This window comes from Pseudomonas sp. W5-36 (assembly GCF_046540455.1).
Taxonomy (GTDB): Bacteria; Pseudomonadota; Gammaproteobacteria; order Pseudomonadales; family Pseudomonadaceae; genus Aquipseudomonas; species Aquipseudomonas graminis_B.
This window is the reverse complement of sequence record NZ_JAXCIQ010000020.1, coordinates 1-89,692: the sequence shown is the minus strand read 5'-3', so window position 1 is coordinate 89,692 and position 89,692 is coordinate 1. Positions and strand designations below refer to the sequence as shown.

General features: G+C 56.7%; 75 protein-coding genes and 11 pseudogenes. 39 read left to right on the top strand and 47 right to left on the bottom strand.

The genetic code is table 11. The annotated features are described in order from the left end of the window. Nucleotides 1–317: 317 nt before the first annotated feature. Complete coding sequence (locus SLW74_RS23875) at nt 318–719, bottom strand: hypothetical protein (protein WP_410930323.1); 402 nt, start codon at nt 717–719, stop codon at nt 318–320. Nucleotides 720–724: 5 nt separating this feature from the next. On the opposite strand from SLW74_RS23875, the pseudogene SLW74_RS23870 reads away from it, so the two are divergent. Continuing rightward, nucleotides 725–949 (top strand): annotated as a pseudogene (locus tag SLW74_RS23870) (transposase); the annotation flags it as partial. A 461-nt stretch (nt 950–1,410) separates the two neighbouring features. Further along, nucleotides 1,411–2,466 carry a helix-turn-helix domain-containing protein gene (locus SLW74_RS23865; RefSeq protein ID WP_369317898.1) on the top strand — a complete coding sequence of 352 codons (1,056 nt, stop codon included), beginning with the start codon at nt 1,411–1,413 and terminating at the stop codon, nt 2,464–2,466. 54 nt (nt 2,467–2,520) lie between these two features. Here the strand turns inward: SLW74_RS23865 and SLW74_RS23860 are convergent. From SLW74_RS23860 to SLW74_RS23790, 15 genes and pseudogenes are all read right to left on the bottom strand, one after another. Then, a pseudogene (locus tag SLW74_RS23860) lies at nt 2,521–2,703 on the bottom strand (methyl-accepting chemotaxis protein); the annotation flags it as partial. Beyond that, on the bottom strand, nt 2,673–3,638 hold the full coding sequence (locus tag SLW74_RS23855) for a PAS domain-containing protein (protein WP_410930330.1): 966 nt from the start codon (nt 3,636–3,638) through the stop codon (nt 2,673–2,675). The gene SLW74_RS23855 and the pseudogene SLW74_RS23860, both read right to left, overlap by 31 nt. Continuing rightward, nucleotides 3,580–4,026 (bottom strand): nitrile hydratase accessory protein, encoded by a 447-nt coding sequence (locus SLW74_RS23850; RefSeq protein ID WP_369317899.1) that lies wholly within the window; start codon nt 4,024–4,026, stop codon nt 3,580–3,582. The genes SLW74_RS23855 and SLW74_RS23850 overlap by 59 nt, the downstream gene beginning before the upstream one ends. After that, the gene (locus SLW74_RS23845) at nt 4,019–4,378 is read right to left on the bottom strand and encodes an SH3-like domain-containing protein (RefSeq protein WP_369317900.1); all 360 of its coding nucleotides are present in this window, start codon (nt 4,376–4,378) and stop codon (nt 4,019–4,021) included. Before SLW74_RS23845 ends, SLW74_RS23850 begins: the two co-directional genes overlap by 8 nt. After that, complete coding sequence (locus tag SLW74_RS23840) at nt 4,378–4,686, bottom strand: hypothetical protein (protein ID WP_347876992.1); 309 nt, start codon at nt 4,684–4,686, stop codon at nt 4,378–4,380. Before SLW74_RS23840 ends, SLW74_RS23845 begins: the two co-directional genes overlap by 1 nt. A gap of 18 nt (nt 4,687–4,704) precedes the next feature. Beyond that, nucleotides 4,705–5,337 carry a nitrile hydratase subunit alpha gene (gene nthA, locus SLW74_RS23835; protein ID WP_369317901.1) on the bottom strand — a complete coding sequence of 211 codons (633 nt, stop codon included), beginning with the start codon at nt 5,335–5,337 and terminating at the stop codon, nt 4,705–4,707. A gap of 68 nt (nt 5,338–5,405) precedes the next feature. Beyond that, nucleotides 5,406–6,920, bottom strand: coding sequence for an amidase (locus SLW74_RS23830; protein WP_369317902.1), 1,515 nt, complete (start codon nt 6,918–6,920; stop codon nt 5,406–5,408). 111 nt (nt 6,921–7,031) lie between these two features. After that, nucleotides 7,032–7,898 (bottom strand): transporter, encoded by an 867-nt coding sequence (locus SLW74_RS23825; RefSeq protein WP_369317903.1) that lies wholly within the window; start codon nt 7,896–7,898, stop codon nt 7,032–7,034. An 87-nt stretch (nt 7,899–7,985) separates the two neighbouring features. Then, nucleotides 7,986–9,035: a phenylacetaldoxime dehydratase family protein gene (locus SLW74_RS23820; RefSeq protein ID WP_133777133.1), complete on the bottom strand. Its 1,050-nt coding sequence runs from the start codon at nt 9,033–9,035 to the stop codon at nt 7,986–7,988. 69 nt (nt 9,036–9,104) lie between these two features. Next, nucleotides 9,105–9,266, bottom strand: a complete 162-nt coding sequence (locus tag SLW74_RS23815; protein ID WP_369317904.1) for a hypothetical protein — start codon at nt 9,264–9,266, stop codon at nt 9,105–9,107. A gap of 375 nt (nt 9,267–9,641) precedes the next feature. After that, entirely contained in the window at nt 9,642–9,905 is a 264-nt protein-coding gene (locus tag SLW74_RS23810) for a hypothetical protein (RefSeq protein WP_410930322.1), read from the bottom strand. Next, on the bottom strand, nt 9,898–10,143 hold the full coding sequence (locus tag SLW74_RS23805) for a hypothetical protein (protein ID WP_369317906.1): 246 nt from the start codon (nt 10,141–10,143) through the stop codon (nt 9,898–9,900). The genes SLW74_RS23810 and SLW74_RS23805 overlap by 8 nt, the downstream gene beginning before the upstream one ends. A gap of 498 nt (nt 10,144–10,641) precedes the next feature. Then, nucleotides 10,642–10,746, bottom strand: a pseudogene (locus SLW74_RS23800) (IS5/IS1182 family transposase); the annotation flags it as partial. Between the two features lie 48 nt (nt 10,747–10,794). Next, complete coding sequence (locus SLW74_RS23795; RefSeq protein WP_410930321.1) at nt 10,795–11,937, bottom strand: IS481 family transposase; 1,143 nt, start codon at nt 11,935–11,937, stop codon at nt 10,795–10,797. A gap of 83 nt (nt 11,938–12,020) precedes the next feature. Then, a pseudogene (locus SLW74_RS23790) lies at nt 12,021–12,331 on the bottom strand (transposase); the annotation flags it as partial. A gap of 384 nt (nt 12,332–12,715) precedes the next feature. Between SLW74_RS23790 and SLW74_RS23785 the strand changes: the two are divergent. The 3 genes and pseudogenes from SLW74_RS23785 to tnpC all read left to right on the top strand — a co-directional run. Continuing rightward, nucleotides 12,716–13,513, top strand: a complete 798-nt coding sequence (locus tag SLW74_RS23785; RefSeq protein ID WP_369317907.1) for a hypothetical protein — start codon at nt 12,716–12,718, stop codon at nt 13,511–13,513. A 310-nt stretch (nt 13,514–13,823) separates the two neighbouring features. Next, entirely contained in the window at nt 13,824–14,135 is a 312-nt protein-coding gene (gene tnpB, locus SLW74_RS23780; protein WP_369317908.1) for an IS66 family insertion sequence element accessory protein TnpB, read from the top strand. After that, nucleotides 14,089–15,263: pseudogene (gene tnpC, locus SLW74_RS23775) on the top strand (IS66 family transposase); the annotation flags it as partial. The gene tnpB and the pseudogene tnpC, both read left to right, overlap by 47 nt. Before the next feature lie 44 nt (nt 15,264–15,307). Here tnpC and SLW74_RS23770 read toward each other — a convergent pair. Then, nucleotides 15,308–16,206: pseudogene (locus SLW74_RS23770) on the bottom strand (IS30 family transposase); the annotation flags it as partial. A 741-nt stretch (nt 16,207–16,947) separates the two neighbouring features. Here SLW74_RS23770 and SLW74_RS23765 point away from each other — a divergent pair. Beyond that, nucleotides 16,948–18,369 (top strand): sugar porter family MFS transporter, encoded by a 1,422-nt coding sequence (locus SLW74_RS23765; protein WP_410930320.1) that lies wholly within the window; start codon nt 16,948–16,950, stop codon nt 18,367–18,369. 114 nt (nt 18,370–18,483) lie between these two features. Here the strand turns inward: SLW74_RS23765 and SLW74_RS23760 are convergent, their stop codons facing one another. The 3 genes and pseudogenes from SLW74_RS23760 to SLW74_RS23750 all read right to left on the bottom strand — a co-directional run bounded on the left by SLW74_RS23760 (nt 18,484) and on the right by SLW74_RS23750 (nt 19,616). Then, nucleotides 18,484–18,756, bottom strand: coding sequence for a transposase (locus SLW74_RS23760; RefSeq protein WP_410930319.1), 273 nt, complete (start codon nt 18,754–18,756; stop codon nt 18,484–18,486). Next, nucleotides 18,714–18,979, bottom strand: a pseudogene (locus SLW74_RS23755) (transposase); the annotation flags it as partial. The gene SLW74_RS23760 and the pseudogene SLW74_RS23755, both read right to left, overlap by 43 nt. A gap of 103 nt (nt 18,980–19,082) precedes the next feature. Then, entirely contained in the window at nt 19,083–19,616 is a 534-nt protein-coding gene (locus SLW74_RS23750) for a hypothetical protein (protein WP_369317911.1), read from the bottom strand. A 70-nt stretch (nt 19,617–19,686) separates the two neighbouring features. Between SLW74_RS23750 and SLW74_RS23745 the strand changes: the two genes are divergently transcribed. Next, the gene (locus tag SLW74_RS23745) at nt 19,687–19,968 is read left to right on the top strand and encodes a hypothetical protein (RefSeq protein WP_148279879.1); all 282 of its coding nucleotides are present in this window, start codon (nt 19,687–19,689) and stop codon (nt 19,966–19,968) included. Nucleotides 19,969–20,893: 925 nt separating this feature from the next. On the opposite strand, the gene SLW74_RS23740 is transcribed toward SLW74_RS23745, so the two are convergent. After that, a complete protein-coding gene (locus tag SLW74_RS23740; protein WP_369317912.1) occupies nt 20,894–21,115 on the bottom strand; it encodes a hypothetical protein in 222 nt (73 codons plus the stop codon). Between the two features lie 375 nt (nt 21,116–21,490). On the opposite strand from SLW74_RS23740, the gene SLW74_RS23735 reads away from it, so the two are divergent. The 5 genes and pseudogenes from SLW74_RS23735 to SLW74_RS23715 all read left to right on the top strand — a co-directional run. Further along, entirely contained in the window at nt 21,491–22,522 is a 1,032-nt protein-coding gene (locus SLW74_RS23735) for a diguanylate cyclase (RefSeq protein WP_410930318.1), read from the top strand. Between the two features lie 211 nt (nt 22,523–22,733). Beyond that, complete coding sequence (locus tag SLW74_RS23730; RefSeq protein WP_410930317.1) at nt 22,734–23,426, top strand: hypothetical protein; 693 nt, start codon at nt 22,734–22,736, stop codon at nt 23,424–23,426. 1 nt (nt 23,427) lies between these two features. Next, nucleotides 23,428–24,381 (top strand): tyrosine-type recombinase/integrase, encoded by a 954-nt coding sequence (locus tag SLW74_RS23725; RefSeq protein ID WP_369317915.1) that lies wholly within the window; start codon nt 23,428–23,430, stop codon nt 24,379–24,381. A 139-nt stretch (nt 24,382–24,520) separates the two neighbouring features. Next, nucleotides 24,521–25,720, top strand: a complete 1,200-nt coding sequence (locus SLW74_RS23720; protein WP_410930316.1) for a sensor histidine kinase — start codon at nt 24,521–24,523, stop codon at nt 25,718–25,720. Nucleotides 25,721–25,870: 150 nt separating this feature from the next. After that, nucleotides 25,871–26,002, top strand: a pseudogene (locus SLW74_RS23715) (integrase); the annotation flags it as partial. A gap of 107 nt (nt 26,003–26,109) precedes the next feature. On the opposite strand, the gene SLW74_RS23710 reads toward SLW74_RS23715, so the two are convergent. The 3 genes from SLW74_RS23710 to mtlD all read right to left on the bottom strand — a co-directional run bounded on the left by SLW74_RS23710 (nt 26,110) and on the right by mtlD (nt 32,507). Then, nucleotides 26,110–26,427, bottom strand: a complete 318-nt coding sequence (locus SLW74_RS23710; RefSeq protein ID WP_369317917.1) for a hypothetical protein — start codon at nt 26,425–26,427, stop codon at nt 26,110–26,112. Between the two features lie 2,091 nt (nt 26,428–28,518). Continuing rightward, nucleotides 28,519–29,145 (bottom strand): DUF6338 family protein, encoded by a 627-nt coding sequence (locus tag SLW74_RS23705; RefSeq protein ID WP_410930315.1) that lies wholly within the window; start codon nt 29,143–29,145, stop codon nt 28,519–28,521. 1,220 nt (nt 29,146–30,365) lie between these two features. Continuing rightward, the gene (mtlD, locus tag SLW74_RS23700) at nt 30,366–32,507 is read right to left on the bottom strand and encodes a bifunctional mannitol-1-phosphate dehydrogenase/phosphatase (protein ID WP_410930314.1); all 2,142 of its coding nucleotides are present in this window, start codon (nt 32,505–32,507) and stop codon (nt 30,366–30,368) included. Between the two features lie 1,250 nt (nt 32,508–33,757). Between mtlD and SLW74_RS23695 the strand changes: the two genes are divergently transcribed. Together SLW74_RS23695 and SLW74_RS23690 are read left to right on the top strand one after the other, a co-directional pair. Beyond that, nucleotides 33,758–34,954, top strand: coding sequence for a DUF1254 domain-containing protein (locus tag SLW74_RS23695; RefSeq protein ID WP_410930313.1), 1,197 nt, complete (start codon nt 33,758–33,760; stop codon nt 34,952–34,954). A gap of 35 nt (nt 34,955–34,989) precedes the next feature. Next, entirely contained in the window at nt 34,990–35,325 is a 336-nt protein-coding gene (locus SLW74_RS23690; protein ID WP_159961225.1) for a DUF6388 family protein, read from the top strand. Nucleotides 35,326–35,566: 241 nt separating this feature from the next. Here SLW74_RS23690 and SLW74_RS23685 read toward each other — a convergent pair whose 3' ends face one another. From SLW74_RS23685 to SLW74_RS23665, 5 genes and pseudogenes are all read right to left on the bottom strand, one after another. Then, on the bottom strand, nt 35,567–37,033 hold the full coding sequence (locus tag SLW74_RS23685) for a methyl-accepting chemotaxis protein (protein WP_410930329.1): 1,467 nt from the start codon (nt 37,031–37,033) through the stop codon (nt 35,567–35,569). Then, complete coding sequence (locus SLW74_RS23680; protein WP_410930312.1) at nt 36,957–37,295, bottom strand: hypothetical protein; 339 nt, start codon at nt 37,293–37,295, stop codon at nt 36,957–36,959. The genes SLW74_RS23685 and SLW74_RS23680 overlap by 77 nt, the downstream gene beginning before the upstream one ends. Beyond that, nucleotides 37,295–38,587, bottom strand: a pseudogene (locus SLW74_RS23675) (efflux transporter outer membrane subunit); the annotation flags it as partial. The pseudogene SLW74_RS23675 and the gene SLW74_RS23680, both read right to left, overlap by 1 nt. Nucleotides 38,588–38,599: 12 nt before the next feature. Continuing rightward, on the bottom strand, nt 38,600–38,764 hold the full coding sequence (locus SLW74_RS23670; RefSeq protein ID WP_369317950.1) for a hypothetical protein: 165 nt from the start codon (nt 38,762–38,764) through the stop codon (nt 38,600–38,602). Nucleotides 38,765–38,849: 85 nt separating this feature from the next. After that, a complete protein-coding gene (locus SLW74_RS23665; RefSeq protein ID WP_410930311.1) occupies nt 38,850–39,275 on the bottom strand; it encodes a MarR family winged helix-turn-helix transcriptional regulator in 426 nt (141 codons plus the stop codon). A 431-nt stretch (nt 39,276–39,706) separates the two neighbouring features. Between SLW74_RS23665 and SLW74_RS23660 the strand changes: the two genes are divergently transcribed. After that, on the top strand, nt 39,707–40,624 hold the full coding sequence (locus SLW74_RS23660) for a LysR substrate-binding domain-containing protein (RefSeq protein WP_410930310.1): 918 nt from the start codon (nt 39,707–39,709) through the stop codon (nt 40,622–40,624). 443 nt (nt 40,625–41,067) lie between these two features. On the opposite strand, the gene SLW74_RS23655 is transcribed toward SLW74_RS23660, so the two are convergent. Genes SLW74_RS23655 through SLW74_RS23645 form a run of 3 tightly spaced genes read right to left on the bottom strand, consistent with a single transcriptional unit; the run spans nt 41,068 to nt 44,803 of the window. Then, nucleotides 41,068–42,111 (bottom strand): hypothetical protein, encoded by a 1,044-nt coding sequence (locus SLW74_RS23655; protein ID WP_410930309.1) that lies wholly within the window; start codon nt 42,109–42,111, stop codon nt 41,068–41,070. Nucleotides 42,112–42,128: 17 nt separating this feature from the next. Further along, nucleotides 42,129–42,992: a TniB family NTP-binding protein gene (locus SLW74_RS23650; protein WP_410930308.1), complete on the bottom strand. Its 864-nt coding sequence runs from the start codon at nt 42,990–42,992 to the stop codon at nt 42,129–42,131. A 2-nt stretch (nt 42,993–42,994) separates the two neighbouring features. Further along, a complete protein-coding gene (locus SLW74_RS23645; RefSeq protein WP_410930307.1) occupies nt 42,995–44,803 on the bottom strand; it encodes a transposase in 1,809 nt (602 codons plus the stop codon). Nucleotides 44,804–46,044: 1,241 nt separating this feature from the next. Here SLW74_RS23645 and paoA point away from each other — a divergent pair. From paoA to SLW74_RS23625, 4 genes are read left to right on the top strand one after another with little or no spacing between them, the layout of a single operon-like run. Continuing rightward, on the top strand, nt 46,045–46,671 hold the full coding sequence (gene paoA, locus SLW74_RS23640; protein ID WP_410930328.1) for an aldehyde dehydrogenase iron-sulfur subunit PaoA: 627 nt from the start codon (nt 46,045–46,047) through the stop codon (nt 46,669–46,671). Beyond that, nucleotides 46,668–47,624 carry an FAD binding domain-containing protein gene (locus tag SLW74_RS23635; protein ID WP_410930306.1) on the top strand — a complete coding sequence of 319 codons (957 nt, stop codon included), beginning with the start codon at nt 46,668–46,670 and terminating at the stop codon, nt 47,622–47,624. The genes paoA and SLW74_RS23635 overlap by 4 nt, the downstream gene beginning before the upstream one ends. Beyond that, nucleotides 47,621–49,822 (top strand): aldehyde oxidoreductase molybdenum-binding subunit PaoC, encoded by a 2,202-nt coding sequence (paoC, locus tag SLW74_RS23630; RefSeq protein ID WP_410930305.1) that lies wholly within the window; start codon nt 47,621–47,623, stop codon nt 49,820–49,822. Before SLW74_RS23635 ends, paoC begins: the two co-directional genes overlap by 4 nt. A gap of 8 nt (nt 49,823–49,830) precedes the next feature. Next, nucleotides 49,831–50,607, top strand: a complete 777-nt coding sequence (locus SLW74_RS23625) for a carboxymuconolactone decarboxylase family protein (protein ID WP_410930304.1) — start codon at nt 49,831–49,833, stop codon at nt 50,605–50,607. 15 nt (nt 50,608–50,622) lie between these two features. On the opposite strand, the gene SLW74_RS23620 is transcribed toward SLW74_RS23625, so the two are convergent. Next, complete coding sequence (locus tag SLW74_RS23620; protein ID WP_410930303.1) at nt 50,623–52,026, bottom strand: MFS transporter; 1,404 nt, start codon at nt 52,024–52,026, stop codon at nt 50,623–50,625. Next, the gene (locus SLW74_RS23615; RefSeq protein ID WP_410930327.1) at nt 52,023–52,469 is read right to left on the bottom strand and encodes a cupin domain-containing protein; all 447 of its coding nucleotides are present in this window, start codon (nt 52,467–52,469) and stop codon (nt 52,023–52,025) included. The genes SLW74_RS23620 and SLW74_RS23615 overlap by 4 nt, the downstream gene beginning before the upstream one ends. 133 nt (nt 52,470–52,602) lie before the next feature. On the opposite strand from SLW74_RS23615, the gene SLW74_RS23610 reads away from it, so the two are divergent. The 4 genes from SLW74_RS23610 (at nt 52,603) to SLW74_RS23595 (ending at nt 56,190) form a co-directional block, all read left to right on the top strand. Next, on the top strand, nt 52,603–53,502 hold the full coding sequence (locus SLW74_RS23610) for a LysR family transcriptional regulator (RefSeq protein WP_410930302.1): 900 nt from the start codon (nt 52,603–52,605) through the stop codon (nt 53,500–53,502). 98 nt (nt 53,503–53,600) lie between these two features. Then, complete coding sequence (locus SLW74_RS23605) at nt 53,601–54,356, top strand: YkgJ family cysteine cluster protein (RefSeq protein WP_410930301.1); 756 nt, start codon at nt 53,601–53,603, stop codon at nt 54,354–54,356. Between the two features lie 36 nt (nt 54,357–54,392). Continuing rightward, a complete protein-coding gene (locus SLW74_RS23600) occupies nt 54,393–55,445 on the top strand; it encodes an alpha/beta hydrolase (RefSeq protein ID WP_410930300.1) in 1,053 nt (350 codons plus the stop codon). Between the two features lie 226 nt (nt 55,446–55,671). After that, nucleotides 55,672–56,190: a sigma-70 family RNA polymerase sigma factor gene (locus SLW74_RS23595; RefSeq protein WP_410930299.1), complete on the top strand. Its 519-nt coding sequence runs from the start codon at nt 55,672–55,674 to the stop codon at nt 56,188–56,190. Between the two features lie 8 nt (nt 56,191–56,198). Here SLW74_RS23595 and SLW74_RS23590 read toward each other — a convergent pair whose 3' ends face one another. The 4 genes from SLW74_RS23590 to SLW74_RS23575 all read right to left on the bottom strand — a co-directional run bounded on the left by SLW74_RS23590 (nt 56,199) and on the right by SLW74_RS23575 (nt 60,048). Further along, a complete protein-coding gene (locus SLW74_RS23590) occupies nt 56,199–57,344 on the bottom strand; it encodes an aldo/keto reductase (protein WP_410930298.1) in 1,146 nt (381 codons plus the stop codon). Nucleotides 57,345–57,389: 45 nt separating this feature from the next. Then, a complete protein-coding gene (locus tag SLW74_RS23585; protein ID WP_410930297.1) occupies nt 57,390–58,163 on the bottom strand; it encodes an SDR family oxidoreductase in 774 nt (257 codons plus the stop codon). A 228-nt stretch (nt 58,164–58,391) separates the two neighbouring features. Continuing rightward, on the bottom strand, nt 58,392–59,384 hold the full coding sequence (locus SLW74_RS23580; RefSeq protein WP_410930296.1) for an aldo/keto reductase: 993 nt from the start codon (nt 59,382–59,384) through the stop codon (nt 58,392–58,394). 73 nt (nt 59,385–59,457) lie between these two features. After that, nucleotides 59,458–60,048, bottom strand: coding sequence for a flavodoxin (locus SLW74_RS23575; protein ID WP_410930295.1), 591 nt, complete (start codon nt 60,046–60,048; stop codon nt 59,458–59,460). Nucleotides 60,049–60,187: 139 nt separating this feature from the next. On the opposite strand from SLW74_RS23575, the gene SLW74_RS23570 reads away from it, so the two are divergent. Beyond that, nucleotides 60,188–61,102 (top strand): LysR family transcriptional regulator, encoded by a 915-nt coding sequence (locus SLW74_RS23570; protein WP_410930294.1) that lies wholly within the window; start codon nt 60,188–60,190, stop codon nt 61,100–61,102. 40 nt (nt 61,103–61,142) lie between these two features. Here SLW74_RS23570 and SLW74_RS23565 read toward each other — a convergent pair whose 3' ends face one another. After that, a complete protein-coding gene (locus SLW74_RS23565; protein WP_410930293.1) occupies nt 61,143–62,084 on the bottom strand; it encodes a cupin in 942 nt (313 codons plus the stop codon). 177 nt (nt 62,085–62,261) lie between these two features. On the opposite strand from SLW74_RS23565, the gene SLW74_RS23560 reads away from it, so the two are divergent. The 13 genes from SLW74_RS23560 (at nt 62,262) to pcp (ending at nt 77,540) form a co-directional block, all read left to right on the top strand. Then, on the top strand, nt 62,262–63,803 hold the full coding sequence (locus tag SLW74_RS23560) for a carboxylesterase/lipase family protein (RefSeq protein WP_410930292.1): 1,542 nt from the start codon (nt 62,262–62,264) through the stop codon (nt 63,801–63,803). 166 nt (nt 63,804–63,969) lie between these two features. Beyond that, nucleotides 63,970–64,815, top strand: a complete 846-nt coding sequence (locus SLW74_RS23555) for an energy transducer TonB (RefSeq protein ID WP_410930291.1) — start codon at nt 63,970–63,972, stop codon at nt 64,813–64,815. 28 nt (nt 64,816–64,843) lie between these two features. Continuing rightward, the gene (locus tag SLW74_RS23550) at nt 64,844–65,599 is read left to right on the top strand and encodes a MotA/TolQ/ExbB proton channel family protein (RefSeq protein WP_410930290.1); all 756 of its coding nucleotides are present in this window, start codon (nt 64,844–64,846) and stop codon (nt 65,597–65,599) included. Next, nucleotides 65,596–66,015, top strand: coding sequence for an ExbD/TolR family protein (locus tag SLW74_RS23545; protein ID WP_410930289.1), 420 nt, complete (start codon nt 65,596–65,598; stop codon nt 66,013–66,015). The genes SLW74_RS23550 and SLW74_RS23545 overlap by 4 nt, the downstream gene beginning before the upstream one ends. A 160-nt stretch (nt 66,016–66,175) precedes the next feature. Then, nucleotides 66,176–67,141 carry a hypothetical protein gene (locus SLW74_RS23540; RefSeq protein WP_410930288.1) on the top strand — a complete coding sequence of 322 codons (966 nt, stop codon included), beginning with the start codon at nt 66,176–66,178 and terminating at the stop codon, nt 67,139–67,141. Nucleotides 67,142–67,284: 143 nt separating this feature from the next. Then, a complete protein-coding gene (locus SLW74_RS23535; RefSeq protein ID WP_410930287.1) occupies nt 67,285–67,803 on the top strand; it encodes a sigma-70 family RNA polymerase sigma factor in 519 nt (172 codons plus the stop codon). Between the two features lie 73 nt (nt 67,804–67,876). Then, nucleotides 67,877–69,580: an ABC transporter ATP-binding protein/permease gene (locus SLW74_RS23530; RefSeq protein WP_410930286.1), complete on the top strand. Its 1,704-nt coding sequence runs from the start codon at nt 67,877–67,879 to the stop codon at nt 69,578–69,580. A gap of 18 nt (nt 69,581–69,598) precedes the next feature. Further along, nucleotides 69,599–70,855: a thioredoxin domain-containing protein gene (locus SLW74_RS23525; RefSeq protein ID WP_410930285.1), complete on the top strand. Its 1,257-nt coding sequence runs from the start codon at nt 69,599–69,601 to the stop codon at nt 70,853–70,855. A gap of 20 nt (nt 70,856–70,875) precedes the next feature. Then, entirely contained in the window at nt 70,876–72,216 is a 1,341-nt protein-coding gene (locus tag SLW74_RS23520; RefSeq protein WP_410930284.1) for a TldD/PmbA family protein, read from the top strand. A gap of 18 nt (nt 72,217–72,234) precedes the next feature. Then, complete coding sequence (tldD, locus tag SLW74_RS23515) at nt 72,235–73,692, top strand: metalloprotease TldD (protein ID WP_410930283.1); 1,458 nt, start codon at nt 72,235–72,237, stop codon at nt 73,690–73,692. Nucleotides 73,693–73,805: 113 nt separating this feature from the next. Then, entirely contained in the window at nt 73,806–76,202 is a 2,397-nt protein-coding gene (locus tag SLW74_RS23510) for a TonB-dependent siderophore receptor (RefSeq protein ID WP_410930282.1), read from the top strand. A 202-nt stretch (nt 76,203–76,404) separates the two neighbouring features. Further along, complete coding sequence (locus tag SLW74_RS23505; RefSeq protein ID WP_410930326.1) at nt 76,405–76,866, top strand: Lrp/AsnC family transcriptional regulator; 462 nt, start codon at nt 76,405–76,407, stop codon at nt 76,864–76,866. Further along, nucleotides 76,863–77,540 (top strand): pyroglutamyl-peptidase I, encoded by a 678-nt coding sequence (pcp, locus tag SLW74_RS23500; RefSeq protein WP_410930281.1) that lies wholly within the window; start codon nt 76,863–76,865, stop codon nt 77,538–77,540. The genes SLW74_RS23505 and pcp overlap by 4 nt, the downstream gene beginning before the upstream one ends. Nucleotides 77,541–77,558: 18 nt before the next feature. Here the strand turns inward: pcp and SLW74_RS23495 are convergent, their stop codons facing one another. The 6 genes from SLW74_RS23495 to SLW74_RS23470 all read right to left on the bottom strand — a co-directional run bounded on the left by SLW74_RS23495 (nt 77,559) and on the right by SLW74_RS23470 (nt 85,187). Beyond that, nucleotides 77,559–78,710, bottom strand: coding sequence for an AAA family ATPase (locus SLW74_RS23495; RefSeq protein WP_410930325.1), 1,152 nt, complete (start codon nt 78,708–78,710; stop codon nt 77,559–77,561). Nucleotides 78,711–78,773: 63 nt separating this feature from the next. Further along, nucleotides 78,774–80,141 carry a Xaa-Pro aminopeptidase gene (gene pepP / locus SLW74_RS23490; RefSeq protein ID WP_410930280.1) on the bottom strand — a complete coding sequence of 456 codons (1,368 nt, stop codon included), beginning with the start codon at nt 80,139–80,141 and terminating at the stop codon, nt 78,774–78,776. Between the two features lie 45 nt (nt 80,142–80,186). Next, nucleotides 80,187–82,238, bottom strand: a complete 2,052-nt coding sequence (locus SLW74_RS23485) for a M3 family metallopeptidase (protein WP_410930324.1) — start codon at nt 82,236–82,238, stop codon at nt 80,187–80,189. Between the two features lie 153 nt (nt 82,239–82,391). Next, nucleotides 82,392–83,180: a sulfite exporter TauE/SafE family protein gene (locus SLW74_RS23480; RefSeq protein WP_410930279.1), complete on the bottom strand. Its 789-nt coding sequence runs from the start codon at nt 83,178–83,180 to the stop codon at nt 82,392–82,394. Nucleotides 83,181–83,184: 4 nt separating this feature from the next. Further along, nucleotides 83,185–84,750, bottom strand: a complete 1,566-nt coding sequence (locus tag SLW74_RS23475) for a beta-lactamase hydrolase domain-containing protein (protein WP_410930278.1) — start codon at nt 84,748–84,750, stop codon at nt 83,185–83,187. A 107-nt stretch (nt 84,751–84,857) separates the two neighbouring features. After that, complete coding sequence (locus tag SLW74_RS23470) at nt 84,858–85,187, bottom strand: ArsR/SmtB family transcription factor (RefSeq protein WP_410930277.1); 330 nt, start codon at nt 85,185–85,187, stop codon at nt 84,858–84,860. Between the two features lie 89 nt (nt 85,188–85,276). Between SLW74_RS23470 and SLW74_RS23465 the strand changes: the two genes are divergently transcribed. After that, nucleotides 85,277–86,140 carry an MBL fold metallo-hydrolase gene (locus tag SLW74_RS23465; protein WP_410930276.1) on the top strand — a complete coding sequence of 288 codons (864 nt, stop codon included), beginning with the start codon at nt 85,277–85,279 and terminating at the stop codon, nt 86,138–86,140. 70 nt (nt 86,141–86,210) lie between these two features. On the opposite strand, the pseudogene SLW74_RS23460 reads toward SLW74_RS23465, so the two are convergent. Then, nucleotides 86,211–86,345 (bottom strand): annotated as a pseudogene (locus tag SLW74_RS23460) (thioredoxin-disulfide reductase); the annotation flags it as partial. Nucleotides 86,346–86,647: 302 nt separating this feature from the next. Here SLW74_RS23460 and SLW74_RS23455 point away from each other — a divergent pair. Next, nucleotides 86,648–87,834: pseudogene (locus tag SLW74_RS23455) on the top strand (IS256 family transposase); the annotation flags it as partial. Nucleotides 87,835–88,793: 959 nt separating this feature from the next. On the opposite strand, the gene SLW74_RS23450 reads toward SLW74_RS23455, so the two are convergent. Continuing rightward, nucleotides 88,794–89,117 carry a hypothetical protein gene (locus SLW74_RS23450; protein ID WP_410930275.1) on the bottom strand — a complete coding sequence of 108 codons (324 nt, stop codon included), beginning with the start codon at nt 89,115–89,117 and terminating at the stop codon, nt 88,794–88,796. Nucleotides 89,118–89,692 lie beyond the last annotated feature (575 nt).

The following is an 89,692-nucleotide window of genomic DNA, read 5'->3' as shown; positions in this document are numbered from 1 at the left end:
CTGGCTTGGCTTTCATGATCGCGACGACGTTAAGAGGTGAAGTCATGTGGGGAGTCCTGGCAATGCCGGCGCCGGAATGGAGCCGTCAGCGCATGAGACATGCCACGTAAGCTATTCATTCAGACAAAACAGGGAGGCTACAGTTACTGCACCGCAACCCTTTTTCTCAGCATTCCTGCATTATCAGAAATCACACTGTAATGCCCTAATGGGATATCCATCGTGAGCGACCCGCCACACTGTGGGCATGCTGGATTCGCCAGGATTGCCACGTCTGGTGGGACGTCATCCGACCACCAGACCTTTCGACAACTCCCTTAGCATGCGTGGCTAGCCGTTCCCCGGTTACCGCTGTAGATTAGGTGCCCTTTGGTTTTCACGATCTGCATTCGATACTCCCTGTCCCATCTTAGGAAGCGAAAGCTCCCTCTGCTACGGCCTCGGCCCAGCACATGGCTGGGCGTTGCCGTTTTCCCTTTACTGGCCGGGTCACTCATGTTGCACTCAGTGACGTGATAGATTTGTTCCCCGGTCGGCTGAGCCTGGTCATCGAGGACTTCCGCAATCCGCCATTCACGGCAGTCAGGATCACCGCATTCGTACATGCAGTCGTCCGGTTCCGCGCCGTCCTCTGCTGGGATCAGCTTCACCAAATACGGGGTTTCCCCGTCATCGTCCTGCACCTGGACAAAAGCACTAAACGCTCTGCGTTTGCTCATGCTCGATTCCGCTGCGCAAGATGCATCGCAAGCCTCGACCCGGCCTGCCTCGACTGTTTGACAGGCCTCAGTACAAAAAACGCAACGTTATTGAGCGGGTGTTCAGCTGGCTTAAGGAAAAACGTCGGATCTGTACGCGTTACGACAAACTGGCCAGCAGCTTTAAAGCCATGGTCACACTGGCCTGCATCGAAAGATGCTTGCGGGCTGACTTTTCGGACAAACCCTAGAGCGCTCAGGGCATCACCGTGAAGAATCCAAGATGCCGCTGTTCGCGCCGCTTCGGGGTCGGACTACGCTCACAAGCGCATTTATACCGGCGTAGCGGCCTATGCTAAGCAGGCAGGCAGGCACCGAGGTCGCTGGATTGGGGGGCGCATGGGCTTTGGTGCAGCTATATGTGGCACGACATGACTCAGCAGGAATTAAAACTCTGCTGAAACGGCCCTTTGATCTGCGCGAGTGGAAGACAGCGGATATTCACGGTAAAAATACACAGATAAAGCGCCAAACCAGAGTGCTAAGCGCCCAGACGGGCGCCTCGATCGTTGGTCTTGCCGACGGCAGTTATAGTTTGTGATCGGCCTGCCTGGATTTGGCTTTTCATAAGGTCAAATTCGACTGTTAGTCGTTTTGGCGTTGTGAAGCTTTTGTTCATCCTGAAAAGACATTTCCTGATGGGGGGATGTGAATGGTTATGCACCTGTACGGCGGGCCCAAGCACCGCTCTCCGCGTAGCGCTACAAAGGACCCGCGCGCGAAACTCTCGAATCACGACTGGACCAGCGAAAGCATAGATGTCGCCACCCCCAGCTATGGAGCGGGCGACTGCGTTGATTTCTGGCGCGAAATAATTCTGCGTTTGTTCGCCGATGTTGAAATCGGCGCTGTCGGCAACCCCGATTTTTTTGGAAAGGTAAAATCGCAGAAGTGCGACCTGTTGCGGATCAGCGACGTCAGCGCCGCTGCTCAGGCGGTCAACCGACGCCATCTGCAACCGCGCAGTCATGACGAGGACAAGTACTTTGCGGTACTGATGCTCCAAGGCACGGAGTCGCTGGAACAGGATGGCAACCGGACTATCATCGGGCCCGGCGATTTTGCCGTGTACGATGCCACGCGTCCGCATCAGTTGAGCTTCACCGAAGATTGGCGGCAGATCATCGTCAGCGTGCCGCGCGCGAGCCTGGATCAACGCGTCATGAACATGGAGCGGCGGATCGCTACGCGGGTCTCGACTGACACCCCGACCGGTCGGGTCATGCGCATGTTTTTGCAGAGCATCGCCGGGCAGATCGGGCAGTTCACGGCGGCGGAGATGAGTAGCTTGTCGGAGGCCGCGACCAACATCATCACCTTGGCCATGGGCGACCTTCACCCGTTGGACGCCGAGCACTCCAAATGCAAGACCCTGACCCTGATGCGGGTGAAGATGTTCGTCAACGATCACCTTCGCGACCCGACACTGGGTGTCAGTCAGGTGACCTGCGCGCTGGGGCTTTCCAGCCGCTACGTCAACCGGTTGTTCGAAGCGGAAGGGCTGTCGCTGATGCGCTATGTGCTGCGTCGACGCCTGGAGCGCTGTGCGATGGACCTTGTGAGCCCAAGCCAGGCGGCCCGAAGAATCTCGGATATCGCCTTCGCCTGGGGATTCAACGACCTCTCCCATTTCGGCCGTGCTTTTCGCGAAACCCATGGCTACTCGCCCAGCGAGTGGCGTGAATCGGCGGGGCGTGGGATTGGCTGATACCGCCCACCCTGGCACTCAACGAGCAATCATATTAGCGGCCTGTTGAGTGGCCTCGGTGGTGCGAATGGCCAGTTTGCGTACTTCATCCGCGACCACTGCAAAGCCCCGACCGGCCTCACCCGCTCGGGCGGCTTCTATCGCCGCGTTGAGGGCGAGCAGGTTGGTCTGGTTGGCGATGCCCTGGATGGTGGTGACGATATGGGTCAGTTGGCTGAGGTTCTCCTGCATGGCGGTGTGTTGGAGCGCCTGGGCCTCGTGCAACTGACGCTCTTCGTGGCTGGCATGAATGTCGGTGATCGCGCCGACCACGCGCCGACCACGCGCAGGGGCGAGCCATCGGCGGCGCGCCTGGTCTGACCACGGCCACGAAACCAGCGGTACTCGCCCGTCTTGTGGCGCAAGCGATAAGCTACATCGAAAGGCGTCTGGCCGCTGTGATCGTTGACGTGGGCGACGAAGGCATTAATAGCGAACTGGCTGTCTTCGGGATGCAGGCGCGACGACCAGGCCTCCAGCGTGTTGGGAAATTCCTCGAGGGTGGTATGCCCCAGCAAGCGACGCATTTGCGAAGACCACCAGATGGCATTTTTCGGATTGGCTGGATCGCCCGCGATGACCTCGATATCCCATAACCCGTCATGGAGCATTTCACGGGAAATCTCGAAGCGCGTGGCGGCCAGTGTCAGTTCCTGTTCCTGCATTCGTTGCTGATGAATATCGTGCAAGGTACCCGCTGCCATTTGCGATTGGTCGTGATCGCCGCGCCACAGCCGCGCGCTCATCCGGGTCCAGCGGTACTCGCCCTGACCGATGTCCAGACGGTACTCGTGGCAAAGCGTCCCGCGCGCATTGCGGTCGTTGAGATGCCTGGCCAGTGCCCGGTGGAAGACGTCGCGATCAGCGGGATGAATCGCCTCCAGCAGATGCCCGAATCGCGATGGCAGCACTTGCCCATCGAGTGCGTTGGACCACCAGATCTCACTGTGTGAAGAAAGCGTGGAGGCGTCGATACGCAGCTCCCAAAATGCCTCCCCGGGGTTTTGAGTGAAGCGATTCCAACGCTGATTTTGTAGCGACAACGCCTCCTGGGCTAACTCACGCGCGGCGATCTCATGAGCGATGATTTTCTCGACAGCCGCTAGTGGCCGGGCTGATCGCGACCGCCCCATGGCGGCGCGGGTGCCCATGGGCGGGTGGGCAATCGGCATTGCCCAGCGCCACGGTGGCGCCATGGGGAGTATGCAGATAGGCCTGACGCCATTGTTCGGCGCGTCGCGAGAGGGTCGGCCCGTCGGCGATGCCGAGCTGCGCGATCAGCCTTTCGAAGGCGCTCGTCCATTGCCGGTAGTAGGCGTCGTTGACCCGCTCACCGGGGCGTGCGGGCGCGGCCTTTATCTCTTCGCCGATCACCTGGACCCACTGCGACCAGTCAAAGGCACCGCTCTTGAACAGCTGTACGGTGAGCGCGAACACGTTGGCTTGCCAGGGCGCATCGAACACCGGGCCTTCCTCGTCCAAGGGAACCCGTGCAGCTGTCATAGCGTCGATATCATTCATGCTCGGCGAGCTCCATATAGTCATCCCAAAGATCAATGCGCAGGCTGTCCTGGGCGAGTGCGACATCACCCCATAGCTCGGTGGCACTGAAGCTGACGCTGTACAGGTGCTGAGGGTGCTCCCCCAGGCCGTGTGCGACCGCATCGGGGGTGATGAACACGCCGTGGTCGCGCTTTATGCAGCCCAGCTTGCCGCGCACATAACGGGGCATGCGCGTGTGAGTGGTGGGGTTGATATTTTTCACGCGTACCCAGTCGCCAACGCGAAAGCGTGCGGTGCGCACCACGTCGACCCGCGCCGAAGCGCCGGTCTTGACCAGTATGGGTACGAATTCTTCGGTCAGTACAGGCATCACGCGGCTCCTTTGAGGCTGAGCATTCTGGCTGCCAGTTCATCCTGGCCGATCACGCCTTTGGCGATCAGCAGGCTTTCTATACCGTGCACCCAATGCTCGTAGTAGCTAGACGTCAGGTAGTGCACGGGCTCCATGCGTTCGACAGCATGGCGAAATTCGTCGATGTTGAAATGGCCGCCACCGAAGGCCGCAAAGAACAAACCGAAAATACGCCGCTCCCAGTCGTGGCGAAACAGTACTTCGTTCGGGTCTTGCAGCACCGGGCCGAGCCCATGCATGCCGCCGAGGTCATGTATCGAATTCATGGCGATCGCTCCAGGGCATCAACGAATGTCGCCAGCCGGCAGGGCCAGGCCGGTGCCGATCATGGCATTACGGGTCACCAGTTTCATGAGTTGCGCCTCGCTCCAGCCCTCGGTGTCGACGGGGCGTTCAGGCAGCACCAGGTAGCGCAACTCGGCGTTGCTGTCCCACACCCTGACTTCCTTGCTCGGCGCCAGGGTGACGCCAAATTCGGCCAGCACGCTGCGCGGTTCGATAACGATGCGCGAGCGATAGGGCGCCGACTTGTACCAGATAGGCGGCAGGCCCAAGGTGGGCCACGGGTAACAGGAGCACAATGTGCAGACCACCACGTTATGCACGGCCGCGGTGTTCTCCACCACCAGCATGTCTTCACCCTGTACACCGCCGAAACCCAGCTCGGCGATCGCCGCTGTGGCATCTTGCAGCAGCCGTTGCTTGTACTGCGGGTCGCTCCAGGCCTTGGCCACCACTTGGGCGCCATTGCGCGGCCCGACCTTGTGTTCGTAGATGTCGATCAAGGCGTCCAGCGCGGCGGGGTCGATCAGCTGCTTTTCCTGGAGGATGGATTCCAACGCCTTGACCCGCAGTTCGATGTCGCTAGGCGGTTCGGTGTGTTCGTGATCGTGGTGATCGGTAGGGGTGTGTTTCATAATCAGGATTCCTGCAAGCTATGTGAGTCCGGGCAGCCGAAGACGTGGCTACGCGGCCAATTCCGGCGTTACAGCGCCTGCCAGTCGGTGTCCGCCTCGAAGGCTGCCGCAGCCTGGTAGAGGGTGCTCTCGTCGAAGTGACGACCTACCAACATCAGGCCCACCGGCAGCCCGTCCACTCGACCACAGGGGATCGACATCGCCGGATGGCCGGTGACATCGAAGCCGGCGGTATTGCCGATCATCTCCAGTGCGCGGGACACGTATTCGACGATCGAGCAGCCGGGCTCGGGCAGGCGCTGCGCGGTGATCGGCACGGTGGGCATGACCAGCAGGTCGAAATCTTCCAGCGCATGGTCGTACCCGGCCCGGGCAAGGCGAGCGAGGTTCTGCGCCTTGGCGTAATAGCGGCCGTTGTACCGTTCCAGTCCATACTGGCCCACGAACATGCACATTTTCAGCGAGGCGGACAGGTTGTCAGCGCTGTCTCGCCAGCCGACATGCTTCTTCAGCAATTCGACGTCATAGAGGCCCTTCCAGTTAAAGCCCATGCCGTTGCCATGCATCATCTGAACGGTCAGGCCTTCGCAGCCGATGGGGTTCCACAGGGCGCCCGCCAGTTGATGCTCCGGGACCGAGACCTCGGCCACGTGCCCGCCCAGACGCTCGAAGTCGGCGATCGCCTGACGTACGCAGTCACCCACTCTCGGGTCGAGGTTCGGTAACCCGAAGCCTTCGACGAGAATGCCGATGCGCAGGCCCTTGATGCCACGGTCCAGGGTTTTGCTGTAGGCCTGGGCACGTGGGAAATACTGGCGTGGGTCGAGGCCATCCGGGCCGGCCAGCACCTCCAGCATCAGCGCGTTATCGCACACATTGGCGGTGATCGGCCCAGCGTGGTCGACCGTGGCTTCGATCGGCATGATGCCGGTATAAGGCACCAGCCCGTGGGTCGGTTTCATGCCGTAGGTGCCACAGAAGGCCGACGGAATGCGGATCGACCCACCCTGGTCGCAGGCGATGGCCATACTCACCTCGCCGGCCGCAACCAGTGCGGCGCTGCCTGACGAGGAGCCGCCGGCCGAGTAGCCATGGCGACGCGGATTGTGCACCGGGCCAGGGTCGGAGGTATGGCTGCCGCCCGACAGGCAGAAATGCTCGCAGGTTGCCTTGCCGAGGATGGTCGCGCCGGCGTCCAGCAGGCGGCTCACCACGGTGGCGTCAAAGCTGGGCACGAAGCCTTCCAGCGAGGCCGCGCCATTCATCATCGGTACGCCGGCCAGCGCCACATTGTCTTTGAGGGCCACGGTATGACCGGATAATTTACCCTCGGCGGCCCCCTTGATCTCGGTCCTGTAGTACCAGGCGTTGTAGGGGTTCTGCTCGGCGCTGGGGCGATAGCTCTGAGTGCGGGGGTAGCGAACCGGCGGGACGTTATCCGGCAGCTCGTCTACCAAATCGTAAGCGTCGAAACTGCCCTGCATGAGGGTCAGATACTCGCTAGCTTGCTCGGGAGTGAGCTGCATGTGCAGCCGTCTGGCAATATCCTGAAGTTGCTCCGGCGTGGGACGCACGATGGCCATAAGAGTGTTCCTGTACAAAGTTTAAAAAGGAAGCCGCACGTTTCAAGTTGCAAGCTTTACGTTAAAGCTCGTCGGCCTGGCTTGCAGCTGCGCCCGCCAGGCGTGGGTGAATCAAAAGATGTGGGCGTAGCGCAGATTCATCCGAAAGTCTTCCCGGGCGCCGTTTTCCACTCTGAGGTCTCGGCCCAGTTGCAATTGCAATTGGTCCTTGGCGGTGACGAACTTGGTAGCCGTCAAACGGACGTTGGTAATGTCCGCGCGGTCGTCCTGATTGGCACCCGCGACCTGCGTCTCGCCGCCCCAGCTATGGCCGAAGCCAAGACCGAAGGTAGTGGTGCTGTCCGGCATGTAGCGGCCCATGATCTGCGCGGCGTAAGAGACGTCCTGTTCAAGGCGCGTGGAGTTGGCGCCGTAGTCGGTGTTGTCGCCATACCAGATGGCGTCCGCCACCAGGTCCATCGCCCATTTGTCAGTGAAGTGTTTGACGTAGGCGCCTTGCAGGTCGAACTTCCAGCGGTTTTCGCCCAGGTTGAGCGCGTCGTTCTTGTCGTAGTTGCCGGTAGGTACATAGACATAGGGACCCACGCTCAAGGTGTCGCGCGCCTCATTGAGACGCCACTTGAGCGGCGCGGTAAGGATCAGGTCGCCGATGCCAGTGGTGCTGTCCAGCGCGGAGGCATCGCCGCCGCCCTTGATGTGGCCGAAGGGCAACAGGAACTGTGGGTCGATCGTCAAGGTGTCGGTCAATGGGTAGACATGCAGCAGCCGCAGGATGCTGACATCGGAGGTCAAGTTGAAGTTGTCGCTGGCTTTATGGCCGTGGGAATACAGCGAATCGGTGCTGGCGTGCTGGTAGTAGATCGCGCCGATGGTTGCCCCGATCGGGTACTGCTCGTAGTCGCCGGGCGTCACTTCCACGGCATTGGCTTGAATGGCAGGCAGCATGGCGGTCAGCAGCAACGGGCGTAGCTTGCTCATGGATTTACTTCCTTACGGGAATCATCCGCGTCGCCGTTCGCGAGGGCGCGCAGTGGCGTCTATGGAGGTGCTAGGCGGGCGAACGAATCAACGCTTCGCGTCGCGCAACATGCCGGTCTGGGGGTGGCAGTTGATGTATTCGAAGACCTGATTGCTGGCGTCCGACACCGACACTTCGTGGTAGAGCCGCAGTTTCGTCAGACCTGCCGCCACGCGGAAAAAGGTCACGAAGATGCGCAGATGAGTGGGATGCGATTCGGCCCAGCGCTCGAGTTTTTCCACCGAGCGCCAATGACCGATGTTGTAAGCGATATCGAGCAGGTTGCCGTCCAGATCGATGTTGCGTACGAAGCGGTTGCTGTAGCAGCCCAGCTCCTTGCCTTGGTCGCGTAGAAAGTCCATGCCGTCCTGCAGGCTTGGCAACATCTCATTGAGGTACAGCGCGCGCTCTTCGGCTTCGGCCTCTACCCAATCCTGGCCCGAGCGGATCAGCGCCACGTTGTCGTGACCCAGCACCACCACGCGGCCCCCCTTGTCCGGGTTTCCAGCCACCACTTGTAGCTCGCCGGTGGGTTGCATCCAGTCGGTTTGCGAGGCCGGGAAGCGATCGCGCATCGAGCCCCAATAGCCGTGCTCCTTGATGTCACCGCTGATGTTGTCCAGCAGTGCGCCGACGCCGGGCAACTGATCCTTGAAGGCGTACAGGGTCTCGAGTTGCTCGGCACGCGGCGCGACCATCTCGCGGAAATAGCCCAAGCCGTCGCTCAAGCGTGCGTCCGACTCCCACCAGGCGCTGACTTCGGGCGAGCGCAACCAGCGGCAGTGCGCGCCTGGATCTCTCCAGTAGCCGACCACGATGAGGTTGTCGTAACCGCTGTTATCGGTGTGGTGCGTCAGATCATGGCTGAGCGGGCCATCGGCGAGCGCGAAGCTGGCAACGATGCCACGCATGGCCTGCAAGGCGGCGGCGCGTTGCTCGTCGCCTCGGTACTGCACGCCCAGGTAGCCCATCACGACCTGTTGCAGGCTGGCATCGGCGCGGCCTGTCCACATCGGAAACGGCGGCTGGTAGTCGTCAGGCACGCGGCTGGATAACGTCCGAGGGCATTGAAGGTGCTTGTCGATCGCGGATTCCATATGAACTCCTGTTGCTACAGTGTTGGCCAATAGGGCGCAGAGAGGTTGTTGTTCTGGCAGAGGGGTGCATCAGGATTGGTGTGATCGTCCACGTCTCAAAGCAAGCCAGCGCGCACTGAGCGCCGAGCCGATGACTTCGATGAAATAGACCGCGTACTCTTCTGGCGCCAAGTCGCGCTGGCGCATTAACGAGGCTGAATCGAAGCGATACGGCAGAGTGTGTGTCGGCATGGCATGGCCTCCTCGGTCGCGTTAAGTTCGGACGCTTGTCGAGGAGGAATTTAGGGCGTGGGGAGGTGCGGCGCTTGGCTCTGGCGGACAACCGAATGGTTGACACGGACAGCCTTGAACCCACCGGCGGGCCTGGCTGTCAGCGTTCACAGCCAAAATGGATCGTAGTGGTGCGGACATGCGAAAAATGCTCGCGGAGTGCGCTATGGGAGGGCGAAAATAGGGGCTTTGCTGGCTTTCAGTGAAGGTGCGTGAACAGTGTATGGCTACCAGCAGACTCCATAGGCAGTGGCTGCCTGCGACAGGCCCAAACGGCTGTCAGGCAAACCTTGAGCTGGCCTGGCTTACCATAAAATCCGGTATCGGTAACGCGCGTCAGCCCTCCAGAGGCAGGCCTTCTTTGTCCACCTTTGGATACCAACTGTCCGCTGCGTCATTCAGTGCGATCACCAATGCCTCTAACTGCTCGGCATTGATGATGCCCATCTCATGCACCTGCTTGATGTAGTCGATGGTCAACGCGGCATTGTGCTCGGCGAACGCGTCGCTCATCCCGCCACGGATCGCCTCGATCAGCAGCTCGACGCGCTCAGCGATGCGCTCCGGGGTCTTCTTCATTTTGTAAGTGCAATCAATCATTCAAGAGGCCATCGGCATTCATGCCGGCGTGGTGCGTTTCCCAGTCATTGAGCGCCTGCACGTTGGCCGCCATCAGCTCGTTAAACTGGGATTGCTCCAGCAGGCCCAGCTCGTACAGCGAGGCAATGTAGTAGCGCGCCTGGGCGGCGTTGCACTGTGCCAGTCCGTCGGACAGCGTGCCAATTGTGTCGATCATGTCCTGCGCGCGGGCCACGGCGTCGGCATTGGTCATGGGCATGGCGGGCATTCCTCGTTGGACGTCATACCGAAGTCGTATGTGGGCCCCGGCACGTGGGCACTATGCTGTGGCAGTGTAAGCCACAATCTAAAGAAGGGCAGGATGCCCACAGTAAAAGGACGAAGCCCTGGCCAGGTCGCCAAACTTCGATCGATGATGGACTGGCATCTGGACATGGCCACTGAGCTGGAACGCGCCGGCAAGTTCGATCATGCCCGCGTTCACTTGATCCGGGCGAATCTCTTGAAACCCGCGGCAACCTCGTCTCTTCAATAAATGCCAGGCCTGAGCACTGATGTGCCCTTTGCTAGCGGTCGAGCAATCCGGAGCGTGGGTAAATGGCACTCGTGCTCGATGTGGCCATTGGGCCCAGCCGCAGCTTCGAGACTTGAGGCACCCGGTATAGGGCCCAGCGATGCGTCCAGTTTTCCAAGTTCCCATTCCCTGGGGCGACCGAATTTGTACATGCTCATTAGACACGTTCCTCGGCAAACAAGCTGAACGAGCCAGCTTGTCGTGGCGAGTCCCTATTCTTCGGTTCTCTTTCAGCCAGCCAAACATCCGCTCAATGATGTTCCGCTGTGAATACTTTGGGCGATTGTATGGACCAGATACAAAGGTGATAGTTGTGCCAAGACATGGTGGACGGTTTCAAGGCTTTGGCTTGCGCCCGCGCAGATGTATCTCGCAGAGCTTGTGGTGGCTGAAGTAGACGTCAAAGCACCCGTCCGCAGCCCCCTTAGGCCTTACAGCGATGGGCAGCCCTCTAAGCGCTTTCGAGACGGGAATCAACTCGCCTCGAAAACGAGCGTTACCATGAAAGTGCACTTTGACAACCGTGTCTTCTGGACCGTACTCAAGCTCTGGAAGTGTTTCCGGATACGGCCTTGGACTCATTCGGTAGTGGGTCGCTGGCGTTGTCATCTGGAGAGCCTGGTGTGGCCTTTGGTGGTTATAGATGTTCCGCCAATCGTCGAAGGCAAGCTGGGCTTCGCTGAGTGACCGAAACGCTCTTTCTCGGAGAACCTCTGCCTTCGGTGAGCGATGAAAGCGCTCATCTTTACCGTTAGTTTGTGGATGCCACGGGCGGCTGAACGTGAGCCTTATCCCAAGACGAACCAGCCAGACTCCGAGCTGAGATAGCTCTCCTGGCACTCGGGGGGACCCCCATGGCCCGCCGTTGTCGGTATTGACCTGAACGGGCATACCATAAAGTCGAAATACATCCATCAAGCGCTCTTTGACCGTGGCATACCGTTCGTTGCCGCACGCTTGAATCGCCAAATTAAACCGTGAGTGATCATCGAACACCGTCAAGGGATGGCACTGCCCTTGAGATGTAGGGAAATATCCTTTGAAGTCCATTTGCCATAGGTCATTAGGAGCGTCGTGAACAAACCGGCGCCATGCTTTGCCAGCGTCAGAGGCTTCAGGCGATATCAATTGGTATCTGTGCAGTATCGAAGTCACGGTGCTCGGTGCGACTTGGGGGCCACCGAGATCTTGTAGTCGCCGGCTAATTTTCCGACCTCCCCAAGCAGGATGCTGGACGCGCAGCTCCACGACCTGCTTTTCAACGCTCATCGCAGATTGGTTGGGGCTCGTTTTTGGGCGTCGTGAACGATCCTCCAGGCCTTCTAAACCATCTGATTTGAAGCGGGACAGCCATTTGTACGCTGTCTGAGGGCTGATTTTAAATCGTCGGCAAAGCTCTCGACGGTTGGCGCCATCTTGCAGCGCTAAAGCAACAAACTCCTCGCGTAACGTCATGATGTCTTTCTCATCCCAAGGCATGGTCATGGCTCCGGCAGTCTGTGCTGCCGGAGAGTGTCCACCATGTCTTAGCACAGCTGTCACCTATGTCGCCGGTTTATACAGCGATCAAAGAGTCGGGGAAAGCCAGGTGGGTGTTTGCCTGGCATGGCGCGCAGCGGGATCACCGTGTGCACTTGGTAACAGTCGCAGTAATGACGCAGGTGTTCTGCGTCATAGCCCTTTTCAGCCGGTAACCAGCGACTACGCTTGCGTGGTCGCCTCGGCTTACCGGGAGTTCGACCTGATCCAACAGCGATTGGGCGTGTGCGATATCGCTGACTTGCCTCGACGAAAGGATGAAGCGTAAGGACATGCCATTGGCGTCGCAGACCATGTGGATCTTAGCAGTAAGGCCGCCCCGACTGTGTCCCATACGCCAATACGTTCGTACAAAACCTAATCAAAGTGATGACGCAAGTGATGGGTTGGCATCATAAGATGCCCACAACTAATTCAATAGCTCAGTCTCGCGCTAAGCTTTCGAGACCGCCCTTACGTTAAGTCATTGACGATGGCTGAAATTCGACTGGAAAGCTGGTCAAGGCCCAATTTCAAAGCTGGTACGGGTTCCCGAATAGGGCTCGTAATGCAGCCTCTCGCCTCTTACAATATGGAGATGGCAATTTGCCCCAAAAAAGCTTGCCATGTTGCTACAAGGCTGCCAAGCTGTTAGGTGAGAACGGGAATTAAAGTAAATTCTCAGGGCATCTAGATCCGAAATATGTTTCTTAGCTACCCTAAAAACGGAGAAGTCGACATGAACCAAGAGGTTTTGACTAATGATTTTGTAAGATGGAACTGGGAAAGCTCTAACTTTATAACCTCCCAGATTATTCCAGGGTTGAATGACTTCGACAAGTCGACTGGCAATTTCTTTCACCCGCTTATAAATAGCTTTTCCAGTCTGTTCTCTACTATAAACGTACAACAATCCAATTTGGTAGCATTTGCTTCAGATTCGGTCGACGTCATCAACCACACGAAATCCATCGTGGACGCGCTCAGCGATGGCGTCGTCGACACGGATGAAAATACGCTTATCATTCAGTCTCTGGACAGCCTAGGTAAGACATCTGATCACATGAACGGGCTGGTGGCCAGTAGTGCCATTGCTTCCGTAAACTACATTGATGGAACGCTAATTCCCGTACTAGACCATTTGGCAGTTGTGTCTGCGCTGATTGGGGACGAAGTGGGTCTGGGAATAAACGCGTTCATCAAATCATCCGCCACCTACGTATCAAGTGTGACGAAAAACGCTATAGAATCTACTCAAGACATTACGAATCTCAGCGCCGTAGTCAAAGAGCTTGGCTCCAGTTATGATGAGCAGACTGGAACCCTTGATATTCTTAGGCTAACCGAGAACATTACAAAGCTGAGCGATACCGTAAATACCTCTATCGATCATTTTGGTAAATTATTTACGGCTACCCATGCAGTGAGTGGCGATTATACAATAGACCAGGCTGCATCGGCACACAATTTAACCCCTATAGCTGTGGTAGGTATTTCGGATCACACTGACATGTTTCCTCACGCGCATGTTTCATAGCACATCTAGGGAAGGTCTGAAGTAGGCGTCTATTCCTGACGTCCTCTTGGCTTGAGGCTCAAAAAACGTTCGCGCAGTCAGAAAACCAGACCTTTTCCGCTGTTAACTCATCGCTTTATCTTCAATTGTGTCCTTCTCAAGGCGGTCTACCGCATTACAGGGGCACTTCTCCCATCGTCAGCAACCGCTTTCGAGCTATCCAGAGGTTCGACAGGGCAAAAAGTGTGTAAGCGCTCCATGAATCTCATATTCCAAGCGCTTATCTGATGCTTGATGCTGTGCTCCCGATTCTGTCAGGGCCCCTTTTGCCATGATGCGACCCGATGTAAAAGTCGAAAAAGTCTATCTCTATCCCAAGCCCGCCGACTTCCGAAAATCCATTGACGGCCTCGCTGCGTTGGTCGAGTTGGATATCAAGGTCGCGGTCTTTGACCCAGTGCTTTTTGTCTTCCTCAACAAGCCGCGCAACCGCGTGAAGATCTTGTACTGGGAACGCAACGGCTTCTGCCTTTGGCTCAAGCGCCTGGAGTCCGAGCGTTTTAAAACATCGCCTGACGTTACGGATGAAGCGATTGTCCTGCCGCAAGCACGCCATCGGCGAGAAGATCAGCGAGCAGCTTGAAATCGTCCCGCTGAAGATCCGCGTCATCAAACACGTCCGCAAAGTTCATGGTTGCCGCGACTGCGAAGCCCCTCCGATCACTGCGGAAAAGCCAGCTCAGTTGATTGAAAAAAGCATGGCCAGCCCGAGCGTTCTGGGGATGTTGCTGACCACTAAATATGTGGACGGCTTGCCGCTTCATCGATTTGAAAAAGTATTGGGTCGCCACGGCATCGATATCCCGCGCCAAACCTTGGCTCGCTGGGTTATCCAGTGCGGCGAGCATTTCCAGCCGCTATTGAATTTAATGCGCGATAGCCTGTTGGCCAGCCGCATCATCCACTGCGATGAAACCCGGGTGAAGGTGTTAAAAGAGCCTGGCCGTGAGCCGAGCAGCCAGTCATGGATGTGGGTGCAAACCGGCGGCCCGCCGGACAGACCAGTAATACTTTTCGACTACTCTACCAGTCGAGCGTAGGAGGTACCGACGCGCCTGCTCGAAGGCTATCGCGGTTACGTCATGACCGATGATTATGCCGGTTACAACGCACTGGGCGCTCAAGCTTGCGTTGAGCGTTTAGGATGCTGGACTCATGCACGTCGAAAATTCGTTGAAGCACAGAAAGTGCAGCCCAAAGGTAAAACGGGGCGCGCGGATATTGCGCTGAATCTGATCAACAAGCTTTATGGCATCGAACGCGACCTAAAAGCTTGCAGTGAGGATGAACGCAAGATCGGTCGTCACGAACATAGTCTGCCGATACTGGCTCAGTTGAAAAGTTGGATCGAAAAGACGCAGCCACAGGTCACCGCTCAGAATGCCCTGGGAAAGCGATCAGTTACCTTGCAAATAACTGGAGCAAGCTGGAGCGATACGTCGAGGAAGGCTCTCTGCCGCTCGACAACAATGCCGCTGAACGCGCTATCCGCCCCTTTGTGATCGGGAGAAAGAACTGGATGTTTAGCGACACGCCCAAGGGCGCAACGGCCAGTGCTCAACTTTATAGCTTGGTCGAGACTGCCAAAGCCAACGGCCAAGAGCCCTATGCGTGGCTGCGCCACGCACTCGAACGCCTGCCAAAGGCGACTTCGGTTGAAGATTACGAAGCCTTGCTGCCGTGGAACTGCTCACCCGCAACGCCTAGCTGAGCGCTCTACCAATTTTGATTTCGGTGGGGTTTATGGAGCGCTTACGTACCTTTGGGCAGGTACTGGCGAATCAAACCGTTGACGTTCTCGTTACTGCCGCGCTGCCACGGGCTATGTGGATCGCAAAAATAAATCGCCACCCCCGTTTTCTGGGTCAGTTCAGCATGTTTGGCCATTTCACGGCCTTGGTCATAGGTCATAGGTCATAGGTCATAGGTCATAGGTCATAGGTCATGCTTTTACGGACTTCCAGCGGCATGCTGTTCAACGCCGCGCTGAACCCCTCCACCGCCGAGGTTGCGGTAGCATCGCGCGTTTTGACCAGGATCAAATAACCACTGGAGCGCTCAACAAGCGTGCCCACCGCCGAGGCATTGTCCTTGCCCTTGATCAGATCGCCCTCCCAGTGGCCGGGCATTTGCCGGTCTTCGATCTCGGGCGGACGCACGTGAATGCTCTCCATGTCCGGAATCTGGCCGCGCCGGTCAACGCCGCCACTGCGCGGTCTGCGGGTGCTTTTTCCTTGGCGCAGACACAGGATCAGCTCCTTGCGCAACTCGCCCATAGGCAGTGCGTAAATGGCATTGTAGATGGTTTCAGGGCAGACGTAAGCTTCTTCAAAATTGATTTTCATGCGACGCAGCTTGCCCGCGATTTGCTCGGGAGAAAAGCCTTCTCGAAGCAAGCAGACAATCAGCTCGAATCGCTCATTGCCGGGCACCAGCTGTCTGGCGGGACAGCAGACTTTTCGACGTTCACGAGTAAAAGCCTGGGCTTGGCAGGCCGCATAGCTCGCGTTGATAACCTTATTTCTTCTCATCTCGCGGCTGATGGTGGACGGACTGCGCCCCAACTGACGGGCGATTTCGCGCTGGCTGATGCTCCGATATTGCCCGATTTGAATGAATACGCGTTCCTCAATACTGAGTTCGGTATAAGACATCGCCGCACTTTACCTGAGGTCGAGGTGTTGCACTCAGTTTTTGCAGCCGTCGTTCTTCATGTTGGAAACTACCCATTCAAAATATTCACTGGGGCGGTACCACCTGTTCCCTGCGCCTCTTTAGTACGTTTCCCATTCGGGTTATTTTTCACACGAGGATTTCCATGTAAGAAGCGAGCGAGCAGCGGTGATGCTTTTTTAATAACGAGGAAATGGATTTTCTGGATCTTGGAAATTCTAGAAGCTCTTGATGGCACTCAATGAGCGAATAATTTTCCTGTCATGATGCATTGTAGGCAGTAGAGCCTCTGAATCCCCCCCCGAGATGGGTATCGTTCGCGTCAAGGCAGGGCCAATTTCGGCTTTTCTCCACTTTCTGCTATCCATCGTGAGGGTGAAGGACCTACTTACATCTAACATGCGCCGTGCTTTTTATCGAACGTCTAGTGAGCCCGTCGACTCGACACCGACGATTTGGCTCAAGTCTATTCGAAACTTCTGGCGCTTTTCGCTGAAGTGGGCCTGTCGAGTATCCAAGGGAGATAATGCACTGGGAAAGCCGCTGCTTATTGTTTACAATGGCCGATTGATGCGCAGTGCTACTGAGCATCATGCCTTCGTTCTCAGCTCAAATCCCTGACCCTTCCATGAGCTGACTTCCTTTAGTGCTGCCGCACCCTTATTGCGCTCGATCTGGTGCACTTATTCCAGTGGCGCAAGGGTCTTGACAGAGGAGCATCTGTGTCTACTCCACCGCAATCCCTTTCCGGACAACAGCCCCAACCTCAGGGCAATCTTTCCCCCTCCAATTACATGATCCTCGTTGCCTTCGTGGCTGCCATCGCCGGCGGGCTCTACGGCTACGACACCGGCATTATTTCAGGGGCCCTGCTGCAGATCAGCCGTGACTTCGGCCTCGATCACCAGGCTCAGGAACTGGTTACCGCGTCCATCCTCGCCGGCGCCGTGCTGGGCGCCGTGGGCAGCACTCGCCTGTCTACGCGCCTAGGCAGACGCCGCACCATCATGCTGGTTGCGTTGCTATACATCGTCGGAGTGCTGGCCTGCGCCTTTGCGCCCACCGCTTTTTGGCTAGGGGCCTTTCGCTTCATGCTGGGGCTGGCGGTGGGCGCCTCGACGCAGATCGTGCCCATGTACATCGCCGAACTGGCACCGCCGGACAAGCGCGGACGGCTAGTGGCCTATTTCAACGTGTCTATCGGCATCGGCATCCTCCTGGCGGCCGTGGTCGGTTACGTGCTGCAGGAATCCTGGACCTGGCGCTGGATGATCGGTGCGGCCGCCGTGCCGGCGTTGATACTGCTCCTGGGCATGCTCTGGCTGCCTGACAGCCCGCGCTGGCTGGTGGAGACCGACCAAGTGCCCGAGGCGCGCGAAACCCTCGAACAGGTACGGGAGACATCCCGCGAGGTGCGCAGGGAGATCGCCGAGATCCGGGCGGTCCAAGAGCGACTCGAAGACGCCCCCACGGGTTGGGCGGCGCTGCGGCAGCCATGGTTGCGGCCCGCCCTGATCGCCGGACTCGGCGTCGCGGCGTTCACCCAGCTGTCGGGCATCGAGATGATGATCTACTACACGCCGACCTTCCTTGCCGAGGCTGGCTTTGGCCATTCCTCGGCGCTGTTGGCGGCATTGGGCGTGGCCATAACCTATCTAGTCATGACCTTTGTCGGCAAGCTTGTGGTGGACCATGTTGGTCGCCGGCGGTTGACGCTAGTGACTATGCCCCTGGCGGCCATCGTGCTGCTGACCCTGGCTGCCGTCTTCCGCTGGCAACTGGGTGGCGAACACCATGGCGGCTTGGTGGTGACATTGCTGCTGCTGTTCATGGTCTTCAACTCGGCGGGTATCCAGATCATCGGCTGGCTGGTGGGCTCGGAAATCTATCCGCTGTCGATCCGTGATCAGGCGACTGGCGCCCACGCCGCTATGCTCTGGGGCTCCAATCTGCTGCTAACCGGGACCGCGCTATCGTTGGTCAGTATTCTGGGGGTAGGAGGCGCCATGGCGTTCTATGGTCTGCTCAACGTCCTGGGCGTGCTCTTCATCTTCTTCTTCGTACCGGAAACCGCAGGCCGGTCGTTGGAAGAAATCGAAACCTCGCTGCGCCAGGGCACCTTCCTCAAGCGCTCCGGGCGTTAAGGATGGTCTGATCAACACTACCAAATGACGAGACATGTGATATCGGCACGCTGAGCTGCGCTCAGACGTTGGAATCTCCATCGTTTTCGGCGCTTTTTCGCGCAATTTCCCCGATCACAGGCACATCTCGGCCACGACAAGCAGCAATTGCTTTCGCTTCATGCACAGGTTCGACAGCGCAAACAGCGTCAGCACCTGTGCCGTGTTCTTCGCCAGGCCGCGATAGCGTACATTGACGTAACCAAACTGGCGTTTGATCACCCGAAATGGATGCTCAACCTGGAGCGAACCTGAGCTTTGGTTCTCTCGATCTTGCGTATTGCTTTGTACAACACGCTGCGTTTTCCGTGTTTCTTGTAGGTGCTGCGCCGGGCTGCAACCTGCCATATGACTTGGCGTCCAGCATGCTCTTTGCGCTTCGCGACACCGGTATAGCCTGCATCGGTGCAGACCACGTTCTCAGCACCGTGTAGCAGTTTGTCGACTTGGTCACGTCCGCCACGTTGGCCGCAGTGACCACCACGCTGTGCACCAGCCTCGAGTCATCGTCGACACCAATGTGCGCTTTGGCACCGAAGTAATACTGGTTGCCCTTCTTCGTTTGGTGCATTTCCGGGTCGCGTTTACTGTCCTTATTCTTGGTCGAAGTGGCGCATGAATCAGCGTGGCATCGACGAGGTGCCTTGTTGCAGTGACAGGCCACGCTGGCCCAGTTAGTCATTGATCACGCCGAGAATGCCAGTGGCCAACTCGTGTTTTTCCCGCAGGCGACGGAAGTTGAGAATGGTGGTTTCGTCTGGGATTCGCTTCAGGCGAGGGTCGGTCATCAGCATGGGCATGCGAGTAGCAGAGACAGCAGCTGAAAAAGGATCTCCGCTTTGTACGGCAACTCCGGCTGGATGGGCATCGCGCCATGCTTTTAACTGAGCGTCGTGCTCTTTCCAATCGGCATCATCACCCCCGGCAGGAAGATCCGGCGGGCTGATGTGGTAATCCAGCAAATTGCCCTGCCATTCTTCCGCCTGGGCACGACTAGGGAACGCACGAAGTGGAACGGGCTCTGGCCATGTTTGATGCCGGTTGCCATGACCATAAAAAAAATGACTTGCGGAGTATCCATGGTCGCGTTTTCCTATTTGGATTTGCTTGGCAAGCGGGTATAGGCGGAAAGCGGTAAATCTGACCCTAATCAAGCATCCCAGCTGCGGCGTGGCAGCGCAGTTTCCGGTAGCCTTGACGAAGGCCAAGGCCTGACTCTTCCAAGATCGATTAGACTAGTAAATTGTTCAGCAACATCCTTAACCATGGGAAGCCCTGATGAAAGCACTGTTATTTATTCTCTCTTCAGCTTTGATCGCAGGCTGTGCGCAATCTAAGCCAGCTACTACAGTCCTTCATTCTTATGGCAATGACGGCTTACCGAGCGCCGAGGTCACCGCCTTTCAGGCGGCTGATGCGCGACTCAAGTATCAGAAAGCGCGCATTGAGTACGACCCCAAGGGCTGCGCCCGTTACCAAGGTGTTGCACCTGATGGACAACTCCGTAGCGAACCGCTGCTTGATGCCCGATCACAGCCAATCTGTGCGAAAAATCTTTGAGCTCAAAAATTCGAATGGCTCAGAACTCTGTCGTAGTCGAGGCTACCGACGACCATTGAGCTTAGCCCGCACTATGTGGGCTGCCGAGTCGAGCGAGGTTTTCCTTTGCACATGGCCTCGGTAAGGCGAGCTTGAAAAATACCATCACGCCGAACCCCAATAGACCAGGAAACTCGACCGCTCCAATGCTCTGTGGATTACTGGTGTATCCGCCTCCCCTCCGTACCATTCAAGATCGATGATCACGGGAACAATCCCAGCTATTGCGGCTTCTAGGTGACGCGACTCTCTGATCCAAGTTGCTAATGGAACAACATCACATCGCGCTCAGGCAAACGGTCAGTGACGGATGCAACGCGGATCAGGTGCTTGAATTGTCCAGATCGAAGCGAAGTAGCGCGGCGGGTGGTCATGCGGCCTCTCTGTCAGGATTGCACGGGAATCGTGCTGGATCTGGAGAGAGTCTGGCCAGGGCCTCCTAACAAGGGTATCAGCAGGCCCTACCTGGTGTTCACGGAAAATTGGGATTTCCCGTCCTTCTGCAGCCGCTTTCTCGTGAGTCAGTTGTGGCCTTCCACAGAAGGCCCCAGACTTCACGCAAAGTCCGGGGGACTATTTAACGGATATCCCGTTCTACGCAGCTCACAGGCAGCATAGATCATTGCCCCGACCAACTCCCTAGGGTCAGCCAGACAAGCGGTTACTATGCTGTAACAGCATTAGCTACAACCTAAATGCCTAACTCACGCACCTGACGAATATAATCAATCGTGATCGCCGCGTTGTGCTTTGCAAATGCAGCACTCAGGCGAGGCGGATCGATTCCACTAGACCACCCTACTTGCTCGGTGATGCGTTCGTGTGTCCTGGGCATGGAATGGACGCTTACTTCGATTCATACCTGGTCCACTTGCTGTGGCAGACGCTAGGCGTAGGGTACGGATGGCAATTCCCAGCCTCTTAATTCCGCGTCGGCCTCGGCCATCAGCACTTTCTGCTGTGCTGCGCTGATCCGGCCGCCGTCCAGCAGAGCCTGACTGTAGCCGCGAATGGCCGCATGCATTTTTTCGCAGCAATCGTAAGTCGGAGAGGTGTGTAACTCCGCGATGTCCTGGCGGGCGTGTTCCATTGCTTTTTTAGGCGTCATGCCAAACTCCTGTCTGGGCTATATCCAAAGCGGTTTTGCTCGATACGATATTAAGCCACAACGAAGAAGATGGCAGAGTGCCACTCGTCACCGATTGGTTCTGCTGGGTTGGCAACGCTGAGCCATGATTAGTTGGCCTGCGGGAATGACCGTAAATCAGGCGTGTATTTATGGTGATGCGGGCGAATAGACGCGGCACGTCAATCTGCAATTTATGATGGATGCGCAGCGTCGAAACAATGAGTAAGCACAGGTTTAGAGAGGATTAACTGATCGTTTGAATTGAACTTAGCATTACACCCTCGGTCGGATGGTGGCGCAAGGCCACCAAATACGAGCTACCATGCCCGCCGATCACCTGCAGACGATAAATTCATGACCTCAAAAACAGGATCTTTTGCCAAACGCTTGTACTTGCCGCGGGCGCTAGGTTCTGCTGTTGGGTTCTGGGCAGTTGCCGCAGTGCTGTACACCCTCCCTACCCCAGCCTGGATATGGGGCCTTCTGGCCTTCCAAGGCTTTGTCTGGCCTCATCTAGCGTTCTTGCTGGCTCGCAGGAGCGCGATACCCTATAGCGTTGAACGCCGTAATTTGCTTGTCGAATCGGCCTTTGGCGGGTTGTGGGTGGCTGCTATGCACTTCAATCTGCTTCCCACAACCTTGCTAATTTCCATGCTGTGCATGAACAGTATTGCGGTAGGGGGGCCTCTATTACTTCGTTTATCGCTCGCGTCGCTGACGACTGCTGTGTTGGCCTTCACTGGCCTCTTAAACCCGGGATTTGCGCCGGAGACGACCCCTCTACAGGTTTACGCCTGTATACCAATGCTCGCCGTGTACCCACTGGCGGTCGGAGGCGCTGCCTACCACTTAAGCGCAAAACTAGCGGCGCATAAACGTGCATTTCGTGAGCACAGCCGAACGGATATGCAGACTGGCTTACTCAACCAGAGCGCTTGGCGCAGCATCCTTGACGAAGAATACGAATTAGCCAAGCGAGGCCTTGCCCGCTCTGCAGTGGCACTAATCGATCTGGATCATTTCAAAGCGATCAATGATGGGTATGGCCATCTGGCAGGTGACGCCGTCATCAAACTTTTCAGCGAGGTACTGGCCAAGGTAAAGGGTCCAACCGATACTGCCGGGCGGATTGGCGGAGACGAGTTTGGACTGATTATCCGCGGATCGAACATTCAACAGATTCGAGCCACTCTCGCGAGACTGCAGCAACATCTCCAGCAGACTTTTAGTGAGCGGCTCGACGTCCCAGCCGTGTCGCTCAGCATTGGGTTTGCCGAGTTCAGCGTCCATGATGATAGCGCTGAGAATTGGTTGAGGGCGGCGGATCTGGCGCTTTATGAGGCCAAGGGTCAGGGCAGAAATCAGATCGCCGCTGCATATGCCTGATTGGGCTTCATCAAATATTCGTCATGCTTCCTGCAGTTCAATCAGCTAAGCCACTGGTATCACTGAGACCAAGTCCACGTATCTGAATTTCTTTCGTGCGGCTTTTGTGGCGTCCATTTCTGCCTGCAGGGAACTGAGCGTGTCGGCCTCGTGGACAAACAACTGAGTCTCCCCTTCAAATTCGTTATCGTTAATTAGCTGAGAATTCTTGATGGGTACCACTGAACCGTTTCAAATGCGCGATGGTTGGATCCTCGAGGACACCATGGTGGACACCTACGCAGAAATTGCCGAGGAGGCGTTTGCTCAGTTCTTATCGGGAAAAGCCAGCCCTGTGATTCGCCCAGAGCTGGAACATGACGCTGCTGCTTACCATGAGCACGAAAAAAGAAAGAAAATGATGGGAATTAAAACCATCGTTTTCTCCGCCATGACCCTTGAAGCTGCGGCGTATGAATTTGCGACCCTCCAGCTAGGCGAGCACTTTGCAAAAAAGTACCTGGACAAGCTGGATGTAGTGGGCAAATGGCTAATCATTCCGCGATTGGTTTGTGGCCGATCCCTTCGAGAGGATGGCCCAGCCATCAATGGACTTAAAGCATTGATAAAGTCACGCAATGCGTTGGTCCATCACAAGTCCAAAGAATGGGACAGTAGGATCAAAGCCAGCGATACGCTGAATGCAATAAAAGAGCAGCGAGCGCAGTTTGAAAATGTCCAGGTTCCCATCGCGTTTAAAACGCTGATCCTGCTTTCGCTGGAATTGAATGCGGTGCTACAAGCCGACGGTCCTCTCCCATCCTTTGAGGATAGTTGGATACACGCTACCCCATGCGATCCGCTCGTAGCGCAAGTGATCCACCGCTGTCGCGAGGTTCATCGCGATAACTGGCGAGGGCTGTGACGTGACTGAAATTGTTACCCAGCAGGGACGCCGGCTAACCGCTGCGGAATTTCAGCACTTGGCCGCCGTGCCGGCCGCCGTCGAGTGGTTTGCCAATATCGACAACCCGCGCACGCGGCGTGCGTACCAGGGCGACCTGGAGGACTTCTGTCATTTCGTAGGCTTAGCGACTGCAGACGAATTCCGTTCGGTGACCCGAGCGCACGTGCTCGCCTGGCGCGCCGATCTGGAGCGCCGGGGCCTGGCCGGCGCAACCATTCGCCGCAAACTGGCGGCGCTGGCCAGCCTCTATGACCACCTGCTCAACAGCAATGCGGTCACCGGCGGCAATCCGGTGCATGGCGTCAAGCGACCCCGAATCGAAACCAATGAAGGTAAAACGCCGGCGCTCGGTGATCACCAGGCTAAAGCCCTGCTCGATGCGCCAGATCCGGACACGCTCAAAGGCAAGCGCGATCGGGCGCTTCTAGCGGTGCTGCTGTACCACGGGCTACGCCGCGAAGAGGCCGCGCAGCTGATGCTCGCCGACCTGCAGGAGCGTCGAGGCATCAAGCACCTGCGCATCCACGGCAAGGGCGGCAAGCTGCGCTTTCTGCCGTTGCATCCGGTGGCCGCTGAACGCATCTACATCTACCTAGAAGCATCCAGCCTTGATCAGCAGGACGGCAAGACTCCCCTCTTCCACCCGCTGCGCGGCCGCACCACGGGCGGAGGAATCAGCGCCGATGGCATCTACGCAGTGGTAGGGCATTACGCCAAAGCTGCGGGGATAGAGGTTGCGGGGCTGGGGGTGCACGGGTTGCGTGCTACAGCGGCAACGAATGCCCTGGAGCACGAGGCGGATATCGCCAAGGTGCAGGTCTGGCTGGGCCACGCCAATATCAGCACGACGCGGATCTACGATCGCCGGCAGAACCGGCCAGAGGACTCACCCACGTTCAGGGTGAAGTATTGAGGTGTGTGTGCAGCGCGGAAAAAGTGAAAGGTTTAGGTAACGTTACCATTAATAGGCAGGCAGCAAAGCCAAGCAGGCTGCGGGTGACGTCAACCCGGGGCTCTGCTCACGAAGGGAACCCACGTCATAGAGGTCATTGATGTCCGCTGATCATTACAATGCTGCGCCCGTCCCCCCAGAGCAAGGAGCGGCCAACGCCGAAGAGTTGGCTTACCGACTCCGTCAACAGCAGCTGACGGCAGATTTTGGACTGCTCGCCTTGAAAAACCACGATGCAGCGCTATTGCTTCAGGAGGCTACCCGTCTGTGTGCAGAGGGCATGTCCACCCTGCTCTGCAAGGTCATGGCCTTTCAGCCGCAACAGGGCGACTTTCTAATGATCGCCGGTGTGGGCTGGGAACCTGGATACGTTGGGCATGCACGCGCTGGAGCCGATCTGGAAAGCCCTGCGGGTTTCGCTTTTCAGACAAGACGAGCGGTCATTTCAAACCACCTGCAGGCAGAAGCCCGTTTCCCCACACCACGAATCCTGGCTGACCACAACGTGAAGCGGGCGATCAACGTGGTTTTACTAGTCGCGGATGAGCCCTATGGCGTACTCGAAGTGGACAGTCCGCTCGATGGCCGATTCACCGACGCTGATCTGGCATTTATGCAGGGCTTTGCCAATCTCCTAGGCGTTGCGTTGGAACGTCAGAGCTATGAAGACGCACTGCGGGCTAACGAAGAGCAATTACGGCACGCCCTTGAACACCAGCATGTGTTGATGCAGGAGGTAAGCCATAGGGTCAAGAACAGCTTGGCGATTGTGGCGGGGTTGCTGCGCGTGCAGAGCAACAACTCTCCGTCCGCAGAACTTCGCCAAGCACTCGGCGATGCAGAAACGCGCGTATTGACCATTGCGCAACTGCATGGCCGTTTGTGGCAAACGGGCGAAGTGCGAAGCCTGAATCTGGAGGATTTCCTGAGGGAACTTTGCGAGAAATTCAGCAGCTCTGCGTCAACCAAAATCCTGACGTACGAAGCTCCTCCGGTAATGATTCCCACAGATGACGCAATTCCTCTAGGCTTGCTAGTGAACGAGCTGGTCACCAACGCAGTGAAATACGCCTCTCCACAGAAACCAGGCGATGTAAGCATCAGCATCAAGCCCACCGGCGACCGTCTCCGATTGGAAGTACGCGATCATGGCCCGGGGCTACCTGAGGATTGGCAGCAAAGAAAACCCGCTAGCCTAGGCATGAAACTCATCTCTCGCTTGAGCAGGCAGCTGGGAGGTGAACCTCAATGGGAAAATGCTCTTCCTGGCTCACTCTTTACTCTGGAATTCTCTGCTTGATTATTCCGAGGTTCTGCCGGATTGCCTCAGACTTTCTATGCCGAAACATCAAACAATGGTTCACGATTTTCAAAAAATCGCGCGATGGTGTTAGCAGTAATTCTTCAGCAAAGAAATCATGTAATTATCGAGCGCAGCCTGCTCGCATATGCCCTGGAGCACGAGGCGGATATCGCCAAGGTGCAGGCCTGGCTGGGCCACGCCAATATCAGCACGACGCGGATCTACGATCGCCGGCAGAACCGGCCAGAGGACTCACCCACGTTCAGGGTGAAGTATTGAGTTGTGTGTGTGCAACGCGGAAAAGTGAAGGTTTTAGGTAACGTTACCATTAATAGGCGGGCAACAAGGCAAAGCGGGGTGCGGGTGAAATCAACCCGGGGCTCCGCTCACGCCGTAAGGATCTTGCCGGTTTTGCGGTCCAGTATTCGATATGGCGAATCGTCCTTCCCCTCTGTAGTCCGCGTGAGATCTGCCAGAGCGGCGGACTTCGTCTTGTAAGTCCACTCTGATCCCATTCGAAACCATTCGCCGTCAAAGCCACTTCGACCCTGAAGTTCATAGCGCGCCTGCGCTGCAGCTTTTTTAGAGCCAGACGGCTGAGCAGCGGCTAAAAACCGTTCAAGCTCACGGACACGTGCTCGAGCTTTTTCGCCAAGCTCGAATTCTACCCGGGCTTTCATCTGCGCATCTTCCAGCTCGTTCATCAGCTGGAGCACCTGTGCGCGCAAGGCCATGTTCTCGTCCAAGGCCTCGACGGTATTTTTGGTAACGTTACTATTAATGCGCTAACGGTACTGACGTTGAATGGTCGCCCGGGGTAGCGCTTTGCCGGTCGATGGCCGGCCTGGCTTGCGCTTTGCAGGGGCAGCCTGGGTCAATGATGCTGGAGGTGCTTCGGGGATGTCGGCCATGATCTGGGATCTGACGCAATTGAGGTGAGGTAACGTTACTATAATCCATTTTGGTAACGTTACCTATTTAACTTCGACCATCAGTCTGTTGAGAGGGAAACGCGTCGACCAGCGCCGATCGCTCTCGGTCTTCCCGCTGGCCGAGAGCTAGACTGCAGAAACGATCAGCGTCAACGGCAGCTGGTGTTGGTCGTCCCGCCGAAGGAGGTTGACGTGCAGTTCACCGTAGTGGGCAACTGGTACGTGTTCACTGGCATTGGCTGTACTGATTGCGGGGCATGGTAGTTCTGCAGGGCCTGTATCGCGCGCTGCTTCCGAGCCTGGTCTCCTGTGCGTGTTGCTGGCTCAACGATAGCCGGCACTGAATGTAAGCATCGGTCCCCGGCCTGGCTCCGTAGGATTGGCACTGGGCATCCTCGGCGGCCGCTTGTTGGGCGGCCTTTTGTTCCTGGCTTGCACAGCCTGCTATGAGGATTACGACGGCGGTCAGCGCAATCAAATGTTTCATGGCAAATTCACTTAGGACCCAGCGTTTTTCTTTTCTTGGGCTTTGGTTCCTCACTGGGCGGCGGGGGCGGTGGAGGCGTGTTCGCATCGTCGATCAGTTTGATGAGCTGGTCACATTCCTCCGGCGTAATTTCGCCCTTTGCCAAGGCCTCTTTGACTAAAGAGTGCATCGCCTCCCGCGACAATTCTGTCCAGCCATTCTGCACTTGTGTGAGGATGTCGCTTTCCAGTTTTTTGAATTCCTTGCTGTGATCCTACGGAATAAAGTCTGGCGGATCGAGCCCAGCAATTACTGGGATTAGCCGACGGGCTAATCAGAAATAAAGTCTGTCGCATTCCGCATTTTTTGAGGCCTTACCGTGTGACCTACTAAATAAATTCTGTCGGAATTACGCAACCACATGATTTTAATGAATTTTAACGACATAAATTGACTACTGACGCTTGTAACTCACGCACAGTGAGAATGATGATCGAGACGTGCTCGGGGCCTGACCTGCCAGACCCCGGGACCACCCGGTCCACAACCAATGCAGATTTTGCCGTTCCGTCGACGCTATTATCCGCGCATCCACGTCGATCAGTTCTCCCGCGGCCCTTCATTCGGAGCAAAGCAGCCGGCCGGCCGAACCAGATGAGCATCTTTAGACGAAGCCAGTCTCAGCCGTGCATAGTTCCGCAACTTCCAACTCCGCATCCAGCACAGCGCGTGGATCTTCTGTTAAAACACTTTTCGGCTGACGACCTCCCAGGCAGCCGTTACTCGACCCAAACCAAAATGCCATACCCCAACCGTCCTTCTGAGAACCAAGGACCGACCGCAGATCATCGTGAACGGTAATCTGCGGATAAAAGGTACTGCCCGCTGCCAGTACCACTCTGGATCCTGGGAAACTCTCATAACCACAACATCAGCAAGTCGAGAAAGCTTTAAGGTTGGATCGGAGGGGGCGCGACAGGCTTGGCCACTGCTTGGGAAGTCGGTCTTTGGGGAACATAGCCGTTAGTTTGCAAACCATCCTGCACGGGAGCTGGCTTACCATTTTCATTTTTGTCAGTCATTTCCTATACCTTCCTCAAGGATTTTTTGGTGGAGGAGCTACCGATTTACTTTCGCTGGTGGGTTTTGGAGAGTATCCATCCCTAAACTCTTGCCGTCCGCCATCACCTGATCCGCTTGTACCGCCGTTCTTTTGCTTGTCTGACATTAATAGTCGCTCCGCTGTCTAAAGATTATCTGGAATTTACTCAACAACCCTTTATGGATTTTTAGGTGGTGGTGCTGGCGCACGCTCGCTTGTTGGAATAGGCATATAACCGTTACTTACGCGACCTTTATCGCGCTTTTTGGAAGGAGGGGCAACTCTTTCAGATGAGTCATTTTTCTTGTTCGACATTTTCATTTTCCTCAGCGTCTTTTAGGTTGAAGAGCTCAAGTGTAGCTATTTCTTTGGCAAGTATGATGATACCGGCGGAGTCACTTCTCTTTCGTTCGAATCCCCCTCCCTCGCTCAAAACCCATGCCTCTTCGAGGTATATCTGCTCCGGTGCCGGACTGCTCGAAGCAAAAGACTTTGTGTCGAAGCGGCCCGCGATTTGACGTCCGTCAACCAAGGTCACTATCACCCAATAGCGACCTCGCTGGCTGAACACAAAATCCCAAGGTTTTCCCGTGGGGTGCGCAAGCGATCGTTGCAGCAGCTGGGTTTTGCGAAGCCATAGAAAGGCCCATGCCCAAGCAATCGGAGCAACCAGCACTACAAGGATGTAAAAAAACACATAAAGCGTTGGATAGGATGCTCTGAGGTTGAAGTTCTCTACTGCGTAAATCGGCCCCAATAGCAGCGCGTAGTTGATGGAGCTATAGGCGACGGCGTCTATTAATTGTTGCGCTGAGTCTTTGACTTGCGTCGGCTGAAGAAGCGCGTACATCTTCAGGCTGATGAATCCGGGAACGACGAAAGCCATGAAATAGAAAAGCTTGTTGGCTGCCCAAATATCCATATCAGTCCTTTTTAATTGGATTCTGTTGTCGTCGTCAGAAGTCGGTCAATGCAAGCTGAGCAGATATTGCCCTATCAGCGTCCCTGCTAGCATGATTAGGTCTGATAAAAACTCATTTCGCAGGCCTTGCGCTGTTGGCGCTGATACGATTTTGACCCAGGCTGCTGAATTTGACTGACCCAAACATACCCTTTTAAATCCCGCGCGAGGTCTTCGTTTGATGAGTTTTCGGGTGGGTCAACCGAAGTCCGGCAGACTGGGTCAAAATCGTATCAGCGCCAACAGCGGCGGTCATGAAGGTTAAAATGCCCGCCAATTTGGCGCTCGCCACTACCCATTTTTTATAAACACAAGAAAACCCGAAACAGAAATTTATCTGTGGCCGATGCTCAGTGCAAAGGTGAAAACGCTTCAGACAGCCGGCTGTCGGCAGCGCAGTGGTGGAACTCGACTCGCCGCCAGTCAAGCATGGCCCCACCGATTTCTTAGTGGGCATACAGCTCAGCACCGCAAGCACAGGTGACCAGACTCGGTAGCGCCAGTGCCGCAAAGCGCAGGATGACCAGGCCGTATACCCCCTCCAGTCGGCTAAAAGGGTCACTCTTGCGACATCCACCAGCGGTGTAATAGATGTATCCGTCAAGCTGTCACACATCACGCTCATGTCCAACGCAATGAATGCATCCCGGGCTTGGCGAAACGCATGGTGCTGGCAATTTTCGCCCGGCGAGTAGTTCCAGCTGAAAATTAATCTCGGCGTCAACCCAACTCGCTAACTCGGCCGCCGCGGAATGAAACGCGCGTCCAGCTCGTTCATATCCGGCGCGTCGTCTGATGCATGCAGCCAAGCCTTTCTGGCAATGCGGTAATCCTCCAAGACCGAAAGGATATCCTCACTAAGTCTGATAGCCGCCGGAAACGATAGGATATGAGGGGGGGTCTGCCTTTTTTCATGGTGGTTTTTCCTACATCTCGTTGCATATATTTATATTCCGGATCGCTGGTTTTGCCGGTACAAAGAGCACGTCGAACAGGAAAGAGAGAAGGTGCCGGCGACTGCCTTGCGAAAGCAGTTCGTCCTCGCCGGCGCCAAACGCGCCCGAGAGTTGCGGGCATGAATCTGGCCAGATGGTTATGTTGAACAGACAAAGCGCTGTAGCGGTTCAGGAACGTCTGGGTAAAACGCGTAAGACTCCCCTGCGTAGTTACGACATGGACGGCTACGATCCAACCTGAAGTGGCCAATCCCAGTGAGCCGAGATAGGTTCCACAAGCTGCCGAAAATGCCCCGAAATCGCCTCTATCAGAGTCGCATCAGTAAGCGGATCTAACCCAGGATAGGGCTTACCGTTGTAGTTCCCCGTATAAGTCAGTACGTTCTCAACACTGCCAGTGTCATCGTAAAGCTTCCTTATCTGAAAGCACTCCTGTTCTTTGCTGTCGGTCGAATGCAGTGCGTAATGGATGGCCAATGCAGCGCCGAACTCCAGAGCAGGGGTATCAATGCCGTGTTTTCTGGCGAGTTCGATGCTGCTCAGAATGCGCTCGTTGCGTTGTAACTTGCGCAAAGGGTCGCGCGCTACACGGGCGCAAGGGTCCTTGAAGGAGGTTTTGCAGCGCTCCAAGAAGGTTTGAGCAAAACCGGCGACGGCCTCGTTCATCTGTGCATTGTCTGCCAGCAAAGCAGGGGCCACCTCCTGACGGATCAAGCGCTCCGCCAAAGCGTCGACACGCGGGTCGCCCATGCCCTGGCCCACCCAGTCGTACCCCAGTAAGCTGGCATACCAGGCAATAATCGCGTGAGGGCCGTTCCATAGACGGTTCTTGATGACCTGGATTTGCGCGATATCGTCGACGGTCTTCACCTGGCGCAGCCTCTCCAGCAGACCGCTGCCGCGCTCCACGTACAGGGGCATGTCCGGCTCGCTGTTGAACAGAATCAAATGCATCTGGTTGAGTGCGCAACTGGACTGGGTGAACGGGCGAAATCGACCAATCAACCGTTCGTATTCAGGCAACGGAGAGGCAGGTTTGGGTGCCGCGATTTGCTCGTCGTCCATGCTGTTTTGAAACATTTGCGACTTTATCCGCAGTTGTCGCAGCAAGGCATCACTGCTGATCTTGTTGACGATGCGGCTGACCACGGTTTCGGCAAAGTGGGTCTTGTTCAAGATCTGCTGGCAGATATCTACCGAGCACAACAGCGCCAACTCCGCTTCGACGTGCCGGCGAACGAAGGCGGCGCCACCTACCTTGTTCAACACAATCAAGATCGTGAGTTCGCGGCCGCGGTGCTCAAAGCGTCGTAACAGCCCCTTGGCGATTACCCCTGCCTGTTTGCGGATGGCTTGCTCGGGCAAGCTAAGTCCAACGATCTCTGCGACGTCATACATATCTATCACCGCTTCGGCGTCATCCATGTCGATCATTCGCATGTTTTCGATGGTCTGATCGAAGGATGTCGCGCCGTAACGCACGCTGTACCGGCCAAACGCCGCGACAGTCTCACGCAGCATGCGCGACCGGGTAGCTGCGATAATTTCACTAGGCCGGGTGTAGCCGTCCCAGTGGGAGAAGACTTGCGTTAGGTATCCACCACCGATGGCCCCAAAGCCATGAATACCCACGCGGAATTGGTTCAGCGCCTGGGGAAAAGGCTCGCTCAATTCTGGTGTGCCCAAGTGGGGGATGCACTCGCTCAAGTCTGCGAGAAACTCGTGCATGCTGTGGTACGCCTTGAGCGCTCCGGCCTTGACCTCGGTGGCGGGCGGCTTGATGTCTTCAATCAGGATCGGCTGCCCTTCCGCACGGATTGCCGACAGCAAACCGTTTTCAGAGTCTTCGACCATGAAGCAACTGCCAGGCGCGCAATTGAGGGCGCCGGCCGCGCGCAAGAATATCTCGGGGTGAGGCTTGCCCTGGCTGACTTCGTCGCCACACACAGTAATGTCGAAGTACTTGAGCACGTTGGCATTGATCAGGTATTCCTCGGCAATGGCTCGGCGGCTTGAAGTAGCGACCGCCATGGTCAAGCCGCATTTGCGTAACCGCTCCAGCACCTCCAGCAAACCCGCCTTGATGGGTACGCCGTGATGACGCACGTACTCCAGTTCAAGTTCATCAGCCCGCTGGCGGATCTGCGCGTAGGGGAAATCTTCACCGTTGTGCGCCTTCGCGAGCGCTTCGGCCTTCTTCGCGCTCAAGCCCAGTGAGCCGATCAAGGTTTCCTCGCTGAGCGGCTTGCCGAAAAGCTCGTTGGAAGCCTGTTTGAGGGTTCTGAAGCGCAACCGCTCTGTATCAAACATGGTGCCATCCATATCGAAGATGGCGCTGAGTATTCTCTTCCCCTGGAAAAAAATCATTGGCTGATGCTCCTTGTAACGTGGGATCGCTCACCGCCAGTCAACCTCGTGCAAGAGGCACTGCGGCAGCACTCTGTCGTGACCCGAAGTTGATGCCGTTTGAGCCTGGATGCCGACCGGTCTGTATTTCACTCAGGTAGTGACGAATTCGGATAGAAAAAGCAGGCGAGCAGAACTCACCGCGACGAAGCGGAAAGTGACGGCGCAGGTTCAGTGACTAAACGATTAGAAAGCTAGGCGGAGGGACGTAAAGATGGCGCCGATAGGCGCAACTGCAAGAGAAACAAGTTGGCAAGCCGTGTGAAGCGGAGAGTGTGGAGCGGTGCGTAACGAACCCTGTGGCCACATTTATGTAGCGTTTAACGTGAGGCCCACAGTGCGCAAACAGGGATGCGTGCAATGGGCCAGAATGGCGATTGATGCGTGTGATTCCATGCATAGGGCTGGATAACTTCCTACGAAGTGGCTCGTCGTTTTTTAGCAATAGCATGTACGGATGCCCAAATCAAGGGTGACGGCTGCACAGTCCGGACTTCAATTGAACCCGAGCAGTGGACGGACATGGCCATCCTTTTTTTGACAAATCCGCAGTGTTAAAGCGCTCCGACGGGGTCGGCTCAAAGCGCTTTTGGTCGGTTCAAGTGAGGTTTTAATATTTTTTAACAATTAGTTTTTGTCTTTTTTTGAAATTGGTAAGCCCCGGAAGACATGGCCTAGAGCCATGACCACGGGACAGATTGTCGCACCCAACGAGAGGTCACGCGGTTGCGCTGAAACGTTTCAGGTGCGATAAAAAAAGGGATGAGATACGAAAGCCAATAAAAATCCTAAATTTCCGACTGCGAGCCGACAACTTCGCCGAGCCCCTAGTCACAACTTTCAGTCCGCTACTCCTACTGGAACCCTGCCGTTCAACCTCATAGAGGCAATTTCATTCGGTATCGCCAACGCCGAGCTGTAACAAGGACCGGACCATTGAGAAATCAATCCACTCCGAACGGTGACATCGCCCGACTCGGCGAGAAAACCAGTATCCCCTACCCGGGATCTTTCGTCGGCCTGACTGAAGTGATCAGTGCCGTGCAAACCGCCCTGTCTGCTGTGAGAGCGCTGATGAAAATGTCTCTGCTCAATCCAGCGTCGGATGATAAGTCCCCCTCGAACAAAGCCAAGCGCAAGAACAGGCTATGCGCGCATCGGCCTGACCGCGGGGCAAGCGCCACGCGAGCAGAGTAAGGAGCGGGGGACCCATGTCTAAATTTACGTGCGCTCAGGTTTTACTCTCGGCAGCAACATTCACTGCTGCATTTTGCGTTCCGGCCGACACGGCCATCCACAGTCACGAACCGCTTAATTTGGCACCCAATACCTTCCCTCAGGACTATTGCACAGCCAAGCTCAGTCAATACGGCACCCATATACACACCAACAGCGTTCTACCGCTGCGGGCCGCTTTTCCGGTTCATGGCAATCCCGGCGCTCTCATCGCTAATAACTCTGGCATTGGCGAGCAGGGCTTTTCCGACATTTTCCCAATGCCAGGTGAATGGAAGCAGCTAGACATCGGTCCTCCAATCACTTCGTCCACTGCAGAACAGGGTGAAGAATTATCTGCTCCCAATTCCATCGACCAGATCTTCGCCGAGTCGGACCTCCAACAGGCGATCCAAAGCTACCTTTGGGCGCTGCCATTGGTGTTCTACACCCAGTTGCAGGAAGAAATCGGCAACAAACTGGATACACACAGCGGTGACCTGATGATGCTAAGCGGCGACGAAAATACGCTTGGCGCCCAATTCGAAAACCCTTCGCCGGCTTACATTCTAGCGTTCGTAGACCTCAATGAAACAGGTCCACTGGTGATCGAGCTCCCCCCCGATCCAACGGCTGTGGGTGGCGTCGGCGACTTCTGGCAGCGAGTTATCATCGACATGGGGCAAGTCAGTCGGGAGCAAGAGAAGGGTGGCAAATTTCTGGTAGTACCTTCAGGAGTAGAACCTCCCGCTGATGTCGGAAAGTTTGAATTGGCTAGATCGGAAACCACGAACGTGCTGTTGAGCCTTCGCGTACCCAACCCAGTCAAGGGTAAAGCGCTGATCAAAAAAATGAAGATCTATCCCTATGCCGAACAAGACAAACCGGGCAAGAACAAACTGCTGTCCACCAGCAGCAGTATCTGGTCTGCCGCGCACCCTCGAGGTATGGCCTATTGGGAACATTTGCACCAGATTATCCAGACGAATCCAGTCAACGAATGTGATCGTTTCGATATGGCCATGCTTGCCGCCCTGGGCGTAGAAAAGGGTAAGCCCTTCAACCCAACCGACGAGCAGCGCAAGGCACTGGAGCAAGGCGCGCAAATTGGCGAAATGATCGCCACGCGCTCCCTATTGGTTGGATCTCCATCCAGATCTTCGAAATCGTCAACGCAGGTAATTCGACCATGAAGAGTCAATCGGACGCGACAATCGGAAGAGCCCCCATGCCACAAAATAAATCCGAGCACGAACTCTTCCTCCTCCTCACTGCCAAGCTAACTCTAAATGACAGTGGCTCTGTTTTTAGTTCGAATGAAGAGCAGATTGAACAGGAATTAGACGATGAGGCTGAGCGACGTGGAATTGCCCAATGGGAGTTGATATTGCAGCTAAGCACCACTTCTGAAGAACAACTACAGAGCCAACTGCATGCAGCCCATCAAGAAATAGCTGAAATGGTCGAGATGAGTTGGGAGGATTACTGTCGACTACACAACCTATCTGAGACGATAGAACAGCATCGTACAAGTGTGCAGGCATTCCCATCGTTCAAGAAATGAACAGATCACTGAGCATAAACTCCTCATTGAAGTGACATCTTTGAATTCATTTGAAAATCAGTTCGGCTACCGCCTCTTAGGCATAGAGAGGACCGCCAGATCCAATTCTTTCCGGAGCTCCTGCGTAAGCGGCTAGCCGACTGTAAGCGGATGGCGAACACACCTTCGGAACTCACACATTCATGAATGAAAATTGCGCCCACGTTTAAGCGGACACAATACAAACTTATATTGTGCTGACCTACAATCGGAATTGCCCTACCAATGTATTAAACGAAATTGCTAACTGCGATAGCTCGTGACTAGAAGCGCTGGTTTGGTTGGCACCCGCCGCCGTCTGCGTCGATAGATCCTGAATGTTAACCAGGTTGCGATCCACCTCTCGCGCTACTTGAGCCTGCTCCTCTGCTGCGCTTGCTATCACCAGGTTTTGCTCATTGATCTGGCTGACGCCTTTACTGATCCGCTCTAGTGCCAGGCCGGCTTCAGAGGCAAGTAATTGAGTGCTGCGCACGAGGTTTTGACTTTTCCCCATCGCCTGCACCGCATCGTCAGCACCGCCACGAACCCTGCTGATCATAGCCTCGATCTCGCCAGTGGATGTCTGGGTACGGTGTGCCAAAGCACGTACTTCGTCGGCCACTACAGCAAAACCACGACCTTGCTCACCAGCACGTGCGGCCTCAATCGCAGCATTAAGAGCGAGCAGGTTGGTCTGCTCAGCGATACCACGGATGACGTCCAATACCTTGGTAATGTCGTGGATCTGTCCGGCCAATGCCTCGACTCGCTGTGTGGAGTCAGTAATTTCCTCTGTCACAGTATTGATAGCCGTCACAGCCTGCTGTACCTGCTTCTGCCCTTTCAATGCGTCTTCAGCAGTCTGGCTGGAGATCTGAGATGTGCTGGCTGCGTTGCGCGCCACTTCTTCCACTGCAGCCGTCATCTCGTTGACCGCTGTAGCAGCTTGTAGGATTTCGTCGTTTTGTCGCACCAGTCCACGCGCGCTGTCCTCTGTAACCGCAGTCAATTCTTCAGCTGCGGAAGCCAGTTGGTTCGAGGCGTCGGCAATTTGCTGCACGGTGCCTTTGAGGTTGCTTTGCATAACGGACAGAGACTGCAACAACTGGCCAGTTTCATCGGTGCCCCGAACCTCGATGGCCTGGGTCAGATCGCCTTTAGCTACGCGCTCTGCACCTTCGACCGATAGGTAAATCGGACGGGTAATCATGCGAGTGACGATCATTCCAAGTACGCCGGCACACAGCATAGCGATCAGGCAGCCCACGATCAGCACCCAAGTCACTTGGTTGTTAGTGCTTTCGCCTGCTTTCGCGACATCGAGAGCCTGGCGACTGTTGGACTCGATTATGATCTTGATCTCAGCAATGAGTTTGAGGTAAGCCGGTGTAACGTTGTTTGTAGCGAGCCTTCGAGCCTGTTCAGAATCGCCACTTTTTAGCGCAGCGAAACCCAAATCCACAGCAGCAATGTAGGCCGGCCAGTCACGTTCGAAATCGTCGCCCGCAGCCCGTTCGTCTGCCTCTAGCGGGGTGGCACGGTAAGTTTTGAATGCATCTTGAGCCTCGGACTGATTATCGCGGTACGACTGGATAACGGCGTTGATATCGTCATCGCTGGCGTTCGCAGCTGGCCCTGGCCAACGCCGCCTTGCTGCGCTCGAACTGGATTTCGGCGTCCACCGGATTGAGCCGGACCACCGGGTCTCCAGCGCGGACATAATCAGTGTTGTCCGCGCCGATCCCCGTGACGGTGCCGGTGATCTGCGAGGTCACTTGAACGGCGTTGCCGTCCACATAAGCGTCTTCGGTGCGTTCATTGCCAACTTGATACCCGTACCACAGGGCCAACAGCGCAATGAGGATCAGACCGGCGCCGATAAAGACAACGGGGCCGGAGTGGCGAGATGCGGCGACAGGGACGCCGGACGCGGGAGATTGAGTGCTCATCATTTACTCGAAAGATCAGGTGTCAGAGCTGCGTTCGACGCAATGGCATCGGGACTGAAGCCGCCCCCCAGCGCCCGGCTCAGGCTGGCCTGGAGTGAAAGGCCTCGGGCGCGCAAGTCAACGAGTTGGCGTTGCTCGGCCAATGCAGCGTTTTGCGTGATCAGTACCTGGATATAGGTGGCAAGCCCGGCACCGTAGCGGCGATTGATCAGGTCGTAGGCATCATTGGCGGTCTGAACGGCCTGTTGTTGCTGGTCCACGCGTTCTTTCAGCCAGCGCAGAGAGGTCAGTTGATCGGCTATATCGTGGAGCGCGTCGATCAACGTCTGGTTGTAGCCTTCGACCGCAACGTCGTAAGCCGCATCCTGGCTGGCCAGATTGGCCCGTAGACGACCTCCGTCGAAAATCGGCAGGCTGATCGCCGGCCCGATCCCGAGCATCCGGCTGCTGCTGTCCTTGAAGTAGCCAAAGCCAAAGCTCTGCAAGCCCAGGGAGGCCGCCAGGTTGACGTTGGGATAAAAACCGGCCTTTGCCACGTCAATTTCATGCCCGGCTGCTTCGACTCTCCAGCGCTGGGCAACCACGTCGGGGCGCCGGCCAAGAAGCTCTGCGGGAAGACGGCTGGGTATCGAAAAAGGCTCGACCTCGCCGATGGCGGGCCTCCGGATGGAACGACCACGGTCCGGGCCTTCACCCATCAACGCCGCCAGCCGGTTCTGGTCCAGCTCCACGGCCTCTCTGAGCGCGGAGAGGGTGGCTTTGCTGGCCGGAATACTCGCTTGAGCCTGTTTGATATCAACCTGGGAATCCAGCTCGGCGGCGAAGCGCCGGTGCGTGAGATCGAGGATCGACTGTTGCTGGGCGAGCACCTGCTCGGCCAGGACAATCTGATCGTAGTTTTTCTGCAATTCGATATACGCCTGCACCATCGCCGAGGAAATCATCAGCGTCGTCGCGTACCGGTCAACGTCGGCCGCCCGCTGACGGCCAATGGAGCCTTCCAGCGCAGCACGATTCTTGCCCCAGAAATCCAGCTCGTAACCCACGCCCAGCGAGGTCTGGTAGAGCGTCTGCCAGGTGCCTGAAACGCCGCCCGCTGTTCCGTTGGCACTGTATCGCTGTCGTGTATCGGAAAAACTGGCGTCTACCCGAGGCGCAAGCGCTGCCTGGTTCAGGCCTGTCAGGGCCTGGGCCTGGCGGACCCGGGCGGCAGCGCTGGCCACCCCGGGATTACCTGCAAGCGCCTCGCGGACCATGTCATTGAGCTGCCGATCGCCAAACGCCGTCCACCAGGTTTGCTCGGGCTAATGGGCGTCAGATACCGGTGCCTCATCCAGGGTCTTTTTACTGCTGACCTTCAGGCCCTGCCACACCGAAGACTGGGGTTTCAGATCACTGTAGGAACATCCACTGAGGGCGACGGCGACCAGTGCGGTCAGAAACAGGCGGACGGGATGTTCGGTGATCAATCGTGTGGCTCCAACGAGAATTCGTTAAGGGGTTGCGTTCAGGCATTGGCGTTAAGCAGTGATGACCCGTGCTGCCCAACTCTCGCTAACCTGCGGCGGACGATGGCCGGCCGGCGCACAGGGCCGACAGCAAGGGTTGTTCGGCAGACAAAGCCTCGACCGCCTTGTCCCAGGACGCTGAAACGGCCTTTGCCGCGTGCTGGTAGAGCACAGCGCCGTCAGGCGACAGGCGGATGGTAATAAATCGTCGGTCAGCGCCTTCCCGTCCTCTGCTCACCAGTCCGCGATGTTCCAGACTGTCCAGCACATTGGTCATGCCTGAAGACGTCAGATTGATCTTACGCCAGCATTCGGCCGGGGAACTGGCTCTGCCGGAAGCGACTGTTTCCAGCACCTGAAACTGCGCCACGGTCAGGTCGAAACGGGAGATCGCTGATTTGATCGTGTGTTCGAGCAAGCGATGAATCTTACCCACCGATCGGTAAATGTCGGCATAGGCGGGGGGCATCATTGGGGCGCTCATCATGGTCTGAAATGAATAGCGGTATCGACGTCAGCGATGGACTCACTGCCGCGTGACCAGGGTGGATTGAGTGCAAAGCAGCAAGTGCCGCCAATGGCAAAGGATGCTATCAGCATTTTTTTTCCGTACTCATTGGCAACGTCGATAACCGTTATCCCTCTTCCCGATGGGCTCGGGCGGGTCGAACACTTGCCGGCAATGCATGCAAGGCATGCCGGCAAGCACGATGCAAATGGCATCGATGGCCGGGAGCTCACTGCGCGCCGTGCACGGCAGCGCTCTGATTGCGCCCCCACCTTCGCGACGTGGACATGCCGGTTGTCCGCATACGCGCTGGCGCATGGATGCCGCCCTCCCTAGACTAGGCACCTTCAAATCATCAAGGGCACCCACTATGTCGGTCGTGGCGGATAGAGCTTATGAATCGCAATGAGCTGCGCAGGGCTGACATAAATCTGATGGTTGTGTTCGAAACCTTGATGCTGGAGCGCAATGTCACCCGGGCGGCAGAAAAACTGTTCCTCAGCCAGCCCACCATCAGCTCGGCGCTGAACCGGCTGCGCGGCCTCTTCAATGACCCGCTGTTCATCCGTGTGGGCAACCGGATGGAGCCTACGGCACGGGCCAGCGAGATCATTCATCATCTGTCTCCGGCGCTCGACGCGATGTCCGTCGCCTTGAGCCTGACCCGGGATTTCGATCCTGGCAGCAGCACCATGTCGTTTCGAATCGGCCTGTCCGATGACGTGGAATACAGCCTGATGCCCGCGTTGCTGCAAGCGCTGCACGAGGAAGCGCCGAACGTGGTGATTGTCATCAAGCAGGTCAACGCGTGGAATATTTCCGAGCTGCTAGCCTCGGGCGAGATCACCGTGGGGGTCTGCATTACTAAAGACCTGCCTGCCAACGCCAAGCGAAAGCTGCTGAGAAACGTCGTGCCCATGGTACTGCGCACCGATGTATCCGACACCCCGCTGACCCTGGATGAGTACTGCTCACGCCCCCATGTTGTCGTGTCCCATGTCGCGAACATTTCCAGCTTCGCCGATGAGTGGCTGGAGGCCGTCGGGCGCACCCGCAAGGCTGTGCTTTCGATACCCCAGTACACAACCCTCCCCGCGCTCATGGCCGTCGGCAACATGCTGTGCAATATGCCTGACTACCTCGCGCTGGCGTTGAGTCAGACAGGTGCGTTGCACGCTGAACCCCTGCCCTTCGTCACGCCGACACTGGAATTGTCCATGTCCTGGTTAAGCGTTATGGACAGTGATCCGGCTGAGCGCTGGCTGCGCAGAAAAGTTGAGCACGTTATGGGGACCAGAAAAGGCTCACCTTAACGGTTGCGTTGATGTTAGGTCTGATAAAGCAGTGTTATCCGATGTCAGTTTTTAGGCTCGGAATCAAATACATTGCGCGTAATAAGGTTAGCGCTGACGTGCTGTCAAGCGACTACATAGCGCGCACTGTTCAGCATGGGGCGAAACTGGCCGGCTAGTGGGCACTCGGGCAGCGCACAACCCGCGTTCGACATTAGTGACGAAAGCCGGCCGTCAGGGCGTATTGCTAGACGAAGTCATGGCTGTGACCGAACACTGCAGCATCAAAACACTGTCATGGATTACTTTCAAGTGGGCGACTTGCACAATTGCCGTGCGACTGACTATTGCTTGTTCCTGAGGCCCGAAATGCAGCGAATCTTAGGATGCTAAACAAAGTTAATTTAGCGAAAGCGTCGAAATTTCAGCCTGTGGATGATTATTTCCTAGGGACTGGCGGCAATTCACAATGTCGGAGTTACGGCACCTAACCCGTGAAAAAATTCAAATGAGATTCCGGGCCTGACCCTTTCAAACCTTACGAGGTAGGCCCGAACTGCCTGCTCGAGGTTGCCTGCCGGCAGTAATTCCAGACCTCCCAAAAGGGACCTAAGCGTGTAGCAGTCTTCTACACTTGCACAACCAAACTGAATAGCCTGAAAAATATCAGGATTATAAGTACACCAATCTCTAAACCTAGCGCTTTTTGACATCATAAAATGGATATCCCGCTCATTAAGCACCTCTAATAGGTATCCCACGAGAACAAGACTACCAAATTTCGCCTTGATATTACTAAGCTCAGAACCGTACCTAACCCCCTCCACATAGTTGGGCAGAGAATGCCGAAGCGCGGGTCGATGGCCGCTAAATAGTTCATGTGCTTGACCATGGTTCCCATTGTAAACTGGTGCAAGCAGAAATATATCATATAAATGATCAAAAAGACTTTGCAGGCGTTCGCAGTTTGTTTTTTTCCAGGAGTGAATTCTGCGAATGAGGACAACTCGAAATCGCTGGAAGCTTTCATTCGACCAATCGGCGTCGTAATTGATTGGATGTGAACTTTGCACGAAAGCATCCCAAGAGCGAGTAAACTGTGGAGCAACAATAAGTCTTTGCAAGTCAACACAGTGAACCATGCATACTACCGAATCTTTATAACACCAACTTTTACGCCAGCCTGGCGCTTGTCCTGCGGAAATATCTGCCCTCATACACTGTACACAAAACCACCAGCGCCTACGCCACCCTACGACGCGGCCAGAACTCCTAAAAAAAATACAGCTTAGGTACTCGAATTTATAGGCAAACTCAGGGATGGTTTTGTGAAGCAAAACCACATTGGGATCAAAATCCCAGTCCTCACTTTCAATGAGAGCGCCTCCGCCAAATACAGTTGGTGCTAAAGGTATAAGCTTATCGTTGACCCATGGTCGAGACCGCGTTTTTAATGAAGATCTGAATATCCATGATGAAAGTGTTTCGTCATAAAAAATTTGGGTCATCCCACTTATAAACTTCATCAATACCCCCAAGGATTCGCTGACGCTGAGGATAAGTGAACAGCTTGAATTCGTTCCAACCCACTCTTGAGCGCATAGCAGCCAGCATGACGGATGAGCTCTATAACCTTATCCATTCGGCCTCCAGTTGAGGTAAGAATAGCGGAAACCATATCTCGATCATACAACCTCGAAGGCTCCTTTAATGGCATTAACTCCTCGACACCTAAAAGAAATGTCCGAAAGTGCTCATCCTCGCTCCAGTCTTTCAGTCTTACTTCCGTAAACCTGCGCTGAGTTTCGAGCGTCGCCGAAATAAAGCTACTAGACTTAAGCGTACCAAAGGCAAATAAACAAATTCCGTACCTTTCACCAAGAAACGTCTTCAACATTGAACTATTTATACGCTGCTCAACTTTTCCACACAATAATAGATCGTGTATTTCATCAATAACAATTCCCCAGACATTCCGTAGCTTTAGTATTTCCGACAATTCCCGAGGAATGAAACCGTTGGGACGGGTCCTATCTTGCGTCGGCGGGCAAGGTAATTCTAGTGACTTATAAATCTCCGATCTAAACTCTTTCTGCTTCAGTAGATCAGGATCTGCTGCCATATTTACAAATAGGAGGCCGTCGCTACGTTTGACGCGGAACTTGATCTGATTTACTATGGCAGTTTTACCAGATCCGCCGTTGCCTGTCACTAGCAGAGCGGGAGCCGTGATCCGCCTGGGCGCATCAGCGATATTATTCATAAGATGAAAAATGCTCTCGCTTGGCGAGTGATCTACCCACACGTCCTCTAGCATTAAGGAAATTCGCGTACTGATATCTAGATTTGCAGATCCTCTCCGATCTGACCTGATATGGTCGTACTCCATGCTCAATCTCCTCTCCGAAATGGTTTTGGCGAGGATGAATAGTCCGGAAGGTCTTTGGGGGTTTCGAGTGCAGTATCTGAGAATGGATACGCTTTTTCATATTCTAGGAGCGCAGCGGTTCTTTTTCTTGCTTTTTTAGTTAGCTTTATGCTGATCTCCTCAATATTTGCTGCTTCCCGATATGCCTGTGCCGCTTGCGGCTCCGCAAACGTTCCAGGCTGCAATCTTTCAGAAAAGAAAAGGGATGCCCTATGTTCTTCATAAGAAATATCAGGTAGCGTCATATCGGCGAAAGGGATTGCAACAAACTGCCCATTAAGTTGAACCCATAATTGTTTGAGCGAAAACGGGTCGTATTTCACAACAACTTTCTTTTCCCCCACATAAGAGTATAAGACCGGATCCCAATAGAATCTACCCTTGAATTCTATGCCGCGTGATCGTATGCACCTATATTCCTCAGGCATGAACCGAAGGCGGAATTGGTGCTCGTCAGAAATTTGCGGTGGGTATGGGGTTATACTATGGGGATTATAATATTCATTCCAGGCTTGCAGTGGAGACTTCGCTATTTCGCTGTGTACAGTCGAATGATACTCTATCACCTGCAAAGCGAACCATTTGGAAAACTCTGTAAATGTTTGGGTGGGTTTTTTTGACTTTGCCAGTCGTTTGCGCGCAACAGTGTTAGACATTGCGCTCCCACTCAATAAATGAACCTTGTTCATCATTGTTCCAATCAGCCGTTCGACATGGCCTCCATAATGCTTCTTTCCTAGCGGACGATGACCGTAGGTAATGTGTGAACGCTCCAGTGCCCTGAGGTATTTTGGGCTGCAATACTCCTTTGCATTATCCATGTACACCATTTCGGGCGGTCCGAATATCGGGTAGCTGTACTCTGACAAACCTAACCTACGAAAAAAATCTTCTTTTCGCATCACTGAATGTGTCAAGGCACATGCAACCGATAAAGAGCTGGGCGCATGAAGGCTGAGGTAGTAGCCAAGTATCACACGACTATATACATCGATAAATAATGTTAACCAAGGACGTCCAATCACCTCTTTACGATCGTCTGAAAGTACTTCCACATCTACTAATGTATGATCCGACTGCACCAACTCTAAGGGCCTTTTGGCATTGTACTTGCCAGGGCGACCATCATGCGTTTGGGATGCGATATCTCGCCCCGATTTCATACGAGTAATTTGTTTCGTTGAAAGAGAAGCCTCTATTCGAGCCTGGACCGTTTTGCGCGCCGGGCATTTCAGCCTGAGTAGATCGCAATTTGATTGCACTTCACGCCAGACTTGCGCAAACGAGACTCCTTCCTTGCGCTTAAATTTTGTTATAGCCTCGCTTATTGCTACTTCGATGTTGTCAACTAAATGTCTTGAACCTTTTTTATTACCACGGCGCTGCACAATCAAGGAACAATAGCCCAAACCCTCATCATATTTGCTCCTTAGCTTATAGATATGCGCAGGTGCAACACTGAGTTCCCCTGCCGCCTGCTCGACAGTAATTTTGCCTTGGACCAGTTTTGTTATCACAGCGAAGCGCTTAACTGCCTGATTTCGCTCCTGTTCAGTAGCTTGCGCATCGAGCGTTATCATGAGAAGAATATCTGGAGCTGCATCATTCTTTTCACTTTTCGCGATGAATTCTACTTCATCCAAACCAACGATCAGCTTTTCTCTTGTTGAAATTACAATTACTTCCACGGACGTTTCGTCCACAGCTCTTAATATTAATGAGAGTTTTCCCCGTGCAACAACCTGCAAACCTCTCTCGAGCTGAACATGCATAATCGACCTCCTCAACCGATAAAGTCCTGTATAGCCAAAAAATACGAGGCCCGACGCATTATTTTGATCAGCGTGCATCAGATCACTGAGAAAAACTGCACAACTCATTGAATTTCAAATAATTTTTATGATTTTATTAATTCGAAAATATTTTATACTTCGTGTATCCGTTACACGCCACAGGTCGAACAATGGTTTTTCATAGTCTTTGCAACGTGCCCCTGCATCGTGCGGGCGGACTTAGAAAACTCCAAGTAGGTCCTCAGATATGCTGGAGTACCCGCTTATCGCCTGATCTGAGCTAGACATGATCCAAATGAGCTTCCTACTTCGAATATGCGGTCAAGCGTGAGCAGACCCACTGCGAACGATCCCTCTCTGTGCTGGGTCAGGTGATGCCGTGGAGTCGCTTGCCGCTGTTGATCCAGACGTTCTGCGCTAAGGCTGATGGCGGAAACTTACCTGCTGGAAACAAGGCTTAGCATTCATTTCGGGTGATCAAGATCTAAAGCACGGCTCCGCTGACTACGTTGTTCGCGCTGTCAAACATATTGATGGATCGAAACATCTGATGGGATGGGCTAATCCACGCTTAACACGAAGAAAAGGCGCAAAAGCTCACCAAAAAAGACGGCATGGCTTTCTTAAAAAATTTATGTCGCGCGCTGCGAATTTTTGACTCGTCACTCAAGGATTCGAGACGATAGGAATATCAATAACAGCGCTTTACAGATTTTTGCTATGCATAAATGATAAAATCGTCTCGACTTGAAAACTTTCTATCATTTATCGCTCACTCTGCCAGTAACCAGTTGAAAAATTTGCCGTTTTATTAACAGCATCTATGGGTAACGCGTACAATTAGGGCGAATCGCATCCACGATCAGGTCCATCCGAACTGAGCGCTTGACGCTATGCACGGCGTTGCGAATGACGACTACGTCGCTGTCCAGAAAATGACGGCGCTCAGAAATAATTAGCTGTTTCGAAATGTATCTCTTGGCACGACGACATCCTTGATAGCCTCATGAAACTGGCAGGGCCGTCCATTTATGAGCTCGACTCATGGGACTGTACGTCTATTCGGCATAGTCGCCAGCCAGCCATGACGTTAAGTTCTTCAGTTACCCGCACCTATGAACGCCCGCTTCGAAATCAGCGAGAGTCTTTCAAGAGTGCTTCGGACGGTACGCAGATCGTACTGCCTTCCCAAGGGAAAACTAACCGTGAATACGAACGACATGACACCGTTAACCAGGCGCAACTTTCTTATCATTGGGGTGGTGTCATCTGCGGCAATCGCCCTACCTCCTTTCCTCAGCGCCAAAGCCAGCGCTGCCAACGCGGCACGGCCAAATGCTGCGAAAGTAGCCCTGACCATCAATCAAACGTCACACACCCTGGAACTGGACACCCGCACTACCTTGCTGGACGCCTTGCGCGACCATCTGCACCTCACCGGTACGAAAAAGGGCTGCGACCATGGTCAATGCGGCGCATGTACGGTCATTGCCAACGGTTCGAGGATCAACGCCTGTCTGACCCTCGCCGTCATGCATCAAGGTTCGAACATCACCACTATCGAAGGCTTAGGCAGCGCGCAAAACCTGCATCCCATGCAGGCCGCGTTCATCAAGCATGACGGTTATCAATGCGGCTACTGCACACCCGGACAGATTTGCTCGGCAGTGGCCGTGCTTGATGAAATCCGCGCAGGCGTTCCCAGCCACGTCAGTGACAACCTCACGCAGGCTCCGCGACTGGAGGCGCGGGAAATCCAGGAGCGCATGAGCGGCAATATCTGCCGCTGCGGTGCCTACTCCAACATCATTGAGGCGATCACCGAAGTCGCGCAGGAGACCGCATGAGACCGTTCAACTACCTGCGTGCCACTTCCCCTGCCGGCGCCGCTGCGCAGGCTGCACAACTCGAAGGCGCTCGCTTCATCGCCGGCGGCACCAATCTGCTGGACCTGATGAAGCTGGAGATCGAGACCCCGGTGAATCTGATCGACGTCAACGGTTTGGGGCTGGACACTATCGCGCCCACGTCCGAGGGCGGCCTGAGGATTGGCGCACTGGTGCGCAACACCGATCTGGCTGCCGATCCACGGGTCCGCCAAGACTATGCAGTGCTGACCAGGGCGCTGCTGGCAGGTGCGTCGGGGCAACTGCGCAATGTGGCAACCACTGCGGGCAACCTGTTGCAACGTACCCGTTGCCCGTATTTCTACGACACCAACATGGCTTGCAACAAACGTATCCCCGGTGCCGGTTGTGCGGCCATCGGCGGTTTCAGTCGGCAACTGGCGATCATTGGCAGCAGCGAGAGTTGCATCGCGACCCACCCCAGCGACATGGCCGTGGCGATGCGATTGTTGGACGCGACGGTCGAAACAGTGCGGGCAAATGGACACGTGCGCTCCATTCCCATGGCCGATTTCCATCGGCTGCCGGCCAATACGCCCAACATCGAGACGGCTCTTTATACCGATGAACTGGTGACCGCCGTGACGCTGCCCAAGCCGCTCGGTGGCGTTCATCAGTACCACAAGGTGCGAGACCGGGCCTCCTATGCCTTCGCGCTGATCTCGGTAGCATCAATCGTCCAGCCCAACGGAACGGGCCGCGTTGCGCTCGGCGGCGTAGCCCACAAGCCATGGCGAGTCGAAGCTGCCGATGCCTTGATGCCCGAGGGCGCCAAGGCGGTCGCGGACAGACTGCTCCAGGGCGCGAACCCGGCACACGACAACGCCTTCAAGCTCACTCTGGTGGAGCGAACAGTGGCATCGGCAATGTTGCAAGCGAGGGCGCAGTCATGAAATTCGACTTGCCCACGGGCGACAATCCGATAGACCAGTTGAAAGTCGTCGGCCAGCCGCTGGATCGTATCGAGGGCCCGCTGAAGGTGACCGGCGCTGCTCACTACGCCTACGAGAACCATGAGCAGGTGCCGGACGCGGTCTACGGTTACATCCTGGGTGCCGCTATCGGCAAAGGTCACATCGCCCAGATACGCACGGATGCGGCACAGAAAGCCCCGGGCGTCTTGACCGTAATCACTGCAGCCAATGCAGGCCCGCTGGGCAAAAGTGAGTTCAATGCCGCCCGCGCAATGGGCGGCCCCGACATCGATCACTACCATCAGGCCATCGCGATTGTCGTGGCCGAGACCTTCGAACAGGCGCGTGCTGCGGCTCAGCTCATCGAAGTGGACTATGTGAAAGGCCAAGGCCGTTTCGACCTTGCGGCTGAACGTCCGAACGCGCAGGTGCCCGAGGCTGGGCCCGATACCTACGTTGGCCAATTCGATAGCGCCTTTACCCAAGCCCCCGTGCAGGTCGATGTCACCTACACCACGCCTGACCAGGCTCACGCGATGATGGAGCCTCACGCCTCTACTGCGCACTGGCAAGGCGATCAACTGACGCTGTGGTGCTCGATCCAGTTGTTGTCGTGGAGCAAGCGCGATCTGTCGAAGATCCTCGGCGTACCTCCGGAAAAAATTCGCCTGATATCGCCATACATCGGCGGCGGCTTCGGCGGCAAAGCGTCGGTACTCTCCGACGCTGTGCTGGCGTCGGTTGCCGCGCGCCAACTGGGCAGACCGGTGAAGGTAGCGCTCAGTCGGCCGCTGATGTTCAACAACACAACCCATCGACCTGCCACGATTCAGCGCGTGCGGCTGGGCGCCGATCGCTCGGGACGAATCCTCGCCATCGGCCATGAAACCCTGTCCGGCAACCTGCCAGGCGGGCCGTTCGAAAAAGCCGTGACCCAGACCCAGGTCTTGTACGCAGGGGAAAACCGCATGACCCGCGCTCGCCTCGCCGTACTCGATCTGCCGGAAGGCAACGCCATGCGTGCACCGGGCGAAGCCTCCGGGATGATGGCACTGGAAGGCGCCATGGACGAGTTGGCTGTCGCCCTGAACATGTGTCCCGTGAAGCTGCGCATCGCCAACGATACCCAGGTGGTACCCGGCGAACCATCCCGGCAGTTCACCACGCGTGCGCTGATCGAATGCCTGGAGACCGGAGCGACGCACTTCGGTTGGGATCAGCGCCCTGCCGTTCCCGCCAGCCGTCGCGAAGGTCGGTGGTTGATCGGGATGGGGATGGCCTCGGCGATTCGCGGCAATCCAATCCGCGACTCCGCTGCGCGGGTGCACCTGGATTCCAACGGGATCATCACCGTCGAAACCGACATGACCGATATTGGCACCGGCAGCTACACCATCCTCGGCCAGACCGCGGCCGAAACCCTGGGCGTGAGCATGGACAAGGTAGTGGTGCGGCTGGGCGATTCCACCTTCCCCACCTCGGCAGGTTCGGCTGGCCAGCGCGGTGCCAATTCATCCACCTCCGGTGTGTATGCTGCAAGCATGAAACTGCGGACACTCATCGCCGAAAAAATGGGCATCGACCCGGCGACCGCCGAATTCACCGATGGCCAGGTACGCGGTAGCGGCAAAACCATGTCCCTGGCGCGAGTCGCGCAGAACGGTACGTTAACGGCCGAAGACATTCTGGAATTCGGCAAGGCACGTGAGGAACGTGAGCACCAGACTTTTGGTGCGCACTTCGTTCAAGTCCGGGTAGATGCTGCCACAGGTGAAGTGCGCATCGACCGCATGCTCGCCGTCTGCGCGGCGGGCCGCATCATCAATCCCAAAACGGCTCGCAGTCAGGTCATCGGCGCCATGACCATGGGTGCGGGCGGAGCGTTGATGGAAGAACTGGTGGTCGACAAACGCCACGGTTTTTTCGTCAATCACGACCTTGCAGGGTACGAAGTGCCGGTGCATGCCGACATCCCGCATCAAGAAGTGATTTTCATCGATGAAGTCGATGCCTACTCATCGCCAATGAAGGCCAAGGGCGTTGGCGAGCTGGGCATTTCGGGGGTTGCTGCCGCCATCGCCAATGCTGTTTATAACGCCACCGGGGTGCGGGTACGCGAGTACCCAATCACCCTCGACAAATTTCTGGATCGCTTGCCAGCGATAGCCACTAGCTGAGAGTTGCCATGAGACTTCTTGCACCGACGTTCGCCACGCTGTGCTTCGCCGCCATGACCGAAGCAGGCGCCACAACTGCCAAACCCGATCCCAAACCTGCGCCCCACGTTCAGGAGGTCACGCCCCAGCTTTACAACTACACCACCCAACTGCTTTTCGGTGAAGTCTGGAAGCGCCCGCAACTGAAGAGCCGTGACCGGAGCCTGATCACCCTGTCCGCACTCATCGCCAATGGGCAGAGCGCGCAGTTGACCGGACACCTGAATCTAGCACTGGATAACGGGCTCAAGCCCAGTGAGATCAGCGCGCTGATTACCCATCTGGCTTTCTACGCCGGCTGGCCGAACGCGATGTCGGCCACCGGTGTGGCGCACAAGATGTTCACCGATCGCAAGATCGCTCACGACGCCATTGTGCTGCCAGCCGCTGAGCCACTGGAATTCGATGCCGCCAGCGAAACCAGGCGACGGGCCGCAGTGCAGTCGGCTACCGAAGCCGTAGCGCCGAAGCTGGGTGATTACACCAACGACGTGCTGTTCGCCGACCTTTGGCGCGACCCTGGCCTCACCGCCCGGGACCGAAGCCTGGTCACCGTCGCCTCGCTTATCGCGCAGGGGCAGGCGCCACAGTTGCCGTTCCATCTCAGTCGTGCGATGGATAACGGCCTGACCCGAACCGAAGCCTCGGAGGTGGTCACCCATCTCGCGTTCTATGTCGGTTGGCCGAAGGCGATGTCTGCAGTCGGGGTTTTCAAAGAGGTCTTCGATTCACGACCCAAAGACTGATCGGCTGAACACGGGTTACCCCTGACGCTGCGCAAGAACAGCGTTTTGCGGGGCGCCTCGTACGATCAGAGCCAGCACGACCACCAGCGCTGACGCCAGCATGACCGCGCTCCAGATGAATGCCATGGAAATACCCGCCGAGACTGCCTGGACCGTCTCCGAAGAACCGGCTCCATAGCTGTACGCGACGGTCAGCACGCTAAGGCCCAAGGTACCCCCAAGCTGGTGGCTGACATTCACCAGCCCAGACGCCGCGCCGGCATCTGCAGGCTGCACGTCAGTCATCGCCGCAGCGGTCAGCGGGCTGAGGCAGGCGCCCTGGCTGACCCCGATCAGCAGCAGCGGCATGCTGACGGCCAGGTATGGAGTGTGCGGGCCAAGGCCCGATAGCCAAAGCATGCCGATACACCCTACTGCCACGGCGGCGGCCAGCAGCGCTCCATTGCCAAACAACCGGGTAAGCCGGGGGATGGCCATTGCCGCAGCGAAATTAGCCAACGTGGTTGGCAGAAACGCTAACCCTGCTTCACTGGCGCTGAACCCAAGCACTTCCTGCAGGTACTGAGTGGTAAAGAAATAGAAGCTCATCATTGCACCCAGAAAAAGCAGCCGAGCACTGTAAGCGCCCGCCCTTACCCGGTGCTGGAACAGGCGTAGCGGCAGGATCGGGTCCGAAGTCCGCGCCTCGTGAAAACCAAACAACGTGAGTAGAAGGGCCCCGGCGACGAGCCCGCAAATAGTGCTTGTATCGCCCCATCCGGTATTGGCTGCGCTGACGATGCCGTAAACCAGACAGGTCATCCCGACTGTCGATAGCAGTGCACCAGCCAGGTCGAATGTGCTCGGCCTTACGGGGGTTTCGCGCACAACGCGCAACGTGGTGATAATCAGCGCCAAGCCAATCGGCAGGTTGATCAGGAAGCCTACACGCCAAGATGCCCATTGAGTGAGTACACCCCCGATCAGCAGACCAAGGCTCGAACCCACGCCGGCGGTGGCGCCATACCAGGCGATAGCCCGCGTGCGCTGCTGCCCTTCGAAATTGACCAGCAGCAACGCCAGGGAGGAAGGGGCAAGGATGGCTGCACCCACACCGTGCAGACCACGGGCAGCGATGAGCACGCCGGTGCTCTGAGCCACCGCAACCAGCAAAGAGGCGAACATGAATACACCCAGGCCGATCACGAACATGCGTCGGCGCCCCAGAATGTCGCCGCCACGCGCGCCCAGCAGCAACAGCCCGCCGAACGCCAAGGTATAGGCATTCTGCACCCAGGAAAGCCCGGTGGTGGTCATGGCGAATGTCTGGCGGATCCGGGGCAAGGCAGTGATGACCACCGAGGTATCCAGCACGATCATCAAATAGCTACACAGGATGACCAGCAGGACGCCCCACTGGCTGCGCGACAACGGGCTCATTGCGCCTGGCCGTAGTCTTGATCACTCACCTGCTCCAGCCACTCGACAGTCTTGCCGTCCAGAGCCTCGGCAATTGCAATGTGGCTCATGCCAGTGCCAGCCGCGGCACCGTGCCAGTGCTTGACGTGGGGCGGGATCCAGACCGTGTCGCCAGGGCGAATCGCCTGCCGCTTCTGCCCTTCCTGTTGCACGTAACCCGCTCCTGCAGTGACGATCAATGTCTGCCCCAGTGGATGGGTATGCCATGCCGTACGTGCGCCAGGCTCGAAGGTGACCGTCGCACCGCCGATACGGGCACCGTCAGTGCCTTTGAACGGCGCATCGACGCGCACTTTGCCGGTGAAATACTCAGCGGGTCCGACCGCCGATGGCTGGGAACCTACGGGCGTGACGACAACACTCATCGGCTGTGCCCCCTCGGTTTCAGAGCTGAGCAAGGCCATGGAGAGTGCAGCTGCTGCAAGTGACTTCATAACGGAGTCTCCGGTGGCTTCAGTAAAGTTTTGTAATCTATCAGTTACATTTAAATCCGATTAGTCACTAGAATCCGAATAAATCAATGAGCCGGATTCATCAATGCTTCGAGAAAACGCCAACGACTTGATCGCCTTTCTCGCGGTTGCGAAGGAGCGCAGCTTCACCAAGGCGGCGGGCAAGCTAGGGCTATCGCAATCGGCGCTCAGCCACACCGTACGAGGCCTGGAAGCGCGATTGGGTCTCAGGCTGCTGACGCGCACCACTCGCAGCGTGTCGCCCACCGAAGCGGGCGAGCGACTGATCGGCACGGTCGGCCCGATGTTCGAGGAGATCGAGTTCGCCCTGGCCGACCTCAGCGATTTGCGCGACAGGCCCGCAGGCAACATCCGGATCAATGCCATGGACCATGCGTTGGAATTGGTACTGCGCCCAGCCCTCAAGCAGTTCCTCCCTCAGTACCCCGATATCTCGGTGGAGGTGTGCTGCGACTACAGCTTCGTGGATATCGCAGCCCAGGGCTTCGACGCTGGCGTAAGGCTCGGCGAAGCCGTGGCCGATGGCATGATCGCAACCCGTATCGGCCCTGACATGCGCATGCTGGTGGTGGGCACGCCCGAGTACTTCGCGCAACGAGACGTACCCGTTACCCCGCGCTGCCTGCCGAAGCACCTGTGCAATAACCTGCGCCTACCTACTAATGGCGGGGTCTATGCTTGGGAGTTTGCCAAGGACCACGAGACCCTCAACGTGCGTGTCGCGGGTCAAATCACCTATAACGGCGTTTATCAATTACTCGATGCTGCCCTGGACGGCTTCGGGCTCAGTTACATTCCCGAAGACATCGCGGCCCCCTACATTGCCAGTGGGCAGTTGCAGGTCGTGCTCGAAGACTGGAGTCCGTGGTATTCGGGGTTTCACCTGTATTACCCCAGTCGCCGCCAGGCATCGCCGGCCTTCGCGCTGCTGGTCGAGGCGCTGCGCTACCGTCCTCAAGGTTGATTAATGATCGGGCCTCATGACTCTTAGTGCTGCCCATCGACTAATCAAACTACGCCCCTGACATTAATATGCCTTGGCGTCCTTTGTGTGGAGTCGATATGCAGCATCAGCCAACCCGCTTCAACTGCGTCGGATGCGGAGCCTGCTGCAAAGGACGCTTCATACCCCTGACGCTGCTGGAGGCCAGGCAATGGCTGGAACGCGGCCATGACGTAGCGATCCTTTTGGAGGCGTTCAAACAGCCCCATTGGCCAGCGTCAGAGCAGGAGTATCAGCACAGCCTGTTGCGTTCGGCCCAAGTCTCATGCGGCAATACCCACGTACAGGTGACGGCTATTTTCGCCGCCAACGCCCTCGCCCAATGCCCGAATCTGCAAGCCAATGACCTCTGCGGTATTTACAAGGAACGTCCACTTGTGTGCCGTATCTATCCGATGGAAATCAACCCTTTCATCGAACTGATGCCGCAGAACAAGGACTGCCCCAGCGACGCATGGGAACACGGTGAAATCATCGCCAGCGACACGGGACCAGAATCGTCATTGAGCTCGCTCATTCAGGTTTCACGCTTGTCAGACAGGGCTGACGCGCGAGCCAAGGTCGCAATCTGCAACCGACTGGGCATCAACGTGGCGGCATGGAAAGCCGACGCACTGGTCATCCAGTTCCCTGCACGTGAGCAACTCCTGCAAGCAATAAACGCCGAAGGTGCAACCCCTGAAGCAGGCCCTCAAGCGTTGGGCAAGTGGAAGCTTCGGGTGGCACAGTCGCCGCTCAGTGAAGCATTGGCTCATGGAGAGCTGGCCCTGGATGAGGCCGAGAGCGTCAACTACGCCTTCCACGCCTTGAGATGAATCCAAACCGGAACTCGGAAAAAGGTGACTGTAACGATGAGCAAACTTATACGACATACCGCCCTGGCCGCGCTGCTCGGTGCTTCAGGTGCAGAGCTGATGGCGGCTGACTACAAGAAGAACCCTTACACGCTGGCCTACGAAGGTGCCATTACCAGGAACGAGCCGCGAAAGGTCAATATTCACCCGGTCACCTATAAGCTCAACGGTTTGGATATTTCAGCGAACGTCTACACACCGGCCAACTTTGACCCCAAAGCAAAGCATCCTACGGTTGTTGTGGCGCACCCCAATGGGGGCGTGAAAGAACAGGTTGCCGGCTTGTACGCGCAGCGTCTGGCAGAACTGGGTTACGTCACTATTACCGCCGATGCCGCCTACCAGGGTGCCAGTGGCGGGCAACCCCGCAGCGTAGATAAACCTGCCAACCGTATAGAAGACATCCACGGCATGGCGGACTTCATAAGCCAGTACAGCGGAGCCGACAGCACACGCCTGGGCCTGCTGGGCATCTGCGGCGGTGGCGGATACTCATTGGCTGCTGCCGAGACTGACAAGCGCTTCAAATCGGTTGCCACCGTGAGCATGTTCAACTCAGGCCGCGTACGCCGCAATGGCTATGTCGACTCCCAACTGGACACCGTTCAACAGCGCCTGCAACAAGCGTCGGCTGCAAGAGCTCAGGAGGCTGCGGGTGGGGCCGTGATGTACTCGGGTGATGCCAATCTCAGCGATGAGCAAATCGCCAAGTTGCCCTTCGATCTGTATCGGCAAGGTTATGAGTACTACTGGAAAACGCATGCCCATCCCAACTCCACCTTCAAGTACACCACCAGCAGCCTGATCGACTTGATGCGTTTTGACGCAACCAATCAGATCGATCTGATCCAGCAGCCACTGCTCATGATCGCGGGGACCAAAGCTGACAGCCTCTACATGACTGAAGATGCGTTTGCCAAGGCAACGGGCGCGAAGGACAAGGAGCTATTCAAGCTAGAGGGTGCAACGCACATTGAAACCTATTGGGTTCCCAAGTATATGGCAGCAGCGACCGCCAAACTGGATACGTTCTTTGGCCGTACGCTGTAAAGCCTAATCTGATGACCTGTGCGTGCCAGGCAGATGCGTTCAAACCGCGCTCGGCCTCCAGTCCGATATAAGTGCCTAACCAAACGATATTGGTCACCAGCCGGACCGCTTGATACCGTTCAGCCCACCCATTTTCGGGCTGAACGGTGCATGAGACGGACCAAAGCAATGCCTGCCTTTGTCTTCCCCTCGCCATGGATTGTTAGTTGCGTGCAGGAGCAAATAGATGACAGGGCAAAGCTTGGCATCGTCTGAATTACTGGCTGATGTCTTTCGCAACGACTATCAGTGGCTCACCCATAAGCTGCGTTCACGCCTCGGCTGCGGTGATAACGCTGAAGACTTGGCATGCGAAGCCTTCACCCAACTGGCGGCACTGCCTCGACTGGAGGAGGTGCGTGAATCTCGCGCGATGCTCATGACGATCGCCAGCCGCGTCGTCTACGAAGTAAGGCGACGAAAACGGCTTGAGCGTTCCCATCTGGCGACTCTCACTCATCGCCCCAGCCACCACCATGTTTCTCCAGAGCGAAAACATCTTGTGCTCGCCGAGCTGGACGCAATCGACCAATCCCTGCAGGAACTGTCAGAGAAAGCCAGACAGGCTTTTTACTACAAACAATTGGAAGGGCTCACGTACGGCGAGATTGGTCAGCGGTTAGGAGTCTCCGCGAGTATGGTTCGCCAGTACGTTGCCACGGCTCTGGCGAAGTGCAACTGCGCGAAGCTCACGAGCATTGGTTAAAACCCTTGTCATTTGGCCGGAGCCTCCACATCGGAAAATGCCAGCACGGCATCAGGCAAGCGTGCTCCCTTGATCTCGATCGCCTGCACCGACCGATTCAGTTCGGCGACCTCCGCGGGGGTAAACCGCACCCCTGCCGCGCCGATATTTTCCAGCATATGGGCCATCTGGGTGGTTCCCGGAATCGGTACGATCCAGGGCTTTTGCGCCAGCAACCATGCCAGCGCAATCTGCGCCGGCGTCGCCTGCTTGCGTTGTGCCCAGGCATTCAGCAAATCTACCAAGGCCAGATTATGTGGCACGTTTTCGGGAAAGAAACGCCCCTCGACCTTGCGGATGTCGCCGTCGGCAAAGCGCGTCTTGCCATCAATCGCCCCTGTCAGAAACCCTACACCCAGCGGGCTCCACGGTACGAACCCAATGTCCAGCTCCTGACACGCCGACAGCACGTGTTGCTCAGGTCCACGCCAGAGCATTGAGTACTCGCTCTGAACGGCAGTGACCGGCAGCTCTGCATGCGCTCGCCGTAGCGTATTGAGCCCCATCTCGCAAAGCCCCCAATGCAGCACCTTACCCTGCGCCATCAAGTCCTTGATCGCCCCTGCGACATCTTCGATTGGAACCTGCGGATCGACTCGGTGCTGATAAAGCAGGTCAATCCGATCGGTACGCAGCCGTTTCAGCATCCCTTCTACCGCAGTTTTGATGTGCTCTGGCCGACTGTTCAACCCTGGCCGACGCTCCCCGGTGACAGGGTCGATGTTCCAACCGAACTTAGTTGCAATGACGCACTTGTTGCGAATTGGTGCCAGCCCTTCTCCCAGGATGCGCTCAACTTCAAGTGGCCCGTAGGCTTCGGCAGCATCGAAGAACGTCACGTCGTGCTCATGTGCCGTACGAATGATATTGATCATCTCGGGGCGGCTGGGGATAGTGGTTTGGTAGGTGCGACTCATGTTCTGCACGCCCAACCCGATGCTCGATACCTCGAGAGCGCCAAGCTTCCGTCTGCCGGTACTGGATGATGGCGCACGGTGCGCATCTATCGATGCTGCGCCAAGTGTCGTGCCGGCACTTGCCAACACAGGCGCCATTGCCGCACCTCCCATCGCGCCCAGCAATAGACGACGACTGATTTCCACGCTTGAAGCCATTTGTATTTTCCTTAGCTTTTGCCCGAGGGAGTGATGCAGGATTCACTACCGAGAAAATTTTCCTTTGAGTGCCTCAAGGTCGCGTTTGACCGAGTCAGGCTCCTGCTCGGACGCAAGGTTGTCACGGTCGCCGATGGCATCTGTACTGCCAGCAGGATCTGCCGGCAGCGCCGAGAACAATGGGTCCAGATCGGTCTGCGCCGGACCACGGTTGGCGACCAACTCGAACGTCTTGTCAGTTGCCGCCGGCGAGGTCAGCGAAGCGACCAGCACCTGCGCAATCTGCTGCCGGGAGATCACGCCGTCGGCGGGCGATCCCGCCCAATGGGTATCGCCTTGGCGCATCACCAACTGGTGCTGGTCGGCGGCATTATAGTCGAACCAGCCTGGGCGCACGATGGTGTAAGGCAGACCGCTGGCGCGCACCAGGCGCTCGCCTCGGCGTTTCCAGTCATGTCCAACCGACGGCTTAGTGACGCCAACAGTGGTCATCAATGCAACCCGAGCGGGCGCTTTCAGTGCACTGAGCACGTTGCGCACTGCACCGTAATTCACGGCTTCGGCGCCCTTTGCATTGTTGCCACTGATGCCATGGGTGAAGATAACCCCGGTCACTCCTGCGACTGCTTTGTCGAGGGTTTCGGCGCGAGTCAGATCACCCACCACTACTTCCACGCCCTGATCGAACAGCTTGGCCTGGGAGGGATCGCGAACCAGTGCACGGGTCTGATAGCCCCGGCGCAACGACTCGGCAACCGTAGGTTGACCGATACTGCCGCTCGCCCCCACGACCAGCACGACGGGTTTATCGGTACTCATGGTTGTACCTCGTTCGGATCGGCGTGAAGGTTCCTGCGCCTCAGCCGCAGCATTGCCAATACCTGGCAGCATGGAGCCGGCGGTCATCAGCACGGTCATGAGAGCAACAGGTAATGAACGCACATTGGCAGACCTGGCGATCGATGTACTAGGCATCCAGAGTGTTCTCCATCCATAGGGCTAAGCACGATATGAAAACAGGGCGAAACAGTTGCCACGACAATCCGTTCAACGCCCAACCATTTTCATGGCCGCCTCGGGCAAGCGGTCGCCGAGAATCTGAATCTTCGACACAGCACCATCGATTGCCGCCAGTTCTTCTTCCGTCCACTGCACGTCCACCGCGCCCAGATTTTCTTCCAGGCGAGAGCGTTTGGTTGTGCCCGGAATGGGTACAATCCAGGGCTTCTGTGACAGCAGCCAGCCAAGCGCCACCTGGGCCGGCGTGGCGCCCTTGCGTTCGGCCAACTCACGAACGAGCTTGACCAGCGCCATATTGGCTTTACGCGCCTCGACGGAAAACCGCGGTACATGGCTGCGAAAATCCGTGGGCTCAAATATTGTGTGCTCGTCGATCTGGCCCGTCAGGAACCCCGCGCCCAATGGACTAAACGGCACGAAGCCAATCGCAAGCTTCTCAAGCAGTGGCAACAGTTCCAGCTCGGGTCCTCGCCAAAACAATGAATATTCGCTTTGCACGGCAGTGAGCGGCTGAACCGCGTGTGCACGGCGAATGGTCTGGACGCCCGCTTCCGAGAGCCCGAAGTGCATGACCTTGCCCTGACCAATAAGCTCTTTCACTGCACCCGCAACATCTTCGATAGGCACCTGTGGGTCGACTCGATGTTGGTACAGCAGATCGATGCGATCGGTGCCCAGACGTTTGAGGCAGGCTTCCACCGCAGCTTTGATGTGCTCCGGCCGACTATTTGTACCCGCACCGCGCGCACCGGTCTTCGGGTCGATATCGAAGCCGAACTTCGTCGCGATGACGACCTGGTCACGGATTGGCGCGAGCGCCTCCCCTACGAGTTGTTCGTTGGTAAAGGGACCATAGGCCTCGGCAGTGTCGAACAGCGTGACGCCTCGCTGGTGAGCGTTGCGGATCAACTGGATCATGTCTTTGCTATTGGCCGGCGGGCCGTAGACAGCCGTCATGCTCATACAGCCAAGGCCGAGGGCAGAGACTTCCAGGCCATTGCCGAGCGTGCGGGTTTTCATGAGTGGCTCCTTGGGTCAAAGTATCTATGAAGTTTCGATCGGGGGTGCTGGAACTACGGCACTACGCCCGTTTTCAACTGGATTGGTTCAGGCTGCTAAACCAGTCGTTGACCTGTTCCATCGTCTTGCGCTCTTGATCGGCCTGCATTTCAAAGCCTTGGCGCAGGACGGCCTTAGGAGCATGACGTGCGAGTACCTGATAGCTGCTGCCGGGCCCATAGCCGCCGTGTGTAATGAATGGCACGATCACCTTGCCTGCAAGATCATGGGTAGACAGAAAAGACCGAATGACAGGAGGCGCCGTTTCACCCCAGATTGGAAAGCCCAGGAAGAGAACGTCGAAGTTCGACATATCAGATACATGGGCTGCCAGGGCAGGCTCGAAGCCGCTGTCACGCTCTTGACGGCCCTGCTCTACTGTCTGCAGGTAGTCTTCGGGATAGGCATTGGCAGGCCTTATCTCAAATAGGTCGCCCTGCTGAGCGCGCTGTAATAGCCCTGCGACGACCTTGGTATTGCCCGAGCGAGAGAAATAGGCGACGAGTACTTTTGAGCCGCCAAGGCTGACCTCCTCACTTTGGGCTGGTTGCGCCGACCCTATCAGTGGCAAGCTTGCCAAGGCCGCCACTACCTTGCGGCGCATGGGGTCATTGGGTGCGGTCATCTGTTCCTCGCTCCAGAACCTTCAACGTAGACAGGAGCAATTTAACGGCACCTACCCCTTGAAACTAGCCCTTCCACCGCGCTAGGTTCTATGAGCCCGATTCATGAATTGATAGCCATACCATACCGCAGGCTCGCCTTTGGACTATTTCGCAGCATTAAACGCGTTCGTTGAAGCCGCAAACGGGAATAATTTCTCACGCGCAGCCGAGCGTCTCGGTATCAAGGCGTCGACAGTCTCCAGGTATATTAAAGACCTTGAGAGCGAGTTAGGTATTGCACTGTTCAACCGATCAACTCGCATGCTGCACCTGACTGAAGGCGGGCGGATATTTCTCCTGCACGCACGTCGGGCGTTGGAAGAGCTTGCGCAAGCGAAAGCCGCCGCCGGCGCCTTGAATCAGCACCCTCGTGGCGTCCTGCGACTCAACCTGCCGCCAGCCTTCGCCCGGCACCACATCTTGCCGGCACTGGGAGCATTCCAGGAGCGCTTTAGCGATATCGAACTGGATTTGATGCTAGATGACTCCCAGGTCGATCTTATCCATTCGGGAACCGATCTCGCCATTCGAGTGGGTCATCTGGCGGACTCGACGCTCAAGGCTCGACGCATTGCGTTTGAAACTCATCTAGTGGTGGTCAGTGCTGGGTTCGCAGACACACATTCAAAGCCGGATGTACCGACCGAGCTCGAAACCTTGCCTGCCGTCGTAGGCTTCACTGGCCTTGCCAGCGCTACATTTACTCTGGAGCAGCAAACGCATCCGGTGGTGCCCAGCAAAACCATCAAGATCAACGATCTGGAGGCTCAACTGCTAGCGGTCCATCATGGGCTGGGGTATGGAGTGCTGCCGGATTGGCTGGTGGCTGAAGGTCTGGCATGCGGGACATTGATTCAGTGGCTGGAGCCATGGCAGATACAGCTGCAGCCTAGCGCTCATGCGTCTTCGATCTGGTTCATCTATCCACCCAAGCGCATCGTGTCCACCAAGGTACGAAGTTTTATTGACTTCATGATCGAGCGTTTCGGTGTCAAGCCCTACTGGACTCAGTAAGCCATCCTTGCCGCTGCCGACGAGGGTGGCTTCTCAGCGATTAGCTGAACCGGATGTCAAGCGAGCGCAGATGTGTCTGCAGCCCAGCATCCTGGATAGGAATCAGGTAGGCCTCTTTGCCAGATTCATTGAAGTGGGCGTGCCAGTAGCCCGGTGGAGTGACGAAAGCCAGGCCTGGCTCCCAGTCCACCCTTACCGGATTGCGGATCTTGCCGTCAGCATCCAGCTCCGTACCCACCAGCGAATAACAGCCCTGCGGACAATCGACGATGAAATCCAGCGCGATCGACTGATGACGATGAGGCTTTTGGACCGAACCGGCCGGCAAGATGCCGTACATAGCCCAGAGCACGTGGGTCACAGTCCGAGTCTGCGGGAAGTTTCGATTGCCGAGCAGGATACTGATACGGCTGCGATCTTGTGCCCGAGGGTCGTTCGCGGCTTCCTGCAGCTTGGCATTGGCCACGGAGCTAGGATACAACGTGGCAGCGAAGCGGTCGCTTGTACACCCTACGCCGAGATAGCGCAGCATGGGTTCGTCGTGAACGTAGTACAAACGAGCGTCACTGGTCGCCGAAAACTGTGCTTCTGCCATACATGGCAATGCCATGAAATCGCCCTTCGACCATTTGATGGTCTGCCCACCTTGGGCAACGCTACCTTGGCCACCGATCACATAAAACACTTGGGACGTTGCGTTGGGTTGCAAGCTCAACGAATCGCCGGCATTCAGGCGGATGAAGTTGGCGCACAGACCCGGGCCAGTAGCGGGCCCGGCGCAGCCCATTGCTTCGCTGAGATCAAGAGGTAACACTCGGCTTGCGCCAGAGTCGTAAAGCGAGGCCGGAAAAGTCTGGTACGGGACCCGCGAAATCAGGTTCGCACTGATAGGGTTGGCGGCCTTGCTGTATTCGAAGTACTCGGCATCTCGCTGATGAAGCATCGCGGCATCGGCATCTTGGCGCTTGAATGTGCTGTTCATTATTATCACCTCAATCGTGGCTGAAGGCAGTGGCGAGGAGCCGCTGCGTGAAGTGATGCCACTATAAGCGTGGACCTGAACATGCATTAAGTACCCCGCCCGCACAGCAGTTATGCACAACGGGGAAGGCTTGCGCGCGCTGTGAAGTGAGTAACTGGATAAACTTGTCGGGAGTAGATGCAAGGCAATCAGCTCAGGACATTTATGGCCACAGAACAGCTCTCGACCTTCAACCCCGTCACACTACAACTACCGTGCGGCATGCTAAGGGGACAACGACTTGGGGACGTCCAGCGATTTCTCGGCGTTCCCTTCGCCGAGCCACCCATAGGTGACTTTCGCTTCAAGGCGCCACAAGCATTAGCCGACTGGACAGGTATACGGGAAGCAAACAGCTTCGCGCGCGCAGCCATCCAGTCGCCTAGGCCTCCTACCCTTGTGCCCGATGATCCTGGTTACAGCGAGGACTGCCTCTACCTGAATGTCTGGGCGCCCATTGCGCCCGGGCCACATCCGGTTTACGTCTGGATACACGGTGGAGCCAATATGGCAGGCACCACTGCACAGCCGGTTTTCGACGGCACATCATTCGCGCGGCGCGGCGTGGTTTTTGTTTCGATCGCCTACCGCCTTGGCATCCTGGGCTTCGTCGATGTTAGCGGGCTCTTGGGTGAAGCATATCGTGGCAGCGGCAACAATGGCTTACGCGATCAGATCGCTGCACTTGAATGGGTAAAGCACAATATTGCCGCCGTGGGCGGCGACCCGGACAGGGTTACCCTCGGTGGCGAAAGCGCTGGTGGCAAAAACGTGATCAGCCTGCTTACTGCACCGGGGGCCCAAGGCCTTTTTCACCGAGCGATCTGTCAAAGCGGAGGGGGTCAGACCTATGCCGATCAGCTGATGGCGGAAGACCTGGCGCAGCGGGTCCGAATTCACCTAGGTGGGGAATCTGCCAGGGCAGATGCGCTGCTGGAGGCTACCCCAGAACAGTTGCTGGCAGCTCAAGCGTCGTTAGTCGATAGCTATCCCGCAAAATCACCCTTTCGTGCGGTCGTCGACGGCGTCGTTCTCGAACAGGCACCGCTTGCGTCCATTGCCAATGGAGCTGGCAGAGACATTCCGTTGCTGTTGGGATGGAACAAAGACGAGGCCGGCTTCTATGGCGCGTCCGCCAATGGTGACGGTGGAGTCGTGCAACAGGAGCTTGCCAACATGTCTCTGTCTGAGTTCGATCAGATCTTGATCCGATACCCTGAAATGTTCCCCCACCTCAAGGCCGAAGCGTTAAGGTTCAAGGCTCTGACCGCAGAGTCCTATGGCGTCCCGACTTTGCGCATCGCCGAGGCGCGAGCCAGGATAGGGCGACCGGCATATGTGTACCGCTTCGACCTGCCCCCCGAGCAGGGTGCTTTCCGGGGATTATGCGTACACACATCGGAGCTGCCATTGGTGTTCGGCAACGTACAGCTGCCGACCGCCGAAGCCATAGGCCCGGTCGAACCAGCCGCACAGCGAATGAGTGGAATCATGCATTCACTGTGGATTGATTTTATCACTGCCCAACCGATTTTGAGCGATGCCACGACGATATGGCCCGTCTATGAACTCGGCGCCCGGCAAGTTGCGATTCTCGACGAAGAGCTGCGAATAAAGTCCGATCCAGATGCAGGCGAACGCATGGCTTGGACAACCTGGCAGCCGGTTGCAGCAGAATAACCGGTGATAAAAACATCGAATGGGCGCAGAGGGCTTCCCGACCCACGCCACCCTTACTGTAACCAGCCGCCGAAAAAATTTCCCGCACCACTGTCACTTTCAGATTTTCGTTGCACATAAACAAGTGAGAGACCCTGTGAGGTCGGCCACTGAACGAGAATCCAAGATGACGAGCCTGAAAGTCCGTTTAGGCAATCATTCACTTCGCTCCACCTGGACCGCTGAATCCACCTACGAGGCTCCGCCACAAGGAAAGCGCTTCTCGTGGGTGCTGGCGGCAGGGGCGGTGCTTCTTCTCCACGCCTTGCTGGTAGGCGCGTTGCTGATGGCGCCACCCCCGAAGAAGATCAGCCTGATGAGTGCTCCAGCGGCTCCGGCCAGCGTGCGAGTGACCATGCTGCCTCCACCGACTCCCGAGCCGGAGCCGGTGGAGGCTCAGCCACCGCCACCGCCAGAACCTCCAGTCATGACCAGCGAGAATGCGGAGCGAACCATCGCCCCGCCACCGCCGCCTGCGCCCAAACCTGCACCGGAGCCGCCCAAGCCTAAGCCCAAGCCAGTGGTACCCAAAGTGACCAAGCCTGTGCCCAAGCCGGTAAAGCCGCAGAAGCCGGCACCGCCCCAGCCTCCGGCTGAGGTAGCGAAGGACGACCCTGTCGACGCTGCACCTCAAGCACCCAGTGCGCAGCCAGCGCCGTCGCCGGAAAAAAATCTGCAGCCTCCCGCTGCCGGACCCAAGGACGTAGCAAGCGTGGGTTGCCGCGTTCCAGCTCCGGAGTATCCGCGCAAAGCCAAGCGCTTGCGGATCGAGGGAGAAACGCTGATCAGCCTGGTCGTTAGCGCACAGGGGAAAATCGAACAGGCCAATATCGCTCGCAGCTCCGGAAACGCCGATCTTGATGCTTCAGCGCGTCAAGCCGTGCTGGGCGCCTCGTGTACGCCATACATCGAGGCTGGTCGTCCAGTCGCGGTTCGCGCCGTACAACCGATCAGCTTCCGTCTCACTCGCTAGAACTCATTGACTTTAGAGGTACTCGAAAATGCAGGAATTTGGAATCAGTGGGGCATGGGCTCAGGCCGACGCCGTATCGCGGTCAATCGCAATCATCTTGATGATCATGTCGGTGATGTCATGGAGCGTGCTTGTGGTCAAGTCCCTTCAACTGCTGCGCGTGCGCGGCATGATGCACCGGGCCCGGACCCAGTTTTGGCATGCCAGTAATTTCCAGAAAGGTGTCGAGGCACTGGGCCCTGCGCACAACAACCCTTTCGTGGAACTGTCGATTGCCGGTCACGCCGCCGATGCGCACCAATATGAACGCAGCTCCGAGCTACACACGCGCTTCGATTTGAGCGACTGGCTTACTCGCTGCCTCAAGGACGTCCTGGACGACCGGGTCGCCAAAATGCAGTCCGGCCTCGCGATTCTCGCCTCAATCGGCAGTACTTCGCCGTTCGTTGGTTTGTTCGGTACCGTCTGGGGTATCTACCACGCCCTGGCAGTGATCGGCGCGAGCGGGGACGCCTCGCTTGCACAAGTTGCCGGGCCGGTTGGCGAGTCGTTGATCATGACCGCGTTCGGACTGTTCGTGGCCATTCCGGCGGTGCTGGGTTACAACGCCCTGGCGCGTCGCAACAAGGCGGTCATCCACCAATTGAGCCGCTTCGCACACGACCTGCACGCCTTCTTCCTGACCGGCGCCCGCGTCAACTTGACCGCCGCCGCTCCTTTTAGCGGCAAGCCCGCTGATCTTTCGTTAGCACCAAATGCGATCCGGGGCGCCGTCAAATCATGAGCATGTCCGGATCCTCTTTCGAAGGTGACGATGATCTCGTCACCGATATAAACATGACGCCGCTGATCGATGTGATGCTGGTACTGCTGATCATCTTCATCATTACCCTGCCTGTCATCACTCACGCGGTGAAGGTCGATCTTCCCCGCGGCGATACCCAGAGCTCGGTGCAGCAGGACGTAGCAGTCGATATCTCGATTACTGCCGACGGAACCATTCTGTGGAACAAGGAGCCGCTGGACGATCAGCAACTTCAGCAGAAAGTTGCCGAGAGCGCCGTATTGGTCCCGGCCCCGACCCTGCGCGTGTATGCCGACAAGGAAGTACGCTACGACCGCGTTGCTCACCTGCTCGCAACCGCACAAGGCGGTGGGCTGTCCAAGATCGACTTCGTTACCCAGGCTACCTCGCCCTAGGCAGTCGTACCTCGCCAAGGGGAAATGACTTCCCTTTGGCTGGTGCGAGAACCAAGGCCTGCGCACTGCCCACCAAGAACAATATGGTAAGCTTCACCCCATAGCCCATCAACGCTGTTAGACGCAAAAGACGAAACGGTCAGCGCGAGACGGAGCCTACATGGCCGAAGCATCTTCCTGCACTAGCAATTCCTCTCTCCAATGGACAGCCTTCTACGGCGATCCGCAACTTGCGCAGTTCTATTTCAATCGTCTTCGCTGGCATGCTAAAGCCGGACAGCTTCTTGTATCCCGACAACCGACATGGAGCGGCGGCAAGGGCACGATTAGCTCGGCGATGGTTCACAGCACCGACCCGGAAATATTCGAGCGGATGACCGGCTTGCCTTATTCCCTGGCTATGTTGCTGGAGATGCTTCAGCTCACAAGTTCAAACGACATCGACTTCATTGCGGACGCACTGCCCGCAGGCACCGCCACCCATAACATAGCCGCGCACGTCATGCGGGACTGGTTCGCAGATCCGGCTTGTCGGTGGTCTGAACTGATCAACGACAAGCAAGTGGACGACTTACGCCTGGAGTGGATAGCGGCTTGCGAGAAGTGGCTGACCGGTCAAAACAGTAACGACGCCACCGAACTCAATCAACGCATGCGCGCGCTGCTAAGACCCAAGGATGCGATGAGCACCGTGCAGAACACTGTTCTTGAAAGCCTGATCGCCCTATCCCCTCCCCCCCCTACTAACAGTGCGGGCCGGTGGCGCAGCATCACGCTAGGGCGCGGCGTGCATTCGAAATTTATGGTGGCCCAGTTCGCCCTCGGCTGGACCACTTCTGATTTCGCCAAGGAGACCGAACTGTTCCAATGGTTCACCGAGCGGCAGAAACAAGAACCCGGTGGTCAGTTTACCGAGGCGACACTCAAGGTCGCTCAAGAGGAGTGGAGCCTCCTGCCCAAGGATCATGACTATATCGCCAAAGAGGAGTATTTTTTCGAGCACATTAACAGTGCACTGGCGCCCATTAATGAGCGGTTGCGTAACATTGTCCGCCGGCATCTTAAGGCCGGTCTCTGCCCGCCCGAGGAAGGTCAGATATCCGCAAGCCCACGTACAACCTATTGAAATACAATTGAAATATAACGGCTGAACGTCCGATTTGACTAAGTCCTGATGCCCGCTTTTCTATTCGCGGCTCCCACTCACCCTTGGCCCGCTTATTGCTTATGAGATTGTAGACACATATATCTACGCGGGTATCAATAATCATGATTGAGCAGACACTTCGCTCAACGGAACTGTTGGACGATGTTTTCCGTAGTGATTACCAGTGGTTGACACACAAGCTGCGCTATCGGCTTGGGTGCGGTGAAAGCGCCGAGGACGTCGCCAGCGAAACCTTCACGCAGTTGGCTGCCATGCCACGACTCGAAGAAGTTCGCGAGCCGCGCTCGATGCTGATCACCATCGCCAGCCGCGTTGCCTATGAAGTACGCCGTCGGAAAAAATTGGAGCGTGCGCACCTGTATTATCTGTCGCAGCGCCCCGAAGACAGCCATGCCTCTCCTGAGCGCAAGCAAATGCTGCTGCAAGAATTAGGCAGCATAGAGCAGGCATTGGACGGTTTGTCACCGCGAGCGAGTCAGGCCTTTTATTTAAGCCAGCTGGAGGGCCTGACTTACGCTGAAATCGGCGAACGCCTGGGTGTATCGGCCAGCATGGTCCGCCAATATATGGCCAAGGCCTTGCAGGTGTGCCGGGATATCGGCAATCCAGAAGCGAATTAATTTCGCGCAGCGCTGTCACTTTCCCGATCTCATTGCACATATAAGGTAATTCCATTGAAACGGATTACCTTCAGTGAGCCGCACACCCTCCCCTGCTGCCGAACGCCCGAGCATTATCGGGCTGTTGCTTCCTTATTGGCGCAGCGCTGATCGCTGGAAGGCACTGACGCTCCTGGCCGTCATCCTGACCATCAGTTTTACCACGATATACGCGCACATTGCCTTGAACGACGTTCACGGCAAGACGACCGACGCATTGATCAAGCTAGACTGGTCGCACATCAAGCCATTGCTACTGCTGACGTTTGGCTATGGCTTGATCACCGTGCTGATGCCCATCACTTCCACCATTGTCCAAGATTATCTGCAACTGCGCTGGCGGACCTGGATGACCCGTGGACTGCTGGACCGCTGGACCAGTCGCCTGACCTACTACAAGATTGAGCGCGACGACCTTCTCAGCAACGCGGACCAACGCATCGCCGAAGACACCCGCGAGTTTGTTGACAGTTCACTGAACCTTTTCATCAAGCTCGTTACTGTGGTCGCCGGGGTCATATCCTACACCTTCGTGCTCTGGTCTCTCTCCGGGACCCTAGAGTTCACGGTGATGGGCGTCGACGTCGCCATTCCGGGATACATGGTCTTCGCGGCTTACCTGTACTCCATCGCCCATCTGGCGGTAACCCACTGGTTGGGCAAACAGCTCATCGGCCTGAACAACCATAAACAAACGGTCGAAGCCGACCTGCGCTTCACGGGCATGCAACTGCGTGAAAACGCGGAGCAGATCGCTTTTTACAAAGGCGGTGCGCGCGAGGGCGGTCGACTGCAGGCGCGCTTTACCCGGGTACGCGATAACACGCTGCAGGTCCTGATACGCACCTTCAAGGTGATGTTCGGCCAGAGCACCTTTTCTCATGTGTTCAGCCTGCTGCCTACGCTGCTTGCACTTCCGCTGCTGTTGCAGGGCAAGATTAGCTACGGCGATATGATCAAGCTGATTGGCGCCTACGCCATGGTCACCAGCAGCCTTTCGTTCTTTCAACAGGCCTATCAGCAGTACGCGCAGTGGATGGCGTGGACAAACCGTTTGAGGGATCTGCACTGGACCTTCAACAAAGCCGAGTCGCAAGCCACTGATATCTCAGTTACGCAGACACAATCATCCACCTTGCGCTGTCAGCAGCTCACGCTGCAATCGCCTACCCATCACTCACTGACCAAGCTGTCCGATTGGCAGGTCGCCCCTGGCGAGCGCTGGCTAGTGCGCGGCCCGTCCGGGTGCGGCAAGAGTACCTTGCTGCGCGCCTGCGCCGGCCTATGGCCCTACGGCAATGGCAGCATCGAAACGCCCGCAAATGCCCAATCGATGTTTTTGCCACAGAAGAGCTACATCCCTGCTGGCACCTTGAAAGCCGCACTGTGCTACCCGTCCGACCCCGATCAATTCAGTGACGCGCAGTGTCGCCAGGCATTGACCGACTGCGCACTGGAGAGCCGTGCGGACTCTTTGACGACCAATGATCGCTGGCAGCACGTGCTTTCCGGCGGCGAGCAACAGCGCTTGGCCATCGGGCGGGTATTACTGCACAAACCAGACTTCATTTTCCTGGACGAGGCTACCAGCGCTCTGGACCCAGCGACCGAACAACGTCTTTACCAAACCTTGATTACCCAGCTATCGGACAGCGCCATCATCAGCGTTGCCCATCGCAAGTCTCTTGAAGACTTCCATCCACACCACCTCGATCTCGCTCACCGCGCCGACGCCTGATTTGCTTTGGAGATTTACATGCCCCACACCACTATTGCAGCTACCGACGTGTCGCTCAAAGAATATCAAGCCAAAGCAGACGCTCCGATCCTGCTCGACCTATGGGCACCTTGGTGCGCACCGTGCCGTGCCCTGGCACCCACCTTGGAAAAACTGGCGGAAGAAGCCGGCGATGAACTCATCGTGCTCAAGGTAGATGTCGAAGAGTACCCTGCAGTACGTGAACGGTATGCCGTGCGCGGCATTCCGACCATGATCCTTCTCAAGGGCGAAACCGAGCTGGCACGCCTTTCCGGCACTCAACCCCTGAGTAAGCTCAAACAGTGGCTGGGTGAACACGGCGCGCCGATCGAGGCCAAGGCAGCCCGGCCTACCCAGACGGCCCAGCGCTGGGGCGCGTTTTACGGTGATGCGCAACTTCGCGATTTCCTTGTGACGCGCATGAAACAACACGCCGATCAAGGTGATGTGAGCACTTCCCGAGCACCAGTCTGGATGGCAGGCAAAGGCACATTTGCCGCGACATTGGTACACAGCGAGAGCCTCGACGTATTCGAACGCGTCTCAGGCCTGCCAGCAAGTCTCGCTCCGGCTTTGGACTTTGTCGGCGCCTGCAACGAACAGGAAGTCAGTGCCCTGCTCGATGACCTGCGTATTGACACGGACCTTAACCATGCGGCTTTGCAGCTCCTGCAAAACTGGATGAGCGATCCGGCGCATCGCTGGACCGATGTGCTCGGCGAGCCGCAACTCGACGAATTGCGCGTGCAATGGCTTGCGCTGTGCCAACAAGCGATGAGCCAGCAAGCTCCTGCGGCGCAACAATGGGAGCAACTGCGTGAAGCCGCCGCTGCACTGGAGAACCCCAAGCACGATCCTCATCGGCAACTACAGGGCATGTTGGCCAACCTACTGACGCGGGTGTCGCCGCTGCCTGCCAGCAGCGATGGCCTGGGATGGAGCGCGGTATTCCAGGCCGCTGGGTGGTGCAGTCTGCATCTGCTGATGGACTCGATGGGCTGGACCGCCGTAGAGCGCGCAACACCGGCACTGCGCAGCAACTGGTTCCAGACCCACGAGCGCGAACTGGGTGGTTTCAGCAAGGAGCAGCTGCAAGCTCATCGCGAACAGTGGAACGCCGAGAACGCCGAGTTTCTGATCAAGGAACAAGCGTTTCACGCCCAGTACGGCGAGAACGCCAAGGCGCCGAATCGTAGACGCATCGCCGCCCTTGCCCAGGCACTGGCCAAAGCTCCCCTTTACCTCCCGGCGTGACACGCAGACAGGATACCCAGATGTCTTTTACATTTGAACAAGCGCGCCTGGCGGCCGTCGCCGAGCAGTTGCTCGCACTGGCCAAGACTGGTGGAGCCACGGACGCCAAGGTACATCTTTCGACCGGCCAAGGCCTGAGCGTCAACATGCGCCAAGGCCGATTGCGAGCTCGCCGTGAAGAGGCGCACAACAGCGTCACCCTCACGGTGTACAGGGGGCACCGGCAAGGCAGCACACAATCCACGGATTTCAGCGACACAAGCTTGAGCGAGATGGCAGAGGCTGCCTGCGCTATCGCCACGCACACGGCTGAAGATCCCTGTGCCGGGCTCGCCGAAGCCACGGCAATGTGCTCTAGCCCGCGGGACCTGCAAATTTACACACCTTGGGAGGTGACATCGGAACAAGCCCAGCTGCTGGCCGCGCGCATCGAGGCTGGCATGAACGATGTTGGCCAAGGCGTGGAAAGTGATAGTGCCACGGTCAGCGCCTTCCAGATGCACACCTTTCTGGCCAACAGCCGCGGCTTCGCCGATGGCTACGCCCAGTCACGCCATAGCCTGGGTGGCGCAGCCCTGGCTGGGGAAGGGTCCAGCCGACACTTGGGTTACTGGTCGAGCCAGGCAAGGGCAAGTGAACTGTTGAAATCCCCCGAAGAGGTGGGTGCCAAAGCGGCACGTAAAGCGCTGAGTTACTTGAACGATCGCCCAGTGCAAACTGGGCGCTACCAGGTGCTGTTCGACCCTCATATGGCGATTTCGCTGTTAGGGGACCTGACCAACGGTATCACGGGCCGCGCCCTGTTCACCCAAAGCAGCTATCTACGCGACCGTGTTGGCACCCCGGTAATGGCCGACCACCTTACGTTGACTGAAGATCCGTACATCCTGGGCGGCATGGCGAGTGCGCCATTCGATGACGATGGCGTATCGGGGCAAAGCCGAGCGCTGGTGGAGAATGGCATCTTGCAGGGTTACCTGCTCTCCACTTATGCAGGCCGCCGCCTGGGCCTAGCCTCCACGGGCAATGCCAGCGGGCCGTACAACGTCGCGCTAAGCAGCCATCACACCTGCCCTGAAGACGGCTTCAACGCGATGCTGGCTCGTCTGGACACAGGTTTGCTGGTCACTCAACTCAATGGCGAAGGCACCCAATTGCTCAACGGTAATTACTCGCGCACCGCCAAAGGCTTCTGGGTAGAAAACGGCGTGATCGTGCATCCGGTCACCGGAATCACCATCGCTGGAAACCTTAATGAGATGTTGAGCCAAATCACCGCGGTGGGTAGCGACCTTGAGACCCAAGGCAACTTCACCAGCGGGTCAGTACTCATCTCGCAAATGCAAATAGGCGGGCGTTAAGTGACCGTGGAAAACCTCATGAACGATACCAACACCCCCGATAATCTCGCATTGGCCAGCGACAAACTCTTGGTGCCCAATGGCCTGGAGCTGAGCGACCTGCGCAAGACGCTCGACCAGGTCATGACCCACCGGGTGGACTTCGCCGACCTGTACTTGCAATCCATTCGCCGTGAAAGCTGGTCGCTGGAGAATAGCCAGGTCAAAGCCGGCAGCTTCAATGTCGATCAGGGCTTCGGGCTGCGCGCCAGCGAACTGGACCAGACCGCCTTTGCCTATTCACAACAGATCACCCACAAACGCCTGAGCAATGCTGCCGATTCGGTTCGCAGCATTGCCGGCAAAGGCAGCAGCGCGCGGATGCCGCTTGTGGAAACGCGAATGATCGATCGTCCAAGCTATGGCACCGACGACCCACTGCTGGGCTCCTCGGCATCGGCCAACATCGCGCTGCTCGAACAGGTCGAGCAGTACGCTCGCAGTGCCGACCCTCGTGTCACTCACGTTTCGGCAACACTGGAACTCAGGCATGAAATGATGATGGTGATGCGTCACGATGGGCGCCTGGCTGCCGACGTGCGCCCGCTGGTGCTGCTGTTCATACGCATCACCGTACAACACAACGGCAAACTGGAAGCGGCTACCGGTGGCATGGGTGGGCGCAATGGCTTCCTGCATTTCGAAGCGTCGACATTGCAGATCGAGGTCAAGCGTATCGTCGATAGCGCCTTGATTAACCTGGAGGCAATACAAGCTCCGTCGGGTCAACTGCCTGTGGTACTGGCTAGCGGTTGGCCTGGCATGCTGTTGCACGAGGCAATGGGCCACGGCTTCGAGGGTGATTTCAACCGGACTGGCAGCTCCATCTACTCCTCGAAGATGGGACAAAGCGTGGCCGCTCCAGGCGTCACTATCTATGACGATGCCACGGTACCTGGCTCGCGTGGCTCGCTGAACATCGACGATGAAGGTGAACCAGGGCAGCGCACCGCACTCATTGAAAAAGGCGTGCTGCGCAGCTATATGCACGACGATCTGAATGCCCGCTTGATGAAGCAACGCCCGACCGGCAACGGTCGCCGTCAGTCCTATGCGCACTTGCCCATGCCACGCATGACCAATACGTTCATGGAGCCAGGCGAGTACGCGCCGCAGGAGATCATCGCGTCGGTAAAACGCGGGGTCTATCTGCAGGATTTGGGCAGCGGCGAAGTGGATATCGTTAGCGGGCAGTTCTGCTTCCAGAGTGCCCTGGCGTGGCTGATCGAAGACGGCAAGCTAACCGCCCCGATACGGGGAGCAACCCTGACCGGCAGCGGTCCAGAGACGCTGCGCCATATCAGCATGGTCGGTAACGACCTGGCACTGGACCGCGGCCTAGCCATGTGCGGCAAAGCCGGCCAGCGTGTTCCGGTCGGCGTAGGCCAACCGACGTTGAAGATCGATAACCTACTGGTGGGCGGCACCGCTCGATAAACCATTGTTAAAAAAATGGGCTCGGCACTGTCACTTTAGGGTCCTCATTGCACTTTAGTAATAACTGCACTGAATGGCAGGATAATTTCGTAGTTCATCCGGGGATGTGAAGAATGGGGAATGCAACAGGTTTCAAGCGTTTCAAACCTTTGCCGTTGGCATTGGGTATATCGTTGGGCTTGAGCAGCATCGGTTATACCGAAATGACATTGGGTGCACCGGCGCCTGCCACTATTACCCAACAGAGCTACTACGACTTACCTGCCGCTTCATTGCAAGAGACTTTGTCGCGTATCAGCAGCCAAAGTGGATTGGACATTCAAGTCAGCCTGCCGAATATTGGCGACTATCATGCACCGGCTATTAAAGGTAATTTGAATGCTGGCCAGGCGGTGGCTGCGGCTATTGCAGGCACTTCACTGACTTCGAGCAGCACGCCGGATGGCAACCTTCTGATTTCAGCCCCTGCCCCGGTCGCTGCGTCCTACGCCACCAGCAATGACGCCATGCTCCCGGCAATCTCGGTCGAAGGCGCTCCCATCACCGAGGAATACGCTGCTACTGCCTCCAGCAGTGCAACACGCACCAACACTGCGCTGCAGGAAACGCCGCAATCGATCAAGACCGTAACGCGCCAGGTGATTGAAGATCGCCAGACCACCAGCGTGGAAGATGCTCTACGCAACGCCGCGGGCGTGGTCGCGCAGGAAGGCAACCAAGGTACTACCACCTATTACATTCGTGGATACGAGGTAACTCAGACCGCCACCGACGGTGTCAGCGGCCCGGAAACCCGCGGCGGGGTCCTGCTACCTTCCGCGCCTATCGACGGTGTCGAAAGCGTTGAGGTTATCAAGGGCCCTGCCGCCGTCATGTCCGGTAGCTCTTCGCCTGGCGGCACTATCAACATCGTGCGCAAGGCACCGGTCACCACCCCACTGCACGTAATTCGCCAGGAAGTCACCGACCGGGGCGAATACAAGACCGCCATTGATCTGGGTGGAGCGCTGACTGACGACAAGGCGTGGAGCTACCGCTTGAACTATGCTCGCCTTCGTTCAAGCGAAACCTATCCTGACTACAATGGCTCACGTGGGGACTTTTTCGCCCCGGTCATAGCCTGGCAAGGGAATTCCACCCGCATCAAGGTAGGCGCGGAGTTCAATGATTCCCGCTCCGCCCAGAATCTGGCAGGTACGTTCTACAATACCCGTACCGGAAAAATTGCTGATCTGTCCACGCCGCGGCTTGGTGACCAGGACGACCACATTTCATCGATCACTAAAACTGGCTACTACGAGCTGAACCAAGACCTCGCTGACGGCTGGACTTTCAACAGCAAGGCAACCTATTCGGATTCCCACCTCAATTTCCAGATCTACCAACCTTACGCCATTGCAGCGAACGGCACAATGGTGGTCAACCCCTTTACTTCGGTCAACAACGTCCGCTACTGGAGCACCCAGAACGACTTTAGGGGCACCTTCGACACGGGTCCGTTGAAGCATGAAGTGCTGATCGGGTTCGACTACATGCACTCCAACAACACCCAGTATGACGGTATTACCGGCCGAGGTCCTTTCATCGGTGGCAACGCCTATGACCCAGATTCCCAGTCCTACCGCCCCATCAGCACCACCGACCGCAAGAGCTACGAAGGCCGCAGCATTCAACGCGGCCTGCTGATCCAGGATCAGATTACGATCATGGACAAACTCCACTTGCTGTTCGCCGGCAAAGAAGCCCAATGGCAAAATGAAACCCAAGTGGTAGGAAGGGCGGGATCCTCATTTGACCAGAAGAAATGGGTACCTAACTATGGGATCGCCTACGACCTGACCGATGAAATCACGGTCTATGCCAACCTCCTGAACGGGTTCAGCGGCTCTTCCGCCGTAGACATCAGCGGTACTCAGTTGGCACCGAGCGAAAGCAAGGCCAAAGAGCTGGGCGTCAAGTTCAGCCTTCTTGACGACCGACTGACCATTACCTCGGCAGTGTTCGATATCGAGCAGACCAACGTGCCCGTAGCGAACCAATTAGGTCAATACTTGGGTAGCGAAGGCCGCATGAGCAAGGGCTTTGACTTTGATCTGAACGGGCAATTGCTACCAGGCTGGGACCTGACGTTCAGTTATACCTACTCGAAGTTCGAGGACCCGGCCATGGTCAGTGGCCGCGTTAACAGAATCACTGGCCAACCGAAACAATCGGCCAACCTGTGGACGTCCTACCAACTTCAGGAAGGTCTCCTGAAAGGGCTCGGTGCAGGCATCGGCGTCACAGCGCAAAGCTCTTCGTGGAACGGGTTTCGCAACAGCACCTATTTCAACAACCCGGGGCGGGCACAAACCGACCTGTCGGTTTTCTACCGACAGAAAGAATGGTCGCTCACCCTGGGCGTGAAAAACGTGTTCGACCGGGATATCTACGCTTACAGTACCTCACCACTCTGGATCAATCAGAAAGAAGGACGTACGACTCGGTTAACGGCTGAGTATCGTTTCTAAAAGATCGCCAAGTGCATAGCACCCCCCCATCAGTCATTGTTGCCACTATCACTGAGCTGCGTTTGCAATAACGCGACTGCGCGCGCATGCGACTCAATGCTTAGAACTATGATTCTACGTATTGAGGCGCAGGCTCGCTGATGCTCGGATTCTAACGTTTTGGTCAGGAGCGCCCTATATGGCCACTTCACCCCCTCTTCAGCTGGACAAATTTGACAAAGCAATTCTCGAAACGCTTCAGCATGATTGCAGCATTGCAATTGGGACGATAGCCGAACGAATAGGCCTGGGTAATACTGCATGCTGGCGGCGTATTCAGAAGCTGGAAGAAGACGGAATTTTGGGAAAACGTGTTGCTCTTCTTGATCGTGAGAAACTGAATGTTGGCGTAACTGTATTCGTCTCTTTGAAAACCAGCCAGCATTCTGCGCAATGGCTCAAGTCTTTCAACATCGGCGTGGCGGAAATTGCCGAAATCACGGAGCTGTACCGTATGGCCGGCGATACCGATTACATGCTTAAAATGGTAGTTCCTGATATCAAGGGCTACGACAAAGTGTACAAGCAACTGATTCAGATACCCGGGCTGCTCGACATCAGCTCAAGCTTCGCCATGGAGCAGATCAAATACACCACTTCGCTACCGCTACGCTACGCCGTATGACGCCGGACAAGGAAAAACCCGACTCACCTCGAATCATTCTAATGGCGGGTTTCGAGCCCTTTGGCGGCGCGTCGGTCAACCCTGCATGGGAGGCGGTGAAGTCGATGAATGGCGTAGAACTGGCGGCCGGCTACCAGGTCGTTACGTTGATGCTCCCATGTGTGTTTGACGAGGCACGCCGAGTATTGATCGATGCTACTAGAGCCCTTCAACCCCACATCGTAATCGCCGTAGGCCAGGCCGGTGGAAGGACAGATATTTCGATAGAGCGCGTGGCCATAAACATCGACGATGCTCGTATCGAAGACAACGCTGGCCAACAGCCGGTTGACACGGCTATCGACCCTGACGGCCCCGCGGCTTACTTTTCTACCCTGCCGATAAAGGCCATGATGCTCGCGCTGCGTGATAAGGGGATACCGGCCAGTGTCTCTAATACGGCCGGCACTTTCGTTTGTAATCATGTGTTCTATAGCATGATGCATTCGCTACGTGACCGACCGGACGCCAGGGCGGGATTCATACACATTCCCTATCTGCCTCAGCAGGCAGCCCAGTACCCTGGCGCGCCCAGCATGTCGGCAGAGCAGGTGACAGACGCCTTGCGCCTTGCAGCGCAGACAGCGGCCACCACCGAAATCGATATGCCGATCCCCGCGGGAGCCTTGCACTGACCGCTGTGCCTCGGCCACTCATGCAGGCCACCGCCACAGCGGGCCATCGAGCAAGCCGCCCTGCCCCTTTATCTGCGTTCGACCGTCGGGCTTCTCCAGTTCGAAACTCACCAGCTCTTTTGCCTCGCGCAGAGCGCGCACTAGCTGTTCCGAGTGCGAAACTATCCAGACCTGGGACCGTGTGCATGCGTTGATGATCAGGCGCGCCAGCGCAGGTAAGAGATCAGGATGGAGGCTGTTCTCTGGTTCGTTCAATACCATCAGTCCTGGGGGCCTAGGTGTCAGCAACGCAGCCACCAACAGAAGATACCTCAAGGTACCATCGGAGAATTCGCTCGCAGTCAGTGGACGGAAAAGACCGGTCTGGTGCAGCGACAACGTAAATAACCCACCTTCGCGTATTACCTCCATCCGCGAGCCCGGAAATGCATCGTCGATTGCAAGATCCAACGCCTGCGGATCACCAATCTCTCGAATGGTCTGGAGTGCGGCAGCCAGGTCGCTCCCGGAGGCGCTCAGCACAGGCGTGCGCGTGCCCAACCGGGGCTGGCGGGCAGGCGACGCAGCATCGGTACGGAAATGATCGTAGAAACGCCAATCTCGAATGAGCTCGCGCACGGCACCTATTTCTGGCGAATCGACTGCACCTCCTGTATCGAACAGGCTATAGAAAGGCGCTAGCTCTTGAGTAAGTGACCGCCACCCAGAGTCCGTCCTGATACGCACGGATGGTCCCTTGCGCTCCACCAGCACCGAGGCTGGCCGATAGACCGGGCCTGCCCATATGATCTCGTGCTTGATCTCTGGATCTTGAGCGAAAAAGGTCTCCCGAAATTGATTGCTTTCCCCCGGTGAAGGGCTCGGCATGCCTAGGGTCATCGCGTAGCTAAAATCTTCACCCGCGAACCCCAGACGCATCCTTGCTGGCGACCCGCCTGATCCAAGCGCCGACTGATCATGCGGTCCGGCCCAGAAACAGGACTCCAAACCGCCTTCCCGGGCAATACCGGCAACAACGCCTCGTTGGGCAGTATCGGCCAGCAATCGTAGCGTGCGATACAAACTGGATTTACCGCTGCCGTTGCCGCCGGTTACCACGGTAAGTCTGCCCAACGAAAGCTCCAAACGTTGTATGGAGCGGTAGTTCTCTACGGCTAGGATCTGCAACAAATTCATCACTCCCTGGTTATCTAGCAAGCCGTTTGGAGCAGTGCAGAGCAGGACCGGTCGCTATTACAAGGCGGCCGCTGTCTGTGCTTGGCGATCACTGCCCGCGGTTGCCTGTGCTCGCTTGATCAGCGCTTCAATTTCATGAGCCTCTTTTGTCACCTGGAGGGTCAGCACCTCCACACCCTCGGCCGTGACGACCACTACGTCCTCGATACGCACGCCTATACCGCGCCATACAGGGTCAACGCTACGATTGTCGGGCGCGATGTACAAGCCCGGTTCTACCGTGAACACCATTCCAGGTTCAAGGGCTCTCCAGGCGCCTTCGATCTTGTATCGGCCCACATCATGCACATCCAGGCCCAGCCAATGCCCGGTGGTATGCATGTAGAATTCCTTGTAGGTACCCTCGGCGATCAGGGTGTCGACATCGCCTTCGAGCAACCCCAACGCTACCAGCCCTGTTGTAAGGCTACGCACCGCGGCGTCATGCACGTCGTTCCAGCAGTTGCCAGGTTTGATCTGAGCGATGGCCGCGAGTTGCGCGTCGAGCACCACTTGATACACCGCCCGCTGCGCGGCGGTGAATGTGCCGTTGGCCGGAAAAGTGCGAGTGATGTCGCTGGCATAGCAATCCAACTCGCACGCTGCATCGATCAGTACCAGATCGCCGTCTTCAATCCGCTTGTCGTTATCGACGTAGTGCAGGACGCAAGCGTTGGCCCCTGCGCCAACAATCGAGCCGTACGCGGTATGCCTGGCCCCGCCAGTGCTGAAGGCGTAACGCAACTCCGCCTCAAGATGGTACTCGTACAGACCTGGCTGCACCGACGCCATTGCCCTGCCGTGCGCCTTGGCCGAAAGCTTCGATGCTTCACGCATGACTGACACTTCTGCCGGGCTTTTGATCAGGCGCATTTCGCTCAGCATCGGCGCTATGTCCAGGATCTGCGAGGGAGGGTTGGCGCCGTGGCGGGCCTTAGCGCGTACAGCGTTGATCCAACCCACAACACGCGCATCAAAGGCCTCCTCGGCACCGAGGCCGTAGAAGACGCGTTCGCAGCCATCCATCAGCTCGGGCAATTGCGTGTCGATGTCCTCTATCGACAAGGCGATGTTGGCGTCATACAAGCTGATACCCCCCTCCTGCCCTGCCCGCGCGCCGTCCCACAATTCGATTTTGGGGTCGCGGCTACGGCAGAACAGCACATATTCCCCCTGTGCACGGCCCGGGATCAGGACGGCGACGGCTTCAGGCTCGGGAAAGCCCGTCAGGTACTGGAAATTGCTCGCCTGACGATAGGTATGGCCCACGTCGCTGTTGCGGTACGACAACGCAGCAGCAGGCACGATGGCGATGCTGCCGGCGCCCATCTGCTTCATTAGTTCGGTACGACGGCGGGCAAATTCGATCTTGGGAATTTTAGTCAAAACAACCTCTTCAACGTTTCGGTGGTCAGGGTTTGCCGAAGCTGGCTAGGCTGCAGTTTCCAAACCGCTGTATTTGATCAATGCCTCGAGGCTGGGCTCGCGCCCGCGGAAGCGCTTGAATACTTCCATGGCAGGAATGGATCCACCGTTGGCCAGAACGGTGTCGCGGAATTCACGGCCCACCTGGGCACTGATCCCACCCACATCTTCGAGACGCGAGAATGCGTCGGCCGACAATACTTCAGCCCACTTATAGCTGTAGTAACCTGCCGCATAACCGCCGGCGAACACGTGATTGAAGGTATTAGGAAACCGGTGATAAGCCGGGGCCGGCACCACGGCGACACGTTGGCGAGCACTTTCGAATACCTGCTGGCAGGAACGTCCGTCACCGTGACTCAGATGGAGTTCGAAGTCGAACAGGGCAATCTCGACTTGGCGCAAGGTGTTCATACCCACCTGGAAATTGCGGCCAGCGATCATTTTCTCCAGAAGCTCGGGGGGTAGCGATTCACCTGTCTGATGATGCCGCGATATAAGGTAGAGCCCCTCTGCGTTCCAGCACCAGTTCTCCATGAACTGGCTGGGCAGCTCGACCGCATCCCACGCCACGCCGTTGATTCCGGACACAGCACATTCATCTATGCGTGTCAGGACGTGATGCAGCACGTGACCCAGCTCGTGGAACAAAGTGATTACGTCCTTGTGGTCGAGCAACGCAGGCTCCTCAGCACTGGCCGAAGCGAAATTGCACGCCAGCTGGGCGATCGGAAGTTCAATTTCTCCTTGCGCATTGCGGCGACGGTCGACCACCGCGTCCATCCAGGCTCCGCCGCGCTTGCCTGAGCGGGCGTACAGATCCATATAGACGTGGCCGGTGAGAACGCCTTCTTCGATGACGTCGAACAACCGAACATCGGGGTGGTACCGGTCGAAATCGAAGCGCTCACGCAACTCTATCCTAAACAGGCGACCGGCGATCTCGAACAGCCCGACCAGTACCGCCTCAATCGGGAAATATTGACGAATGACCTGTTGTGAAAGGTCGAGCAGGTCTTTGCGCATTTTCTCGCTGGTGTAGGCCACACCCCATGGCTTGAGATCCGGCGCGCCGTTGATGGCGGCGTAGTTCAACAGTTCGTCGTACTCTCGGTAGGCGCTGGTTTTACCAGACGCACCCAGCTTATCAACGAACCCAAGCACTTCTTCGCTGGAAGGAGCCATCTTGGTCGCGAGACTTAGATCCGAGTACTGCGGGTAGCCCAACAAGCGGGCCATCTCGTGACGCAGGGCCAGGATTTCAGCAATGATCGGGGTGTTATCGTGCATCCCGGCCTGCGGGCCCTTGTCCGAGGCACGCGTGTTGTAAGCCCAGTAAACTTCCTCGCGCAGGTACTCGCTGTCGGCAAACGTCATTACCGCCTGTACAGCCGGCTGATCCAGGGTCACCAACCACCCCTGCAGGTCCTTGGTTTGTGCCAGGCGCGCCATCTGTGCCTTGATCGACTCTGGCAAACCGGCCAGCAAGGTAGGATCAATGACGTGCTTGCTCCAGCCCTGAGTCGAATCAAGGGCGTTGTTGGCGAAGCTGCTGGCCAACTCTGACAACCGGCCGCTGATTTCCTTGAACCGTAGCTGGTCACTTTCAGGCAAGTCGATACCTGAGAGACGCAGGGCGCGGAGTTTCAAACTGATGGTCATGTTCTGCGACTGACTGAAGCTTTCGCTCTCGGCACTATTAGATAGTGCTACTAAAGCGTCGAAAAGGTCCTTGTCCTGGCCGATGTCCGACATGTACTTACTCAGGGACGGAAGACATGCCTCGTAGGCCGCCCTGAGTTCAGGGCTGCTGCAAACGTTGTTCAGATGACCCACCGGACGCCAGGCGTTTTGCAGTCGAGCGTCGACCTCGTCCAGTGCCACGATGAGCCTTTGCCAGGAAGGTGCTGCCTTCTCCCTCTCGAGAATGGCTCTGATGGCTGCGCGGTTTTCGGTAAGGATCTGCTCGATGGCCGGCTGTACATGCTCAGCCCGTATGTGCGCATAGGGCGGCAATGGATGATGCTGAAGCAAAGGGTTGGTCACGGTTGAGCCTATCCAGATCAAATGACAATGAGCGATTCTGGATAGTCTAGGGAGCCGGTAATGAAAGGTTTTTTCCTTTTGCCAGAAGCACTGGCGCTGTCGTGAAATATCGTTCTGACAAATGCCCCCTGCCCGAAAATTTCTGCGGCTAGTGTGCTGACCCTGTCAAAGGCCTTTGCTGATCATCAGCAGACTTACCGCGACACACAGCAATGCGAAAAGCTGTTGCAGTAAAAGGGCGGATATTTTCGGCGCAAGCCACCGGCCGCCTATCATTCCGCAAAGGGCCGCACCAATGAAGGACGCGCCTGCAGGCTCTAATACCAGGCCCCTGCTGAAAAGATGAGCGAGCGTGCCCAGTGACACCAGCGCAACAACCATCAATGACGTTGCAACAACGCCGTGCATGCGCACGTCGCTGAATTTGCGAAAGGCAGGAACGATAAGGAATCCACCGCCGACGCCCAGCAACCCCGTCAGAAAGCCCGATGCTCCGCCAATTGCGGCCAGGGTCGCCAGGCATCGGGCATTCCAGTCGAGGCGGCCGGTTGCGGGGTCCAGCATACAGTTGCGCTGCAGGGTGCCCTGCGATTCATCCCGCACATGCCTGGCTTGCCAATACATCCGGCCGGCGACCATCAGCATGACCATACCGAACATGAGCATCAGCACATCGCCGGCTACCTGCTGTGCCAAGTACAGCCCCAAGGGGGCAACGAGCCAGCCGGCACAAGCCATCGTAGCAGCAGCCTTGTAACGAACAAGTCCTTGGCGCAAGCCGTAGATCGCGCCTAGCAGTGCCGCGCCGCCAACGGCCAGCAAGGCGATGGGCGTGGCTTGAGTGACCGACCATCCAAGCCCAAGGGTGAGCGCAGGAATCGCCAATATGCCGCCACCCGCCCCTGTCAACCCAAGCACAAGGCCAACACAAGCGCCAATCATCAAAGTCAGCATCAGCCTACTTCGACGAGCAGTCGGTGAACCATTCGCGCCCCTTGAGCATCCCGTTCCAGTAGAACCAGGGCAGCAGGCGCGCCTTCAAAAACCAGGCCGACTTGCGCGGGATCGTCGGGTCCATCGGGAAGGTGGGCAGCAGTTTGCCGCCATACCCGAACTCGGCGAGAATGACTTTTCCGTTCTCCACGGTTAGCGGGCACGAGCCGTACCCGTCATAACGGCCCGGTAGCTCGGCGCCCTTGCGTAGCGCCAACAAATTCTGTGCCACGATCACGACCTGCTTGCGAGCCGCGGCTGCGGTCTTGGCATTGGTTGTGCCGCACACATCGCCAACGCCGAAGACTTCGGGATAGCGCGGATGCTGCAACGTCGTAGGATCGACTTCCAACCAGCCAGCCTTGTCGGCCAGTTCGCTACGACGGATGAAATCAGGGGCCTGTTGCGGGGGAACGACATGCAGAACGTCGAAAGTTTTCTCGACCCGGGTGACATTGCCATTGCCATCGGCAACCTCGAACCATGCAGTCTTGCCAGGCCCGTCGACCTTCACCAGGTTGGACTGGAAGGCAAGCTGCGCGCCGTAGGTCTCGACGTATTTCATCAATGGAGCAACGAAAGTGGCCACCCCAAACAGTGCCGGCCCGGCAAGGTTGAACTCGACCGAGATCGACTCCAGAACGCCGTTCTTGCGCCAGTGGTCACAAGACAGGTACATCGCTTTCTGTGGCGCTCCAGCACACTTGATTGGCATCGGTGGCTGAGAGAACAGTACCTTGCCGCTGCGCAGCGAACGGACCAGTTCCCAGGTGTAGGGAGCGAGATCGTGCCGGTAGTTGGAGGTCACTCCATTTTTGCCGAGCGTCTCTTCGATGCCCTCGATTTTTTCCCATGCTAATTGAAGGCCAGGGCAGACGATGAGCTGCTGGTAGCCAAGTTCTGCCCCATCACTGAGCAATACGACTCTGCGATGCGGAGCGAACGCCGATACCGACGCCTTTATCCAGTAGGCATCCTTGGGCATTACGCTACCCATAGGCCTTGCCGTGTCCTGAATGCTATAGGCGCCACCACCAACCAGTGTCCAGGCGGGCTGGTAGTAGTGTTCGCTGCACGGTTCGACGATCGCAACACGCAATGAGGCGTCGCGCTTGAGCAGACTGGCGGTGATCGCGATGCCGGCCGAGCCACCGCCTATGATCACGACGTCATAGCACGGCTTCTCACTCGCCCCTTTGGTAGCGGCAGCGTAGAGCCTGGCAGAGCGATTGCCGGTCCGGCAGTAGGCCAGGATAGGCTTAGGAAGCCCCTCGATCAGCGTTGCAAGTTGATGGGCCTGTTCGTCGGTTGCGCCGGAACTCAAGATCGGCACGTATCTGAACACAAGGCCTGAAGCCAGGGCAGATCGCTCCATAGTCAGATGATCTGGCTGGTCAGCCCCGCCCTCGTGGTCCGGTCGATTGCAGATCAGGGTCGCGAACCCCTTAGCCTTCACATCGGGCAGGTCATCAGGAGTCAACTGACCTGACACCGAGAACACTGAGTCGATACGCTTCACCACATACTCCATTACAAACTCCAGGCAAATAACCGTGTGATGACTCAGCCGTCGTGCCTCCACCCGGCTACAGCCGGTGCGAGACTCACATCAGCAAAATAACGGTCAATCGGGGACGTCTACTTCTTGAGTGCCTGGCCGCAGTACAGCCCTGACAGCGTCTGCATCAGCGAGACAACTTCGAAGCTAGCTAACGAGTAGTAGATGTACTTACCCATTCTGCGGGTATTGACCATTCCCTCATCACGCAGGACGCCTAGCTGCTGGGACAGTGTCGGCTGCTTTATTCCAGACAAGGCTTCCAGCTCTCCGACATTTCGCTCCCCCTGAGTCAGCTGACACAGCAGTAACAGACGATCCTCGTTAGCCAAGGCCTTCAACAAGGCACACGCCTTGGAGGCCGAATCCCGCAATAGACCGATTTCCTCGGTAGACAATTGAGCAGCCATGGAGAGCCTCGGTATTTGATGGTCGACAGTCTACGATCAAATAGTATATGTTTCAATATATTGTAATGACATAGATTGAAGAGACCCCCATGACCGCTCAGATAGAAGGTTTCTACGACACCGCCACTGCCACAGTGAGCTATGTCGTTTTCGAGGCGGCAGGCGGGCCGTGCGCGATCATAGACCCGGTGCTGGATTACGATGCCAAAGCGGGGCGAATCCGGACGGATAGCGCGGACCGTATTGCCGGGTTCGTACAAAGCCACCAGTTGCAAGTCCAGTGGCTACTCGAAACACACGCTCATGCGGATCACTTGTCTGCCAGCGCCTATCTGAAGGACAAGCTAGGCGGCAAGATTGGCATTGGCGCTCAGATCACAGCGGTGCAGAGCGCATTTCGGGATATCTACAATCTTGAACCAAGTTTCCTGCTGGATGGGTCGCAGTTCGATAAACTGTTTGAAGCGGACGAAACTTTTCATATTGGCAAGATGGAAGTTAAGGTTCTGCATGTACCTGGTCATACGCCCGCGGACGTCGCTTACCAAGTCGACCGCAAGGATGTATTCGTCGGCGATACCCTATTCATGCCGGACGTGGGAACTGCCAGATGCGATTTCCCGGGCGGCGATGCTGTACTGCTTTATGTATCAATCAAACGACTACTCTCTCTGCCACCTGAAACCAGACTTTTCATGTGCCACGACTATCCGCCGGAAGGAAGAGACGTTTTCTGGAGGACAACTGTAGCGGAGCAGAAGGCAAAGAACATCCATGTCAACGACACCGCTGACCTGCAATCCTTCGTGCGTATGCGTAGATCTCGGGACTCGAACCTATCGGTTCCTGCGTTGCTGCTGCCCGCTTTACAAATAAATATTCGGGCAGGAAATCTTCCGCCTTCTGATGAAAGCGGTCTTCATAGCTTGAAGATCCCGTTGAACCGTTTCTGAACCGGTCCGATCACAGAGCCATAGTGGCGAAGCCTAATAACAAATCGGCATCTCCCATAGCGCTACAAACTTAATGCCCACCAGCAGGGTCGAGATAACGCCCTACGTCAAGGGCAGCCATACAACCTGCACCTGCTGATCTAATTGATTGCCGACATACGTGGTCTGCCACGTCTACGGCAGCGGATACGCCTTCGACACTGGTCCGCGAAGTTGAAAGAAATCAAGCTCCCAGACCTGGTGATGTCTGGCGAACGGCATGCCTATCCTTGCCACTTTGGGGCAGGATCAATACCAGGCCGCTGTCGCTAATGTAAAAGAAACGCATCTTAGGGGGCTTTACTGTCGATGGCTATCCACCACCAGCGCAATGAAGGGCTGATCGTGTCCCTGGAAGTGGTGTAACTGACCCAACCGAAGCCGCCCTGCGGGCGAAAGAGGATGGTCATCGTGGTTCTTGGCTAACGTTGAGTTTGCGAAGACCTAACGAGCACCAGGAGAAGCACGATGACCAATCCCACTATCGCATTGACCGAGTTGGTTGAGAAAGGGGCAGACGCTGATCTGCTCAAGCAAATGATCCAGTTCGTTGCCCAGCGCATGATGGATTTCGACGTTGAAAGCCTGTGCGGCGCCGGCTTCGACGTCAAAAGTCCTGATCGCACCAACAGCCGCAACGGTTACCGCGACCGCCTGTGGCAGACCCGTGCCGGTGACGTTGACTAAAGATCCCAAAGCTGCGTCAAGGCAGCTACTTTCCGGGCTTCCTTGAACCTCGCAAAACCGCTGAGAAAGCGATGGCGGCAGTCATTCAGGAGGCCCACATCCAAGGCGTTTCCACGCGCTCAGTCGACGAGCTGGTCAAGGCCATGGGCATGACCGGCATCTCGAAAAGCCAGGTATCCAGGCTCGCGGGCGAGATCGATGAACGCGTCAATGCGTTCCTGGATAGACCCCTTGAGGGCGACTGGCCGTACCTCTGGATCGACGCTACCTACGTCAAAGTGCGGGAGGCAGGCCGTATCGTTTCGGTCGCGGTAATAATCGCCGTAGCCGTGAGCACCAATGGCGGGCGGGAAATTCTGGGAATGCAGGTGGGCCCTTCCGAGGCTGAGCCGTTCTGGACGGACTTCCTTCGCAGTCTGATGCGTCGTGGTTTGCGCGGGGTAAAGCTGGTGATCTTCGACGCTCACGAAGGTCTCAAGGCGGCGGTCGCCAAAGTCTTCCATGCGACTTGGCAGCGCTGCCGCGTGCACTTTATGCGTAACGCCATGGCTCATGTCGGCAAGGGGCAGCGCAGCATGGTGGCGGCGTTGCTGCGCACGGTCTTTGCTCAGGACAGCCGCGCTGAATGCCATCAACAATGGCGTCTGGTGGCCGACCAACTGCGAGAGGAGTATCCAAAGATCGCCGTACTGATGGACGGCTGCGAGGATGAAGTACTGGCCCACATGGCCTTCCCCAAAGCCCATCGTCAGCAGCTACACAGCACCAATCCGCTTGAGCGGCTGAACGCGGAAATCAAACGACGAACCGATGTCGTGGGTATCTTTCCTAACGATCCGGCGATCACCAGGCTGGTCGGAGCAATGTTGCTGGAACAGAACGACGAATGGTGCCTGCAAAGGCGCTACATGCAGTTGGAGGCCTTCGAGGCGGTCAGCGATAATCCGCAGGCCAAGCTGTCGGCCGTGATGAGTTACACCACTTCCTGGGACACGATCGAAGGGCTGGGATGGCTGATACACTGGTGCGGCCAATTCGTAGGGTCGAGTCTCACAGCGACTCATCCACTGCGTCCCCGCCAGTGCATCTCCCACCTATATTAAGACGTCAGCGGATCAAGTCGTTTCGTATCGCGGCGCTCCATATGTCCCCTTCCCGCCTGACAGCTCGATCCAATGCCTACCCTCATCAGAGGGTAATCCTGACAATGACAAGGCACCATGTGTCTAAGTGCGGATTCCACGGTCATCTGGCTACCCATTCCATGAACATCCGGCCACAGATTCCACGATGATCCGGCCACCCATAAGGCAGGCAACGCACGATTAATTCACTACCCTCGACCTCTTTTATCGAAGCAGAGAGGTCGTCGTGGAGCGGTTATCCAGCATCTTCAAGATTCGAGTCGTGATAACCCTTATAGCTCATCAGAATGGGCGGGATGGTCGCAACTACCTGGATGAACGCACTGCACATCAACTACCCAATTCACCCTGCTTCATACGGGCACGAAAGTTTCGGGCCAGGGGGCTGGTCGGAAGAAACCACGAAAAGAGGAGAGCCGTGTCGAAGGCCTACCTCGTGCTGTTCGCGAGGCGCCTGAAACCGATCTGAAGCTGTGTCGAGGTCGCTCGGGAGGAAGATCTCTTCCGTCTGTCGACATCTCGAATGAGAGGATCAGCGCGGGTTTTCTTCGCAGCGCGTTACGGTTGGTCGACCTGCCTTCTGCCGCTCCCATCACAGAGCTCAATATCGGGCCCGCTTGGCGCCGGACACTGGATGCCGACTCCTTCACCCACAGGTTCATCAGTCCGGTGGCCGACATGATGATCGTACTCAAGGCCGGCCAAGCGATGTCTTGGCGCGCCCCGGTCAGTCTACCCTCGACGGCCGGGTAACACTGACGCATGTCCTTGAGGCGTAGCATTCAAATCGGGGTAATAGACACCACGTCGAAATACTTGAATTTCTTCTTCCGCGCGGCCGCCCTAGCTTCTTGTTCAGCGAGCAATGAACTCAACGTGCTGGCATCGTAGGTAAAAACCTCAGTCTCACCTTCAAACGTCTTGGTAACGCTCAATGTAACTCTGAGGCGAGGCGACGAGCCCTTGGATCGGGTCGGTTGTTGGGATTTAGGACGTTGAGCCACTGGCAAAGGCGCCGGCTCTATCACCGGAGGCTGAACGGATATTGGCGGTGGCGTACCAAACAGTGCGGCGCGCATTTCTTCTTCAGTGAGCAAGTCACTCATGTTACAAATTCTCTAAGCAATAAATGGATCAAAAAGGTGACTCGGGATGCACGTTACAGGCCGAGATCCGACGCCAGATAAGCATCCTGCTCAGCGTGGGTAGCATGCCGGTCTTCTACCAGGGGGGCCAGCAAATTCGGCTGGATATGCCTGCGCAGTCGAGATCTCAGAACAAGATAAACGTCAGCCTGGTACGTCCCGGCTACCGACGGATGTGCAGCTAATACAGGGGCAAATAGCACCATGCTATGGGCGCCAGCAACTCATGCATAGAATCGGATGGCCTCAATCCAGCCTGGATGTCTGCGATAACTGAACATCTATGATTCACGGATGCGTGCAAGAGACTCCTTGTAGACAGCCACCGCGAGCCGCCAGATTGGAGTTTCGAGTCGTGCTCACCATCATGTGCGGATCGATTCATTCCTACCGTAATGCCAAACGCGCCACACGAGCAAACCTAAGGATGCTCCGATCAACTTGCCGCGCAGCGATGGCAGGTCATAATTCACCATGCACGCAGCGCTATTCCCTAAAAACGGTCTAACGCAGTGTGCGGCAGAGCGTTTTCCGCT

Excerpts from the sequence above, each read along its gene's own strand:
- SLW74_RS23875 (WP_410930323.1), bottom strand. The coding sequence starts at position 719 with ATGAGCAAACGCAGAGCGTTTAGTGCTTTTGTCCAGGTGCAGGACGAT.
- SLW74_RS23865 (WP_369317898.1), top strand. The coding sequence starts at position 1,411 with ATGGTTATGCACCTGTACGGCGGGCCCAAGCACCGCTCTCCGCGTAGC.
- SLW74_RS23855 (WP_410930330.1), bottom strand. The coding sequence starts at position 3,638 with ATGGGGCGGTCGCGATCAGCCCGGCCACTAGCGGCTGTCGAGAAAATC.
- SLW74_RS23850 (WP_369317899.1), bottom strand. The coding sequence starts at position 4,026 with ATGAATGATATCGACGCTATGACAGCTGCACGGGTTCCCTTGGACGAG.
- SLW74_RS23845 (WP_369317900.1), bottom strand. The coding sequence starts at position 4,378 with ATGCCTGTACTGACCGAAGAATTCGTACCCATACTGGTCAAGACCGGC.
- SLW74_RS23840 (WP_347876992.1), bottom strand. The coding sequence starts at position 4,686 with ATGAATTCGATACATGACCTCGGCGGCATGCATGGGCTCGGCCCGGTG.
- nthA (WP_369317901.1), bottom strand. The coding sequence starts at position 5,337 with ATGAAACACACCCCTACCGATCACCACGATCACGAACACACCGAACCG.
- SLW74_RS23830 (WP_369317902.1), bottom strand. The coding sequence starts at position 6,920 with ATGGCCATCGTGCGTCCCACGCCGGAGCAACTTCAGGATATTGCCAGA.
- SLW74_RS23825 (WP_369317903.1), bottom strand. The coding sequence starts at position 7,898 with ATGAGCAAGCTACGCCCGTTGCTGCTGACCGCCATGCTGCCTGCCATT.
- SLW74_RS23820 (WP_133777133.1), bottom strand. The coding sequence starts at position 9,035 with ATGGAATCCGCGATCGACAAGCACCTTCAATGCCCTCGGACGTTATCC.
- SLW74_RS23815 (WP_369317904.1), bottom strand. The coding sequence starts at position 9,266 with ATGCCGACACACACTCTGCCGTATCGCTTCGATTCAGCCTCGTTAATG.
- SLW74_RS23810 (WP_410930322.1), bottom strand. The coding sequence starts at position 9,905 with ATGATTGATTGCACTTACAAAATGAAGAAGACCCCGGAGCGCATCGCT.
- SLW74_RS23805 (WP_369317906.1), bottom strand. The coding sequence starts at position 10,143 with ATGCCCATGACCAATGCCGACGCCGTGGCCCGCGCGCAGGACATGATC.
- SLW74_RS23795 (WP_410930321.1), bottom strand. The coding sequence starts at position 11,937 with ATGCCTTGGGATGAGAAAGACATCATGACGTTACGCGAGGAGTTTGTT.
- SLW74_RS23785 (WP_369317907.1), top strand. The coding sequence starts at position 12,716 with ATGAACCAAGAGGTTTTGACTAATGATTTTGTAAGATGGAACTGGGAA.
- tnpB (WP_369317908.1), top strand. The coding sequence starts at position 13,824 with ATGATGCGACCCGATGTAAAAGTCGAAAAAGTCTATCTCTATCCCAAG.
- SLW74_RS23760 (WP_410930319.1), bottom strand. The coding sequence starts at position 18,756 with ATGGCAGGTTGCAGCCCGGCGCAGCACCTACAAGAAACACGGAAAACG.
- SLW74_RS23745 (WP_148279879.1), top strand. The coding sequence starts at position 19,687 with ATGAAAGCACTGTTATTTATTCTCTCTTCAGCTTTGATCGCAGGCTGT.
- SLW74_RS23740 (WP_369317912.1), bottom strand. The coding sequence starts at position 21,115 with ATGACGCCTAAAAAAGCAATGGAACACGCCCGCCAGGACATCGCGGAG.
- SLW74_RS23735 (WP_410930318.1), top strand. The coding sequence starts at position 21,491 with ATGACCTCAAAAACAGGATCTTTTGCCAAACGCTTGTACTTGCCGCGG.
- SLW74_RS23730 (WP_410930317.1), top strand. The coding sequence starts at position 22,734 with ATGGGTACCACTGAACCGTTTCAAATGCGCGATGGTTGGATCCTCGAG.
- SLW74_RS23720 (WP_410930316.1), top strand. The coding sequence starts at position 24,521 with ATGTCCGCTGATCATTACAATGCTGCGCCCGTCCCCCCAGAGCAAGGA.
- SLW74_RS23710 (WP_369317917.1), bottom strand. The coding sequence starts at position 26,427 with ATGAACGAGCTGGAAGATGCGCAGATGAAAGCCCGGGTAGAATTCGAG.
- SLW74_RS23705 (WP_410930315.1), bottom strand. The coding sequence starts at position 29,145 with ATGGATATTTGGGCAGCCAACAAGCTTTTCTATTTCATGGCTTTCGTC.
- mtlD (WP_410930314.1), bottom strand. The coding sequence starts at position 32,507 with ATGATTTTTTTCCAGGGGAAGAGAATACTCAGCGCCATCTTCGATATG.
- SLW74_RS23695 (WP_410930313.1), top strand. The coding sequence starts at position 33,758 with ATGTCTAAATTTACGTGCGCTCAGGTTTTACTCTCGGCAGCAACATTC.
- SLW74_RS23690 (WP_159961225.1), top strand. The coding sequence starts at position 34,990 with ATGCCACAAAATAAATCCGAGCACGAACTCTTCCTCCTCCTCACTGCC.
- SLW74_RS23680 (WP_410930312.1), bottom strand. The coding sequence starts at position 37,295 with ATGAGCACTCAATCTCCCGCGTCCGGCGTCCCTGTCGCCGCATCTCGC.
- SLW74_RS23665 (WP_410930311.1), bottom strand. The coding sequence starts at position 39,275 with ATGATGCCCCCCGCCTATGCCGACATTTACCGATCGGTGGGTAAGATT.
- SLW74_RS23660 (WP_410930310.1), top strand. The coding sequence starts at position 39,707 with ATGAATCGCAATGAGCTGCGCAGGGCTGACATAAATCTGATGGTTGTG.
- SLW74_RS23655 (WP_410930309.1), bottom strand. The coding sequence starts at position 42,111 with ATGACCCAAATTTTTTATGACGAAACACTTTCATCATGGATATTCAGA.
- SLW74_RS23650 (WP_410930308.1), bottom strand. The coding sequence starts at position 42,992 with ATGGAGTACGACCATATCAGGTCAGATCGGAGAGGATCTGCAAATCTA.
- SLW74_RS23645 (WP_410930307.1), bottom strand. The coding sequence starts at position 44,803 with ATGCATGTTCAGCTCGAGAGAGGTTTGCAGGTTGTTGCACGGGGAAAA.
- paoA (WP_410930328.1), top strand. The coding sequence starts at position 46,045 with ATGACACCGTTAACCAGGCGCAACTTTCTTATCATTGGGGTGGTGTCA.
- SLW74_RS23635 (WP_410930306.1), top strand. The coding sequence starts at position 46,668 with ATGAGACCGTTCAACTACCTGCGTGCCACTTCCCCTGCCGGCGCCGCT.
- paoC (WP_410930305.1), top strand. The coding sequence starts at position 47,621 with ATGAAATTCGACTTGCCCACGGGCGACAATCCGATAGACCAGTTGAAA.
- SLW74_RS23625 (WP_410930304.1), top strand. The coding sequence starts at position 49,831 with ATGAGACTTCTTGCACCGACGTTCGCCACGCTGTGCTTCGCCGCCATG.
- SLW74_RS23620 (WP_410930303.1), bottom strand. The coding sequence starts at position 52,026 with ATGAGCCCGTTGTCGCGCAGCCAGTGGGGCGTCCTGCTGGTCATCCTG.
- SLW74_RS23615 (WP_410930327.1), bottom strand. The coding sequence starts at position 52,469 with ATGGCCTTGCTCAGCTCTGAAACCGAGGGGGCACAGCCGATGAGTGTT.
- SLW74_RS23610 (WP_410930302.1), top strand. The coding sequence starts at position 52,603 with ATGCTTCGAGAAAACGCCAACGACTTGATCGCCTTTCTCGCGGTTGCG.
- SLW74_RS23605 (WP_410930301.1), top strand. The coding sequence starts at position 53,601 with ATGCAGCATCAGCCAACCCGCTTCAACTGCGTCGGATGCGGAGCCTGC.
- SLW74_RS23600 (WP_410930300.1), top strand. The coding sequence starts at position 54,393 with ATGAGCAAACTTATACGACATACCGCCCTGGCCGCGCTGCTCGGTGCT.
- SLW74_RS23595 (WP_410930299.1), top strand. The coding sequence starts at position 55,672 with ATGACAGGGCAAAGCTTGGCATCGTCTGAATTACTGGCTGATGTCTTT.
- SLW74_RS23590 (WP_410930298.1), bottom strand. The coding sequence starts at position 57,344 with ATGGCTTCAAGCGTGGAAATCAGTCGTCGTCTATTGCTGGGCGCGATG.
- SLW74_RS23585 (WP_410930297.1), bottom strand. The coding sequence starts at position 58,163 with ATGAGTACCGATAAACCCGTCGTGCTGGTCGTGGGGGCGAGCGGCAGT.
- SLW74_RS23580 (WP_410930296.1), bottom strand. The coding sequence starts at position 59,384 with ATGAAAACCCGCACGCTCGGCAATGGCCTGGAAGTCTCTGCCCTCGGC.
- SLW74_RS23575 (WP_410930295.1), bottom strand. The coding sequence starts at position 60,048 with ATGACCGCACCCAATGACCCCATGCGCCGCAAGGTAGTGGCGGCCTTG.
- SLW74_RS23565 (WP_410930293.1), bottom strand. The coding sequence starts at position 62,084 with ATGAACAGCACATTCAAGCGCCAAGATGCCGATGCCGCGATGCTTCAT.
- SLW74_RS23560 (WP_410930292.1), top strand. The coding sequence starts at position 62,262 with ATGCAAGGCAATCAGCTCAGGACATTTATGGCCACAGAACAGCTCTCG.
- SLW74_RS23555 (WP_410930291.1), top strand. The coding sequence starts at position 63,970 with ATGACGAGCCTGAAAGTCCGTTTAGGCAATCATTCACTTCGCTCCACC.
- SLW74_RS23550 (WP_410930290.1), top strand. The coding sequence starts at position 64,844 with ATGCAGGAATTTGGAATCAGTGGGGCATGGGCTCAGGCCGACGCCGTA.
- SLW74_RS23545 (WP_410930289.1), top strand. The coding sequence starts at position 65,596 with ATGAGCATGTCCGGATCCTCTTTCGAAGGTGACGATGATCTCGTCACC.
- SLW74_RS23540 (WP_410930288.1), top strand. The coding sequence starts at position 66,176 with ATGGCCGAAGCATCTTCCTGCACTAGCAATTCCTCTCTCCAATGGACA.
- SLW74_RS23535 (WP_410930287.1), top strand. The coding sequence starts at position 67,285 with ATGATTGAGCAGACACTTCGCTCAACGGAACTGTTGGACGATGTTTTC.
- SLW74_RS23525 (WP_410930285.1), top strand. The coding sequence starts at position 69,599 with ATGCCCCACACCACTATTGCAGCTACCGACGTGTCGCTCAAAGAATAT.
- SLW74_RS23520 (WP_410930284.1), top strand. The coding sequence starts at position 70,876 with ATGTCTTTTACATTTGAACAAGCGCGCCTGGCGGCCGTCGCCGAGCAG.
- tldD (WP_410930283.1), top strand. The coding sequence starts at position 72,235 with ATGAACGATACCAACACCCCCGATAATCTCGCATTGGCCAGCGACAAA.
- SLW74_RS23510 (WP_410930282.1), top strand. The coding sequence starts at position 73,806 with ATGGGGAATGCAACAGGTTTCAAGCGTTTCAAACCTTTGCCGTTGGCA.
- pcp (WP_410930281.1), top strand. The coding sequence starts at position 76,863 with ATGACGCCGGACAAGGAAAAACCCGACTCACCTCGAATCATTCTAATG.
- SLW74_RS23480 (WP_410930279.1), bottom strand. The coding sequence starts at position 83,180 with ATGCTGACTTTGATGATTGGCGCTTGTGTTGGCCTTGTGCTTGGGTTG.
- SLW74_RS23475 (WP_410930278.1), bottom strand. The coding sequence starts at position 84,750 with ATGGAGTATGTGGTGAAGCGTATCGACTCAGTGTTCTCGGTGTCAGGT.
- SLW74_RS23470 (WP_410930277.1), bottom strand. The coding sequence starts at position 85,187 with ATGGCTGCTCAATTGTCTACCGAGGAAATCGGTCTATTGCGGGATTCG.
- SLW74_RS23465 (WP_410930276.1), top strand. The coding sequence starts at position 85,277 with ATGACCGCTCAGATAGAAGGTTTCTACGACACCGCCACTGCCACAGTG.
- SLW74_RS23450 (WP_410930275.1), bottom strand. The coding sequence starts at position 89,117 with ATGAGTGACTTGCTCACTGAAGAAGAAATGCGCGCCGCACTGTTTGGT.